The organism is Allomesorhizobium camelthorni, from assembly GCF_011045125.1.
Classification (GTDB): Bacteria; Pseudomonadota; Alphaproteobacteria; order Rhizobiales; family Rhizobiaceae; genus Allomesorhizobium; species Allomesorhizobium camelthorni.
The window spans coordinates 110630-223381 of sequence record NZ_JAAKZF010000002.1 but is presented as its reverse complement, the minus strand read 5'-3'; the positions used below and the strand labels follow the sequence as shown (position 1 = coordinate 223381).

Sequence of the window (112752 nt, the reverse complement as noted above, 5' to 3'; positions counted from 1 at the left end):
GCCCGCCGAACAAATTCCTGAGCTATCCGCTTATCCCGGGACCATAGAAACGGTTGCCCACGGCTTGCCGTCACTCGAAGTGCTAACCGTCGTTGATGAAGTTGTCGGCTTCCTTGGATTTTTGTCCAGGCCCCCCAGCCAGTTTAAAATCAATGACTTAACCCCAAAAGCCGGCCGAATTCATGTTTGAACGAGGGGTGGCATGATTTTTCCGAAGGACGGCGAACATCCACTGGCAACAGATCGATGCAAAGTCCTTCGAACTTCTTAACCGGACCCAATCGTCATCTGCAGCGGCATCCTTGAAGTACGACGAAGCGTTTCATCCTGGCCGATACATATCTGATACAATACTGCACCGGTCCGACATGCAGTGGTAACAACCCGTTGCTAGAGACGGCATCCACCTGCCCCGCGCTGTGCTCCAGGGGTTGACCCCCGCACCGCCGATGAATGCGCGATCGGCCGTCTTGCATAGCACGGAGATCAATCATGCCCATCGGCCGCATCGGACAGGAAATCATCGTCAATTCGACGGCGACGGGTAGTCAAGGTGATTCATCGATCACCGCGCTGGCCGATGGCCGTTTCGTGGCGACGTGGCGGTCCCTTGATGGCGGCGACGGTGACGGGTCCTGCATCCGCGCCCGCCTCTACAATGGCGACGGCAGCGCTGCCGGCGACGACTTCATCGTCAATTCGACCGTAGCGAATGACCAGAACCTGCCTTCCATAACGGCGCTGGCCGACGGCCGCTTCGTGGCGACGTGGGAGTCCTACGACACAATCGACGACCAGGGAAGCTGCATCCGCGCCCGTATCTACAATGCCGACGGCAGCCCCGCCGGCGACGACTTCATCGTCAATTCGACGCCGGAGGGTTATCAATTTTCTCCCTCGATCACGGCGCTGGCCGACGGCCGCTTCGCGGTAACGTGGGAGTCCTTTGACTCCGGCGACGGCTCCGGGAATTGCATCCGCGCCCGTATCTACAATGCCGACGGCAGCGCCACGGGCGACGACTTCGTTGTCAATTCGACGCCGGACGAAGGTCAATTTGACCCTTCGATCACGGCGCTGGCCGATGGCCGCTTCGTCGTGACGTGGACCTCCTTCGACCCCGGCGACGGCTCTGGGTCTTGCGTCCGCGGTCGCGTCCACAATGCCGATGGAAGCGCCGCCGGCAACGACTTCGTCGTCAACTCGACGGCGGCCGGCAATCAACTTGATACTTCGATCACGGCGCTGGCCGACGGCCGCTTCGTGGCCACGTGGCAGTCCGCCGATACCGGCGACGGCTCCGGGAATTGCATCCGCGCCCGCATCTACAATGCCAATGGAAGCGCCTCCGGCGGCGACTTCATCGTCAACTCGACGGCGGCCGATAATCAATTTTACCCTTCGATCACGGCGCTGGCCGATGGCCGCTTCGTGGCGACGTGGACTTCCGGCGACTCAGGCGACGGCTCCGGGAGTTGCATCCGCGCTCGCCTCTACAATGTTGACGGCAGTGCCGCGGGCGACGACTTCATCGTCAATTCGACCGCAACGAATGAGCAGAGCGGGTCCTCCGTAACGGCGCTGGCCGACGGCCGCTTCGTCGTGACGTGGACATCCTTCGAAGCCGGCGACGGCTCCGGGACCTGCATCCGATCGCAGATTTTCGATCCGACCGTGTTCATAGGAACCGTGGGCGAGGACACCTGGCAGGGCGGCAATTTCGCCGACCGCATTTATGGCGGCGCCAGCGCCGATACGCTGTCGGGTCTCGGCGGCGACGATCTGATCAACGGCGATGCCGGAAACGATATCCTCAATGGCAGCGCCGGCAACGACAAGCTGTTCGGGGGCGAGGGCAACGACACCCTCGACGGCGGAACCGGCAACGACACCATGGCGGGAGGCGGCGGCAACGACATTTACATCGTCTCGGCTGTCGGAGACCAGACGATCGAGGCCGCAGGCCAAGGCACCGACACTGTGCGCTCCTACATCAACTGGACGCTGGCCGCCAATGTCGAGCGGCTGGAACTCAAGGGCGCGGGCAATCTGAACGGCACAGGCAATGCGCTCGCCAACACGCTGGTCGGCAATTCCGGCAACAATCTGCTCAGCGGTGGCGCGGGCAACGACTACATGGTCGGCGGCGCAGGCAATGACATTTTTATCGTCGGCGCGGTTGGAGACAGCACGATCGAGAATGTCGGCGGCGGCACCGACACGGTGCGCTCCTACATCAACTGGACGCTGGCCAATAATGTCGAGCGGCTCGAACTGCAGGGTTCCTCTAACCTCAACGGAACCGGCAACAGCTTGAACAACACGCTGGTCGGCAATTCGGGTGCCAACAGCCTGAACGGCGGCGACGGCAACGACTACATCGTCGGTGGGGCCGGCAACGACACGCTCACCGGCGGCGCAGGGAACGATAGGTTGATCGGCGGCACCGGCAGCGACATCCTCAATGGGGGCACAGGCAACGATACTTTCGATTTCGATCTGGCTTCCGACAGCCCGGCCGGACCGGCGCTGCGCGACTCGATCGTCGGCGGCTTCAGCCATGGCTCCGACCTCATCGATCTCGCAACCATCGACGCCAACACGCTGCTAGCCGGCAACCAGGCCTTCTCCTTCATCGGCAGCGCGGCATTTTCCGGCGTGGCCGGACAGCTTCGCTACACGAACTACAACGGCACCGTAATCATCGACGCCGATGTGAATGGCGATTCCACAGCCGACATGCAGATACTGGTCGCCGGCACCAACTTCATGACGGGGACAGACTTTATTCTCTGAGGTCAACTGGCTTAGCCGAAAACTCGTGCTGCCTCCTGCTGCGGTCATGTCCGCATGACAACATCTTGATTGTTCCCGCCAATCGGAACCGGCCAGCGTCGTGCCCTAACCCCCCAACGACGCCGGCCTTCTTTCGTCTTGCGGACCTCCCTCGATGTTGGATTGAATCCAGGCTCCCCAGCCAAGCTTTCCTAAACACGCCTAGCGTAGGTTGCGGTGCTTCGGCAACCGCGCATTTCCACGCTTTTTCAATGTGTTGCGTTCTATTCCACGTAACGGATTTGCAAGCGGTCGCCGCCCCTCACCCGTTGGCGCGGGCTACCGCCCGCTTGGCCATGACGACGATGAGGTTCGCCCGGTACTCGGCCGAGGCGTGGATGTCAGTCATCAGGCTGTCCGCGGGCACGCTGAGACCGTCGAGCGCCGACGGGTCGAAATTGTTGGCCAGCGCGGCCTCGATTTCGCTCGACCGGAACACGCCGTCATCGCCGGCGCCGGTGACGGCCGCCCTCACCCCGCTGTCGCCCTTGGCCACGAACACGCCGACAATGGCATAGCGCGAGGCCGGGTTGCGGAATTTCTCGTAGGCCGCCTTGGCCGGCGCGGTGAAGCGCACGGCGGTGATGATCTCGCCCTCCTCCAGCGCGGTTTCGAACTGGCCGGTGAAGAAGTCGTCGGCCGCGATCTCGCGCCGGTCGGTGACGATCGTCGCGGCGAGCGCCAGGAGGGCCGCCGGATAGTCCGCCGCCGGATCGTTGTTGGCGATCGAGCCGCCGATCGTGCCCATATTGCGGACATGCGGGTCGCCGATCATGCCGGCGAGCCTCGACAGAGCCGGGCACGCCGCCTTGAGGCCGGCGTCGGCTGCGACCTCGGCATGGGTCGAGCCCGCGCCGATGGTGACGGTCGCGCCGGAAACCTTGACGCCCTTCAACGCCGCTATCCGGCCGATATCGACCAGGTCGGAGGGCGCGGCGAGCCTGGTCTTCATCGCCGGAATCAGCGTCATGCCGCCCGCAAGCAGCTTGGCGTCGCCCAGGCTGACGAGTTTCGCGGCGTCGGCGACGGAGGCGGCGCGGTGGTAGGTGGTGGAATACATATCGCGTTGGCTCCTATAAATGAATGAGATAGTGAGATAGTGAGTAGTGAGCATTGACTATTAGAAATTGCCTCGCGTTACCTTGCTTCTCACTATCTCACTACTCACTATCTATCTCACTACTCACTATCTCACTGCCTGCTTCCGTATCGCCGCCCAGACCTTCTGCGGCGTCGCCGGCATGGTCAGTTCGTCGGTTCCGATGGCGTCGGTGATGGCGTTGATGACCGCGGGCGGCGAGCCGATCGCGCCCGCCTCGCCGCAACCCTTGATGCCGAGCGGGTTGCCCGGGCACGGCGTGTTGGAGGTCGAGACCTGGAAGGACGGCAGATCGTCGGCGCGCGGCATGGTGTAATCCATGTAGCTCGCGGTCAGAAGCTGGCCGCTGTCCGGATCGTAATGCGCGCCTTCGAGCAGCGCCTGGCCGACGCCCTGCGCGATGCCGCCATGCACCTGGCCCTCGACGATCATCGGATTGATGATGTTGCCGAAATCGTCGGCCGCCACGAACTGGACGATTTTCGTCACGCCCGTTTCCGGATCGACCTCGACCTCGCAGATGTAGCATCCCGCCGGGAAGGTGAAGTTGGAGGGGTCGTAGAAGGCCGTCTCCTTCAATCCCGGCTCCATGCCGCCCGGCAGGTTGTGCGCGGTGTAGGCGGCGAGCGCCAGCTGGAACCATGGCACCGATTTGTCGGTGCCGGCGACCTTGCAGGCGCCGTCCTCGATGACGATGTCGCCCTCGTCGGCCTCCAGCAGGTGCGCGGCGATCTTCTTGGCCTTGGCCTCGACCTTGTCGAGCGCCTTGACGATGGCGCTCATGCCGACCGCGCCGGAACGCGAGCCGTAGGTGCCCATGCCCATCTGCACCTTGTCGGTGTCGCCATGGACGATCGAGACGGAATCGAGCGGCACGCCGAAGCGTTCGGAAACGAGCTGCGCGAACGTCGTCTCGTGGCCCTGGCCGTGGCTGTGCGAGCCGGTCAGCACCTCGATCGTGCCGACCGCGTTGACGCGCACCTCAGCGCTTTCCCAAAGGCCGACGCCGGCCCCGAGCGAGCCGACGGCCGCGCTCGGCGCGATGCCGCAGGCCTCGATGTAGCAGGACAGGCCGATGCCGCGCAGCTTGCCGCGCTGCTTCGCCTCCTCCCGGCGCTGCGGGAAGCCTTGGTAGTCGGCGGCCTTCATGGCGGCGTCGAGCGAGGCGGCATAGTCGCCGGCGTCGTAGCACATGACGACCGGGGTCTGGTGCGGGAACTGCGTGATGAAATTCTTGCGGCGCAGTTCCGCCGGCGAAACGCCGAGCTGCCTGGCCGCCGTCTCCATCAGCCGCTCCATGACGAAGGTCGCCTCCGGCCGTCCGGCTCCGCGATAGGCGTCGACAGGCGCGGTGTTGGTGTAGATCGCCTTCACATTGGCTTGGATGGCGGGGATGTCGTACTGGCCAGACAGCAGCGTGGCGTAGAGGTAGGTCGGCACCGAGCTGGAGAACAGCGACATGTAGGCGCCGAGATTGGCCTTGGTCTCGACCTTGAGGCCGAGGATATTGTGATCCTCGTCGAAGGCCATTTCGGCATGGGTGGCGTGGTCGCGGCCATGCGCGTCGGTCAAGAAGCTTTCGGTGCGGTCGCCGACCCACTTGACCGGGACGCCGGTCTTCTTCGAGGCCCACAGGCAGACGATCTCTTCCGGATAGATGAAGATCTTGGAGCCGAAGCCGCCGCCGACATCGGGCGCGATGACGCGCAATTTGTTCTCCGGCGCGATGTTGTAGAAGGCGCTCATCACCAGGCGGGCGACGTGCGGGTTCTGGCTGGTCGTCCAGCAGGTGTAATGGTCCTCGGCCTTGTCGTAATGGCCGAGTGCGGCGCGCGGCTCCATCGCGTTCGGAACCAGCCGGTTGTTGGTGATGTCGAGCTTGACGATGTGGGCAGCGTTGGCGAAGGCCGCCTCGGTTTCATCGGCATTGCCGAGATCCCAGTCGAAGATCAGATTGTTGTCCGCTTCCGGATGGAGTTGCGGCGCGCCGGGCTCCAGCGCCCTGGTCGCGTCGGTTACCGCCGGCCGCTCATTGTAGGTGACCTCGACGGCCTCGGCCGCGTCGCGCGCCTGGCCCTTGGTGTCGGCAACCACGATCGCTACCGCATCGCCGACATAGCGCACCCGGTCGACCGCCAACGGCGACCACGCGCCCATCTTCATCGGCGTGCCGTCCTTCGAATGGATCATCCAGCCGCAGATCAGATTGCCGATGCCGTCGGCCTTGAGCTCGCGCCCGGTGAGCACGCCGACGACGCCCGGCATCGCCTTCGCCGCATCGACGTCGATGCCGGTGATATCGGCATGGGCGTGCGGGCTGCGCACGAAGGCCGCATGCTTCATTCCCGGCAGGACGAAATCGTCGACATAGCGCCCAGCGCCGGTGACGAACCTTTTGTCTTCCTTGCGCGCCACGCGTGCGCCGATGCCTTCAATGCCCATCAGATTTCTCCTCCCAGACCTTGATGTGAACAAAAATGGATCGACGGCGGCGGGCGCGTAGGGGCAAGCCCTTGAAACGTCAACGATTTATGCGTGTCACCGATCGCCGGCCATCACCTTTTTATCCACAACGAACCCTCAAGCCGCTTTCCTGCCGCCCGCCGACATCACTTCCGATGCCGCCAGTATCGCCTTGACAATATTATGATATCCGGTGCAGCGGCAGATATTGCCTTCCAGCTCCGCCCGCACGGTCGCCTCGTCCAGGCCGTCCGGATGCCGGGCGATCATGTCGGTAGCTGCCATGATCATTCCGGGCGTGCAGAACCCGCATTGCAGGCCGTGATGCTCCTTGAAGGCCGCCTGCACCGGATGCAGCTCCGCGCCGGCAAGTCCTTCAATTGTAACGATATTCGAGCCCGACGCCTGGGCGGCCAGCATGGTGCAGGACTTCACCGCCTTGCCGTCGACATGGACGACGCATGCGCCGCATTGCGAGGTGTCGCAGCCGACATGGGTGCCCGTCAGGCCGACATGCTCGCGAAGATAATGCACCAGCAGCGTGCGGTCCTCGACCACCCCGCCGACCTGCCGGCCGTTCACCACCATCGATACTTCCGACATGTTTCCTCCTCGGCACGTTCGGCCGCCAGGATACGCGGCCCGGATCGAAATCATACACGGCTATCGAAGCGGGGGAAGATGCTTCTTCTTTTATCCGGTCGGGCCAGCCGCACGGAAAGGATCGCGGCGGTGGCGCGGCGCAGTGGTTCGTGCCAAGCTTTTGGACGGAAACACGGTCGGTCCGCTCTACCCGAGCGGCAGGGGTGGGCGAGATCGGCGTCACTAGCGATGAGGCACGAAAATGAGCGAGATTATCCTGCACAATTACTACCGCTCCTCGACCTCCTACAGGGTGCGGATCGCGCTGGAGATGAAGGGGATAAAATACCGCTACGTGTCGCATCATCTGCGGCTCGGCGAGCATCTCGAGCCAGCCTATCTGGCGGTCAATCCACAAGGCTTGGTGCCGGCGCTGATCTGGAGCGACGGCGCGCTGCACACTCAGTCGCTGGCGATCATTGAATTTTTGGACGAGATCCAGCCGCAGCCGCCGCTGCTGCCCCCGGACGCGCACGGACGGGCGCGGGTGCGCATGCTGTCGCAGATGATCGCCTGCGACATCCATCCGGTGAACAATCTGCGCATATTGACGGCGCTGCGCACGCTTTACGGCGCGGGCGACGAGGATGTCGCCAACTGGTTCCGGCACTGGGTCAACGAAACCTTCCAACCGCTTGAAAAGATTCTGGCGGAAAGCCATGAAACCGGACGCTTCTGCCATTGCGATTCGCCGGGTCTGGCTGACATCTGCCTCGTCGCGCAGGTAGCCAACAATGCCCGCTTCAACCTCGATATGACGCCCTATCCGGTGATCTCGCGCATCAATGCCGAATGCCTGACGCTGCCTGCTTTTATCAAGGCAGCGCCGGCAAACCAGCCGGACGCGGAGTGAGCGCTACGATCAGGCGCCCGTCTTCCTGCGGCGCTCATAGAGCATCACCAGCGTTTCGGCGATCAGCGCGGGCCGCTCCTCGCCTTCGATCTCGACCGTGTTGCTGGCCTTCATCAGATACTGCCCCGGGCCCTTGTTCTCGATCGACATCATCGCGACGCGCAGCCTGACCCGTGCGCCCGACTTCACGGCAGTGATGAACCGGACCTTGTCGAGACCATAATTGAACGCAGCCTGGGTATTTTCTGGCACGACGCCCAGATCTTGCGCGAGCGCTGCGACCAGCGACAGCGTCAGGTAGCCATGCGCGATGGTCGTGCGGAACGGGCTTTCCCTCCGGGCGCGCTCGGCATCGACATGGATCCACTGATGGTCGCCGGTGCAATCGGCGAACTTGTCAATCATCGCCTGATCGACGGTGACCCATTCGGACACGCCGAGTTCCTTGCCGATAAAATCGTCGAGCGTGGCAAAGGTCAGTGTCGTCATGGTGTATGTCTCCGCATCCGCTGCAATCTAGCCTCGCAGCCGATCGATTGAAAAGCCGCGACCGTGTCCAGGCAGTTCGATCAGCGCCGCGGCGGCTGGAACTGCTGCCGGTAAAGGCGCGGCGTCAGGCCTTTCAGCGTCTTGAATTGGCGATTGAAATTGGCCAACGAATTGTAGCCGACGGCGTCGGCTATGTGGGCGACCGGCTTCGCAGTCGCCGTCAGCATGGCGCAGGCCTCGCCGATCTTCATGCGGATCAGATAGTCGGAGATGGAGAGCTGCATGTGGCGGTGAAACAGCCGGTGCAGGCCCGAAGGGCTGAGCGCGGCGATATTGGCGAGGTCGTCGACCGAGACGCCGGACGCGTAGTTCAGGTGGATATGATCGAGCACGCGGTCGATGCGGGCGCGGTCGCCGTCGGCCGGGCGCGCCACCACCATGCGGCTGGCCAGCGTCTCGCCGGCCTCGTCCCTGGCGAGCACGCTCAGGACCTCGATGAGGCGCAGCAGCCTTTCGTCCGGCGGCCGGGTGAACAGATCCTCGATCGCCGGACGCACGCAACCGGCGCAACCCGGCGAAAAGCTCAGGCCAGCGGCCCCGCGCTCCAGCATGGCGGCGACGTGGCCGAGTTCGACGAAGGCATCGCCGAGGGTCGCCGCCCATTGCGCGCTGAACCACATGACCAGCGCGACATGCGGCCGGTCCGGGTCGATCTTGTCGCTAGAACTCCATGTGTGCGGCAAATTGGGCCCGACCAGCACCAGATCAACGTCGCCGAAGGCCGCCGTATGATCGCCGATGAAGCGCTGGCCGCGCGAATTCAGCGTCAGCGTCAGTTCGAATTCCGGATGGTGGTGCCACTGGAACGGAATTTCCGCATCGAGCCGGCGGTTCAGCATTGCCCATGAGGCGCCCGGCTCGGGCTGGACCTTTTCAAGGAACGGCTTCATTGCGCGAATTTCCCGTCAAAGAAGCCAGAATAGTATCGGAATGTGCTCCGCCAATACAACATTGGCGTCTGCGGCGCTGTACGATTGCCCATCATCGCCATTGGAGGCGGAACCATGGGAGAGAGACATGCAGCCGCAAATTCAGCGAGACGCGCATCCTTCGACGCGTCAGGTCACCACGCAGCTCAAGGATATCCAGAAGCGACTGCCGCTCCGGGTATTGAGTGAGGACGATTGGCAGCACTGGATTTCGAGGGGCTATGTGATTGTTCGAGAGGCGGTGCCGCAGGAGAATGTCCGGCGGCTCGTGGATTTGCTCTGGGAGTTTGACGAAAAGGACCCAAACCATCCCGAAACCTGGTACGCGCCGCAGCGCCGCGACCACATCATGCAGGAGCTGAACGGCACCGGCATGCTGGAGATCTACAATCACCAGTATCTATGGGACAACCGCCAGGTCCGGCGCGTTTACGATGCCTTTGTCGACATCTGGGACCGCGAGGACCTCTGGGTGACGATCGACCGCGCCAATCTGAACCCGCCGAAACGCATCCCGGGCAACGTCAACGGCTTCATCCACTGGGACGCCGACACCTCGCTCGATCCGCTGCCGATCGGCGTGCAGGGCGTGTTGTCGCTGGTAAAACAGGACGGCGACATTGGCGGCTTCCAGTGCATCCCGGAACTGTTCTACGGCTTCGACGAGTGGGTGAAGACGCAGCCGGCGGGCCGCGATCCGATGCACCCGGACATCACCGGGCTGACCATCACCAACATCGAGATGAATCCCGGCGACCTGCTGATCTTCAACTCGTTGCTGGCGCATGGCGTGCGACCGAACCGTTCCAAGGACCGGGTGCGCATGGCGCAGTATATTTCAATGCAGCCGGCCGACGAGGACGACGTCGTCGAGCGCGCGACACGGATAAGGATGTGGCGCGAGTTGGAAAGCCCGAAGCGCGACGCCTTCCCCGGCGACCCGCGCGACTGGGAAAAGAAGAACGCCAAAATGGCGGTGCTCACCGAACTCGGCGAAAAGCTGCTTGGCTTGAAAAGCTGGCGATGGGACGGTTCTAGGTAGCCTCAGACGATGCGCTGGCCGCTTTCGGGGTCGAAGAACACAACCCTGTCGAGATTGAACACCAGCGGGTCGCGCACAGTGCCCGGCCGATCGCGACGCGCTGACGCTGACCGCCGGAAAGCTGGCTCGGCCAAGCAGACTTCCGGCCTGTTCAATCTGGTCAGGCCCCAGGTCGACACGATCTATGAGGATATCGCGCAGGCCGGCTTGCAGATGGGGCAGCTTTTGCTTGCGCGGATCGCCAACCATCCGGCACGCGAATTGCAGCTTGTGCACGAGCCGAAGTTGCAGTTCATCGAAAACTGACGCGCCGATTGCCGCGAAAGGACAGAATCGGTCCGCTCCCAGCCTGAATTGAAGTTTTTACGGGGTTTTTGACGATTTTGCTTGCATCCGGAGAAATTTGGTAATTTTAGCTGATTGAATACTTGGCAACTGATTTCCCATACCGGCCTAGTCGGCCATTCGGAGTAGCGACCTTGCAAGAAAACGATATTTCAGCCCTCGAACTGACGGCCTCCATCGTCTCGGCTTATGTCTCAAAGAACAGCGTTCCCGTCGCCGGCCTGCCGGACCTGGTGGCGAGCGTGCACGCTTCGCTGCAGAAACTCGCGGGCTCGCCAGAGCCGGAGCCGGCCCCCTTGACGCCTGCCGTGCCGATCAAGAAATCGGTGACGCCGGATTACATCGTCTCGCTCGAGGACGGACGCAAGTTCAAGTCGCTGAAGCGCCATCTCAGCGCCCATTACGGCATGACGCCGGACGAATACCGGGCCAAGTGGAACCTGCCGAGCGATTATCCGATGGTCGCGCCGAACTACGCCGCCACCCGCTCGGCCCTGGCGAAGACCATGGGGCTCGGCCGCAAGCCGGGCGCAAAGGCAACTCCAAAGGCCAAGCCCGCCACTGGTGCAAAGCGCGGCCGTCCGAAAAAGGCGTCCTGAGCGACCCGGCCGGATAGCTTGGCGGCTATTCGTCCGGGACAAATCCTTTCGGAATTTCCTCGACCCGCCTGATCCGTCCCTGGTCCAGGCGGAACACGCCGTTCTGCCCGCCCTGCCTTTCGAAATCCGACTGCAGATCGTCCCAGGTGCCGAGATATTCGCCGCAATCGTCGCACCGGATTTCCGATTCCGGGCGCGCATTGGCTGGTATCCTGAGCCGGATCGTCAGGCAGTAGGGACATTCGAGTTGGTGGTTCAGGTATTCCGCCGTCACGGGGTTGCTCTCTTTGAACCCGATGATGCCACGCCAACCAGGCAATGTCGAATAACACCGCCTTGAGGCGGCGGACATATCCGCGCGGCCGGCGGAGGTGACTTGACGCCGCGCGGCGTCACGCGTTAGGGCCGTGGCCCAACCAAAGCATCGGACAGGAAGGCCCCCAGCCCATGGAAATCTTCACTGCCGCCGGCTTCGCGGCGCTCTTTCAGGTCATCGCGATCGATCTCGTTCTCGCCGGTGACAACGCCATTGTGATTGGAATGGCCGCGGCCGGCCTGCCGGCCGATCAGCGCAGGAAAGCGATCCTCGTCGGCATCATGGCGGCGACCGTGCTGCGCATAGGCTTTGCCTTGATCACGCAGTGGCTTCTGGCGATCGGGCCGATGCTTCTCATTGCCGGCGGCCTGCTCCTGCTCTGGGTGTGCTGGAAGATGTGGCGCGAGCTCAGCGTCACCCACGAAGAGGAAGAGGAAGCAACCGAGGCGCTGTCGGACGTCGATTACGACAAGGATGGGAAGATCGCCGGAAGGAAGCCGCGCAAGAGTTTCGCGCAGGCGGCCTGGCAGATCGTCATCGCCGACGTGTCGATGTCGCTCGACAATGTTCTGGCCGTCGCCGGCGCCGCGATGGACCACCCGACGGTCCTGATCTTCGGCCTGGCGCTGTCGATCGCGCTGATGGGCTTCGCCGCCTCGTTCGTGGCGCGGCTGCTGCACAAGCACCGCTGGATCGCCTATATCGGCCTGGTCATCATACTCTACGTTGCGCTCAAGATGATCCTGGACGGCGCTGTCGACCAGTTCCCGGAGCAGTTCGGTTTCATGAACGGATGGTTCGGCTCGCATGGAGGCGGCCACTAAGCAGATCGCGAGGCAAGCCGGCGCGCCATGCGCCGGTTTGCCTGACGACGAAACTGTGCTATTGCGCCGCCCGAATTCAGCGCCCAACAGCGTTTGCTGATCGCCATCATTTCGAGAATGTCGGGCCGGACCTTCGAGGTGCCGGCCCGAAGCCATTGGAAAACCGCTAATGTCCGCTCCACGCGTCAGTTTCGTCAGCCTCGGATGCCCGAAGGCGCTCGTGGATTCCGAGCGTATCATAACCCGGCTGCGCGCAGAGGGTTACGAGATCGCGCGCAGGCATGACGGCGCTGACCTCGTGGTGGTCAACACCTGCGGCTTTCTCGATTCCGCACGCGACGAGTCGCTCGCGGCCATCGGCTCGGCCATGTCGGAAAACGGCAAGGTTATCGTCACCGGGTGCCTTGGCGCTGAGCCGGAGGTGATCCGCGAAAAGCATCCCAACGTGCTCGCCATCACTGGACCACAGGCGTACGAAAGCGTGATGGCGGCGGTGCACAAGGCGGCGCCTCCGACGCACGAGCCGTTCATCGATCTTCTGCCGCCGCAGGGCGTGAAGCTGACGCCGCGTCACTACGCCTATCTCAAGATTTCGGAGGGCTGCAACAACCGCTGCACCTTCTGCATCATCCCGGCGCTGCGCGGCGACCTCGTCTCGCGACCGGCCGGCGACGTGCTGCGCGAAGCCGAAAAGCTTGCAAAGGCAGGCGTCAAGGAGATCCTGGTCATCTCGCAGGACACCAGCGCCTACGGGATCGACATCAAATACCAGACCAGCCTGTTCCAGGAGCGCGAGGTACGCGCCAAATTCCTCGATTTGTCGAAGGAATTGGGCGAACTCGGCGTTTGGGTGCGCATGCACTATGTCTACCCCTACCCGCATGTCGCGGACGTGATCCCGCTAATGGCCGAGGGAAAGATCCTCCCCTATCTCGACATCCCCTTCCAGCACGCCTCGCCGCAGGTACTGAAGAACATGCGCCGCCCGGCGCATGGCGAAAAGACGCTGGAGCGCATTCGCGGCTGGCGCGAGGTCTGCCCGGATCTTGCCATCCGCTCGACTTTCATCGTCGGCTTTCCCGGCGAGACGGACGAGGAATTCGAGATGCTGCTCGACTGGCTGGACGAAGCCAAAATCGACCGCGCCGGCTGCTTCAAATACGAAGCTGTGAAGGGTGCCCGCTCGAACGATCTCGGCCTCGAACAGGTGCCACAGGAGGTGAAGGAAGCCCGCTGGCACCGCTTCATGCAGCGCCAGCAGAAGATCTCCGCTGTCCGGCAGCAGAAGAAGGTTGGCAAACGCCTGCCCGTCATCATCGACGAGGCGCATGGTCTATCGGCCAAGGGTCGCACGAAATACGACGCGCCGGAGATCGACGGCTCGGTCCACATCCAGTCGCGCCGGCCGCTGCGCGCCGGCGATATCGTGACGGTCAAGATCGATCGCGCCGACGCCTACGATCTCTACGGCTCGGCTGTCTGACCGCTGCCTTCGGCTATAGGAATGGATTGACAATGCGCACGCCGGCGATCTCGCGGCCGTGGGCAAGATCCTCCGTCATGAGTTCTCGGCAATTCTGAGCGCGGGCTGAAGCAATGATCGCACAATCCCAAAATGAGAACCCCGACACGGCCTTGATCTGAAGCGCGTCCTGAAACAGCGCAAGGGTATTGTCCTGCACGGGAAAGCGCATCCAAGTGCTTATGATGTCTGTCGCTGTCCCGTGAGATATTGCACCTGAGCGTGATGCGCGTGTCGCCTGAACGTAGAACTCCTGCAGAACCTGGACGGACAACGCGCAATCGTCGCCATCGAGCAAAATCAGCGCCCGTTCTCGCTTCGAGGACTCATAAGGGTCAGAGCTAATGGAATAGAGCAGAACGTTGGTGTCGAGAAAAACCGGCACGATCAGCGATTGCGTTCGTGAACTTCTTCACGCGACAAGCGATCAGAAGCGCTGAATCCGGTGATTGTCGATCTTATTGCTGCTTCCTTGCGTTTCAGCCTCTCGAATTCAGTTTCCGTATTTGCAAGGTCCTTCAAATACTCTCGAACCATCGCCGAGACGGAAGAATCACGTTCGGCCGCCTTCATTCGCGCGCGCCGGTAGGTTTCGTTGTCCACAGTAACTGTGATATTTTTCATGCTTCACAGTACCACAGTTGCGCGAATGCCGGCAAGGCCACGAACCAGCCTGCAGACGGGATAAAGGGCTCCAACAAAAAGGGCGCCCTTTGGCGCCCTTTCGATTACTTGGAGCCACCAGCCGATCACTTCGGCAGCCGGTCGTCCACGCCCTGGACGTAGAAGTTCATGCCGAGCAGCACGCCGTCCTCGGCGACCTCGCCATCCTTCAGCCATTCCGAGCCGTCCTGCTTCTTGATCGGACCAGTGAAGGGGTTGAATTCGCCGGACTTGATCTTCGCCTCGGTCTCCTCGGCGAGCTTCTTCACATCGTCAGGCATATTGGCGTAAGGCGCCATGACGACGTGGCCTTCCTTCATTCCGCCCCAGACGTCATGCTGCTTCCAGGTGCCGTCGATTACCGCCTTGACCCGCTCGGTATAGTACGGGCCCCAATTGTCGACGATCGAGGTGAGCTGCGTTTCGGGGCCGAACTTGATCATGTCGGAAGCCTGGCCGAAGGCCTTGATGCCGCGCTCGGTCGCGACCTGCATGGGCGCGGTCGAATCCGTGTGCTGGGTGATGATGTCGACGCCTTGGTCGATCAGCGCCTTGGCAGCGTCCGCTTCCTTGCCCGGGTCGAACCAGGTGTTTGCCCATACGACCTTCAGCTTGAAATCGGGATTGATCGATTGCGCGCCAAGCACGAAGGAGTTGATGCCCATCACCACTTCGGGGATCGGGAAGGAGGCGATGTAGCCGGCAACGCCGGCTTTCGACATCTTCGCCGCGATCACGCCCTGCACGTATCGGCCCTCATGGAATTTGGAATTGTAGGTCGCGACGTTCGGATGATCGCGCTTGTAGCCGGTCGCGTGCTCGAACTTCACGTCCGGGAATTTTCCGGCGACCTTGTTGGTCGGGTCCATGTAGCCGAAGGAGGTGGTGAAGATGATGTTGCAGCCGGAACGGGCGAAGCGCTCGATGGCGCGCTCCGCGTCGGCGCCTTCCGGCACGCTTTCGAGATAGGCTGTCTCGACCTGATCGCCGAGCTCCGCCTTCATCTGTTCGAGGCCCTGATGGTGCTGATAGGACCAGCCGAAGTCGCCGATCGGCCCGACATAGATGTAGCAGGCCTTGGTGGCTGCTTCCGCGGCCATAGTGCCGAGCGACAGCACGGCTGCCGCGGCGGCAAATGACAAAATTTTGCTTTTCATTCTCGTTCGTCCTCTTTCAGTTGTTGCCGGGGACACTATCCCGTTGTTTTTGAACATGATGTTTCCGGACCGTTCCCATTTCCCGGAATCATGCCTTAGCGATCTGGCACAAACGGCCGCCCCAGAGAAGCCGGTGTGTTGACCATGGTCAGCCGCCTGTTGCGCGAGATTAGAACAAGCACGACGATGGTCGCCAGATAGGGAAGCGAAGAAAGTAGCTGCGAGGGCACGCCTATCCCCAGCGCCTGCGCGTGCAGTTGGCCGATCGAGACGGCGCCGAAGAGATAAGCGCCGGCGAGCACGCGCCACGGCCGCCATGAAGCGAACACGACCAGCGCCAGCGCGATCCAGCCGCGCCCGGCGGTCATGTTCTCGATCCATTGCGGCGTGTAGACCAGCGACAGGTACGCGCCCGCCAGGCCGGCGCAGGCCCCGCCGAACATCACCGCCAGATAGCGTATGCCGATGACGTTGATGCCAAGCGCATGCGCCGAGCCATGATTGTCGCCGACCGAGCGCAGGGTCAGGCCGGCCCGCGTGCGGAACAGGAACCAGGCGACGCCGACGGTCAGCAGGATCGAGAGATAGAACACCGGATCCTGGCCGAAGATCAGCCTTCCGATCACAGGGAGATCGGACAGGAACGGAATGTCGAGATTGCCGAGCTTGATGCCGGGCTGGCCGACAAAACCTTCGCCGAGCATGCCGGAGAGGCCGAGGCCGAGCAGCGTCAGCGCCAGCCCGGTGGCGACCTGGTTGGTGACGAGCGTCAGCGTCAGGAAGCCGAACAGCAGGGAAAACAGCGCGCCGACCGCGATTGCCGCGAAAATGCCAAGCCAGGGCGAGCCGGTGGCCAGCGTCACGCCGAAGCCGGTGACCGCGCCCATGACCATCATGCCTTCGACGCCGAGGTTGAGCACGCCGGAGCGCTCGACCACCAGTTCGCCGATCGAAGCGATGAGCAGCGGCGTCGCGGCCGTTGCGATAGTGATGAGGATGGATTCAAACATTCTGGGAAACCTCCGCCGCCTTCACGGCAGGCGTGCCGACGAAGCGGACGCGGTAATGGATCAGCGTGTCGCAGGCGAGCACGAAGAACAGGATCATGCCCTGGAAGGCGCGCACCACCTTGTCGGAGACGCCGATCGAGATCTGCGCAGCCTCGCCGCCGAGATACGACAGCGCAAGCACCAGCCCCGCTGCGACGATGCCCAACGGATTGAGGCGGCCGAGAAAGGCCACGATGATTGCCGCAAAGCCATAGCCCGGCGAAATGGTCGGACGTAGCTGGCCGATCGCGCCCGATACTTCCGAAATGCCCGCCAGCCCGGCAAGCGCGCCGGAGACGATGAAGGCGAAGAACACCATCTTCGACGCCGAGAAGCCGGCGAAGCGCCCTGCCCTCGGGCTCTGGCCGAGCACCTTGACCTCGAAGCCGCGCAGCGTTCTGGACAGCATGAACCAGGCCGCGACCGCAGCAATCAGTGCAAAGGCAAACCCCCAATGGGCGCGGCCCGAGGCAGGCAGAATTTCCGGCAGGATGGCGTATTCGTGGAAATTGCGTGTTTCCGGAAAATTCATGCCCCCAGGGTTGCGCCAGGGACCGCGCACCAGCCAGTCGAGGAAAAGCTGGGCGACATAGACCAGCATCAGGCTGGTCAGGATCTCGTTGGTGTTGAAGCGGGCCTTGAGATAGGCCGGCACGGACGCGTAGGCCGCGCCGCCGATCATGCCCATCAGGAGCATCAGCGGCAGGACGATCCAGGATTGCAGGTCGGGATACATGACCGGCAGGATCGAGCCGACAATCGCGCCGATGGTGAACTGCCCCTCGGCGCCGATGTTCCAGTTGTTGGACAGGAAGCAGACGGACAGCCCGACTGCGATCAGGATGAGCGGCGCTGCCTTGACCGCCAGCTCGTGCAACTGCCAGCGGTTGTTCTCGTCCCATAGGCCGGTGAGCGGGTCGATGAAGTAATAGTAGAGCGCCTCGGCGGGGTTCTTGCCGAGCAGCGAAAACATGATCGCGCCGGCAATCAGCGTGAGCCCAAGCGCGATGAAGGGCGACAGCGCGGAAAACAGCGCCGATTGCTGAGGGCGTTTGACGAGTTCGATGCGCATCAGGCCAGCTCCGCCACAGGTTCGACATGGCCGGGCTCGGCGCCGCCCATCAATAGCCCGACCTTCTCGAAGGTCGCCTCGGCGATCGGCAGCGGTTTCGACAATTCGCCATTGTGCATGACCGCGATGGAATCGGAGATCTCGAACAATTCGTCGAGATCCTGGCTGATGACCACCACGGCTGAGCCGCTGCGCGCCAGTTCGATCAGCGCCTGGCGTATGCGGGCAGCCGCACCGGCGTCAACGCCCCAGGTCGGCTGGTTGACCACCATCACCGCCGGGCGGCGGTCGAGTTCGCGGCCTATGATGAATTTCTGCAGATTGCCGCCCGAAAGCGCGGCAGCCTCCGGGTCGGGCCCACTCTTGCGCACGTCCATGATTTCGATGATGCGCTGCGCGGCGGTGGCGATGGCGCGGGTCTGCACCGTCCCGGCCGTGCCGAGAAAGGCTTTGCGGTCGGTGGCGTGACGCGACAGGAGCAGGTTTTCCGACAGGCGCATGCGGGGCGCCGCGCCGTGGCCCAGTCGCTCCTCCGGCACGAAGGCCGCACCAAGCAGCCTGCGGCCCGAAATCGTCAGCCGGCCGGCATCCTTGCCGCGGATGCGGACGTTCGCCGCATCCTGCTGCTGGACTTCGCCCGACACCGCCTCGAAGAATTCTCCCTGGCCGTTGCCGGCAACGCCCGCTATGCCGATCACCTCGCCGGCGCGGGCGCTGAGATTGATGTTGCGGAGCGGGATGGAGAAGGGTGTTGCGGGAGTGCGCGAGAGGTTGCGCACCTCGAGTAGCGCTGCGGCTTTGTCCATGCCCTGGACGGGATCGCGCACCACGGCCTGCACCTCGTTGCCGACCATCATGCGGGCCAGCGACGAAGCAGTTTCCTTGCGCGGATCGCAATGGCCGACGACCTTGCCGTGGCGCAGCACGGTGGCGCGGTCGCACAAGCGTTTGACCTCTTCCAGCCGGTGCGAAATGTAGAGGATCGACTTGCCTTCCGAGCGCAGCCTTTCCAGCGTCTCGAAAAGCCGGTCGGCTTCTTGCGGCGTCAGCACGGAGGTCGGCTCATCGAGGATAATGAGCTGCGGGGTCTGCAACAGGCAGCGGATGATCTCGATGCGCTGGCGTTCGCCCACCGACAGATCGCCGACCAGCGAATAGGGATCGAGCGGCAGGCCGTAGCTGTAGGAGAGCGCCTTGGCCTTGGCGGCGATGGTGGCGATCGGCGTATCGTCGTCGAGCGACAGGGCTATGTTTTCGGCCGCGGTCAACGCATCGAACAACGAAAAGTGCTGGAACACCATGCCGATGCCGAGCTTGCGGGCAGCGCCCGGGCTGGAAATCTGCTCGACCTGGCCGTTCCATCGGATTTCGCCGGCATTCGGCTCCAGCGAGCCGAACAGCATCTTGACCAGAGTGGATTTGCCGGCGCCGTTTTCGCCGAGCAGCGCGTGGATCTCGCCCCGGCCGACCGTAAGATCGATATTGTCGCACGCCTTGAGCGTGCCGAAGATTTTCGTCAGGCCGCGCACCTCGAGCAGGTTGCCGCCTTCAGTCTCAAGGGTTGCCGTCACAACGCTCCCCAGTTTTGATTATGTTCCCGAAAGCATCGTAGGCGCGGCTGTTGCATAACGCAAAGCGGGACGCCGCTTGAAAGTGCTTCAAGAATTTCGGGGAAAACTCAAGGGAGGAGAATGCTTGTCCCCGTGGTCTTGCGCGCTTCGAGATCGGCATGCGCCTTGGCAGCATCCTTAAGCGCATAGCGCTGGTTGATCTCGACCCTGACCGCACCGCTTGCCACCACCTCGAACAGCGCCTTCGCCGATGCTTCGAGATCTTCGCGCTTGGCATTGTAGGAGAAGATCGTTGGCCGGGTGGCGAACAGCGAACCCTTCTGCGACAGCAGCGCCAAGTTGAAAGGCGGTATCGGGCCGGACGACTGGCCAAAGGAGACGAACAGGCCGCGCGGCCTCAGGCAGTCGAGTGATCCCGGAAACGTGTCCTTGCCGACAGAGTCGTAGACAACATCGCAGAGCTTGCCGCCGGTGATCTCCTTCACCGCGCCGACGAAATCGGTCTCGCGATAATTGATGACATGGTCGAAGCCATGCGCCTTCGCCAGCGCGATCTTCTCGGCGGAGCTCGCCGTGCCGATCACAGTTGCGCCGAGATGCTTCGCCCATTGCCCGAGGATCAGACCGACGCCGCCGGCCGCGGCGTGGTAGAGGATGGTGTCGCCGGGCTTCACCGGGAATGTCCTGCGCAACAGATATTCGGCGGTCATGCCCTTCAGCATCATGGCGGCCGCCTGCTCGTCGCTGACGCCGTCTGGAACCCTGACGAGAACCGACGCTGTGATGACCCGCTCGTCACTATAAGCGCCGAGCGGGCCGGCATAGGCGACGCGATCGCCATTCTTCAGCCCTTCGACGCCTTCGCCGGTCTCGACAACCACGCCCGCCGCCTCGTTGCCGAGGATAAGTGGAAATCCCGCCGGCGCGGGATAGACCCCGCTGCGGTAATAGACGTCGAGGAAGTTCAACCCGATCGCGGTATGGCGGACGAGCACCTGCCCCGGACCGGGACGGCCTGGATCGTTCTCTTCATAGGCCATCACCTCCGGTCCACCATTGGCCTGGATCTTTATTGCTTTTGACATGTCAGACTTTCCTGGCGCCTAGATTGGGAAACAACTGCATCACGCCGCCGATGAAGAACAGGTAGATGCCGGTCGAGGCGATGCCGATCTTGGTGAAAAGGCCGACATTCGCCGAAAGCACACCGATCCTGTCATAGAAGGTGGCGAGCGCCGACTGCGCAAGCGCAAGCGCGCCGAAGGCGCACCACAATAGCGTGACCGTCAGGTTGAGCGGCCGCAGCCGTCTTACGCGGACAGGGTGCAGGAAGTAGACCGGCACGAATGTCAGGATGCCGGCGAAGACGACAACGGCGAAGGACAGCCACTGGCCCGGCTCGGTGACGAACAGCGTGAACACCACCATGTTCCATACCACCGGGAATCCCTTGAAGAAGTTCTCCTTCGTCTTCATGCCGGTGTCGGCATAATAGATCGCGCTCGAAACCACGATGATCGCTGCCGACAGGAAGGAGAGCCCCTCGCCCATCAGCCCGAACTGGTAGAGCGCGAAAGCCGGGATGAGGACGTAGGTGACGTAATCGATGATGTTGTCGAGAAGCTCGCCCGACCAGGTCGGAAGGATTTCCTTGACTTCGAGCTTGCGCGCGATCGGGCCGTCTATGCCATCCACGAACAGCGCCAGGCCGAGCCACCAGAACATCGCCGTCCAGCGCTCTTCGCTGGCCGCCACAAGCGACAAAAAGGCCAGGAACGATCCCGAGGCGGTCAGCAGATGAACCGAAAAGGCCTTCGCCTGCGGCCAGGTGACCTGCCTGCGTTTGGTGCGACCGACATGCGGGCTGTCCGCCATGAATTGTCCTCTTCCGTCAGCCCGACCTTAATCGCAGCCTTGTCGAGCGTACAAGCGCTATTGCGCCCGCCGTCGATGGGCTGAATCGCCACGTTGCTCCGAGCGCGCCGGCTGCCTATACCCTCATCGAAGCCATCGAGCGTCCGGAAGCAGCCTTGGATCAGGATAATCCACAGAACGTGATCGTTGCGGGAACCGGGCCGGCTGGGTTGATAGCAGCCCTCGGACTGGCGCATGCCGGCTACCCAGTAATCCTGGCAGGTCCCGAAGTAGGCCGGAATGACGGCCGCACCACGGCGCTGATGGCTCCGGCGCTCAGCTTTCTTGATACGCTCGGCGTTGCCGAAGCGATCAAGGCGAAAGCGGCGCCACTACGCATCATGCGCATCGTCGACGCGACGAACCGGCTGATCCGCAGTCCCGTGGTCACCTTCCATGCCAGCGAGATCGGGGAAGAATTCTTCGGGCTGAACGTGCCCAACCGGGACCTGAACGCGGCGCTGGAACGTGCCGTGGCGTCGCATCCCCGCATCGAGTGGCGGCGGATACTGGTCGCAAGCTGGGCAGTCGGAACGGACCGGATCACGGCGGTTCTGGCCGGCGGCGACGAAGTGTCCGGCACGCTTGCGGTTGCTGCCGACGGGCGCATGTCGCATGCCAGGCAGGCTGCCGGCATCTCAACCTCGACGCGGGCCTACCGCCAAGCCGCGCTGGTCATCAATTTCGCGCATGCCCGGCCGCACGGCTTCATCTCGACCGAATTCCACACTGAAACCGGGCCGTTCACGCAGGTGCCGCTGCCGGGCGACCGTTCGAGCCTGGTCTGGGTGGTCGCGCCCGAAACGGCCGAGGAACTCGCCGCCCTTGACGACGACGCTCTTTCCGCCAGGGTCGAGGAGCGCATGCAGTCGATGCTCGGCCGCGTCCGGGTGAAGCCCGGCCGGCAAATCTATCCGCTGTCGGCGGCGACGCCCGCGCGGTTTGCTCAGAACCGGGTCGCGCTCGTCGGCGAGGCCGCCCATGTTTTCCCGCCCATCGGCGCGCAAGGCTTGAATCTCGGTATCAGGGACGTCGAGCAACTGGTTGCGATTGCAGCGGAAAACCGCACCGATCCGGGTTCGCCGGCAGCGCTTGCCGCCTATGATGCCAGGCGCCGGCCCGATATATTGGCGCGTACCGGTGCGGTCAGCCTGCTGAACCGCTCGCTGCTGTCGAACATGCTGCCGGCACAACTGATGCGTAGCGCAGGCCTCGGAGTGCTCGGCTCCTTCGCGCCGCTGCGGGCATTCTTCATGCGCGAGGGTCTCAGGCCGGGCAGCGGCTTCTCATCGATTTTCTCAAGGGAATAGGTCGGGCGGCAACATGCCGGTGGTGATCGCGTAGAGAAGCGCTGTCACCGTGCCGACAGAAAGGCAGGTGGTGATAAGCACGCTTGCCGAGGCCCGCTCCACCCAGACGCCATATTGCTGGGCAATGACGAAGACGTTGGTCGCCGTGGGCAGCCCCGCCAAGAGCACAGCGGAAAACACCCATATTTCGGAGAAATTGCCCACCCAGCTCAAGACGACGTAGCAGATCAGCGGATGCACGATCAGCTTGAGCGCCGCGATTGGCGCGAGTTCCCTGGGCACGCGCTTGAGCGGCCGTAGCGCCAGCGTCACGCCCATGGCGAACAGCGCGCAGGGCGCGGCGGCGCTGGACAGATATTCGAGAAAGCGCTCGATCGGCAGTGGCGGCCGGAACTCAACCGCCGCCGCAGCCACGCCGACGGCGGTGGCGATGATGAACGGATGCAGCAGGATCTTCTTCGCCACGCCGGCAGCGAGTTGCAGCGGCGGCGTCTTTTCGCCCCCCGACAATGCCATCATCAACGGCGCCATGACGAAATGCATAATGTTTTCGAAGCAGAAGATCAGCGCCACGGGAACCGCGGCTTCAGGACCGAAGGCAAGGAGAGCCAGCCCCGGCCCCATATAGCCGATATTGCCGTAGGCGGCCGCCAGCCCCTTGATGGTGGATTGCGCGATCTCGCCGCGCGACAGCAGCACCGACCCGACGAACATGATGGAAAAGACCATGTAGGTCGAAAACACCGCACCGAAAATGTAGCTCCATTCGGTCAGCCTCTCGATCGGCGTCTTGGCGAGCAGTTGGAAAAACAGAGCGGGCAGCGCGACATAGATGATGAAGGTGTTCATCCAGCCCAGCGCTTCGAGCGGCTGGCGCGTTATCCGCGCCACCAGAAAACCCATGAAGATCAGGCCGAAGAACGGCAGGACGAGCCCGATGACGTCAGACATATGCTCCCCGCCGCGAAACCGGCTTTCGCGCTAACGCGTTGTTCCTCAACGCGTCAAGGGCGTATAAGGTTGAATTTGACGCGGCCCTGCGCCACATAGGCGGAAAAGACTTTCACGTGGAAGAAATGAAGACAGCTAAATTCGCGATTGGCCAGGTGGTGCGGCATCGGCTGTTTCCGTTCCGCGGCGTGATCTACGATGTCGATCCTCAATTCGCCAATACGGAAGAGTGGTACGAAGCAATCCCGGCCGAGGTGCGGCCGCGCAAGGACCAACCATTCTACCACCTGCTCGCCGAAAACGCTGAGACCGAGTACATTGCCTATGTCTCGGAGCAGAACCTGCTTGAGGACCAATCCGGCGAACCGGTGCGGCATCCGCAAATTGGCGAGATCTTTGACAAGACCGCCGACGGCCGATACCGGCCGAAGAGCCATCTAAGCCATTAGGCCGCCATCGCGGGCACAAAAAAGCGGGGCCGAAACCCCGCTTTTTTCGTGTCTTGCTGGATGCGGTCAGTTGGCCGCCTTCGCCTTGTCCTGCTCTTCCTTGAGCTTCTTGGCGAAGTCCTCATTATTCTTGTTGACGAATTCCTGAAGCTTCTTCTGCCGGTCCTCGATATCGGCCTGCTGCAGCGGCGGGCCGTCGAAGGCGCCGGTGAAGCCCTTCAGCGAAACCTTGACCGGGTTCGGCTGGTTCTGGAAATTGACTGAAGTGAGGGTCAGTTCCTGGCCCTTCTTGAAGGACGATACGATCTGGTCGGAAAGCGCCACTTCGGCCACGCAACGGTCCGGGAAGCAGATCACGTAATCGAGCTTCTGCGCCTTGCCGCCATCGATCTGAAGGCCGATGCCGGGAGGCACGAGGCGGCCGGTCGGGACCGTGACCTGAAACACCTTGCGGTTGATCTTGCCCTTGAGTTCTATCAAGCTGATGCCGGTGACGAGCTGACCGCTGGCTGCGGTGGTGATGTTCTGTACATTGCAGATGTCCACGTCCTGCTGCTTGGAGCAGGCCTTGAACCAGCCCTGCGGAATCTGCGGCTGCTGTTGAGCCGCGGCCGGCGAAAGACCGGCGGCGAGCAGCCCGACCACGCCTGCGGCCAAGACCGAAAGGCGGGAAAAGTCGGTTTTCAGGCTCGTCATCTTGTCGATATCCTCTCAAAAGATCTCGGATCGGCCGCTTTCAGCCGAAAGTCACCGCGTACCTGTTGGCCAAATAAGGCAACAGCATGACTGTCGCGGGCGTGTTACACCGCGCGGCAACATGAATCCAGACGCCGCTTTGGATTATTTGGCTTCACGCCCGCCTTATCTCACAATGGCGCCATCGTGATAGGCTGAAACTCGAATCATCCGAAGAATTGACGACAGGACGTTCTAATGCGCCGCCTTTTTCTTGTCCTTTGCGCCGCAATGGCCTTGTCGCCGTTCATAAGCGGGACGGCGAATGCGGAGCCGCGGCACGCGATCGCCATGCAGGGCGAACCGGCACTGCCGCCGGACTACCGGCACTTCTCCTACGTCAATCCGGACGCGCCGAAGGGCGGCAGCATCACCTATTGCGTGATTGGAAGCTTCGACAATCTGAACCCGTTCATCGTCAAGAGTCTGCGCACGACGGCGCGCGGCGTGATCGACACCATATTCGGCAATCTGGTGTTCGAATCGCTGATGACGCGCAATGCCGACGAAGCGTTTTCGCTCTATGGCCTGCTCGCCGAAACGATCGACATCACGCCGGACCGCAAGACCGTCGAGTTCAACCTCAATCCGAATGCGAAATGGTCGGACGGCAAGCCGGTCACGCCGGAGGACGTGCTGTTCACCTACGAGGTCTATACCGAGAAAGGCCGCCCGCCCTACAGCGACCGCATGGCCAAGGTCGCCAAGCTGGAAAAGACCGGCGAGCACTCGGTCCGCTTCACCTTCAACGAGCATGCAGATCGCGAATTTCCGCTGATCATCGCCATGACGCCGATCCTGCCGAAGCATGCCTTCGACAAGGAAACGTTCGACCAGACGACGCTGAAGCCGGTGACCGGCAGCGGCCCCTACAGGATCACCGAAGTCGAGCCCGGCGAGCGCATAATTTTCGAGCGAAACCCCAACTATTGGGGCAAGGACCTTCCCGCCAAGCGCGGTTTCGACAATTACGACCGCATCACCATCGAATATTTCCTGAACGCCAATTCTCAGTTCGAGGCCTTCAAGAAGGGCATATGCTCGGCCTATGCCGGGCCGATTTATACGGGCCTCGATCCAAACCAGGTCGCGCGCGATTTCGATTTTCCCGCATTCAAGGCCGGCGACGTGGTCGTCGAAACCTTCGAGCGGAAGCTGCCGCCGGTCGTCACCGGCTTCCTGTTCAACACGCGGCTGCCAAAATTCGCCGACTCCAAAGTGAGGCGCGCGCTTGCGATGCTCTACGATTTCGAATGGGCCAACAAGAATATATTCGACGGCAAGTTCGAGCGCACCGCGAGCTACTGGCAGAATTCCGAACTGTCAGCACTGGGCCGGCCGGCCAGCGAGAAGGAGAAGACGCTGCTGGCGCCCTTCCCCGGCTCGGTGCTTCCCGAAGTAATGGACGGCACCTGGCGGCCGGCGGTGACGGACGGTTCGGGCCGCGACCGCACCGTCCTCAAGTCGGCGCTCGATCTCCTGAAAAGCGCCGGCTTCGCAATGAACGGCGGCGCCTTGATCGGGCCTGACGGCCAGCCTTTCGGCTTCGAGATACTGACTGCCTCACAGAGCGAAGAGCGCCTCGCCTCGATCTACCAGCGCACGCTGCAGAAACTGGGCATCGCGGTTTCCATCCGCAGCGTCGACGACGCACAGATCCAGCAGCGCAAGCAGCGCTTCGACTTCGAAGTGGTGATCGGCTCGACCGGTTTTTCCGGCACGCTGTCGCCAGGGATCGAACTGATCGGCCGCTGGGGTTCGGAAGCCCGTGATGCGGAAGGCTCTTTCAATTTGGCCGGTGTTGCCGATCCGGCAATAGACACCATGATCGACGCGATGCTCAACGCCCGCGACAAGGAAGACTACGTCGCCGCGGTGCGCACGCTCGACCGTCTGCTGATATCCGGCGCCTACATGGTTCCGATGCAGCACAATACCGAACAGTCCGTCGCCTACTGGGCTTATCTGGCGCATCCGGACAAGACGCCTATATTCGGTTTCCAACTTCCGACCTGGTGGCGAAAGCCCGAATAGTCCAGCGCAAAGGAAAGCCCTATGACCGAACGCCCCGCGATCACCATAGATGTTGTGTCCGATGTCGTCTGCCCCTGGTGCTTCATCGGCCAGAAGCGGCTCGGCCGGGCGCTGGAAGCGGTTCCCGAAATTGATGTCGACGTGCGCTGGCGACCCTATCAGCTCGACCCGACCATTCCGCCCGAAGGCAAGGACCGCAAGGCCTATATGCTGGCGAAATTCGGCAGCGAAGAGCGGCTGCGCGAGATCCACGCTCGCATCGAACCTCTGGGCGCCGAAGAAGGCATCGCCTTCGATTTCGGAGCGATCAAGGTTTCGCCCAACACGCTCGATGCTCACCGCGTGCTGCGCTGGGCAGCTGCTGCCGGCGGCGATTTGCAGGACCGTTTGGCGAAGCGGCTATTCCAGCTCTATTTCGAAGAAGGCGCCAATGTCGGCGATCATGCCGTGCTGATCGAGGCCGCGCGTGAAGTAGGCATGGATGCAGCCGTTGTCGAGACGCTCCTCCCGACCGACGCGGACCGCGACGCGGTGGCGACGGAAGTTGCGACGGCCTCCCGGATGGGCATAACCGGCGTTCCCTGCTTCCTGCTTGAAGGCAGGTATGCGGTCATGGGCGCACAGGATGCCGACACCCTCGTCGACGCGATCAGGCAGGTGGCGGCGGCCAAGGCCCGCGGGGAACTGGAACAGGCGACCTGAAGCGGAGCCTCGGCTCCATCCGTGCCAGAAACCTAGATCCCTGTCTGTCGCGCACCGTCCGCTCGCCGAAGCGGTAGCAATGTCCCTGCAGAGCGCCGCTACCTGTTCTTCTCGTAGCCCTGGCGGATCTCTTCCATCGTCTCGCGGATACGCTCGCGCAGTATCTCGACCGATTCGGTTCCGGATTTCTTGATGATTTCAGCGGCTTCGCTGGCGTTCTTGACGGCGGTCTCGAAGGAACGCCGGGCGAATTCGGCCTGCTTGGTCATCATCTCCTGCGGATTGCCGGGCGCACGGTAGCTCTGCGCCATGTCGGTGATCTCGCTCATCGTGTCCTGCAGGATCTGGCGCTGCTTGGCCATCAGGTTTTGCGCGCCCGACGCCGAGGCCGAAGCCGATTTCTGCAGCGCCTCGAGATTTTTGCGATGGTGGTTGAGGATGGCCTCGACATCAACACTCGGCATCTTCAGGTCGCGGCCGAAATTGCTGAACATATCCATGAAGGATTCGGATTCCGGCTTCTTGGCCATGGCTCTCTCCCTTGCCGCGCGGGCGTTACGAAACGAGAATAGAGCTTTGCCCGGCCGGGTCAATTCGCCAGGAAAAGCAGCTCGCCGACATAGAGCATCAGCCCGGCGATGCCGCCGATCAGCATGCCGTTAAATCGGATATATTGCAGGTCGCGGCCGATATTCATTTCAATCAACCGCGTGAGCTGCGCCAGATCCCAACTCTTGACCTGGTCGGCGACGAAGCCCGATACGCCGCTTTTCTGGCTCTCGACGAAGGAAGCCAGCGCGACGACGAAACCCTGGTTCATGTCGGCGCGGATTTTCCGGTCGCTCGCGAGATGCCGTCCCACTTCGACGAACATCCCGGCGAGATGCTCGCGGATCATCGATTTGGGCGCACTGGCGTCATGCTCGATGACGGAGCGCAGGCTCTCCCACATGTCTTGCGCAAGCTCGCGGAGTTCGGGCCGCGCCAGGAAATCGCGCTTCAGCTTCTCCGCACGTTTGGCGTAATCCTTGGACCTGCGCAGCTTTTCGAGGAAATTGAGCACGAAATGGTCAAATTCCTGCCGCATCGGATGGTGCGGATCGGTCCGCACTTCCTCCAGCAGCAAGCCGGCCGAAGCGACGATCTTCTTCAGGAGATAGGCATCGGCGCGAAACAGATTGAACACCGTAGGCAGTTCCTCGCGGATTTTCTCGCGCATCGCGGCCAGCGCCTCGTCGTCGGCAAGGAATCTCCCAACGACCTTGGTGAACTCGTCGAACAGTTTCTGATGGCGGCGGTCGTCGGTGAAGGCCGACAGCAACTCGGCGGCCAATGGCGCGACCGGCACCTTCTCGACCTGCTCGACAATTCTTTGTGTAACGAAGTCGCGCAGGCCGGACCGCTCGACGGCCGACAGGGTCTGCGGCACAAGCCGCGCGACGAAGCGCGACAGGCCGGCCGCGCGCTCCGGATCGGACAGCCAGTCGGCGACGAGCGCAGCGAAATCCACCTCGTTCAGCTTTTCCCGCACCGGGCCGGGCGCCAGAAAATTGACCTCGATGAAGCGGCCGAGATTGTCGGCGATGCGGCTTTGGTTTTCCGGGATGATGGCCGTGTGCGGGATCGGCAGGCCGAGCGGCCGCCTGAACAGCGCCACCACCGCATACCAGTCCGCGAGGCCGCCGATCGTCGCCGCCTCGGCGAATGCCGCGACGAAGCCCAGCCAGGGCAGGATTGGCTGGAAATATTTGGTGATCGCGAAGACCGCGACGCAGAGCGCGAGTGCGCCGGTGGCGATGAACTTGGTGCGCCGCAGCGCAGCGAGCTTGGCGGCGTCGTCGGCGCTGAAACCAATCGCCGCTCCGATGGGCGCATCATATCCGGTCGAAGACATCCGCGGTACTCCCTGCTGGCCTCCATCGCCAACCTAGTGTCCTCGCCGGACATTTACACGCCGGCTGAGCGATGAAGGTCTCCGCGAGGCAGGAACAGTTCATTCAGCGTTTGCGCCGAGAAATCTCTCGGCCTTTCGTAGGGGCAGCGTGCTGGACAGTTGCAATCTGCCGGGGCGGTCTATTTTATGCAGCATCCGCATTCGGCGACGGGGGAAGATTCCTGCGCCGGCGGAACGATAGTTTTGGGAGGAATTCACGATGAAGAAGCTCATCGCCGCTCTGGCAGCGGCCGCAGCCGTTACGCTCTATTCGTTCGCCGCGGGCGCGCAGGCCTATCCGGAACGCACCATCACCGTCGTGGTGCCGTTTTCGGCGGGCGGGCCGACCGATACCGTCACGCGCCTCGTCGCCGAAGCGATGTCCAAGGATCTCGGCCAGCAGGTGCTCGTCGAAAATGTCGGCGGCGCGGGCGGCACGCTCGGCGCCAAGCGCGTGGCGGATGCCGAACCCGATGGCTACACGCTGCTGCTCTACCACATCGGCATGGCGACCAGCGCGACGCTCTACCGCAACCTGCCTTACGACACGCTGAACGCCTTCGAATATATCGGCCTCGTCACCGAGGTTCCGATGACGATCCTTGCCAAGAAAGACATGGAAGCCGACACTTTGGCCGAACTCGTAGATTACGCCAAGGCCAACGCCGACAAGGTCACGGTCGCCAACGCCGGCATCGGCGCGGCCTCTCATTTGTGCGGCATGCTGTTCATGAGCGCGATCGGCACCCCGCTTGTCACCGTCCCCTACAAGGGCACCGGCCCGGCGATGACCGATCTGCTTGGCGGCCAGGTCGACATCATGTGCGACCAGACCACCAACACGACCAAGCAGATCCAGGCCGGCACCGTGAAAGCCTATGCCGTTACCACCCCTGAGCGTCTCGACGTCCTGCCCGACGTACCCACGACCGCAGAAGGCGGTCTGACCGGCATGGAGTTCGGCATCTGGCACGGCCTCTACGCGCCGAAGGGCACGCAGGCCGACATCGTTGACCGCCTCTCGAAGTCACTGCAGGTCGCGCTCAAGGACGAGAATGTCGCTGCCCGTTTCGCCGAACTCGGCACCAAGCCGTCGTCTGAACCCGATGCTACTCCCGAAGCGCTAAAGGCCAAGCTCGAAAGTGAAATCGCGCGCTGGAAGCCGGTTATCGACGCTGCCGGCCAATACGCTGATTGATGGTGTCGGGCGGGGCGCCTATGGTACCCCGCTTTCCTCCGGCAGCGGCGAGCGGCGGCGCGATCACATTGCATCCGGACTGAATGGAGGAGATGAGCATGGCCGTCGACCGTCCAAATGCGCTTTGCGGCACGATTTTCGTGGCGCTGGGCGCGTTCTTCGCCTGGCAATCGCTCAATCTCGAGATCGGCAGCGCCTTCCGCATGGGACCGGGCTTCTTCCCGCTCGGCCTCGCCTCGATCCTGATTCTTTTGGGTCTCGTTATCATCGGCTACGCGTTTCGCGTGGGGGGTGAGCCGGTCGGCGCGATTGCCTGGCGCGGTATCGTCCTCATCCTGCCCGCGCCGATCTTCTTCGGATTGACGGTCCGTGGCCTGGGTTTCGTGCCTGCGATCTTCTTCACCGCGCTGATCGCCTCCTTCGCGTCGGCGAAGATGCGGCTCGTTCCAGCCGTCCTCCTGTCGGCGGCGCTCACGGTCTTCACGGCATTCGTTTTCGTGCAGGCTCTTGGCCTGCCCTTCCGCCTTTTCGGCCCCTGGCTGTAGGAGCCGCCACGATGGACCTTTTCGACAATCTTTCACTCGGCTTCAGTACAGCCACCACGCTCTTCAATCTCGGCTTTTGCCTGATGGGCGTGCTGCTCGGCACGCTGATCGGCGTGCTGCCGGGAATTGGCCCGACCGCCACGATCGCGATGCTGTTGCCGATCACCTTTCAGATCGGCGATCCGGTTTCCTCGCTGATCATGCTCGCCGGCATCTATTACGGCGCGCAGTATGGCGGGTCGACGACCGCTATCCTGATCAACCTGCCCGGCGAATCCTCGTCGGCCGTCACAGCAATCGACGGCTACCAGATGGCGCGAAAGGGCCGCGCCGGCGCTGCGCTTGCCGTCGCCGCCATCGGCTCCTTCTTCGCAGGCACCGTCTCTACCTTTCTCGTCGCGCTGCTTGCGCCGCCGCTGACCGCGATTGCCCTCCAGTTCGGCGCGGCCGAGTATTTTTCGCTGATGGTGGTCGGCCTGGTCTCGTCGGTGGCGCTGGCGCACGGGTCCATCATCAAGGCGCTAGCCATGGTGGTCCTTGGCTTGCTTCTCGGACTCGTCGGAACCGACATCTACAGCGGCGCGCCGCGGTTCAACCTCGGCATCCGCGAATATTCGGACGGGCTGAACTTCGTCGCGGTGGCCGTCGGCGTGTTCGGCATCGCCGAAATCCTGCGCAATCTGGAGGATGAGCACGAGCGGACGGTCCTGATCAAAAGCGTTACCGGCCTGATGCCGACCCGCGACGACTGGCGGCGCATGGTCGCGCCGATTTTGCGCGGCACGGCGCTTGGCTCCGCGCTCGGAATCCTGCCCGGTGGCGGCGCTATCCTCGCCTCATTTGCCTCTTATACCGTCGAAAAGCGCGTTTCCAAACATCCGGAGGAATTCGGCAAGGGCGCCATCGAGGGCGTCGCCGGGCCGGAATCGGCCAATAATGCGGGCGCGCAGACCTCCTTCATTCCGCTTCTGACGCTGGGCATCCCTGCCAATCCGGTCATGGCGCTGATGATCGGCGCGATGATCATCCAGGGCATCGTGCCCGGCCCCAACGTCGCGACCGAACAGCCGGCCCTATTCTGGGGCATCATCGCCTCGATGTGGATCGGCAATTTGATGCTGATCGTGCTCAACCTGCCATTGATCGGGCTCTGGGTGAAGTTGCTCACGATCCCCTATTACGTGCTTTTCCCAATCATCATGGGTTTCTGCTCGATCGGCGTCTACAGCGTCAATTCGAACGTCTACGACCTTTACTCGGTCGCCTTCTTCGGAATACTCGGCTATGCGCTGGTAAAGCTTCGCTGCGAACCGGCGCCGTTGCTCCTGGGCTTCGTGCTCGGCCCCCTGCTCGAAGAGAACCTGCGGCGCGCGATGATCATCTCGCGCGGCGATCCGAGCGTCTTCGTGACCCGGCCGATCAGCGCCACGCTGCTCTTCATCGCGCTTGCCGTGCTGGTCGTCGTCTTCCTGCCGGCAGTCAGAAAGAAGCGCGAAGAGGTCTTCGTCGAGGAAAGCTGATTTCCGGCAAGCCTGCCAGGCTCAGGTGAACATGCGCTCCGCTGGAGACATAAAGAATCCACGCCTGCCGGCAACAGGCGGATCGAGGTCGATGACGCCGACGGTTTCGCCTTCCTCGAAGGATAGCATCGCGTCGAAGCGGCGGGCCAGCGCCTTCATCGCCTCATTGTGCGGGTGGGTGGTGACCCTGAGCTTGGTGTAGCCGAGACCGCGGGCATTGCCGATAAGCCGTTCGAACAGCCGCCGGCCTATGCCCATATGCTGCAATTTGCGTTCGACGCTGAAGGCGATCTCGCCGGTCGGCTCGGGCAGTTCCGGGCGCTCGTGCAGTTCGGCGGCACCCAGAACCTTGTCGCCTTCGACATAACCTATGACGGTCGTGCCCTGGGCAAAACAGCGCTCCGCATAGGACGCCACGTAATTGTCGTCCGCCATGCCATTGAACCGGTCGCGGCGGCTTTCCGAATCCAGCCTCAGCAGATGGTCGCGAAACCGCGGCAGGTCCGAGGGCCTGAGTTGCCGGATCGTGCCTGGCGGAAAAGTGGTGAAGGGCGATTGCATGTCGTAGTCCTCATGGGTCCTCCCAGAGTCGACGACGATCGACACGGCCATATGTTGTGCACTGCAGCATGAATTGCAAGATCGCGCCGGTTCTCTCCCAATGTCGAGAGGAGAAGGTCGTCTCCACCACTTCGGGTGTAAACATGATCACATTTGTCATGTTTGTGATCACTCTTGTCTGGAATTATTCCAAACTATAGGCCATATTCAGGTGAAGCACTGCTTTGCGAAGGAACGACGATGCGGCTAACCCGCCAGACCAACTATGCCATGCGCATTCTGATGTATTGCGCGGTCAATGAAGGCCGACTCAGCCGGATTCCGGAGATCGCCAGCTCCTATTCGGTGTCGGAGCTCTTCCTGTTCAAGATCCTGCAGCCGCTCGTCGAACATGGCCTTGTCGAAACGGTGCGCGGCCGCAATGGCGGCGTACGGCTCGGCAGGCCGGCCGAGACGATCAGCCTGTTCGACGTCGTGCGCGTGACCGAAGAGAGTTTCGCCATGGCCGAGTGCTTCGAGACCGACGCTGCCGAATGCCCGCTGGTCGACAGCTGCGGGCTGAATGCGGCGCTGCGCGAGGCGCTGAACGCGTTTTTCGCAGTGCTGGCGCGCCATTCGATCGCCGACCTTGTCGCATCGAAGCAGGACATGCGCACACGACTCGGCATCGATTTCCTGCCGGAGCGGCCCGCCCCCGCTTCGGCGGCTTAAGCTAAAGCGCCGCCGACTGCGGCAACACGAACGGCGTGTTTCCGGCGGGCAACGCCCCGACCTTCAACCGGCACTCGAACACCCTTGAGATCAGCTCGTCGCTCAGCACGGATTGCGGCGAGCCGGCAGCGGCCAGGCCCCCGCGATGCATGACGAAGATGCGGTCGGCAAACATCGCCGCCAGATTGAGGTCGTGCAGGATCGCCACCACGCCCCCGCCACGCCGTGCGAAATCGCGCGCGATGTTCATGATGATGAGCTGATGCTTGATATCAAGGCTGGAAACCGGCTCGTCGAGAAGCAGGTAGCGCGGGCTGCCGTCGAGCACCGGCGCCCAGACCTGGCAGAGCACGCGCGCAAGCTGGACGCGCTGCTGCTCGCCGCCGGAGAGTTCCTGGTAGAAGCGGCCGGCAAAGCCGTCGAGATCGACGCGAGCTAGCGCACGGTCGGGCAGCCTTTCGTCCTCGCCCGGAAGCACGCCCGAACGCCCGCCGGTCAGGCCGAGTTTTACGACCTCGTGCACGGTGAACGGGAAGGAAAGCGCGGTCGCCTGCGGCAGCACGGCGCGCATCGCCGCCGCCTGCCAGGGTTTCATCGCGGCGATGTCCCTGCCGTTGATGCTGATATTGCCTGTATAAGGCAGATCGCCTGAAACCGCTTTCAGGAAGGTGGTCTTGCCTGAGCCGTTGGGACCGACAATGGCGGCCATCTCCCCTGGCCGGATCTCGAAGTCGACATCGGCGATTATCCGCTTGCGGCCAATCGATACCGAGATGTTGCGTGCTTCAATCATCGGGCGGCCTCAGAGGTCGACGATGCCGCGCTTGCGCAGCAATATCCACAGGAAGAACGGACCGCCAACGGCCGCCGTGATGATGCCGATTGGCAGTTCGGCAGGCGCGACGATCGTGCGGCTGACGGCGTCGGCGAGCAGTAGCAGCGAAGCGCCGAGAAGCGCTGAGGCTGGCAGCAGATAGCGGTTGTCCGGCCCGATCAGCAGGCGAAGCAGATGCGGCACGACGATGCCGATGAAACCGATGCCGCCGCTGACGGCGACCGACGCGCCGGTAGCCGCGGCTACCGCGACGATTGCCACATATTTAAGCCGCTGCACCGGAATTCCGAGATGATTTGCCGTCGCCTCGCCGAGCGACAGGGCATTCAGCCCGCGCGCCAGGAAGGGCGAGACGGCCAGGCCCAGCGCGATGATCGGCCCCGCCGCCGCTATCTTGCCCCATGTGGCGCCGGCGAGCGAGCCGAGCTGCCAGAACGTCAGGTCGCGCAGCTGCCGGTCGTCGGCCATGAATATCAGCATGCCGGTCAACGCCAGCGCCATGGCGCCCAGCGCGATGCCGGCAAGCAGCATGGTGGCGACGGATGTCTGGCCGCGCCGCGTTGAAACGCGGTAGAGCACCAGCGTCACGGCAAGTCCGCCCAGGAAAGCAGCAGTCGGCAACGCGTAGATGCCAAGCAAGCCGGTCAGCGGCGCGAGCACCGTGCCGCCGAGCACGATCACTGAGACCGCGCCAAGGCTCGCGCCATTCGAAACGCCGACAATGCCGGGATCGGCGAGCGGGTTACGAAACAGGCCCTGCATCACAGCGCCCGATACGGCGAGCGCGGCGCCGATCAGAACGCCAAGAGCGACGCGCGGCAGGCGAATGTCATAGACGATGATGCGATCTCGCGCCGAAAGAGCGTCGGCCGGTGACGATGACGGAAACAGCCAGTCGCGCGCCACGGCGAAGGCGGATGCGTCGGATGCGCCTGACGCCAGGCTGAACAGCACCGTCAGCGCGAGCACCACACACAGCGCCGCGATCACAAGCCTGGCGCGCCCCGAACGGTCGCCGTCGGTCGCGCGGTTTTTCATAAGGCCGAACGGGCCGGCGGCCGCATGGTCGGTCACATTCTGTCCGATCAGTCCTTGATCCGGTCGCCGTAAAGCGCGACCGCGAGGTCATGGATGGCATTCGTGGTGCGCGGTCCGAAGCCGAGCAGATATTGTCCGTCCATGCGGATAAGCGCTTTGGCCTGGCCCGCGGGTGTCGAAGCAATCGCGGGATGGGCAAACGGATCGACATTCGCCGAAGGATCGCCGCCGCCGCGATCCATCATCAGGATGACATCGGGCCTGGCAGTCAGCGCAGCTTCGTCGGAAAGCTGCTTGTAGCCGGAGAAGCCTTCGGTCGCGTTCACACCGCCGGCGAACGAAATGATGCCGTTTGCCGCCGTGTCGCTGCCGGAAGCCAGGATCTTGCCGCCCTGCATGCTGAGGATGAAGAGCACCCGCTTGCGCTCGGTTATGCCGTCGGTGAGTTTTTCGGCGGCTTCGAGCTTCGCAGCGACCGAATCCGCCAACGCTTCGGCCTTCGCATCCGTACCGAGCGCTTTTCCGACGATCCGGATTTTTTCGAGAATGCCTTCGCTGTCGAACGTCTCCGGCACTTCGATGAACGGGACGCTGGCCTTCTTCAGCACGTCGACCGCCTCTTTCGGGCCGCTGCCGGCAAGCGCCAGAATGCCCGACGGATTGACCGACAGGACCCCTTCCGGCGACAGGGCCCGCATGTAGCCGACATCGGGGAGCTTCAGCGCCGCTTCGGGATAGATACTGGTCGAATCGCGAGCGATCAGCCGCCCTTCCTCGCCGAGCGCAAAGATTATCTCCGTGATCGAACCGCCGATCGAGACGATCCGCGACTTGTCGGCAAACACCGTTTGGCCTTCCTCGGCCTTTGCGGGCGCAGCAGCCAAAACCGCGACCAGCGCAACGGCGCCAAGACACCGCATCAAAAGCGTCAAGCTCGTCATGGCTTGCTCCTCAGGCGGCCGTGGACCGCGGAATGCGCGGCAGGTTTTCGGCGAGGAACCGCCAGTCGTCACGCTCGCCCTCGCCTTCATGGCGCTTGCCGAAGAACTGGATGATCATCTTTCCGTCAGCGCCATAGGCCTCGAGCGAGGTGACGTGCCCGTCCTTCGTCGGCTTGCGAACCGCCCACACCTCGGCGATGTGATCGGTCCTCAGATGCAGGTGGAATGTCTCGTCAAGAATGTTGATCCATGGACCCATGGCCTTGATGTTCTGTACCGGCCCCGAATGGATCTGGATGCAGCCGCGATTGCCGACAAAGCACATGATCGGGATCTCGCCCTGGGCAGCGTGGTTGAGCATCGCCGTGACTGCGTCATTGTCGATCTGCCATGCGTAATCCTGGCCGATCATCCTCACTGCCTGACGGCGGCTCAGCTTCAATGAACGCAGCATACCGAAGAACTGGTGCACGTCGGTGAGCTTGCTCCAACGCTCGCGGAGATCGTCTAATGCCTCCGCACCCGGCTGTGTCTCCGCGGCCTCGCCGTCTATCGGTTCGATCGCCACGCGTTGGGACTGATCCGTCGAGGAAAGGCCGGCGACCAGCTTCTGATAAGCGTAAAGGCTGGATGCGGGACGCAGATGGATCTTGTGCACCGCCTCGCCCGACGTGTCGAAGAACTGCAGGCTGCGCCTGATCTCATCGCCGTCGCGCTTTTCGACAGCGAAGCCGTGCGCCCAGATTTTCGGAAAGATGCGCAGGTCGATGTTTTCCCCCAGGACCATCGCATTGTGCGGACCCGTTACGACCTTGTCATAGACGCCGATCTTTTCATGGACCGCACTTTCGTTGCGGGTCAGCGCCATGACCTCTCCGACGGCTTCGAGACCGGTCAGAAGATCGTCGACGCGCGGATCGATGCGCTGAACGCCGTCGCCGCAATGGGCCGCGACCAATTCGGCTTCGGAGATGCCTAGCTGGCCCGCCAGATCGCGCTCGCGCATTTTCGGATTGTCGGCTCTCGCCAGACGGATTTCGTGCGGCGCGGGTTTGACGCGAGCGTCCATGGGAACGGTCCCTACTTGTTGAGAATGAGCTTGCCCTGGCGGGTGATCTTCAGGCGGTAGAGCGACCCGGCATGGCTGATGCCGATCTCGTGCTCGCCTGAGAACAGCGCCGAACTGGCGACGACCCGCGTTGGGCGGTGCATGGGTTCGACCTGCCTGGGCGCCTCGATCGCAGCCCTCCTGTAGCGATGATGGAAGTTGTCGTGGTTGTGACTGTTCATGACCTTCCCGGTCCTTTCCCGATCGTCGGCGGCCGCCGAAATCAATCTTGACTCAAAACTTCATGTTCAATAGTCAGTGCAATACCGGACTAAATGAGTCAAGATTTAAAACGTTCCGGGATCGATGAAAATGCCAGCAAGCACCAAGCCAGCCCGCATCAAAATGCATACACCAGGAGTTTGGGACATGGGGTTGGCGGCTCGGAATATGGCTGCGCTGATGAGCGGCGCGGCGATGACGGCGTTTGTGGGGATGGGGGCGGCGAAAGCCCAGGAAGTCCAGACGAACCAGGAAGAAAAACAAGGCCGAGTGACGATACTGCAGCGGATCGTCGTCGGCGCCGGCGTGGACAAGGTGGCGATCGACACGCCCCAGGCCGTTTCAGTCATCGAGCAGGAAGACATCGACCGCGCACAGCCGACGACCATCGGCGACGTGTTCGATCAGATTCCGGGCGTCAACGTTTCGGGCAGCGACCGCGTCTTCGGCGAGACCTTCAACATCAGGGGCATCGGCGCCCCTGAATCGGCCAACGAGGAAGGCCGCATCATCGTCACCGTCGACGGCGCCATCAAATTCTTCGAGCAGTACCGCATGGGCGGCTTCTTCTCCGATCCCGAACTCTACAAGCGTGTCGAGGTGCTGCGCGGTCCCGCATCCTCGACGCTCTACGGCTCGGGCGCGCTCGGCGGCGTCATCAATTTCACCACCAAGGACGCCGCCGACTTTATCGCGGACGGACAGAACGGAGCTTTGCGGCTCAAGGGCGGCTACAATTCGAACAAAAATGGCTGGCTTGGATCGGTCCTCCTCGCCCAGCGCTTGAACGAAAGCGCCGAATTCCTGTTCGAGGGCAATTACCGCCGAGCCGACTCCTATTTTACCGGGGATGGCACCGAAGTGCCGAGCTCGAATTTCGATGCCTGGTCCGGCCTCGCCAAAGGCACCTTCAAGGTGGGCGACGAAGGCACTCTGCGGCTTTCCTACCAGCAATGGGATTCCGACGCGGACGACCAGGATTATGCACAGGTCGGCACCCAATCGATGTTCGGAACGGTGGATCGACACGTCATCGACAAGACGGGGATCATCTCATACGAGAATCCGTTCTCGGACAATGATTGGCTGGATCTGAAGGTCTCGGCCTCATTCTCCGATACGACGGTCGATCAGACGGATGCCTCGGGCAATCCGATGTTCGGCCTCACCTGCGCGACGAGCGTGCTCTTCTGCGACTCCGAATACGGCTATCAAACCTGGCAATTCAACGTCCAGAACACGACGGAGTGGCAGGGTGGAAACTGGGAGAATTTCCTGACCTACGGCTGGCAAAGCGCCTACCAGATACGGACCGCCGACGCTGTAGACGTGTTAGGGAACCCCTTGCCGATCACCTTCCATCCGGAAGGCACGGACGTCAAAACCGGCATTTTCGTGCAGGACGAGTTCGTGTGGGATGAAAGGCTTACCCTCATCCCCGGCATGCGTCTCGACTGGCATGAATTGTCGCCGGAGGGTTCGATCATCGGCGCGGAGGAAACAGACGATACCGCCTTCTCGCCGAAGATCGCAGCGTACTACAGATTCAACGAGACTTTGGCGGTGTTCGGCTCCATCGCGCATACGGAGCGCTTCCCGACACTCGACGAAACCTTCTCGACCAGTTCCTCCAGCAGCTTTTTCAATCCGAGCCTTGATCTCATCAAGGAGCGGTCGAACAACTTCGAACTCGGCTTCGCCTTGTCGGGTTACGATCTCGCCCAGTCCGGAGACAGTCTTCAGTTGAAGACGACGGGGTTCTACAACGACATCAAGGATCTCATAACCAGAAACCCGGATCTGGTTCCCGGATTCAACAACCTGCCCGGTTATGTCAACGTCAACAGGGCGGAGATCTACGGCGCCGAAGTCGAACTCGCCTACGACGCTGACTACTTCTTCGCGAATGCCGGCTATTCCTATCTCCAGGGCAAGGACAAGGACACCGGCAACTACCTGACCACCATCGCCCCGGACGAATTGTCGTTCACGCTTGGTGGGAAACTCCCCGAGCACGATCTGGTATTCGGCTGGAAGGCGCGTGTCGTGTCCGGACCGCAGGATCCGGACCGGGATTCATCCGGTCCGCTGCCACCGCCGAACGCGTCCTCGACGCGTTTCTCGGAAGCGTTCGACGTCCACGACATCTTCCTCACCTGGACGCCGCAGGACGGCGAGTTCAAGGGGTGGGAGGCCAATCTCGGCGTCGATAACATTTTCGACAAGCAGTACAAAGAGTTCCTCTCGAACGATCCGGCCAAGGGCCGGACCTTCAAGATTTCCCTCGCAAAACAAATTGGTTGGTGATCATGACGCGCGCAGCGACATTTTTCCGTTTCCTTACAATCGCGGTCGTAATGTCGGCTGTACCGGCGCTGGCGCAGACGGGGGACGGGGCGCCCGCCGCCCCTGCCCTCACGCTCGAACTCAACGGCGCGCAGACCTCCGACAAGGGCTGCCGCCTGACCTTCGTGGTGAACAACAATCTGGGGGCGGAGCTTACAAAGGCCGCCTTCGAGATCGCGCTGTTCAACGATGCGGGCGTGGTCGACCGTCTGACCGTTCTCGATTTCAAGGAACTGCCGGCCGGCAAGACCAAGGTGACGCGGTTCGACCTTGCCGGCGTCGACTGCGCCGGGATCAGCCGCATCCTGGTCAACCATGCGACCGAATGCGCGGGCGAAGGGGTCGAGCCCGCCGCGTGCCTGCGCAAGCTGAAGACCACCGCCAAGGCTGGCATCGCTTTCGGTATGTAACGAGGTTTCCGTGGGTTTAGAGCCAGCCTTCGCGCGCAACTCCGGGACCTGGCCTCTTGCTGGCATGCTGCCGGTTGAGCCGGACGATCCGCGCCTGGCCATCCCGCACAACGCATTCCCCGCCCGCCAGATCCGCGAAGAACGCTATGTCCTGACTTCCGACGCGGCTCTGGACAAGACGCCGGCCGAGCCGCTGGGCGCTGGCAGCGCCGCTGGCAAACCGCCGCGAAGCAATCGCTGGAAGGCGGCGATCGCCGGCTCCTGCGCCTTCCACGCCGCGATCGCGCTCTGCTTTCTCGCCGGCATCGACGAGAGCGCGAAGATCGCCGGCGCGGACCAGGCCGAGATCGCCCAGTTGGGCAACGCGGCCGAGGACGCGCGTTTAGCGGGCGCCGAGATTGATCCCGCGGTCGCCGACGTAAGCATCATCACCATGCTCGACGCCAAGCCGGTGGAAACCGTGGCCGCCGAACCGGTCACCGACTCGAACCAGGTGGAGCCGGTCGAGACGGTGGAGCCCGCAGCGCCGGTCACCGAGACGCTGGAACCTGTCGAGGCGACGCCGGTCGAGCCCGAAACGCCGCCCCAAACCGCGCCGGTCGCCGAGCCGCAGCCGGCGGAACCCGCGCCGCAGGAGACTGCGACGACGGAGGCGAATCCTGCGCCTGAAATCCTGGCGACGGATACGGTGCAGCCGGTCGACGACGAGAATATTGTGTCGCCATCAGCGCAGGCCGTTGAGCCGGCCCTTGAACCGACTGCGGAAGCAGCGCCCGCCGCGCCTACCGAAACCGTGACCGAAGCGCCCGCCGAGAACGTGGCCGAACCCCTGCCGGATGAATCGTTCGAAACGCTGGCAGCGGTCGCGCCGATACCTGAGCCCAGGCCAAAAGCGCCGACAGAAAAACCGGCCGAGAAGGTCGAGAAGAAGCGGGCGCCGGAGAAAGAGACGCCGGCAAAGCCGCAAGAGAAATCCGCGAAAAAGCGGACCGCCGGCTCTAAAGGCAACGCAACGGCGGACACCCGTCGCGGCCAGGCTGACGGGCAGGCGAAAGGAAGCGCCGTTGCCGAGAGCAAGGGCGGCAAAAGGCAATCCGCGGCCGGGAACGCCGCCGTTTCCAACTATCCCGGCAAGATCGTCTCGAAGCTGCGCCGCGCGGCAAGGCGCCAAAAGCTGCAGGGAAAAGTCATGGTCGCCTTCACGGTTTCGGCCAACGGCGGCGTCGGCGGGGTGCGCGTCGTGCGCAGTTCGGGCTCGCCGGTGCTCGACAATGCGGCGATCGAGACGGTCCGCCGCGCAGCGCCCTTCCCGGCCATTCCCGAAGGCGCCGGCCGTTCCAGTTGGCCGTTTGCCGTGCCGCTGGAGTTCGCCGAAAGACGATAAATGTTCCTGCTTAACCCACTTCACGCAATCGCTGCCGCACGGGGCGACGGGCTTCGCCCCGAATTCCTGGCGCTGATCGACCGCATTGAGGCCGAGCGCGCCGTCGCCGATATTGCCCGCCATCGCGGCGACGCGCAGATTCAAGCTGGTCCGAACCCGACGGGCGCGATTGGAGCGGAGCCGCCGGACGGCGTGATCAAGTTCCCGCCGGCTGCCGGCAAAACCGATTCACGGCCTGGCGCAACGCCGGCCAAACGCACGATCTGAAAGGAATGCCGATGTACATTGCGATGAACCGCTTCAAGGTCCAGACCGGTTCCGAGGAAGCCTTCGAGAATGTCTGGAAGGGCCGCGACTCCAGGCTATCGGAGATGAAGGGCTTTCAGCAGTTTCACCTGCTGCGAGGCCCTGTCAACGAAGCCGAGGGCTACACGTTGTTCGCCTCGCACACGGTCTGGTCGAGCTACGAGGATTTCGTAGCCTGGACCAAGTCGGAAAATTTCCGCGCCGCCCACAAGAATGCCGGGGTCAACAAGCCGCTCTATATCGGCCATCCGCAATTCGAGGGATTTACCGTCGTCGAGGGAGCGTAGCCGCTCCCTCGCCTCCGTTCCTCAGGCCGCCGCCAGCAGGCTCGCATTGCCGCCGGCTGCGGTCGTGTCGACACAAACTGCGCGTTCGTGGGCGTAGGCTGCCGGATAGAGGATTTCCGTCACCAGCGGCACGATCGGCCCTTTCCGCTCAGCCAGCGCCTGCCTGATAGCGCGCGCCGGTTTGGCTGCGCCAGAAAACGCCACGACGTCGATGACGAGGGTTTTCAGCTGTGCCGGGTCCAAAACTCCGTCTAGCGCCGCGATCGGAAGACCCTTCCCGATGAGCGCATTGAGCGCTGTCGGGGCGCCGGGCGCGACGGCGAGAACGGCATTGCCTGCAGCCAGCGCCTGGATCGCCTGCGCAAGCAGCGTCTCGCTGTCCGGCCCGAGGCAAAGCACGCGTCCGCGCGGCAGAAGCGTCAGCGTATTGGCCTCTCCGGTCGGCCCTGGCAGATCGACTGGGCCGAAATCGGTGGCCGCGGCTGCCGCAATCGCCGCGGCGCCCTTTCCGCGCAGATGTTTTCGCAAGACAGCAATGCGGTCGGCTGCGGAGTTCCAGTCGCCGGCGGACGGGTCGGGCAAAGCATCGGCCAGCGCTTTCGCCGGGAGTTTCTTGCCTTCGCCAATCTCTGCGCTAGCACTTTCCGAGCGCCGGAAGCGCCGCAGATAATGCGGTCCGCCGGCCTTTGGCCCGGTGCCGGAAAGTCCCTCGCCGCCGAAGGGCTGGGAGCCGACGACTGCGCCAATCTGGTTGCGGTTGACATAGATATTGCCGGCATGGATGCCGTCGAGGATGTGCTGCACTCGCGCCTCTATCCGGGTGTGCAGGCCGAAGGTCAGGCCGTAGCCCTTGCTATTGATGGCGGCGATGACCTTGTCGATCTTGTCAGCATCGAAAGTCGCGACATGCAGCACCGGCCCGAACACTTCGCGATCCATCTCCTCGATGCCCGAGACACGGAACACATGCGGCGCGACGAAGCGCCCGTCGGCCGGCGCATCGAGCTTCGCGATCAGCTTGCCTTTTGCCTCCATGGCCGCGCAGTACTCGCGAATGGAATTCTGCGCCTCCTCGTCGATGACCGGACCCACATCGGTGGACAGAAGCCACGGATCGCCGACATTCAGCGCCTTCATCGCGCCTTCGAGCATCTCCAGCATCTTCTTCTCGACATCCTTCTGGACGTAGAGGATGCGCAGCGCCGAGCAGCGCTGGCCCGCGCTCTGGAAGGCCGAAGCGAGGATGTCGCGCACCGCCTGCTCGGGCAGCGCGGTGGAATCGACGATCATGGCGTTCAGCCCGCCGGTTTCCGCGAGCAGCATAGCGTCGGGAGCGGCGGTCTCGGCGAGCTGCTTTTCGATCAGTTTTGCAACCTCGGTCGAGCCGGTGAAGCAGACGCCGGCGATGCGCGGATCTGCCGTCAGCGGCGCACCGACGGAGGGGCCATCGCCCGGCAGAAGCTGGATCACGTCTTCCGGAATGCCGGCCTTGCGCATCAGTTCGACAGCGCGCGCGGCGATCAGCGGCGTCTGTTCGGCAGGTTTAGCGATGACCGCATTGCCGGTGACGAGCGCCGCCGCGATCTGCCCCGTGAAGATCGCCAGCGGAAAGTTCCATGGCGAGATGCAGGCGATAACGCCGCGCGCCTCGGTTCCCGCTTCGGTCTTGTCCGCCTCCGCCGCATAGTAGCGCAGGAAATCCACTGCCTCGCGCACCTCGGCGACGCCGTCGGCAAGCGACTTGCCGGCCTCGCGGGTGGCGAGCGCGAAGAATTCAACCGAATGGGCCTCGTAGAAGTCCGCCGTGCGACGGAGCATGTTGGCCCGCTCGGCGACGGGCCGCCTCGCCCAAGCCGGTTGCGCCTCGGCAGCAATGCGAACCGCGGTCGAAACCTGCTTGGCCGTCGCCTCACTGATCGAACCGACGACATCCTTGGGTTTGGCTGGGTTGAGCACCGGACGTCGAGCGCCGTATCCGGCCGCACGCGTGACCGGTTTGGCGAACCATTGCTCGGGGCCGGCGAAAGTACTCTTGCCCCTGTCGATCGCGGCGAGAGCCACCGGGTCGGTAATGTCCCAGCCCCTGGAATTCGAGCGCGACGCGCCGAAGATCGCCGACGGTTTGGGGATTGCCGGATTGGCTGCCGGGCCTTGCGTCTCGACCGCTTCGAACGGATCGCGGGCGATGTCCTCGGCCTTCACGTCCTCGTCGGTAAGCTGGTGGACGAAAGAGGAGTTGGCTCCGTTTTCCAGAAGTCGGCGGACGAGATAGGCGAGCAGGTCGGAATGCGCCCCGACCGGCGCATAGATGCGGCAGCGCGTGCCTTCCGCCTTGCGCACGGTCTCGTGCAGGGCCTCGCCCATGCCGTGCAGGCGCTGGAACTCGAAACTGTCGCGGTCCGTCGTCATCGACAGGATGGCCGCGACCGTATGCGCATTGTGGGTGGCGAATTGCGGATAGATGCGGTCGGTCATCGACAGCAGCTTCCTGGCGCAGGCGATGTAGGACACGTCGGTATTGGCCTTGCGCGTGAATACCGGATAACCGTCTAGGCCAAAAGCCTGCGCCCGCTTGATCTCGGTATCCCAGTACGCGCCCTTGACCAGCCGCACCATGATGTTGCGGTCGAGGCGCCTGGCGAGCGCGTAGAGCCAGTCGATGACAAACGCCGCGCGCGGCCCGTAAGCCTGCACCACAACGCCGAAGCCGTTCCAGCCTTCGAGCTCGGGGGCGGCCAGCACGCGCTCGATGACGTCGAGCGACAGGTCGAGGCGGTCGGCTTCCTCCGCGTCGATGTTCAGGCCCATGCGGGCATGGCGCGCCGCGACTGCCAGCGACAGAAGCCGCTCAGCCATCGCGGGCAGCATCTTTTCCTTCTGCGCCATCTCGTAGCGCGGATGCAGCGCCGAAAGCTTGACCGAGATGCCGGGATTGGTGCGGATATCGGGGCTGTTGGAGCCGCTGTTCAGCGAAGAAATCGCGTCCGCATAAGCACGGTGGTAGCGCAGCGCGTCGGCTTCGGTCCGCGCCGCCTCGCCCAGCATGTCGTAAGAATAGAGATAGCCTTTCGCGATCAGCGAGCGGCCACGCCTGACAGCTTCCGCGATCGTGCGGCCAAGCACGAACTGCTCGCCCATTTCGCGCATCGCCGCCGCGACTGCCGTGCGGATAACCGGTTCGCCGAGGCGGCGGACCATCGAGCGCAGCGTGCCGGCAATGCCTTCATCGTCCTCGTCGTCGAGCACGCGGCCAGTGAGCATGAGCGCCCAGGTCGAGGCGTTGACGAAGATCGAGCTCGACCCGCCCGAATGCGCCGACCAGTCATGCGGCGCGATCTTGTCCTGGATCAGATCGTCCATCGTCTCGGTGTCCGGCACGCGCAGCAGCGCCTCGGCCAGGCACATCAGCGCCACGCCCTCCTTGGTCGAGAGACCGTAGGCCGAGAGAAATACCTCCATCAGGCGCGGGTCGGAGGAACCCCTCACCGCCTTGACCAGCTTGACCGCCCGCGCCGAAATCGCCTCGCGTTCCGCGGCCGAAAGATCCGCGGTGGCGACGAGATGGGCCAGCGCCTCGCCTTCATCGGGAAGGTAATTGGCGCGGATGGCGTTGCGGATGGCGTCGGGCGCTGTCATGGCGGTCCTGTCGGAACATTCTAGCTTGATGGAATGATTATCCAAAGCTAGCACAATCCGAGCGTCGATTTGGACCGAAAAGCTGGACCATGCAGTCCGCTCGGCCTATTGATGAGGTCGTTTGAACCGTATTCATGCCTGCCAATCCATGAATGAAGATCAATTGGACCGCATCGACCGCAACATCGTGGCCGCGCTGTCGCGCGACGGCCGCCTGTCGATGGCCGAATTAGCGGCGAAGGTCGGGCTATCGAAAACCCCGGTGCAGGCGCGGGTGCGGCGTCTCGAAAATGCCGGCTTCATCCGCGGCTATTCGGCGGTCATCGACCGCGAGCGCATGGGCGAAGGCCATGTCGCGTTCGTGCAGGTGACGCTGTCGGACACGCGTTCCGCCGCGCTCGACGCCTTCAACCGCGCTGTCCAGGGCGTGCCCGAGATCGAGCAGTGCCATATGATGGCAGCGAGTTTCGACTATCTGCTGAAGGTGCGCACCAAAGACATCGCCGCCTACCGCCGCGTTCTCGGCGAGCGCATTTCGGCGCTGCCGCATGTCTCGCAAACATCGACTTTCGTGGCGATGGAGACGGTGAAGGACCGGTGAAATTTCTGCCGGTGCGTCCCACGAGGCTCCCCCCAGGGGCCTTGCTCAGTTCTTTCGACGGCAGAGAGGGCTCGCACCTCAGGATAAGGATCGTATGGCGCCGGGTACCTCTCCCTGAAGCGCCCAGTTCCTCTCCCTGAAATGTCGGCGTCGAAGAATGAGGATTGCAAAGGCGCAACCTCCCTCATCCTGGGGTGCGACCCTGAGCTTGTCGAAGGGGAGCCTCGAAGGACGCACATATCGGCACTCACTCCGCCAGCGTTTTCAGGAACGCGATGAGCGCGGCCCGCTCCCGTTCCGACAGGCCGAGCGGATGCAGTTCGGTCGTGCCGCGGGTGCTGGCCGGCACGGTGTTGTAGTGGTCCATGACATCGTCCAGCGTCGCAATCTGGCCGGAATGCATATAGGGCGGCCGGGTGGCGGCGCCGCGCAAGGACGGCGTCTTGTAGGCGCGCTTCAGCGCGTCCCCGGACTTGACCATGAAGCGCAACTCGCCGCAGGCCTCCTCGCCGCCGTCGCGGAATGCGCCAAGGCAGTTGAACGGGTCGGCGGCAACCTGCGCGACAGCCGTCTCGCGGCCGCTGTCTTCCGGCAATTCCTTCACGGCCGGTACGCCGGTATTGTGGAAATGGTCGTCGGTGAAGCGCGGGCCGTTGTGGCAGGTCACGCAATTGGCCTTGCCGATGAACAGCTTCAGCCCCTGTATTTCCTCGTCCGAAAACGCCGCCTCGCCTTCCGGATCGCGCCCGGCCGCCACCGCATCGGCGAAACGGTCAAAACGCGTCGGCTCATGCACGATCGACCGCTCAAAGGCCGCGATCGCCTTGCCGAGATTGGCAAACACCCGGTCGATCGAAGCGCGCTGCTCCCCGCGCATCCCCTTCCAGGCGGCCTTCTCAGCTTCGGTTCCCAGCGGGCCTGCATTCTCGGGCAATCCGGAAAGGTCCGGCAACGGCCCGAAAATCCGCTCGTAGCGGTCAGCGAACTCCTTCTCGATGAAATGCGCGTAGGCAGTGCGATTGCCGGCATGTTCCCGCGCGTCCTCCAGCGGCCCGAGCGCCTGCGACCACAGGCTGTCCTTGCGCCCGTCCCAGAAGAACCAGGGGCTTCGCGCCACCCCGGCGAGCGGCATGGTGCGCCGGTTGGTGGTCGCGACGCCGATTGCGAGCGGCCGGTCGTCCTGGAACTGGCGGTCGATGATGTGGCAGGTTGCGCACGACACATTGCCGTCGCGGCTGAGCCGCTGCTCGAAGAACAGCGTTGCCCCGAAGGCGGCCGCGGCCGGCAAATCGGCATAGCGGTTCGTCGGGTCAGCCGGCAGCGGCGGCAGTGCCGAAAGCGACAGCGAGGCGATCATCGCCTTTTCGGCTTCGGTGAAGTCGGGTTCGCCGCAGCCACTGAGCGTCAGCGCTGCGATCAGCCCAAGCGCAAATGCTGCCGTTCGGCTGCGCATCTCAGGCTCACAGCGTCAGGTTGAACACGGCTTCGTCGTCGCCGGCTGGCGACGAAATGGCAAAGCGCAGCACCCACCAGCCGCCCATGTTGAACTTCACGCCCTCGACACGGTAGCGGCCCTCGCCGAGATGGGCGGTTGCCTGCGGGCTGGTCGGCAGGCCGTGATTGTGGTCCGGCATGCCGCCATCGACCGCGATAGTGGCATCTTCCACCGGCGTCCCGTCCGGCTTTTTGACGGTCAGCACCCATGAGTGCAGTTCGCCCTGCTTGAACGACCCGGCTTCCGGCTCGACCGAGGCGAGGAAAACACCCTTTTCCGTGGCTTTCGAGCGCGAGAGATCGAGGTCGGCGGGAGGGGCAGACGAACCGTGCATGGCCATCATGCCGCCGGCCGCGATCAGGACGACGACAAGAGCAGCGGCTGCGTAACGCCATATCGCGGTCAAATGCGTCTCCATTGCGATTCCGAGCGTTGCAAAGTAGTCGCTCCGGGGCGGAACGAAAAGCCGTGACGCGCCATTCGGGGTAGTGGCAAGTCCGCTTTCAATTGGCTAAGAAGCGGGCGGCGACAGCGAAGGAGGAATGCATGGCGCATGGCATTGCGGCGGTCGGCGAGTGCATGATCGAACTGTCGAGCCAGGGCAGCAGCTTGTGGCGAATGGGTTATGCCGGCGACACTTTCAACACGCTCTGGGCCATGCGCGCCCTGATGCCGGGCCACCATGTCGACTATGTCTCGGCCTTCGGCGACGACCCGTTCTCCCACGGCCAGATCGAATTCTTCAAATCCCATGACATCGGCATTGCAAACAGCCCGATCCTGCCGGGCGCGCGACCGGGCCTCTACGCGATCACGCTCTCCGGGGCGGAGCGTGCCTTTACCTACTGGCGCAGCGACGCCGCCGCGCGCCGGCTCGCAGACGATCCTGCCGCCCTAGCGAAAAGCCTTGAAAACCGGGAGCTTATCTACTTTTCCGGAATCACTTTGGCAATTCTGGCGGAGCCTGCGCGGCGAGTCTTTCTCGATGCCGTAGCCAAAGCGCGCGAGCACGGCGCCCACATAGCCTTCGATCCCAATTACCGGCCAAAACTGTGGCCGGACATTTCCGCCGCGCGCACGGCGATTGGCGAGGCGCTAGCCGTCACCGACATTGCGCTGCCGACATTCCCGGATGAGGAGATGCTGTTCGGCGATCAGTCCATGGAGGCGACGGCCAGGCGGCTGGAGCATGCCGGCCCCGCCGAAGTCGTCGTCAAGAACGGCGATCAGCCAGCGCTGATCCTGCATTACGGCGACACGTTCGAATCGCCTGCCATCCACGTGGCGAACCCGGTCGACACGACCGGCGCGGGCGACAGCTTCAACGGTGCCTATCTCGCGGCCCGCCTGCTCGGTCTCGCCCCCGCCGATGCTGCCAAGCGCGCGCACCGGGTTGCAGCGACCGTGGTGCAGGTGCGCGGCGCGCTGGCTCCGTTCGAACTCCTGAAGATGGCATTCGACAGGTAGATCGTTCCGCCGGTCAGACCTGCCTGAACCGGTATTCGGTCGTCTGGCGATAAGATTCACCCGGAAGCAGCGTCGCTTGCGGGAAATACGGCCGGTTGGGCGAATCCGGCCAGGTCTGCGGCTCCAGGCAAAAGCCCGAAAATTTCTTGTAGCGCCGGCCGTCAAGCCCTGCAGCGTCGGGATTTAAGTGTTGGCCGATATAGAATTGCAGGCCGGGTTCGGTCGACCAGACCTCCATTTCGACGCCGGATGTTGCGCCCTGGACCCATGCCGCCTGCCTGAGCGGCCCGCGAGCGGCGGCGAGGCAGAAATTGTGGTCATACTCGAGTTGCTCGCCCTCGCTTTCCATGCGGACGGCGCGAGCCATCCGGAAATCGAACGGCGTCCCGTCCACAGGCCTGACCACCCCTGTCGGGATCAGGGTATCGTCGACCGGAAGGTAGGCCGAGGCGTTTACCGACATCCGGTGGTCGAGAATGTCGCCGCCGCCGCCATCATCGAGATTGAAGTAGGAGTGATGCGCGAGGTTGCACAGGGTCGGCGCGTCCGACGTCGCGGTGAGTTCGATCGAAAGCACGCCGGGATTGCGGAGGCGATATGTGCAACGGACATCCACCGCACCGGGAAATCCCATCGAACCGTCGGGATCGTGCAGGGAAAGTGTGACAAAGTCCGCGCCCGTTTCCGCGAACTCCCATATACGCTTGAAATAGCCGTTCGAACCTCCGTGCAACCCGTGCTTTTCCGGGTGCTCGGCGTCGATCTGACAACGCCTGCCGGCGATGGTGAAGCGGCCGTTGCGGATGCGGTTGGCATGGCGGCCCACCATCGCGCCAAAATAGGGCGTGAGCGTTGGATAGTCTTCGAACCGCTCGAAGCCGAGCACCAGCGGCGCATCGTGGCCTGTCAGCCGCAGATCCTGCACCACCGCGCCCCAGCCCAGGATTTTGGCCGACAGGCCGCCGCCGGCGATCGAAATCCGCCGCACGGCCTCGCCCTCATCCGTCGTCCCGAAGACTTCGTCGTCCGCCATTGCGCCCACCCGTCGAATTGCGTTGAAGGTCAGAGGCCGAGGCCGCCGATGCAGACATATTTGGTGTCGAGATAGTCCTCGATGCCCTGGTGCCCGCCTTCCTTGCCGAGGCCAGACTCCTTGACGCCGCCGAACGGCGCCTCGACCGTGGTGATCAGGCCTTCATTGACCCCGACCATGCCGTATTTCAGCCCTTCCATGACGCGGAACGCGCGGCCGAGATCGCCGGTGTAGAAATAGCAGGCGAGGCCGAATTCGGTGTCGTTGGCGAGCCTTACGGCTTCCTCCTCAGTCTCGAACCTGAAGACAGGCGCAACGGGTCCAAAGATCTCTTCTTTCATGAAGCGCATCTTCGGCGTCGCGCCCGAGATTACGGTCGGCTCGAAGAACGAGCCGCCCAGCGCATGCCGCTTGCCGCCGGCGACAACCTTGCCACCATGCGACTTCGCGTCGTCGATGAATTCCTCGACCTTGGCGACCGCCTTGTCGTCGATCAGCGGCCCCTGCGTAGTGCCTTCGTCGAGGCCGGGGCCGACCTTGAGCTTTGCCGTCGCTACGGCGAACTTCTCCACAAACGCGTCATAAATGCCTGCCTGCACGAAGAAACGGTTTGTGCAGACGCAGGTCTGGCCGGAATTCCGGTATTTGGCGACGATTGCCCCCTCGACCGCACGGTTGATATCGGCGTCGTCGAAAACGAGGAACGGAGCATTGCCGCCGAGTTCCATCGATACCTTCTTGACGGTCGAAGCGCATTTCTGGATCAGGATCTTGCCGATCTCCGTAGAGCCGGTGAAGGTCAGCCTGCGCACCAGCGGATTGGCGCAGATTTCGTCGCCTATCTCGCCGGCCGAACCGGTGACGATGTTGACGACGCCCTCGGGGAAGCCGACCTCTTCGCAGAGCGCCCCCCAGGCGAGGCCTGAATACGGCGTCTGCGAGGCAGGCTTGACGACGGCTGTGCAGCCGGCGGCCAGCGCCGGTCCGATCTTTCGCGCCAGCATGGATGACGGGAAATTCCACGGCGTGATCGCAGCGATGACGCCGACCGGCTGCTTGGTGACGATGATGCGGCGGTCGGCCCATGGCGAGGGAACGACATCGCCGTAGGTGCGGCGGCCTTCCTCGGCGAACCAGAGGATGTAGGCAGCGGAGATCGCCACTTCGCCCTTGGCCTCGAACAGCGCCTTGCCCTGCTCCATCGTCAGCAATTCGGCCAGCGAATCCTGGTTGTCCATGATCGCGTCGTGCAGCTTGCGCAGCAGTTTCGAGCGTTCCAGCGCCGAGGTCTTGCGCCAGCTCTGGAATGCCTCATCGGCGGCCTCGATGGCGCGGCGGGTCTCCGCGGCGCCGGATTTCGGCACGGTGCCGAGCTTCTGGCCGTTGGCCGGATTGATCACGTCGATCGTCGCGCCGGAATCGGCCTGAACCCATTTGCCGCCGATGAGGTTTGCCTGGCGCATGTAATGGCTGGTTTTCTGTAGCATTTGTCGCCTCTCGTCAGCGCTGTGGCGCTGTTCTGGAATTGTTGGACGAATGGCGATCTTATCGACTGACCGCCGCTTCGGGGGCGACCGTACGCCGCCCAGGCTACCGGGCAATCTCTTACTCCAGCGCCCGCCGCCCAATCAATCGCAATGATCCGCCGCTTGCTGGTCCAGTCCTAGCCGAACACCGCCTGCGCGACGGTCAGCCAGAATGCCGTAGTGACGACCGCGCAGGCCGTGGCGATCGTCAACTGGTTGGAGGCCAGCCCCTGCCCCGTGCCGAATTGCATCGCGATGAGGTAGGAATTGACGCCGGACGGCAGCGCGGCAGCGGCGACGGCGACTTTGGCCGAAAGCGGCGGCAGGCCGAGAAGCATCGCCATGCCCAGCGCCACTGCCGGCATCAGGAAGAGCTTGAGCACGGTGAGCGCCAGCGCCGGGCGGATATTGCCCGACAGCCCGAATTTTCGCAGTCCAAAGCCCATGGAGAACAGCGCCACCGGACCGGCAATGTCGGCCAGCGCATCGACCAGCCGGGCAGCGAGCCCGGGCAGCGCCATGCCCGTCGCACGCCACAACAGGCCGGCGAGGATGCCGATGACCAGCGGATTGACGAAGATCTTGCGCAGGAACTCCCTGACGATCTGGAGAGGATGGACGCCGCCGCCGCGCCCGAAAATCTCGAACAGGATGATCGACGCCATCAGCATCGTCGGCAGATGCACTGAAAGGATGAGCGAGAGGATCTCGAAACCTTCCTGGCCGAAGACGCCGAGCATGAAGGGCGCACCGAGCAGCAGGAGGTTGGAGAACGAGGCCGCGACACCGCCGACAACGCCCGCCTGCGACTCTCGCCCGAAAACACGGGTGGTTACGAGATGGCCGCAGGTCCAGACGACGGCCACCGCGACGAAATAGGTCGCCCAAAGGGACCAGGGAGCCGCGCCATGGAAGTCTGCCTCCACCATCGTGCGGAACAGCAGCAGCGGCAGCGCCACGCCGACGGCGAATTGCGACAATGCATCGCCGGTTTCAGCCTTCAAATAGCCCGTCAGCCCGGCCAGATAGCCGAGCGCAACGAGCGCGAAGACGAAGAGCACGGTTTCGGTGAGCGGAGACATGCCGCCTGATAGGCGAGTGGAGAAAGCGGCGCAACCGCCTGCCAAGCTTGTCTTTCAATCGGCTTTCGCGTCCCTATATCCATCTAGCGCCAAGGACCCTGTATGCGTCGAGCCTTCATTGTCGTTTTTTTGCTGCTCATTTACGCCCCGGCCGAAGCCACCGAGGCCGGCTGGGCGCTGCTGCGCGAGGGCGAGCAGGTGGTGCTGCTGCGCCATGCAATTGCGCCTGGAGCGGCCGAGCCGGCACGCTTCAAGATTGAGGATTGCGGTACGCAGCGAAACCTTTCGGATCGTGGCCAGCAGCAGGCGCGGAAGATCGGTTCGCTTTTTTCCGCTCGCGCGGCCCCGACCGAACGCGTTCTTTCAAGCCGTTATTGCCGCGCGCTCGAAACCGGCAGCATCGCGTTTCGCGACGGAGAGGTGGAGCCCTTTGAGGCGCTCGACCTCTTGAGCCCGGACGAAGAGGCAGCGGCGGCCCAAAACGAGGCCGTGATGGCCGAAATCCGCGCCTATTCTGGCTCCGGCAATCTCGTCATGATCACCCATGACGAGAACATCAAGGCGCTTACCGGCGTCTCCGCCCGCGAGGGCGAGGCGATCATCGTGCGGCCTACCGAGCAGGGGCTGCATGTGCTCGGCCGCGTCGTCTTCAACTAATGTCTGCAGACTTCGCCGCACGGATAGGGTCTTTTCCTGCCGGGAAAAACCGATTAGAGAGCCGGACCAAACATGCGCGGAGTCTCCCGCCTGCAAATCGAAGGAAAAACCGTGTCAACGACATTCGACAAAGTCGCAAACATCATCGCTGAAACGAGCGAGATTGACCGCGATACAATCACCCCCGACAGCCACACCATCGACGATCTGGGCATAGACAGCCTCGATTTCCTCGACATCGTCTTTGCGATCGACAAGGAATTCGGCATCAAAGTGCCGCTCGAAAAGTGGACGCAGGACGTGAATGACGGCAAGGCTTCGACCGACGAGTATTTCCTGATGAAGAACCTATGCGCGAAGATCGACGGCCTCGTCGCGGCGAAAGCCGCCGCCTGATCCCTCCGACGGAACAGAGCGCCTTAACCCGAAACGACCGCCCATGAACCCCAACGACGTCGTCATAACCGGCATCGGCCTCGTTTCGTCGCTGGGCGAAGGAGCCGACGCGCATTGGCAAAAGCTGACTGCGGGACGGCCCGAACCGGTCATCGATGCCGAGCGCTATCGGCCCTACGTCATCCATCCCTTGCCCGAGATCGATTGGGGCCTGCAGATCGCCAAGCGCGGCGACCAGCGCCAGATGGAGACCTGGCAGCGCCTCGGCACCTACACCGCCGGATTGGCGCTCGACGACGCCGGCATCAAGGGCGACGAAGCGCTCTGCGCGACCATGGACATGGTGGTAGCCGCCGGCGGCGGCGAGCGCGACGAGGCGGTGGATTCAGGCATTCTCGCGGCATCCGAAAGTCGCTCCGACCGCGACGTGCTGCTCAACGAGAAGCTGACGACCGAGCTTCGCCCTACCCTCTTCCTGGCGCAGCTGTCCAACCTGCTCGCCGGCAACATCTCGATCGTGCACAAGGTCACCGGCTCCTCGCGCACCTTCATGGGTGAGGAAGGCGCCGGCGTCTCGGCCGTGGAGACCGCCGCAGCCCGCATCCGCTCTGGCCAGGCCACGCATGTTCTGGTCGGCGGCGCTTTCCAGACCGAGCATCCCGACATGCTCCTGGGTTACGAGCTCGGCGGCTATTTGCACCGTGGGCCGTGGAAACCGGTCTGGCAGCGGCAGGGCGCGGAAGGCGGCGGCGTGATCACCGGATCGGGCGCGGCCTTTCTCGTACTGGAATCGCGCGAGCACGCTGCAGCACGCGGCCGGCATGTTTATGCCCAGTTGGAGGCCGTCGTATCCGGCCGGTCGCGGCGCGGCAATGCTGATCTCGAACAATCGGTAGCCGGCCTGCTTGGGAAGGCCGCACCCGTCAATGGCCCGCTGCTGGCGATCTCCGGCGCATCCGGCGCGCATGCCGCGACCAAGGCCGAAAAATCGGCGCTTAACCAGAACCCGTCAATTGCAATCCGCAGTTTTGGCACATTGACCGGCCATATGAAGGAAGCGCAGTTTCCCTTCGCCGTTGCGCTGGCGGCGCTCGCGGTCGACAGGAAGGCCGGCTATCCGCCCTTCGACGAAACTTCCGAAAAGCCGTTCGAGGAAATTCCGCAATCGGTGCTGGCGACTGCTGTCGGTTACCACTATTTCGAAGGCATGGCGCTCGTCGCAGCCGACTGAACTGCCGGAGAACCAACATGGCTAGATACGCGGACCATCTCGGCAGGCCGGTCGTGGCCGTCACGGGCATCGGCGTGGTGACCTCGCTCGGCGTCGGTAAGGCCGACAACTGGGCCGCCCTGACGTCGGGCAAATCGGGCATCCACCCGATCGTGCGCTTTCCGGTCGATCACTTGAACACGCGCATTGCCGGCACGGTGGATTTCCTGGCTTCGAGCCAAAAAGGCGCCAGTGCGCTTACCTACGAACTCGCGGAAACGGCCGCACAGGAGGCAGTCGCCGAGGCGGGTGTCGATGCCGAGGATTTCGGCGGCCCGCTGTTCCTGGCGTCGCCGCCGATGGAACTCGACTGGAGCGAGCGCTTCTCCCTCTACAATTCCGGCAAGGAAGGCAGCGCCGCGGACCGGCTTCTGACGGTAGCGCGCGGCTTGAACTCGCTCGACATTTTTGAGACCTCGCAATTCGGCTCGATCGCCGACCGCCTGGCAGACCGTTTCGGCACGCGCGGCCTGCCAATCACGCTTTCGACAGCCTGTGCTTCGGGCGCGACCGCGATACAGCTCGGCGTGGAGGCGATCAGGCGCGGTGAGTGCGAGCGCGCTCTGTCCATCGGAGCCGACGGTTCGGCGACTGCCGAGGCGCTGATCCGCTTCTCGCTGCTCTCCGCACTTTCGACGCATAATGACATTCCCGAAAAGGCGTCGAAGCCTTTCTCCAAGGATCGCGACGGTTTCGTGCTCGCGGAAGGTTCCGCGGCGCTGGTGTTGGAATCGCTGGAAAGCGCGGTTGCGCGCGGCGCGAAGGTGCTCGGCATATTGCGCGGCTGCGGCGAAAAGGCCGACGATTTCCACCGCACGCGCTCCAAGCCCGACGGGTCGCCGGCCATCGCGGCGGTGAAAGCCGCGCTGGACGACGCCGGCCTCGGCGTCGACGGTATCGCCTATGTCAACGCCCACGGCACTTCGACGCCCGAAAACGACAAGATGGAGCACATGTCGCTCTCGACGGTGTTCGGCGAGCACATTCGCTCAATCCCAGTGTCGTCGAACAAGTCGATGATCGGCCACACGCTCTCGGCAGCAGGCGCCATCGAAGCCGCCTTCTCGCTGATGACCATGTCCGAAAGCGTCGTTCCGCCGACGATCAACTACGATAATCCCGATCCGGCGATTGATCTCGACGTGGTGCCGAACAGCAAGCGCCGCGCTGAAGTGGCGACGGTGCTTTCCAATTCCTTCGGCTTTGGCGGACAGAACACTTGCCTTGTCATGGCTCGGGAACCCGTCTAGTAGCGGCCACCGGCCCTTTTGGCGTTGTGCGTCCTTCGAGGCTCGCTTCGCTCGCACCTCAGGATGAGGACCGTAGGCGCAAACTCCCTCATCCTGAGGTGCGAGCGAAGCGAGCCTCGAAGGATGCACATCCCCTAGTTCCTAATCACAGGCACCTATGCGCGCACTGCAACTCATCGAAGACCGCAAGCTCGAAACAGTCGAGGTCGCGCCGCCGCCGCCGCCCGCGCTCGGCGAAGTCACGTTGCGTATCAAGGCGGTTGCGCTCAACCACATCGATGTCTGGGGCTGGCGTGGCATGGCCTTCGCCAAGCGTAAGTTGCCGCTGGTCGTCGGGGCGGAGGCCTCCGGCGAGGTTGAGGCTGTCGGGCCGGGCGTCGCCGGGCTCCTGCCGGGTCAGCTCGTTTCCATTTACGGCGCACGCACCTGCGGGCTCTGCCGTGCCTGCCGCGAAGGCCGCGACAATCTTTGCGACCATGTTTCGGGTGTGCACGGATTCCATCTCGACGGCTTCGCACAGGAGAGGATCAACCTGCCGGCGCGGCTCCTGGTCCCCGCCCCTCCCGGCGTGACGGACATTGGCGCGGCCGTTGCACCTGTAACATTCGGAACGGTCGAGCACATGCTGTTCGACAATGCCAGGCTCGAGCCCGGCGAGACGATCCTCGTCCAGGCCGGAGGCTCAGGCATTGGCACCGCCGCGATCCAGCTCGCCAAGAAGATGGGCTGCACCGTCATTACGACGGTCGGCTCCAACGACAAGATCGACAAGGCCAAGGCGCTCGGGGCCGACCACGTCATCAACTACCGCGAGGACCGCTTCGAAGGCGTCGTGCGCAAGCTGACCAAAAAGAAGGGCGTCGACGTGGTGTTCGAGCATGTCGGAGCAGACACCTGGGCCGGTTCGATGCTGTCGATGAAGCGCGGCGGACGCCTTGTGACCTGCGGTTCGACCTCCGGCGTCTCGACCCAGATGAACCTGATGCAGCTCTTCCAGCAGCAGCTGAAAATCCTCGGCTCCTTCGGTTGCAGAATGGAGAACATGGCCAACGCCATGCAGAAAATGGCGGCCGGCATCGTCGCGCCGGTGATCGACACCGAGGTCGATTTCGGCTCCATAGGCGCCGCGCTGAAGCGCATGGAAGGTCGAGACGTGTTCGGCAAGATCATCCTTCGCGTGAGCTAGTCCGCGGTGAAGGCCCTTGTCTACCGCCTGACCCAGGCGTTGAAGCAGGCCAATTACTGGCTGACCGCCAAGGTCGCGCTTTCGGTCCTGCGCCTGCTGCGGCTATTGCCGACCGACAAGGCGCTCGAATTCGCCGATCGCGCTGCAAGGCGCATCGGACCATGGTTCGGACGCCATCGCGTCGCGCTCGACAATCTGCGCAAAGCCTATCCAGAAAAGAGCGAGGCCGATATACAGGCCATTGCCTCCGATATGTGGGGCAACATGGCCCGCCTCGGGGCCGAGTACATTTTCCTCGACCAGCTGTTTGATTACGATCCCCAGGCCGAAACTCCCGGACGCGTGGAAGTCCGCGGCGAAAGGATGTTCGAACGAATAGCCGCCGAAGCCAGGCCGACCATCATTTTCACCGGCCACCTTGGCAATTTCGAACTTCTCCCGATCGGCGGCGCCGCTTACGGCATGAAGGTCACGGCATTGTTCCGTCCGCCCAACAACCCCTACATCGCCGACTACATTCTTTCGACGCGGCGCTCGTCGATGGGCGAGCTGCTCGCCTCGAGATCCGGCGCGGCCTTCGCGCTGGCGCGGATACTGGAGGCGAACGGCACGATCGGCGTCCTGGTCGACCAGAAGTTCCGCTATGGGATCAGGACGCAGTTTTTCGGTCGGGAGTGCGAAACCAGCCCGCTTTTGCCCAAGCTTGCGCGCCAGTATGATTGCGACGTCTATCCGGCTCGTTGCGTGCGGCTGCCCGGCAACCGGTTTCGGCTCGAAATCGAGGAGAAGATCGAGCTGCCGCGGGATGCCGAGGGCCGGGTCGAGGTGACGGCGACGGCACAACTCCTCAATGACGTCGTTGAGCGGTGGGTCCGCGAGGACCCGGGCCAATGGATGTGGTTCCATAAGCGCTGGGGCCTATCCAAGCGCGAGCGGCGGCGGCGCAAAAAACCTAAGGCCAATGCCTGACGGCCCTGACCATCGTTTTTCTCGAACATTTGATCGGCTGCCGCAACAAAAACAGATTTCATTCGTTTACTTATCGTGATCATACTGTCGTGATCATACGAGGCGAGTGCATGACCGAAAACATCGAAATCAAGCCGAGGGGCGCCAGCGCGCCGCTCTGGACGCCGTGGGGCATCCAGCGCCGCTCCGAGCGCGACGCCCAGAAGATTGCGATCCACAGGCTGGTCAGGCAGGTCGAGGAAACCCATTTCCAGCGGCCGGCCGACGATACCAGCACTAGAGTCGAGCCGCAGAAGCGCTGAACAATCAACCTCCGTAATAATTCATTACCGAATGGCGCGCCTCGGCGAAAAACAGCCAGCGCTCCATCAACACGCCCGCCGCATGGCACCATGCGGCCAGCAGCGCGATCAACAAAGCTGACAGGCCGGCGCCCGCCCCGGCCAAAAGCAGCACAAGGAGCAGCAGGACAGGCACTGCTCCCCCGAGGAAGAAAGCGATCGCCGACAGTTTGGCCGCGTGCTTGCGGGCTATTTTGAAGCCCATTTCGCTGGTCAGGTAGTTTTCATTGACATGTGGCCGCTCGAACAGGCGGACGCGGCCGATCCGGCCGAGCCCGGTAGCGGTTTCCGGCGTCGAAATCGGCCGCAGCGTGCGCATTCCGTGCCGCCAGAACAGTTTTGCGATCCAGGCGGCGATGGTGACGGGCACGGCGAGTGCCGGCACGAGCGCCGTCGACCCCGCACCGGCGAAGGCGAAGAAGCTCGCCAGCACGAACCCGCCCGCTGCTGAAAACATCAGGTAACAGAGCGGCGTCAGCGGCGTGTGCCACGCCTGCACCGATCTGAGCGAGGCGTAGATCATCGCCGTGCAATAGACGGTCAACGCGCAGAACACCGCGCCGATCAGGCCTGGCGCCACCAGGTAGCGGCCCTCGAACAGCGATGCCCACGCCGACCAGGCCAGCGGCAGGAAGGTGATCAGCGCCATCACGCCTTCCCGTGAGAGCCAGCTTGAGCGCCACTGCGACAATGCCCGCCAGGCGCGCTGCGGATTGCCGAGATGCAGCATCGACGACAGGAGCCCGGTGGCGATCAGCGCGAGCGCCAGCAGATGGGCGATTTTGGTTGCCGTAGCGGCGGGATCGAGCAGGCCGAGGCCCAGAACTGCCGCGAGCCCGTAGCCGAGGCCGGAAAGGGTGGTGAAGATGACGATAGAGAAAGCCGGGTGCATGTATCAGATACGGTCCAGCACGCCGTCGAGCCAGGCGAAGAAGCCCTTCGCTCCGTCGGTAGTTTCCGCGAGCGGCAATCTATGCGCGCTGTCGGCGAGCGGCTTGCGCGGCCGTGGTGGCAGGTATTTGTTGACGGGCAGCGTCTCCTGTTCCGGCATCAGGTCCATGCCGCCGCGTTCCGCGACCATGATCGACACTGCCGAAGACGGGTCCGCCAAGTCGCCATAGTGCCGGGCATTGGCCGGACAGGTGCGCACGCAGGAAGGCACCCGATCGACCTCGTCTATCGTCTCGTTGTAGATGCGGTCGATGCACAGCGTGCATTTCTTCATCACGCCGGCGGCCAGATCCATCTCGCGCGCACCGTACGGGCAGGCCCACGCGCACAGCCCGCAGCCGATGCACATATTCTCGTCGACCAGCACGATGCCGTCCTCTGCCCGCTTGTAGGATGCACCGGTCGGGCAAACGGTGACGCAGGGCGCATCCTCGCAGTGCAGGCAGGATTTCGGGAAATGCACGATCCGCGCTTCGCCGGCCTCGCCGACGATCTCGGCTCCTTCGGGGATCACTTCGAAGGTATGGACGCGGTTCAGCCAGGCGCCGGAAACCTCCGCACCATAAGGATCCTGGTCCGAGAGGGCGGAGCCATAGCCGCCGGTGTTCCATTCCTTGCAGCTGACCACGCAGGCGTGGCAGCCGACGCAGACATCGAGATCGATGACGAGGCCGAGCTTCTTCGGCGTCGGTTGAGCAGGAAGAAGCGTCACTTCGCCCACTCCTGCCCGTAGCGTAATTCGTTCGGCTTTTTCGCCGGTCGTCCAGGTTCTGACACCGGCGCAAAGCGCGGCTCGCTCAATTCGGCAGGTTCCGCCTTCTCAATGCGCACGCGGAGGTCGTACCAGGCCGCCTGGCCGGTGATCGGGTCGGAGTTCGACCAGCGCATGCCGTCGCCTTTCGGCGGTAGAAGTTCGTTGATCAAATGGTTCATCAGAAAGCCTTTTCTGGCTTCCGGCGAATCGCGGTCCAGTGCCCAGGCCCCTTCCCGCTTGCCGATCGCATTCCAGGTCCAGATCGTCGAGGAGTTGACGGCTTCCATCCGCGCGATCTCGACCTTGATGCGTCCGTGGTGCGAGGTCAGGAAAACCCAGTCGCCGTCGACGAGACCAAGCTCGTCGCAAATCGGCCCCGGCACATAGAGCGGGTTCTTCGTGTGGATCTGGCGCAACCAGGCGTTCATCGAGCCCCAGGAGTGGTACATCGCCGCCGGCCGCTGGGTGATCGCGTGGTAGGGATAGGTCTGGCGATCGACGATTTCCTCCTCGAACGGCCGGTACCAGAATGGCAGCGGGTCGAACGTGTCGAGGATACGCTTGCGATGCGTTTCGGGCGCAACCGGTTCGCGCAATCCCTCCGCCGACAGCCGGAATTTCTGCAGCGTCTCCTGGTAGAGCTGGAAGGTGACCGGCTGCGGAGTGTCGAAGAACCCCATGCGGACGGCGAAATCATGGTACGCCTTGTTAGCGTGCTTAAAAAATTGCGCTTCGAGCGGGATGTGCGCCGAGAAAAACGAACCGTTCTCGATATAGCGCTTGAGCTGGTCGGGATTGGCGGCCCCGCGGCCGACGCGGTCGCCGTTCGGCCCACGAAAACCAGCCAGCGGGCCGATGCCCGGCCGGCGCTCATGGCGCACGATATAATCGGCGTAGTCGCTGTAGAGCGCGCGGCCGCGGTGGTCGACGAAGCCCGGCAGCTTCAACCGCGCCCCTAGATCGAGAAGCACGGTCTGGAAGCCGCGCACGTCTCGGTCGGGCTCGACCACCGGCCAGCGGATCGCATCCTGCACGGCGTCCGGCTCGGAGATCGGCCGGTCGAGCATGGAAATGCAGTCGTGTCGCTCGAGATAGGTTGTGTCCGGCAGCACCAGATCGGCATAGGCGACCATCTCGGACGCGTATGCGTCCGAATAGATGATCTTCGGGATGCGATATTCCCCGGTCTCGGGGTCCTTGTCCTCCAGCATTTTTATCACGCCGGCCGTGTTCATCGACGAATTCCACGCCATGTTCGCCATGTAGAGGAACAGCACATCGATCGGATAAGGGTCGCCGGCATGCGCATTGGAGATGACCATGTGCATCAGGCCGTGCACGGAGACCGGCGCATCCCACGAGAAAGCCTTGTCGAGCCGCGTAGGTTTGCCATCGGCGTCGATGAGCAGGTCTTCCGGCCCGCGCGGAAAACCGAGATGCGGGCCAGACAGCGGCTTGTTGGAGCCGAAATGCTCGGCCTTTCCATGCGGCGTCGGATGCGCCTCGACCGGCTTCGGATAGGGTGGCTCGAAGCGGAAGGCGCCGGGACAGTCGACTGCGCCGATCAGTACCTGCAGCATGTGCAGCGCGCGCGCCGTCTGGAAGCCGTTGGAATGGGCCGACAGGCCGCGCATGGCGTGGAAAGACACCGGCCGGCCGACGAAGCTCTCATGCCGCTCGCCATTCATGTCGGTCCATGGCTGATCGATGTAGATGGCTTCGTCGAAGGCGACGCGGGCAATCTCGGCCGCCAGGCCGCGAATGACGTCGACGGCAACGCCGATTTCGCCGGCGACGGCCTCGGGTGCGTATTTCGTGTGGAGATATTTTTCCGCGAGGAGTTGAAACGAGGGCACGGCGAAACGCCCGTCCCCAAGCATGTAGCGCCCGGACAGCGCCGGCCTTGCGCCGACCGTGCCTCGCGGAACGATACGCTCAGTGACGGTTTCGAACACCAGTTCCCTGCCCTCCACGTCGCGCGCGAAAAGCCCGTGCTCGGCAGTTCCCGGCGCATCGACGACCAGCCACGGCGCGTTGGAATAGCGCATGAGGTAGTCGACATCGATTTTCCGTGCTTTCAGCAGCTCGTGCACGACGGCCAGGATCAGCAGCCCGTCCGTGCCAGGGCGGATGCCGATCCAGTTGTCGGCGACCGCCGAATAGCCGGTGCGGACCGGATTGACTGAGACGAAACGCGCGCCGTTCTTCTTGACCTTGGCGATGCCCATCTTGAGCGGGTTGGAATCATGGTCCTCGGCGACACCGAACATGATGAACAGCTTCGTCCGGTCCCAGTCCGGCGCGCCGAACTCCCAGAACGCGCCGCCGATAGTCATGATGCCGGCCGCCGCCATATTGACCGAGCAGAAGCCGCCATGAGCGGCGTAGTTGGGCGTGCCGAACTGCTGCGCCCAAAAGCCGGTCAGCGACTGCGACTGGTCGCGGCCGGTGAAGAAGGCAAGCTTCTTCGGATCGGACTGGCGCACGCCGTCGAGCCAGCCGGTTGCAATGCCAAGCGCCTCGTCCCACGAGATTTCCTGGAACTCGCCCGAGCCGCGCGGCCCTACCCGCTTCAGCGGCGCCCTGAGCCGCGCCGGCGCGTAATGCTGCATGATGCCGGCCGAACCCTTGGCGCACAGCACGCCGCGATTGACGGGATGGTCGCGATTGCCTTCGATGTAGCGGATCTTGCCGTCCTTGATGTGCACATTGATGCCGCAGCGGCACGCGCACATGTAGCAGGTCGTCTTGCGTACTTCGTCGCCGACGGGCTCGGACAGCGCGACACGCGAAGTGGAATTCATCGGCGGAGCTCCCTCCGCCAATGTCTACAGACGCCCTATCCCAAATGAAATGCCCGAAAACGCCATTTCAGGGGAAAATTTGTATAGACATAAACTTCCGTAACAGATTCGTTTTTCGGCGGTGGCCGCGTATTGATGCCACTCAGTTCCTGACGACGATACGTGTGTTGCCCGGCCCGATCTGCTTCACCAGCGCGTAAAACCTGGCGGCGTTGGCTGTCGCGAGCCTCACGCAGCCATGCGAGGCGGGCCGGCCAAGGCTCTTGACGTAGTTGGTGCCGTGGATGGCGTAGCCGCCATGGTAAAACACCGAATAAGGCATGGGCGACATATCGTATTTACGCGAATGCCACATCTTGTGCATGCGTTTCGGCCGCCAGGTGCCGCGTGGCGTGATGTAGCCCCTGCGCGCCGTCGAGACTTTCCAGGTGTGGATGACGCGGCCGTGCTTCACCACGGTCATGGTCTGAGCGGACACATTGATGTTCGCAACCAAACTGGCCGCATGGCCATGCACCGAAGCGCCAAGCAGCAGCCCCGCAAATGCAAGCGCGAAAAGAATTCCGTTTTTCATTTTGTCGATCCCCCAAATACCAAAAAACCTAACGTCCCCTTCGCAATCGATATGTGAAGAAGGTTACACCCAGTTCCTAAAAATTTGCCAAAGCCTGCGACCGTCGGTCCTAACAATTTCCCGTGAAGGTTGCGCCACAACAGGATGACGATTGCACCATGGGACGGGTCTTCGTTGACTTCACGAGGCGCGGGCATAGTTTTGACCGAGTACCGAGCAAGCGGCGGTGCGGAACTGGGTTACGAGGGCGCGGCGATTGCTCGAGCGTGCCCGGAGGGACTAAGATGCAGCACAATCAAGTATTTAACGGTTTAAGCCGGCGCGAACTGCTGTCACTGATCGGGATAACTGCAGGCAGCGCCGTGATGTATCAGGCAATGACCAGTCTGGGTCTCGCCGAGGAGTCGGGTTACAAGGGTCCGCTCAAGCTCGATGGCGATCCGAAGGGTGCCTCGGTCCTCATCCTGGGCGCCGGATTGGCCGGGATGACCGCGGCGCTCGAAATGCGCCAGGCCGGCTACAAGGTGCAGATCCTCGAATTCAACGACCGCGCAGGAGGCCGCAACTGGACCCTGCGCGGCGGCGACACCTACACTGAGCTTGGCGGCGAGACACAAACCTGCGAGTTCGACGAAGGGATGTATCTCAATCCGGGGCCGTGGCGCATTCCCTATCATCACAACGGCCTGCTCGCCTATTGCAAGCGCCTGGGCGTTGCGCTCGAGCCGTTCCAACAGCTCAACCACAACGCGTTCCTGCATTCATCGAAAGCGTTCGGCGGCAAGCCGCAGCGGGTTCGCCACATCAAGACAGATTTCCGCGGCCATGTCTCGGAACTGCTGGCCAAGGTGACGCAAAAAAGCCAGTTGGAAAGCAGCGTCACCAAGGAGGACCAGGAGATCCTGCTGGAAGCGCTCAAATCCTGGGGCGCGCTGGATGCCGACTATGGTTACCGGGCCGGCCATCTCACATCCGAATACCGCGGCTTCGAAAAGGATCCGGGCGGCGGCCTCGGCGCGGCGCCGGTTGCCGGCGAGCCGATCGGTCTCCCCGATATCCTGAACTCGCGCCTCTGGGGCAATCTTGCGAATTACGCGCTCTACGAGTTCCAGACCACCATGTTCCAGCCAGTCGGCGGCATCGACATGATCGGCAAGGCCTTCGCCAGGGAGGTCGGCGACCTCATCAAATACAACGCCAAGGTCAGCAAGATCGAACAGAACGACACCGGCGTGACCGTTACCTATGAGGACACGAAAAATCCGGGGACGCCGCAGCAGGCGTCGGCCGACTGGTGCATCTGCACCATCCCGCTGACGATACTGAGCCAGATCGAGATCAATGTCGGCGCGCCGATGCAAGCCGCAATCGAGGCGGTGCCTTACGCCTCCTCGGTCAAGGTCGGCCTGCAGTTCAAGCGCCGCTTCTGGGAAGAGGACGATCTGATCTTCGGCGGCGTCAGCTATACCGATCTGCCGATCGCCCAGATTTCCTATCCGAGCACGGATTTCAACAAAGGAGGCAAGGGTGTCCTGCTCGGCTGCTATACCTGGAACGGGCCGAATTCTTACGAATTCACCTCCATGTCGCCCGCCGAACGCGTAAGGCTGGCCGTCGAATACGGCTCCCAGATTCACCCGCAATACAAGGACGAGTTCGAAACCGGCATAGCGGTCGCCTGGCACCGCGTTCCGTTCACGCTGGGGTGTGCGGGCGACTGGACCGAAGAGGCGAGAAAGGAGCACTACGACAATCTGTGCCAGATCGACGGGCGCATCGTGCTCGCCGGCGAACACGCCTCCTACATCCCGGCCTGGATGGAAGGCGCGATCCTGTCGTCGCTGGATGCAGTGTCGCGGCTGCACCAGCGCGTTCTCGCAGGGTGACCGCCATGTCGGATCATCCCCATCCCCTCAATCTCGCGAGGAATATCGTCATGATGAAACGGTTGTTTCGAGCCCCCGGCCTCGTCGGCGTGGCGGCGCTGACTACCTTCGCCCTGGCCACGTCGGGAACGCTCGCCCAGGAATCGAAAGCCGTCGCTGAGGACCAGCCGCTGGATTCGGCCGAACCGACGCTCAGCGATACGTCGAACTTTTCGGAAGAGACCGGCGCGGCGCTGTATGCCAGCGTCTGCCAGGCCTGCCATATGGGCGAGGGCCAGGGCGCGGTCGGCGCCGGCAAATACCCGGCTCTCGCCAAGAACGAGAACCTGGAAGCCGGCGGCTACCCGGTCTCTGTCGTGGTGCAAGGGCTGAAAGGTATGCCGCCGGTCGGCCAGATGATGAGCGACGAGCAGGTTGCCGCCGTCGTCGACTATGTGCGGACCCATTTTGGCAACAACTACAAGGATGACCCCGTGACGGCCCAGGACGTCGCCGACGTCAGATAAGTCCCGGCTTCGGCCTCGACCATCATCTTGGCGAGGCTGGTCGGTTCGCCACCAGCGTATAAAAGGAGAAAGAAATGAACGGATTGCGGATCACCGCCACCCTTGTGGCTGGAATGATGATGACGGCAAGCGCCTTGGCGCAGGATGTCATACGCCACAAGATTCCCGATTCCGATTTCCCGATCGCGCAGGCAGTCGAGATTCCGGCCGGCAAGACCACTGTCTATGTCAGCGGCGCGGTCCCTTCGGTCACCGATGAAGCGGCCGACAAGAACACGGTGGCGGCCTATGGCGATACCAAGACCCAGACCGAATCGGTGTTCAAGTCGATCGAGGCGACATTGACGAGGCTCGACCTCAAGATGAGCGACGTGGTAAAGATGCAGGTATTCCTGGTCGGCGATCCGGCTAAGGACGGCAAGATGGACTTTGGCGGCTTCATGGAAGGCTATACGCAATTGTTCGGCACGGAGGCCCAGCCCAATCTGCCGGCGCGGTCGGTGGTGCAGGTCGCCGGCCTCGCCAATCCAGGCTTTCTCGTCGAAATCGAGGTGACGGCGGTCCGGCCCTAGAGCCGTACGAAGCCGCTGCGCGGTGGACGGCAGGCTGCCTCCCTCGACTTCGTTGCGGGGATACCTAAACTGCAGCTCGTTCCACAATTCCGGGTCGGCATTGCATACATGTATGAAAAGCTTCTCGAAACCATCGACGAGCGGGTCGACGACCTGGTCGCGCTCACGGCCGACCTGATCCGTTTTCCGACGATCAATCCGCCCGGCGACGCATACCGGCCCTGTGCCGAATATATTGGCGCGCGCCTGAAGAAACGCGGCTTCGGCGTCGAATTCATCCGCGCCGAAGGGACGCCGGGCGACACCGACCGCTATCCGCGGATGAATGTCGTCGCACGTTTCGACGGTCGTACGCGCGGCCCGACGGTGCATTTCAACTCGCATATCGATGTTGTCGAGGCGGGCGAAGGCTGGACGGTCGACCCGTTCGCCGGCGTAGTGAAGGACGGCAGGGTTTATGGTCGCGGCGCCTGCGACATGAAGGGTGGGCTTGCGGCGTCCATCATCGCCGCCGAGGCGTTCATGGACGTCTATCCCGATTTTCCCGGCGCGATCGAGATTTCCGGTACTGCCGACGAGGAATCGGGCGGCTTCGGCGGCGTCGCCTATCTGGCCGGCAAAGGTTATTTTTCCAAGCCTAAGGTCGACCATGTCATCATCCCCGAACCCTTGAACAAGGATCGCATCTGCCTCGGTCACCGCGGCGTGTGGTGGGCCGAGATCGAAACGAAGGGGGAAATCGCGCACGGCTCGATGCCGTTCCTCGGCGACTGCGCGGTGCGCCACATGGGCGCCGTGCTCGAGGCGTTCGAGAAGGATCTGTTTCCCGCACTCGACCGCAAGCAGACGCGCATGCCCGTCGTGCCGGAGGGCGCGCGCCGGTCGACCATGAACATCAACTCCATCCATGGCGGCCAGACCGACGATTTCCGGCCCGGCCTGCCCTCGCCCAACGTGCCGGACTGGTGCCGGCTGACGATCGACCGGCGTTTCCTGCTGGAAGAGAAGATCGGCGACGTCAAAGGTGAAGTAACGGCCATTCTCGACCGGCTGAAGCGCGACCGGCCGAAATTCGACTACGACATCCGCGACATCATGGAGGTGCAGCCGCTGATGACCGAGCGCAACGCGCCGGTCGTCTCCGCGGTGGCCCAAGGCATTCGCGAGGTCTTCGACCGGGAGCCCGACTACGTGATTTCGCCAGGCACCTACGACCAGAAGCACGTCTCGCGTATCGGCCATCTGCACGACTGCATCGCCTATGGGCCGGGCATTCTGGACCTGGCGCACCGGCCGGACGAGTGGGTGGGCATCGCCGACATGGTGGAATCGGCCAAGGTCATGGCGATCGGCCTGAACCTGTTGCTGCGGGGACCGGCGGCACGATGATCGCCCGGCCCTGGCGCGAAAAAGATTAGGCTTCAGGTGCGCCCATCGCAACAAACGCGATTTACTCCGGCGGCAAATAACGCTTCTATCCAGCCGGAATTCGGGAACGGGAGTAGGTTCAATGAAAGTTTGGAAATCGATCCTCACGGCGAGCGTGCTGGCGCTGGCGTCGAGCGCGGCGTTGGCCGCCAGGACCGACCTGGTGCTTGGGATCCCGCTGGAGCCGCCGCATCTCGATCCGACCGCAGGCGCGGCCGCCGCGATCGACGAGGTTCTCTACGCCAACGTCTTCGAAGGGCTTACCCGCATCGGGCCGAGCGGCGAAGTGCTGCCGGCGCTGGCCGAAAGCTGGACCGTTTCCGACGACGGCAAGATCTACACCTTCAAGCTCCGCCCCGGCGTCAAATACCATGACGGCAGCGACTTCAACGCCGATGATGTGAAATTCTCGCTCGACCGCGCGCGCGCCGAAGATTCTACGAACGCGCAGAAGGCGCTGTTTGCCGCTATCGACACGGTCGAGGTGGTCGACCCGAGCACGGTAAAAGTCACGCTGAAGAACCCGCAAGGCTCTTTCCTTTATAATATGGGTTGGGGCGACGCAGTGATCGTGGCACCAGAATCGGCCGCGACCAACAAGGAAAAGCCGATCGGCACCGGCCCGTTCAAATTCGAGAACTGGGCCAAGGGTTCGGCCATCACGCTGGTCAAGGCGGACGGGTACTGGGGCGATCCGATCGCGCTCGACAAGGCCCAGTTCCGCATCATCCCGGATGCCGCCGCGGCCATTCCGGCGCTGCTTTCGGGTGACGTGCAGGCGCTGCCCAACTTCCAGCTCGGCGATGCGCTGCCGCAAATCCAGGCCGATCCGCGTTTCAAGGTGGTGATCGGCTCGACTGAAGGCGAGACGGTGCTGTCCACCAACAACAAGCGGCCGCCCTTCGACAATCTGAAAGTGCGCCAGGCCATCGCCCACGCGATCGACCGCAAGGCGATCATCGACGGCGCTTCCGGCGGCTTCGGCGTGCCGATCGGTTCGCACTTTGCTCCGCATAACCCGGCCTATGTCGACCTGACCGGGACCTACCCCCACGATGTCGAAAAGGCCAAGGCGCTCTTGAAGGAAGCCGGCTTCGAGAACGGCATCAAGGCAACGCTGAAGCTCCCCCCGGTCGGCTATGCGCGTGACGGCGGCCAGATCGTCGCCTCGCAGCTACGCGATGTCGGCATCGAGCTCGAGATCATCCCGGTCGAATGGGCCGACTGGCTGAAGCAGGTGTTCACGGAAAAGGACTACGATCTGTCGATCGTGTCCCACACCGAACCGAACGACATCGAGATCTATTCGCGCGACAGCTACTATTTCCAGTACGACAACCCGGCGTTCGACAAGATCATCGAGGAGTTGAACCTCACTTCCGACGAGGCCAAGCGCAAGGAGCTCTACGGCCAGGCCCAAAAAATCCTCGCCGAGGATGCGGTCGTCGGCTTCCTTTTCGAGCTGCCGAAGATCGGCATCTGGGACGCCAAGGTCGAAGGCCTGTGGACGAACTCGCCCATCCAGGCGAACGACCTGACCAAGGTGAAATGGGTGGATTGAGCGCTTACCCTCCCCCCTGCGTGGAGGGTCGTCGCGCAGCGACAGGGTGGGGGTGGCGCAAGGTCGAGCTCTTCCTTCTCCACCCTCACTCAGCCCTGCGGCCCGCCCTCCCCGCACCGTCAATGCGGACGCCTGCCCCATGACCTCCTACCTCCTCAAACGCCTCCTCATCGGCGCGCTGACGCTCGTCGTCGCGTCGATCGTGGTATTTTCGGTGCTGGAGATCCTGCCCGGCGACCCGGCGCGGCTGATGCTCGGCTTGAATGCCTCGGAAGCGACGGTTCAGGTGCTGCGCGAGCAGATGGGCCTCAACCAGCCAATTCTTTTGCGCTATCTCGACTGGGCTGGTGGGCTGCTGACGCTTGATTTCGGGAAGTCCTACACCTATTCGGTCCCGGTCGCCGAGCTTGTCGCCGAACGCGTCGTGGTCTCGCTGCCGCTCGCACTCATGGCGCTCTTTCTGTCGACCGTCATCGCCATCCCGGTCGGCGTGTTTTCCGCCCAAAGGCGCGGCAGCGCCGCCGACACGCTCTCTATGGGCGCGGCGCAGATCGGCGTCGCCATACCCAATTTCTGGTTCGCGCTGATCCTCATCTATATTTTCGCGGTCTGGCTGCGGCTCGTGCCGGCAGGCGGCTTTCCCGGCTGGAACGCCGGACTTTGGCCGGCCTCCAAGGCATTGATCCTGCCCGCCGTGGCGCTCGCTTTGCCGCAGGCGGCTATCCTCGCCCGCGTCACTCGCTCGGCGCTGCTCGAAGTGCTCGGCGAAGACTATATCCGCACCGCCCGCGCCAAGGGCATGCCGCGCAGCCATGTGCTTTGGCGGCATGCGCTGCGCAACGCGATGATCCCGGTACTGACCATCCTTGGTCTGCAATTCGCCTTCCTGCTCGCCGGCACGATCATCATCGAGAACGTCTTCTACCTCCCCGGCCTCGGCCGGCTGATCTTCCAGGCGATCACCCAGCGCGACCTCATCGTCGTGGAGAGCGTCGTCATGCTGCTGGTCGCGACCGTGATCGTCGTCAATCTCCTGGTCGATCTATCCTATGCGATCGTCGATCCACGGTTGAGGATCCGACAATGACATTGCCTGTGACTGAATTCGAGCGCGAGACCTTCGGCAGCTTCGTCGCGAAAGCCTTCGCCAACCGATCCTTTGTCACCGGTTTCGCCATCACTTCGCTGATAACCGGCATGGCGCTGCTGTCGTTCTTCTGGACGCCCTACGATGTGACCAAGCTTATCGTGGCCGACCGCATGCAGCCGCCTTCGGCCACACATCTCTTCGGCACCGACCAGTTCGGCCGCGACGTTCTGTCGATGATCATGGTTGGCTCGCGCAACTCGATCGCGGTAGCGCTGGTGGCGGTCGGCATCGGCATGGGACTCGGCGTGCCGCTCGGCTGCTGGGCCGCCGCCCGCGGCGGCTTCGTCGACGAAGCGGTCATGCGCTTCAACGATCTCGTTTTTGCCTTCCCCGCTTTGCTCTCGGCGGTGATGATCACCGCAATCTTCGGCCCCGGCGCGATCAACGCCATCATCGCCATCGGAATCTTCAACATACCGGTCTTCGCACGCGTCGCCCGCGCCGGCGCGCTCGCGATCTGGCCGCGTGAATTCATTTTGGCCGCCCGCGCCGCCGGCAAGGGCAAGGCGCTGATCACTGTCGAGCACATCCTGCCCAACATCGCCAACCTGCTGCTGGTGCAGGGCACGATCCAGTTCGCGCTCGGCATTCTGGCCGAGGCGGGCCTCTCCTATCTCGGCCTCGGCGCACAGCCGCCAATGCCGAGCTGGGGGCGCATGCTGTTCGAAGCGCAGACGCTGATGATGGTCGCGCCTTATCTGGCGCTGTTCCCAGGCTTCGCCATTGTTATCACCGTGCTCGGCCTCAACCTGCTCGGCGATGGCGTCAGCGACGTGCTCGACCCGAAATTGCGGCGGCAGCGATGAGCCTGCTCGAAATCGAGAACCTGTCGCTCAAAATCGGCGAGACGCCGATCCTCAGGGATATCGACCTGAGCATCGACGCCGGCGAGGTGATGGGGCTGGTCGGCGAATCCGGTTCGGGCAAGTCGATGACGGCGCTGACGGTCATGCAGCTTCTGCCCAACGCCGCCCGGGCCGAAGGCCGCGTCAGCTTCGACGGCATCGATATTCTCGCCGCCACCGAGGACCGGATGTGCCAACTGCGCGGCGACGACATCGGCATGGTGTTCCAGGAGCCGATGACCGCGCTGAACCCGGTCAAGACAATCGGCGAGCAAGTCGCCGAAGGCATTCGCTGGCACACCGGAGCCAGCCGCGCCGATGCCGAGGAGCGCGCGCGGCAAATACTGGATCGGGTCGGCCTGCCCGAGCAGAAATTCCCGCTGTCGCGCTACCCGCACCAATTGTCGGGCGGTCAGCGCCAGCGCGTGGTGATCGCCATCGCCTGCGCGCTGAAGCCGAAGCTTTTGATCGCCGACGAGCCGACAACCGCGCTCGACGTCGTGCTGCAGGCGCAAATCCTGGAACTGCTGCGTGATCTCGTCGACGAAAACCGCATGGGCCTGCTGCTGATCTCACACGATCTCGCGGTCGTAACGCAAATGGCTGACCGCATCACCATCCTGCGCCATGGCGAGGTGATGGAGACGGGCGAAACCGCTTTGACGCTGTCGAAGCAGGCGCACCCTTACACGCGGCAACTGGCACTCGCTTCGACGCATGTGCCGGAAAGGCGCGTCTTTGCCCTCCCCCTTGCGGGGAGGGTGTGGGCGGAGCCGACGGGTGGGGGTGGAGACGAAGCGCTCGATCCGTCCCAAACCGAGCATTCTTCACGACCCCCACCCCGGCCAGCAGAACTGGCCGACCCTCCCCTCAAGGGGGAGGGTAAAGGCGCACCGCTGCTCGACGTCCAAAACATCTCCCGCGCCTATCCCGGCCAGCGACTGTCGATGTTCCGCAAGGCCGAGGCTTTTCGCGCTGTGGACGACGTGTCGTTCTCGATTTCGCCCGGCCAGTCGACCGCCCTTGTCGGGCGTTCGGGCTGCGGGAAATCGACGCTCGCCCGCATGATCCTGGCGCTGGACAGGCCGACCGGCGGCGCGATCCGTTTCATGGGCGAGACGCTGACCGGCAAGGACGAGGCCACGCTCAAGCCGGCACGGCGCAACATGCAGGTGGTGTTCCAGGACCCTTACGGCTCGTTCAATCCGCGCCACAAAGTCGAACGGCTGGTTTCCGAACCCCTGCATTTGCTGGAAAAGCAGCCTAGCGCGGCCGAGCGGCGCGAGATGGTGGCCGCCGCCTTGCGCGAAGTCGGCCTTCGCGCCGACGACATGGACAAATATCCGCACGAATTTTCAGGCGGCCAGCGGCAGCGCCTGTCGATCGCGCGCGCTATCATCACCAGACCGAAGCTCGTTGTCGCCGACGAGCCGGTTTCGGCGCTGGACGTTTCGATCCGCGCGCAGATCCTCGACCTCTTTGCCGATTTGAACCAGCGCCTCGGCGTCGCCTATCTGTTCATCACCCACGATCTGACGGTCGCCCGAGCCATCACCGATGACGTGATGATCATGCATGAGGGAAAGATCGTCGAACGCGGCCCGACCGGCGAGGTGCTCGACCATCCGCAATCGGAGGCGGCCAAGGCGCTGGTTGCCGCGGCGCCCGACCTGCACCGGGCGATCGCGCGCCGGCTGCAGGAGCAGGGCTGAGCAGCCGATGGAGAAGACAAGTCGTTCAGAAGGCGAAGGCGCCGAAGCCAAATTGCACCGGTGGCGCATCGAGCCGAGGGAATATGCTAGGCAAGAGGAACGCCGCGGAAAACGGCACGCATTTCAGCACCTTGTTCCGACCCGAACCGCGTTGGTGGTTATCGACATGGTGAAGTTCTTCGTGGCGCAAAATGCCTATTGCCGCGGCATCGTGCCTAACATCGCCAAGCTTGCAAACGGCCTGCGCGCAACCGGAGGGACGGTCGCCTGGACTGTCCCCGCTTCGGAACAACGCCATCCCGCTTTGGCAGGAGAATTCTTTGGCGAAGAGATCGCGGAATTGTATCGGTTTTCTGGCGGCAGCGGTCCTCTGAAGGATCGGATATGGCCGGCATGCAGAGTTCATGAGGCCGACATGCTGGTCGAGAAACGGCAGTTCAGCGCTTTCTTTCCGGGATCATCCGCCCTGCCGTCGCGGCTGGAGGCGCGCGGGATCGACACGGTGATCGTTACCGGGACGGTGACCAACATCTGCTGCGAATCTTCGGCTCGGGACGCGAATGCCTTGGGATTGCGCGTCATCATGGTCGCGGATGCCAACGCGGCAAGGCGCGACGAAGACCACAACGCGACGCTCTACAATATCTACCGCACCTTCGGTGACGTCCGCACCACTTTGGAAGTGCTAGACCTCATTGCCGGCCGCCCGCAAGCCTGACAGCAGCAGGTCGCTACTGCGGCTTCACAACGTCCACCGGGCTGATGCCCAGAATGTCGAGCGTCCGGCGGAGCAGCCGCACTTCGTTTTCGGCGAGCTCGGAATCCGCCTTGGCGATCTCGGCCATGTGGCGCGCGAGCAATTTGCGGCGCTCGACATCAAGTTCGCCGAACAGCGCCAGCGCCTGCGCGCCGCTGGTCTCGTAGCCGAAATCATTCAGATATTCGACGACGCCGTCGAGGCTCTCGTCGCTGATCCCGAACGCCTCACGGCAGATGCGGCGGAAGGTATCCATCTCGCTGTCGCTGACCGTCCCGTCCGCGAGGATCATGCGGAACAAAAGCAGGAGTTCGGCCGACAGGACCGGATCGTCCGCCACCTTGCGAACGCCGGGGTCACCGTCAAACAGCGTCCGTATGCGGGCCAGCACTCCTGTCGCCATCGAATTTTCCTTCTCGCGCGCCATGCAGACTACGTAGCGTGAAACGCAACTTGCGCAAACTGGCCGCGTGTGGTCGAACGCAGCATATTTTTCACGGCCCTCCGGCCAAGCGTTCCCCGCACAACATGTTCGATCTGGCCACCGAGACCATTGCCCTGCTCGCCTTCGCGGCCTTCTTCGCCGGCTTCATCGATTCGATCGCCGGGGGCGGCGGCCTGATTGCCGTGCCGGCGCTCCTGCTCGCCGGCCTTTCGCCGGTCGAGGCGCTCGGCACCAACAAGCTGCAAGGACTGTTCGGCTCGGGCTCGGCGACGATCGCCTATGCCTCCAAAGGGCATGTCAACCTGCGCAGGCAACTGCCTTCGGCGCTTCTGTCCCTCTGCGGAGGCGTTGCAGGCGCGCTTCTGGCAACAATCCTGCCCGGCGAATTGCTGCGTATCGCCCTGCCTTTCGTGCTGGTCGCCATTGCGCTCTACTTCGCCCTGAAACCGAACATGGACGACATCGATCGTGCCCAGCGCCTGTCGCCGTTCCTGTTCGGGCTACTGGTCGTGCCGGTGATCGGTTTTTACGACGGTGTCTTCGGTCCGGGCACCGGCTCGTTCTTCATGCTCGCTTTCGTCGCGCTCGCCGGATATGGCGTGCTGAAGGCGACCGCCCATACCAAGCTGCTCAACTTCGCCTCCAATATCGGCGGTTTCGCCGCTTTCGCCTTCGTCGGCGCGGTATCATGGAAGATCGGGCTGATGATGGGCGTGGTGCAGTTTCTCGGCGCCCGTGTCGGCGCTGGGCTGGCAATCCGCAATGGCGCGAAGCTGATCAAGCCACTGCTGGTGATCACCTGCATTGCGCTCGCCGCGCGGCTGATGATGGATCCCGCACATCCGCTGCGCACGATGCTGGGTTTTTGACGGACATTCCCGGCCTTGCTAGGCTGGTAGTGGAGGCCGCAAATGATCGCCGAGCCTGACGCCCCGCCGACACCCGCGCCGCCACCTGCCGGCCAGTACGAGATGGTGCAGCGTGCGCCATGCCCGAGGCTGGACGGGATAGTCTCGCGCATAACCGGCTATCGCGAAGTGGCCGTCGGCCATTTCCGCCAGGTCGAGGCCGCATCGCTGGTTGTACCGCTCGTCATCAATTTCAGCGGCTCGTTTGCGATTGGGCTCGGCCGTGCGCCCGGCGACAACGAACGTTTCGGCAGCTTTGCGGCCGGCCTCTTTGCCGGACCGGTGGTGATCGATTCGTTCGGAACAGCAAGCTGCGTCCAGATCGATTTCACCCCGCTCGGAGCGCGCCGTTTTTTCCGGATGCCTATGACCGAACTCACCGATCGTATGGTGACGCTCGATGATGTGCTTGGCGCGGACGGACTGGCGTTGCGCGAAAGACTGGCGAACGAACGCGACTGGCATCGACGCCTCAATCTTGCCGAGCGTTTCGTCGAAGCCCGTATCGCCGCAGCGCCGCCAACTAAACCCGAAGTGGCCTGGGCATACGGTAACCTCCTTTCCAGCGGCGGCCGCATGCCCGTGGCCGCCATCGCCAGGAATATCGGCTGGAGCCGCAAGCACCTTGCTGGACGATTTGCCGCCGAGACCGGCGTCGGGCCAAAGACATTTGCCCGCATCGTCCGTTTCAACCGCGCGCTGACGCTCAGCCAGGCCGGAACCGACGGCTGGGCCGGCATCGCCGCTGAATGCGGCTACTCTGACCAGGCGCATCTGGCGCGGGAGTTTCGCGAGATGGCTGGCGCAACGCCGGCATCATGGCAGGCGCAAATCGCCTGATGCGGTAACATTTCTTCAAGACCGCCGGGCGACCGGCTGACAATCTGGGCCGATCGCAACCAATCCACATGAAGGATGTCACGATGCCCGAAAATATCGAAGCACCACGCATATACGCGACTTTCCGCTACCAGGACGCAGCCAGGATGATCGACTGGCTTGCGAAGGCCTTCGGCTTCACCGTCCATGCCAGATACGCCGACGCCGACGGAGTAATCCAGCATGCGCAACTGGCCTTTGGCTCCTCGATGATCATGCTCGGCAATGTGCGCGACGACGAATACGGCAGGATGGTCGGCGGACCGGGCTCCCAGGGCGGCAAGTCTATCTATGTCGCCATCGACGACCCCGACGAAACCTATGCGCGCGCCAAGGCGGCGGGCGCGAAGATCCTGGAAGAGCCGACCAATCGCGACTGGGGCAGCCGCGACTTCGTCTGCGCCGATCCGGAAGGCAATGTCTGGTCTTTCGGCACTTACTGGCCGAAGGCGAACGAACCGGCGATGACCTGAGGAGCGTTGGGGTGGGCGACGACCAGCACAAGGCGCGACTGCCTATCGTGCACCCTCCGGGCGAAGGCCGCATTTACCGGATGCCGACCATGCGCGCCGTCTTCAAGGCCGACGGCAAAGAGACCGCGAACCGCTATTCAGTCTCCGAATGGTGGCTGCAACCGGGCAGCGATGGTCCAGGCGCCCATTCTCACGAAGAGAACGACGAGATTTTCTTTGTGATTGAGGGAAGGCCGTCGCTGTTGGTCGGCGACAAGTGGATCGACGCGCCAGCCGGGAGCTGCATCGTCATCCCGGCCGGCATCACGCACGATTTCGCAAACAGGACAAGCGCCCTCGCCGGCCTGTTCAACGTTTTCATTCCCGGCGGCTTCGAGCCGAAAATGCCGGCGATCGTAAAATGGTTCGAGGAGAACAGTTGAGCGTTGCAGCCAATCAGCGCGCCGCGGCGAAGATCGCGTCGCAGTCGAGATGCGTTTCAAGCTGCGCGGCGATTTCGTCCAGCGCCCGCTCGACCTCCGCGCGGTAGTCGACGCCGCCGCCCTTGACGCCGAGGCTTTCCAGAAAGCGAGCGCGAAACCGGTCGGCCCCGAACAGCCCGTGCATGTAAGTGCCGAAGACCCTGCCGTCCGCCGATGTCGCGCCATCCTCGGCGCCGTCGATGATGGCCGCCGGCCGCATACAGTCCGGACCCGTAGTCCTGCCGAGATGGATCTCGTAACCTTCCAGCGGCACGCCGAAATGCGTCGAATGCGCGGTCACGTTGCGCACCGTTTTTTCCGGCTCCATCACCGTCTCGATGTCGAGAAGGCCGAGCCCTTCCGCCTCTTTCACATTTCCTTCGATGCCGTCCGGATCCCGCACAATCCTGCCCAGCATCTGATAGCCGCCGCAGAGGCCAACGACATGGCCTCCGCGCCGCCTGTGTTCGAGAAGGTCGCGATCCCAGCCGTTTTCGCGGAATTTCATGAGATCGCCGATCGTCGATTTCGAGCCGGGAATGACCACCAGCCCGGCATCCTGCGGCAGCCGCTCGCCGGGTCGTACGAACATAACCTCCACCTGCGGTTCGGCGCGCAGCGGGTCGAGATCGTCGAAATTGGCAATTCGCCCGAGCACCGGCACTGCCACCTTGAGCGCGCGGCGCTCGCCTGCCGCCAGCCGCTCCAGAACGACCGAATCTTCGGAGGGCAGCATCGCCGCCGCCTTCAGCCACGGCACCACACCAAAACAGCGCCAGCCGGTGAATTTTTCGATCGCGGCGATGCCGTCATCGAACAGCGTGACATCGCCGCGAAACTTGTTGATGAGGTAACCGACGATCATGCGCCGGTCTTCTTCGGGCAGGATCAGGTGCGTGCCGGCGACCGAGGCGATGACGCCGCCGCGGTCGATGTCGCCGATCAGCACGACCGGCACATCCGCCCGCGTTGCAAAGCCCATATTGGCGATGTCGCGCGGCCGGAGATTGATCTCGGCGGGAGACCCCGCCCCTTCGACGATGACCAGGTCGGCACCCTCCCCGACCTTGGCCCAGGAATCGAGCACAGCGTCGAACAGCCGGCTCTTGAGCGCCTGGTAATCTCGCGCCCGCGCCTCTCCGAACACCTTGCCCTGCACGATCACCTGCGCGCCGACATCGCTTTGCGGCTTGAGCAACACCGGGTTCATGTGGATCGACGGCGCGACGCCGCAGGCAATCGCCTGCAGCCATTGCGCGCGGCCGATCTCGCCGCCGCCCGGCTCGCCCGGAATATCCGCCACGGCGGCGTTGTTCGACATGTTCTGCGGTTTGAACGGCCGCACCTTCAGCCCGCGATTCCTGGCGGCGCGGCACAGGCCTGCGACAAGCACCGTCTTGCCGACATCCGAACCCGTGCCCTGCAGCATGATCGCCTTGGCCATATGGTCAGTATCCGCCCCCGCGGGAAGTCCGGAGCAGTTCATCGAAAATTGTCGTCACGCCGGGTCTCCGGAAGCGTTTTCATGCACATCGGCTCCGCACGGGAGCGGGTTGCGCGGGCGCATCATTGGTCTAGATTGAGCTTCACGCATAGCCAAAAACGTCAGGGAGGACGCCATGGACGCCGCTGTGGGCCCGACCGCCGGCCAGTTCGACTTGAACGAGGATCAGCGCGCTATCCAGCATATGGCGGAGACTTTCGCTGCCGATCGCGTCGCCCCCAATGCGCTCGAATGGGACCGGAATCATCATTTTCCGAGCGACGTGATCCGCGAGACTGGCCCGCTGGGAATTGGCGGCATCTACATAGCAGAGGACGTCGGCGGCTCAGGCCTTGGCCGCCTCGACGCCGTGCTGATCTTCGAAGCCCTGTCGCGCGCCTGCCCCGGCTTCGCCTCGTTCATCTCGATCCACAACATGGCGTCGTGGATGATCGACAAATTCGGCAGCGAGGAACAGCGCCAGCGGCTCCTTCCCAAACTGACCTCGATGGAATGGCTGGGCAGCTATTGCCTAACCGAACCTGGCTCAGGTTCGGATGCAGCGGCATTGAAGACAAGGGCTGTACGCAGCCCCGGCAATGGCGGTGACTATGTCGTGAACGGCGCTAAGCAGTTCATTTCGGGCGCCGGCGACAGCGACGTCTACGTGACCATGGTGCGCACCGGCGAGGAGGGTCCGAAGGGTATCTCGACGCTCGTCATCCCGAAGGATGCGCCGGGCCTGTCGTTCGGCGCGCTCGAAAACAAGATGGGCTGGCACATGCAGTCGACCCGACAGGTGATTTTCGAGGACTGCAAGGTACCAGCCGTGAACCTTTTGTCGGGCGAAGGCGCGGGCTTCGGCATCGCCATGGCCGGCCTCGACGGCGGCCGGCTGAACATCGCCGCCTGCTCGCTCGGCGGCGCGCAATCGGCGCTCGACAAGGCGATCGCCTATACCGCCGAACGCAAGGCTTTCGGCAAGCCGATCAACCAGTTTCAGGCGCTGCAGTTCAAGCTCGCCGACATGGAAACGGAATTGCAGGCAGCGCGGATTTTCCTCTACACAGCCGCCTCGAAGCTCGACCGCAAAGCGCCGGACGCCGGCAAATGGTCGGCGATGGCCAAGCGCTTGGTCACCGACACCGGCTTCAACGTCGCCAACGACGCGCTGCAACTGCATGGCGGCTACGGCTATCTGCACGACTACGGCATCGAGAAGCTGGTGCGCGACCTGAGAGTCCACCAGATCCTCGAAGGCACCAACGAGATCATGCGCGTCATCATCGCGCGCTCGCTGGTCGGGCGCTGAACCAGAAAATATCGGGAGAGAAATGATGACGACGATCGGCTTCATAGGCCTGGGCAATATGGGCAACCCGATGGCCGCAAATCTGGTCAAGGCCGGGCATACGGTTCACGGTTTCGACCTTGTCCCTGAGAACCTAAAAACGGCGCGCGACAACGGCGTGGTCGTCATGGCGAACGGCGTTGCCGCGGCAAAGGACGCCGAGATCGTCATCACCATGCTTCCGGCCGGCAAGCATGTGCTGTCGGTCTATGAGGACATCGCACCCAAGGCTGCCAAGGGAACCCTGTTCATCGACTCATCGACCATCGATGTCGATTCGGCGCGCAAGGCGCATGCGATCGCCGCCAGGCACGGCCTGTTGTCGATCGACGCGCCCGTTTCGGGCGGCACCGGCGGGGCTGCCGCAGGCACCCTCACCTTCATGGCCGGCGGCTCGAAGGAGGCTTTCGTCAAGGCCGAGCCGGTGTTGAAGCCGATGGCCGGGCGCATCGTCCACTGCGGCGACGCGGGCGCCGGCCAGGCGGCGAAGATTTGCAACAATTTGATCCTCGGCGTCTCGATGATCGGCGTTTCCGAAGCCTTTGTGCTGGCCGAGAAGCTCGGCCTGTCGCATCAGGCGCTGTTCGACGTGGCTTCCACCTCGTCCGGCCAGTGCTGGTCGCTGACGACCTACTGCCCGGTTCCCGGCCCTGTGCCCACCTCCCCGGCCAATCGCGACTACCAGCCCGGCTTCGCCGCGGCTCTGATGCTGAAGGATCTGAAGCTGGCGCAGGAGGCCGCGCAGCAATCCGGCGCCGTGACGCCGCTCGGCGCCGAAGCCGCCCAGCTCTATGCGCTGTTCAACGCGCAGGGCCATGGCGGCGCGGATTTTTCCGGCATCATAAAATTCCTGCGCGGCGATTCCGCCTGATCTTCGCCGGCTGCAAGATTCTTCGGTCAACCGGCCAAATTCGTTGCAAATTTAGGTTTGCTTAAGCTCTCGATAACCGCGCAGTAACAATGTCCGGATAGAACGGATTCAAGGGCGGTCATTCGCAGCCGCCCCACCGCTCCGGATCAGGTCTCGCGTACCGGAGCTGTTTACTTTCGCAGCGTCTGTGTCGCGAAAGGCCATGCGTTTGTTGGCAAAGCCGTGTTCTTCCGTAGCCGGACGAGCGCGGTCTTTGCCGTAAAGTAGCGGCCCGAAATCCATCTCTGGCATCATATCCCAACAGCGGCGTTGGGTATCGGGATATTGTCCTTGTTGACGAGGACGATCGGCGCATCGGAGCCGTCGACCCTGACGACCAGCAAGCGCGGTCATAGCAGGCAAATGCTGGCGCATGATCCCGAAAAGTTGCAGCCAAGAACGCCTTGAAGGAAAGCGCCGCCCGATATTGTCAGGGTCGCGGCTCGAATTGCACGTCGACCGGCGGACGCAGCGCGTTCGCCAGCCGGTTCGTCTGGTTGGCCATGCCGACCACGGCAAGGAGTTCCATCATCTGCGCTTCGCTCATGCCCAGCTTGCGCGCCGAAGCGGTGTGCGAATAGGTGCAGTATTCGCAGCCATTCGTCGCCGAAACGGCTATGTAGATCATCTCTTTGACCAGAGGATCGAGCGCGCCCGGCGCCATCACCTGCTTGAGCGCTTCCCATGTCCGCTTGAGCAAGGCCGGGTCGTGGGCAAGCACCTTCCAGAAATTGTTGACCCAATCGACCTCGCGCGTCGCCATTATATCGTCGTAGACGGCGCGGACGGCCTCGTCGGCCATCTCGTATTCGATCAGGGGTACGAGTGGTTTTCCGGTCATCGAGGGCCTCTCTTCCGGTGTGGGCAGGAGCCGGCGCGCCCTGCCCTTGAGCAGTGTCAACTCCCCTAGTTTGCCCTGCGAAGATCGGCCTCGGCAAGGTCGAGCGCCCTCAGAATGCGCTCGCCGGCCATGTCGATCGTGTCGCGGGTCCAGATCAGCGGCGGCGAGAGTATCATCGTATCGCCAGTCGCCCGCATCATCATCCCTTGCGCGATCGCGTGATCGCGGACGGTGACCGCAGCGCTGCCTGCCGGCTGGAAACGCTCGCGGGTCGCCTTGTCCTTGACGATTTCGATCGCGCCCATCAGGCCGACGTTGCGAACCTGGCCGACCAGTCCATGGCCGGAAATCCGTTCCTGCAGCATTTTTGCGAAATAAGGTCCGGTGTCTGTCCTGACCCGCTCGACCAGCCCCTCCCTCTCAATGATTTCTAGATTCTTCAACGCCACCGCGCAGGCCACCGGATGTCCGGAATACGTGTAGCCGTGGTAGAACTCGCCGCCCTTCTCGACCAACGTCGAGGCAATCCGGTCGCCGACCAGCAGCGCCGAAAGCGGCTGGTAGCCCGAGGTCAGCGCCTTGGCGGTGGTGATCGTGTCGGGTTCGATGCCGAACGTCTGAGCAGCAAACCATTCGCCGGTCCGGCCATAGCCGGTAATGACTTCGTCGAGCATCAGGAGCACATCGTATTTGCGGCAGATGCGCTGGATTTCCGGCCAGTAGCTCGCCGGCGGGATTTTCACGCCGCCCGCCCCCATGATCGGTTCGCCAATGAAGGCTGCGACATTGTCGGCGCCAGCTTCAAGGATCGCGTCCTCGACGGCCTTCGCGGCGCGCAGGCCGAAATCATGATCGCTTTCGCCCGGCAGCGCGAGTTCATAGGCATAGGGCATCATCACGTGGACGATGTTGGGCACCGCCCCGCCAAGCTGGCTGTGCATGCCGTCCATGCCGCCGAGCGACGTTCCCGCCACGGTGGAGCCGTGATAGGCCATGGTCCGCGAGATGATGCGGTTCTTCTGAGGCTTGCCTTCGAGCACCCAATAATGGCGGACCAGCCGCAGCGCCGTGTCGTTGGCCTCAGACCCGGACGAGCCGTAGAAAACCTGGTTGATGTTCTTCGGTGCGATCTCGGCAAGCTTCTTCGCAAGCAGCACCGGCGTCAGCGTGGAGCATTTGAAGAAGGAATTGTAATAGGGCAGCTCCTTCATCTGCGCATAAGCAGCCTCCGCGAGCTCGTTTCGGCCGTAGCCGATATTCACGCACCACAGCCCGGCCATGCCGTCGAGCAGTTCGTTGCCTTCCGAATCATAGATGAACGGCCCCTCGGCCCGCGTGATCATGCGCGAGCCCGCGCCACGCAGCTCCTTGTGGTCGGTGAACGGGTGAATGTGATGTGCGGCGTCGATCGCCTGCAGCTGCGACAGCGAATAGTTCTGGTAAGTCATGGAGTTGGTCCTTCCAGTTGAATCGATCCGGCAACAGCCGGGTGCGAATTCAGCAGGAGGCGGGCGGCGAATAGCCGATGCGCGCGCAAAGCCGCAGCAACTCGGCATGCAGCGTGCGCCGCGACGGAACCGAAGCGAATTGCGGACGCACCTGGATAAAACGTGCAGGGCTCATAACAAGACTGTAGCGGAAGGAGTGCGAACCGTTCAAGCGGCTGTGGCGAAGGCAAGCTCAGCCCTTGCCCAGAAGCGCAAGCAGCTTTTCCGCGTCGGCAGGCGCCGCGCTCTTCACGTCATTGTCGAAGAAGCACCACACGTCGCGGCCTTCTCGAAGCCACTTCCGCATGTGCTTCGCCCAGCCCTTGAGCGCGGCGCCGGAATAGGTGCCATGATAGTGGCCGCTCGATCCGTGATTGCGGACATAGACCCAGTCCGCCGTCACCTCCGGGGGCGCGGGAGCAGACGCGTGATCAGACAGACAGAGCGAGACGTTATGGTCCCGTAGGAGATCGAAGATCGAAGCGTCGTACCAGCTCGCATGGCGGAACTCGAAGCAGTAGCGGCGCGAGCGCTTCAGCCTCTTCAGGAATGCCGCCAGGCGTTCCCGGTCGGCGCGCATCTGCGGCGGAAGCTGGAAGAGAACGGGTCCGGCCTTGTGCCGAAGCAGGTCGACGCGATCGTAGAGCAGCTTCAGCGATTCGTCTTCGACGAGAAGCTTCTTGAAATGGGTGAGGAAGCGCGAAGCTTTCCAGGTGAAGCGGAAATCGTCCGGCGTCGCGTCGAACCAGCCCTGCACCGCCTTCGGCGTCGGCGTCCGGTAGAACGGCGCGTTCAGTTCGGTGGCGCCGAAGCGGGAGGCATAGTAGCTGAGCGCATCTTTCTTCGCGACCTCTTCCGGATAGAACGGCCCCCACCAGTCCGCATAGTGCCAGCCCGACGTCCCGACGCGCAACTCGCCGGCACGGCTATCCCTCCCCTTCTTCCTGGCCTTGTCCATCGACGGTGAACGCGGCGGCCGACGATTGGTGGCAGGCGCGGCCCTAAGAACATGCGGTCAATTTCGCTTCCCTTCCGGCATGTCGCTTCCCTCGCGCTAGTGGTCGCCGCCTCCGCAATGATGACTGGACCGTCGGTCCATTATGCCGGCCAAATTCCGCATTGCCACGAGGAAGTCCATGACCGCTGCCCTTCACTCTGCCGAACAGGCGCCCGTCGGCCGCGCCCGCCACGGCGGACGCGCCGGCAAGCGCGCCAGCGGGTCGGCCGCCTTCGAGCAGGCGCCTTTCCGGCAACTGAAAATCCCGTTCGCGCCGACAAGGCTGGTTTCCGACGATGAACTGGAATCCATCCACGTCGCATCGCTGCGTGTGCTGAGGGATATCGGTGTCGACGTGCTGCATGACGGGGCGCGCAAGATCATGAAAGAGCATGGCGCAGTTGTACGTGAGGGTGTTGAGCGGGTTCATTTCGACAGCGACATGATCCTCGAACTGATCGCACACGCCCCTTCGGAATTTACCGTCCATGCGCGCAACCCGGCGCACAATGTGCGCTTCGGCGGCAACAACGTGACCATTGCAATGATGGCTTCCGCGCCGAATTGCTCGGACATCGACAGCGGCAGGCGGCCGGGAAATCAGGCCGACTATCGGAATTTCCTGCGGCTGGCGCAGATGCACAACATCATCCACTGCATGGGCGGCTATCCGGTGGAGCCGATCGACATCCACCCTTCGGTGCGCCATCTCGAATGCGTCCGTGACCTCGCGACGCTGACCGACAAGGCGTTCCACATCTATTCGCTGGGCAAGGAGCGCAATGTCGATGGCATCGAGATCGCCCGCATCGCCCGGGGCATCTCCCGCGAACAGATGCTCGACGAGCCCTCGGTCTTCACCGTCATCAACACCAATTCGCCGCTGAAGCTCGACGTGCCGATGATGGAAGGCATCATCCAGATGTCCTCGGCGGGCCAGGTCGTGGTTGTCACGCCGTTTACGCTCTCCGGCGCCATGGCGCCCGTGACGATCGCCGGCGCGCTGGTGCAGCAGAATGCCGAGGCGCTCGCGGGCATCGCGTTTTCGCAGATGGTGCGGAAGGGCGCTCCGGTCGCCTATGGCGGCTTCACCTCCAATGTCGACATGAAATCGGGCGCACCTGCCTTCGGCACGCCGGAATACATGAAGGCACAATTGATCGGTGGCCAGCTCGCCCGCCGCTACAACATCCCCTACCGCACCTCGAACACCTGCGCCGCCAACACTGTCGACGCGCAGGCGGCCTATGAGAGCGTGTTCTCGCTGTGGGGCGCGATCCAGGGCGGCGGCAATCTGATGATGCACGCCGCAGGCTGGCTCGAAGGCGGGCTGCGCTGCTCCTACGAGAAGACCATTCTTGACATCGACATGCTGCAGATGATCGCCGAGTTCCTCACGCCGCTCGATCTCTCCGATGACGCGCTCGGCTTCGAGGCGATCCGCGACGTCGGCCCGGGCGGGCATTTCTTCGGCACCCAGCATACGCAGGATCGCTACAAGACCGCGTTCTATTCGCCGATCGTTTCCGACTGGCGCAATTTCGAGACCTGGGCGGAAGCCGGCAGCCCGACGGCCTTCGAAAAAGCCAACCGCGTCTGGAAAGAGCGGCTGGCGACTTACGAAAAACCCTACATGGACCCGGCAATCGCCGAGGAACTGGACGCATTTGTCGAAAAGCGCCGGCTCGAAGGCGGCGCCCCGACTGATTTTTGAGGTTTGAATGAAGATGAAGCCCATCAACGCTCCCGATGCACCGCAACCCCTTGGCGGCTATGTGCAGGCGATGGAAGTGACCGGCGCGACGCGCACGCTCTATATCAGCGGACAGATTCCCGAGACGGTGAACGGCAGCGTGCCCGAACGCTTCGAGGACCAGGCGCGCCTCGTCTGGCAAAACGTCATCGCGCAGTTGCATGCCGCCGGCATGACGCTCGACAATCTGGTCAAGGTCACGATCTTCCTCTCCGACAGACAGTACATCGCCGATTACCGCAAAGTCAGGCAGGAGGTGCTTCAAGGCAGGCAGATCGGGCTGACAACGATCATCACCGGCATCTTCGACGAAAAATGGCTGCTGGAGATCGAAGCTATCGCCGCCGCCTGACGCGCCCAATTTCCTTAATCGATTTACGCACAAACGGACGCAATTTCATGAAATCCCACGCAAAAGCGGTTGTCATCGGCGGCGGCGTCGTCGGCGCTTCGGTTCTCTTCCATCTGGCCAGGGCCGGCTGGAAGGACGTCATGCTGATCGAGCGCTCCGAACTGACATCCGGTTCGTCCTGGCATGCCGCGGGCGGCTTCCACACGCTGAACGGCGATCCCAACGTCGCCAAGCTCCAGGCCTACACGGTGCAGCTCTACAAGGAGCTGGAAGAGATTTCCGGCCAGTCCTGCGGCCTGCATTTAACCGGCGGCGTGATGATGGCCGACACGCCCGAGCGCATGGACTTCCTGCGCCTGACCCACGCCAAGGGCCGCTATCTCGGCATGGAGACCGAACTGATCACGCCGTCCGAGGCCAAGGCGATGTTCCCGCTGATGGACGAGACGAATTTCGTCGGCGCCATGTGGGATCCGGTCGAAGGCCATCTCGACCCGTCGGGCACCACTCACGCCTATGCCAAGGCGGCGAAGAAGCTCGGCGCGGAAATCGTGCTGCGCAACCGTGTCGTGGAGCTTACACAGGAGGTTGACGGCACCTGGAACGTTGTGACCGAGCAGGGCACCGTGAAGGCCGAGCATGTCGTCAATTGCGGCGGCCTGTGGGCGCGCGAGATCGGCCGTATGGCCGGTCTTGAACTGCCGGTGCTCGCCATGGAGCACATGTACCTCCTGACCGAGCCGATGCCCGAGGTCGAGGAATTCAACCGCTCCACCGGCCGCGAGATGATCGGCGTCATCGATTTCAAGGGCGAGATCTACACCCGCCAGGAGCGCAACGGAATCCTGCTCGGCACCTATGAGAAGGCCGCCAAGCCGTGGTCGCCGGTGGAGACGCCGTGGAGCTTCGGCCACGAATTGCTGCCGCCGGATTTGGACCGCATCGCGCCGTCGCTGGAAGTCGGCTTCCGCCATTTTCCGGGCATCGAGAAGGCCGGCATCAAGCAGATCATCAACGGCCCCTTCACCTTCGCGCCGGACGGCAATCCGCTGGTCGGCCCCGTGCAGGGCCTGACCAATTACTGGACTGCCTGCGCGGTCATGGCAGGCTTTTCGCAAGGCGGCGGCGTCGGCCTGGCGCTGTCCAACTGGATGGTGCATGGCGATCCCGGCTTTGACGTCTGGGGCATGGACGTCGCCCGCTTTGGCGAATGGGCGACGCTTCGCTACACCAACGCAAAAGTCCGCGAAAACTATTCGCGTCGTTTTTCGATCCGCTTTCCCAACGAGGAATTGCCGGCCGCCAGGCCGGCGCAGACGACGCCGCTCTACGATACGATGGCGGCCAACAACGCGATCATGGGTGATTCCTGGGGTCTCGAAACGCCCCTCTGGTTCGCGCCGAAGGGCACGGAGCCGAAGGACATCGTCTCGTTCCATCGCTCCAACGATTTCGAGCACATCGGCAATGAAGTGCGCGCGACGCGCGAGCGGGTCGGCGTCACCGAGATCGCCAACTTTGCGAAATACGAGGTCTCGGGACCGGGCGCCGAGGATTTCCTCAACCGGCTCATGACCAACCGCATGCCGAAAGTGGGGCGCATCGTGCTGACGCCGATGCTGAATGAGTTCGGCAAGCTGATCGGCGACTTCACCATCGCGAAGGCGGCCGAAGAGCGCTTCATGATTTTTGGTTCTTCCGCCGCGCAGAAATACCACATGCGCTGGTTCGAACGGCACCTGCCGAAGGACGGCTCGGTCCGGCTGCATCGCTTCGACCAGACGCTGGTCGGCCTGTCGATCGCCGGCCCGCGCTCGCGCGACCTCTTGGCCAAGCTGGTCGATGCCGACGTCTCGAACAAGGCGTTCCGCTTCATGGACTTCCGCGAGATGGCGGTCGGCGGCGCGCCCTGCATGGTAAACCGCGTCACCTATACCGGTGATCTCGGCTACGAAATATGGATGGCGCCGGCCTACCAGCGGCTGGTCTATGCGGCGATCAAGCAGGCTGGCCAGGAATTCGGCATCGCCGATTTCGGCATGCGCGCGCTCTTGTCGATGCGGCTCGAGAAGAACTTTCCGACATGGTTCCGCGAGCTGCGGCCAATCTACGGCGTCTTCGAAGGTTCGATGGATCGCTTCATCAAGCTGGACAAGAACGATTTCATCGGCCGCGAACAGGCGGCCAGGGAGCAGGCGGAAGGCCCGAAGCTGCGCCGCGTATCATTCGTGGTCGATGCTATCGACGCCGATGTGATGGGCGACGAGCCGATCTGGGCGAAGGTGTCGACCGACTATGGCACGATTGAAAAGCCGCACGGCTTCGGCGCGCCGCGTTTCGATGGCGCGGGCAAGGAAGTACGCGGTTCGATGGTCGCCAACGGCAATGATTCTTCCGGCATTCGCGGCATCGTCGATGGCGAATGGCGGGTGGTCGGCTGGGTCACGTCCGGTGGCTACGCGCACTATGTCCAGAAGTCCATGGCGCAGGGCTATGTGCCGTCAGCCCTCGCCGAAAACGAGAATGAGGGCCTGTTTGAGATCGAGATCCTCGGGCGTCGCCGCCCCGCCCGCATCAATATTGCGCCGCCCTTCGATCCGGGCGGCGAAAAGATGCGGACGTAGGCGCATTACCTCTCACAAAGTCCGAGCGACATGGAAAATGCTCCCAAAAGCACCTTCGGCCGCCACCGCAAGATCATGCCGTTCGATGCGGCAGCGCTCGATGTGTTGCAGACGCAATCCCGGCAAAAGGCCGCCGCCCTGAACCAGCATATTCTCGGCTATGGCGCCCTGGCCGAAACCGAATGGGCGGCTGCGGGCATACCAGCCCCTGACCTGCCAGCCATGCGAAAATACCGCTTGGAGCGTATCCGCGCCGAGTTACGACGGCGCGACTATGCGGGCGTCCTGCTCTACGATCCGATCAATATCCGCTATGTCACGGACGCGACCAACATGCAGGTCTGGGTGACGCACAACGCCACCCGCTACTGTTTCGTCGCCACGGATGGCCCGATCATCCTCTTCGACTATCACCATTGCGAGCATCTCTCCGATCACGCGGGCGTAGTGGACGAGGTCCGGCCCTCCGTCTCCTGGATCTATTTCTACGGTGGCGAGCTCGTGCCCAGACGCGTTGAACGCTGGGCATTGGGGATCGTCGACCTTTTGGCCGAGCACGGCGGCGGCAACCGGCGGCTTGCGGTCGATCACATCGACGCCGAACCGGTGGCAGAACTCGCGCGGCATGGCATATCCGTCCACAATGGCGAGCAGATCATGGAACGCGCCCGCATGATCAAATCGCCGGACGAGCTTCTGGGCATGCGCCGCTCGATCGCCGCCTGCGAGGCAGCAATGGCAGAAATGGAGTCCGCGCTGAAGCCGGGAATCTCCGAAAACGAACTATGGGCGGAACTGCATCGCGGCAACATTGTGCGCGGCGGCGAGTGGATTGAAACTCGGCTTCTGTCGTCCGGCCCGCGCACCAACCCATGGTTCCAGGAGTGCTCGTCGCGCATTATCGAGGATGGCGATCTCGTATCATTCGACACCGATCTCATCGGTCCCTACGGATTTTGCGCCGACATCTCGCGCACCTGGCTCTGTGGCGACGGCGCTCCGTCCGACGAGCAGCGCGACCTCTACCGCATCGCCGCCGACCAGATCGCCGCCAACCGCGAACTGCTGAGGCCGGGCGTGACGCTGAAAGAACTGTCAGACACCGCGCGGCATCCGCCCGAGGACTGCATGCCAAACCGCTATGGCTCGCTCTATCATGGCGTCGGCCTGGCGGACGAGTATCCAGGTGTCCCACACCGCGTCGACTGGAAGGAGGACACGCCCGACGACGTTCTTCTGCCCGGCATGGTGCTGTGCGTCGAAAGCTATATCGGCCGGCTTGGCGGGCGCGAGGGCGTCAAGATCGAGGAGCAGGTTCTCATCACCGAAACCGGCCCCGAGCAGCTTTCGCGCTATCCGCTCGATGCAAGGCTCATGGCCGGCTGAGCGACGCTGGCCAACGCGGCCCGAAGTCTTGCCAGGAGATCGCCGGACACGTGTGCCGCGGTGATGTAGGGCAGGCCCTTGCGCTTTTTCGTCCAGCCGACGACCCGAACGTCCTTTGCGGCACGCTCGAAGCGCAAGGCCATAGCCCAGGTTCGGCAATCAATTGCGCAGACATCTGCCCGGCCCTCGGTGACAGCGACGATCGAATCGCGATGGCCTCCCGTCTCGACCCGTTCGGAAAAGAGGTTGGTGGTCGCGCCCATGGCCTCCAGATCACGGCTCAAGGCGATGATGCCCGACATGGAATCCGGACTGTTGAAAGCCAAACGCCGGCTGCGCAGGAGATCGAGCGGAATGTTAGCGCAGCCTTCGGCCGGAGCCGAGGCGTGCTTATGTCCTTCGCCGCGTCGCATCAGGATCGCGCTCGAATACAACTCGCCCTGCCCGCCTTCGAACCCGTCATAGCTCGGCTGCCCGATAACCTGCACATGGCGCGACAGCCCCTGCTCCATCGGCCCCCAGCAGGTCTGGGCAAAGAGCAATTGCGGGTGCAGCCAGACGGTACGAAAATCCAGTTCGTCGGGGGGCAGACTTGCCGGGTCCGGCGTCAGGATTGCGCCGTCCAGGCTCCGGATGCCACCCGGCATGGCCGGCAGATCGGCATTGCGGCGAACCAGCCTTTCAGGTGCATCCACGCCTGCGACGCGAAACGCATCGCGCAGCCGCGCCCATTCGGCATCGGTTTCGGCCCGGCTTTCGGGCCAGTCATACATCGGCAAGGCGGCTATGAATTCGCTCATGCGCGCATATCGACTGCTGAATTGCAGAGATGCAAGCGGTTGCCCATTTATTCCTTCGGTGGCTCGGCCGGCACTGGAACGGTGCCAAGGCCATGCACGGAGCGGCCGCGAACGCGCGGCTTGAAGGCGCGACCGGCTTCGGGCGCGCGGCGCAGCATCGGATGAACCACCGGCTCCTTGGCGCGGAAGGCGAACTCCTTTATCAGCGCCAGATAATTCGGGAACACGTACCCCCTGTTCATCGCAATCCATTCGTCGCGGCGTTCGGCAAACAGCTTCGGCAGCCGATACCACGCGACCGTCGGGCTCTTGTGATGAACCAGATGCAAATTGTTGTTGAGAAACAAGAATGCCAACGGCGATTTTTCGACGATGATCGTGCGCCCGTCCGGACGCTCCGACCATTGGTGTTCGGCGAAGGTGCGCACCGAAATCAGGGACTGACCGAGCCAGACCGGGATCAGAACGTAGAGCCAGAGCGGGATGGCGAAGACGAAAACGATAATCGGAAGCACGATCGCCAGACCCGCGGCATGCAGCAGCCATGCCTTGCGCACTGCCCGGTCGCCGTCCGCGATCAGCTTTGCTTCGGCGAGCAGGAAACCTGCCGTGCCGAGCACCGGTCCGAGCACGAACCGGCCGGCCATCGTGTTGTTCACGGCGAGCAGCATCTTCAGCGCCTCGGGCAGTTCCTTGTGTTGCCAGAAGGCGCGATAGTAGCTTTCGGGATCGTCGAACGGATCGGTCAGGCTCTCGTCCGCATGGTGGCGCAGATGCAGCGCCCGGAAACGCCGGAACGGATAGACCAGCCCGATCGGCAGGCCGACCAGCGCTTCGTTGATCCAGAGTTTTCGGGTCGGGTGGCCGTGCGCGGCTTCATGCATCAAGGACGACTGCATTGCCAGAAGCACGCCAAGCACCAAAAGGGAGACGACTGGATAGGCCGGCCACAAGACGAACGCCGCCCCCGCCCAGGAAGCATAGGTTGCAGCGATCAACCCCACCGTAGGCCATTCAATGGCCGGCGCCCCGCTTCGCCGCTTGCCTGTCGTTCTTGTCATGCTCTCGACCACCGCCCCCAGTCGCCGGAGTGCAAATCACTCCTGACACGAAATTGTCAGCAGTCCCGGCTGACTTCAACGAGACAATGCGCACATAATGTTGATATTGCGCATCTTTGACAGCAGATGTTATGTGTAGTCAACAAAATGGTGGATTTTCATTTCGCATGGCGCGCGATCTTGCCTCTGCGCAAGGAAAATTTAACCCGATCGGGAGGTAAAAATGGATAAGCGCGATTTGTCAGGAGTGTTTCGCGACCGCCTCAAAATCCTTCTGCAGCGCGCGGGGATCAATCAGTCCGCTTTCGCGGAATCGGTCGGCATCGACCGCTCGGCGCTGTCGCAACTGCTTTCCGGCGCTACCACCCGCCTTCCCCGCGCCGAGACGCTGCTGACGATCGCGGCCGAGCACCGCGTTTCGCTCGACTGGCTGATGGGTCTCAGCCAGGACGAAGCGCTCACCGGCGAAATCCGCGCCAGCCTCGAAATCGAGGAAGCCCATGGCGGCTTCGACCGGACCTTGCTGGCCAAGTGGCACGGCGAGGCCGCGGGCACCAAGATCCGCTATGTGCCGGCCGGCATCCCCGATCTCCTGCGCACCGAGGCGTTGATCGGCTACGAATCGGATATTTCCAATAGAAACCGGGAAGCTCAAGCCGACGAAACGCAATACCGTATCGATTACAACCGCCGGCCAGAGACCGATATGGAGGTCTGCATGCCGCGGCACACTCTGGAGATCTTCGCCCGAGGGCTCGGCGTGTGGGACGGATTTCCCGAGGCGGCAAGGCGCGAACAGTTGGAGCACATGGCGATCTTGCTCGATGACCTTTACCCCACCTTCCGCCTTTTCCTCTACGACGGACGCATGCGCTATTCCGTGCCCTACACGATCTTCGGGCCCTACCGCGCAGCGATCTATGCTGGCGACATGTACATCGTGCTGAACGCCACCCAGCCGGTCCGGGCGCTGACCAGGCATTTCGATGACTTGATCCGCGCCGCCGAAATCAATGCGCACGAGGCGGCGGCGTTCGCCCGAAATCTCTCGAAAACGGCGCTTTCAGCAGCATAGGCGAGCACGCTCTCCATTGACTAGACATAAAGACTTGTTTATATCGTTATCCTTCTGGAAGTACTCAAAGGCGATTTCACCATGACCAATCCGATCGACGCGCTGCTGGCCGAAAAAGGCGTCCTGCTCGCGGATGGCGCGACGGGCACCAATCTGTTCGGCATGGGCTTGGAAGCCGGCGAAGCGCCGGAACTCTGGAACGAGACCGCTCCCGAAAAGATCACGGCGCTGCACCAGAATTTCGTCGATGCCGGCGCCGACATCATCCTCACCAATTCGTTCGGCGGCACGCGCCACCGGCTGAAACTGCACAACGCGCAAGACCGTGTGCACGAACTGAACAAGCGCGCGGCGGAAATCGCACGCGCCGTCGCTGACAAGGCCGGGCGCAAGGTCATCGTCGCGGGCTCCGTCGGCCCGACCGGCGAACTGCTCCAGCCGCTTGGCGCGATGACCTATGACGAGGCGGTCGACGCCTTTTCCGAGCAGATCAGGGGACTGAAGGAAGGCGGCGCGGAAATCGCGTGGATCGAGACGATGTCCGCGCCGGACGAGGCCAAGGCGGCCGCGCAGGCGGCGATCGACGCCGGCATGCCCTATACCTACACGGTTTCGTTCGACACCGCCGGCCGCTCGATGATGGGGCTCGCGCCGAAGGACATTCATGGCGTCGCCGAAGGGCTTCCCGAAAAGCCGGTCGCGGTCGGCGCCAATTGCGGCGTCGGCGCGTCCGACATCCTGTCCTCGCTGCTGGATATGACCGGCGCGAAGCCGGAGGCGACGGTTATCGTCAAGGGCAATTGCGGCATCCCGGAATTTCGCGGCACCGAAATCCATTATTCCGGCACGCCGGAACTGATGGCCGACTATGTCAGGCTGGCGGTCGATGGCGGCGCAAAGATCGTCGGCGGCTGCTGCGGCACCTCGTTCCAGCATCTGGCCGCGATGCGCCATGCGCTCGACGCGCACCGGAAGTCGGCCCGCCCCACTATCGAAACGATCATCGAGCGCATCGGACCGCTGCGTAACAAGACCGCCGACAAGAGCGGCGGCACCGGCGAGACCGCAGACGCCCGCCGCGAGCGCCGTCGGGCGCGGGCCTGATACCGGTCCGGACTCGGGTTCCTCCTCGTTAGCCACGGCGCACCGCTTCGCTGAGCACGCGGTGGTAGTGCTGTTCGCGTTCTTCCAGCCATGCGTAAGCCTGCGGCCAGCTTGCAGGATCGGTGACAGGGTGCGGCAGGTTGCTGAGGTAGCAGCAGCCCTCATAGCCGCGCAGGCTGGCATCCAAAGCCAGGCCGAGATCGGGTTCATAGGCGGACAGGCGGTTCGCCGTGGTCGCAAAGCGTTCCCCGCGCTGTCCCCGGACGAAGAGGCCGACGCTTCGATTGGTCAGGTACAGCGAGAGGACGAGATCGTCGGCCACCCGGCGCCAACGCGAATAGAGGCTGCCATGTTCGATCCGGGCGTCCTTCCGGCGGGCTATGTAGCCGTTCCAGAAGGTCTTGATCTCGGCAGCGGATATCGAGCGCAGCCCGGTCCGCGCGATATCCCATTCGTCAAGGACGCGGTTCGCCATGGATTTTCCTCTTCGTTTGATCGTGACCGGTACTCAAACTCGGAAGGCCCTTTTTTCGCCAGTTCATCCGTAATTTCTCCTGTATGCCCAGGCCAGAGAATATCACGAGGCCCATATGGGTGGACAAAATCGCGACTCCGCATGAAAGGCCGGCGCGGACAAACGTCCTCGCCGGCCTGCCTCGCCCGCCCATCGGCCGGTTCCTCGTATCAGAAGGACGCCGTCTGAACGGAACCGGCCGTCATCACCGCTACCGCTTGCCGCTGTCCAGCGCCGAGGCGAGGCGCACCAGCGAGAGGAATTCCGACCTGTAGCCATAAGGATCGGCTCCACGTGCGGCGGCGGCGATTTCGATGATCCTGTCGTATCCAAGCTTTTCCGTCTGGTCGGCGTTGCGCAGCTTTTGGCCGAACGCCGCGACCGCGACCGAGAAACGCTGGTCGTCGCTGGCGGCGGCAAGCGACGGCGCCTCGTTGGCTGCCGTCACCGGCGTCGTGATCAGCTTCGACACGTCGCCGTCCGGCAGCTTGTAGCGGATCTTCACGAAGGCATATTCCCCGGCGTTTTGGGCGCCTGACGAATGGTTGGCCGTGGCAGAGCCGTAGCGCAGATCGTCGATCATCACCGCCGGGCTGCCCTTCGGCGTGATTTCGTAGATCGCAGTCACGGAATGGCCGGAGCCGATCTCTCCGGCGTCGATGCGGTCATTGTTGAAATCCTCGCGTTTCAAGGCGCGGGTTTCGTAGCCGATCAGCCTGTATTCCGAGACTTTTTCCGGATTGAACTCGACCTGGATTTTCACGTCCTTGGCGATCGGAAACAGCGTCGAGGAGGCATCCTGAACGAGCACTTTTTCCGCTTCGGCGAGCGTGTCGATATAGGCTGCCGTGCCGTTGCCGTTCTGGGCGATGGTCTGCATCATCTGGTCGTTCAGATTGCCGCGGCCGAAGCCGAATACCGAAAGAAATACGCCGCTTTCGCGCTTTTCCTCGATCAGCCGCTTCAGTTCGTCATCGTCGCTCTGGCCAACATTGAAGTCGCCGTCGGTCGCCAGCATGACGCGGTTGACGCCTCCCTCGACAAAGGAACTTTCGGCGAGCCGGTAGGCTTCCCTGATGCCCGCCTCGCCTGCCGTCGAGCCGCCGGGCGTCAGCGTATCGATCGCCTGAAGGATCTTGTCGCGTTCGGCCGCCCTGGTCGGCTCCAGCACCGTTCCGGCAGCACCCGCATAGGTGACGATGGAGACTGTGTCGTCGGGCCGAAGCGTGCCGACCAGAAGCCGGAAGGCCGACCGCAGCAGCGGCAGCTTGTCCTGTTCGTTCATCGAGCCGGAAACGTCAATCAGGAAGACCAGACTGGCCCTGGGCTGCTCGGCCGGCTTCACGTCAAAACCCTTGATCGCGACGTGCATCAGCCTGGTGTGGTCGTTCCACGGCGTCGGCATGATCGTGACCGTCGGGTTGAACGGCGTTTCGGCGGTTTCCGGGCTTTTCCAGTCATAGGGGAAATAGTTGATCATCTCCTCGACGCGGACCGTGTCCGGCTGCGGCAGGACGCCTTCCTTCAGCGAACGCCGGACGAAGGAATAGGACGCGGTGTCGACGTCGACGGAGAAGGTCGAGACTGGGGTTTCCAGCGCGGAGCGGACCGGATTGGTCTCGAATTCCTGGACGCGGTCATTGGAATCCTCCATCGGCATGATTGCGTCGGACGGCGCTTGCGCCATCTGGTCGGCCATCGATCTGGAGCCGCCGGCAAAGCCGACCGCGCCGCCGACGGGGGCGACGCTCTCGGCCGCAGGCGCCATCGCAGCAGCGGGCGCGGATTGCGGGGCTGGTTGCGGCTCGGCCGCAAGATTGCGGCGTGCGGCGTCGGCCTCGCGCTTCTTCAGCGGCGCCTGAAGCCGCTGCTGCGGCGCCTCGGCCACTTCCCGATCCGTGCCGAACATGAAGGGCGAATCCGGCCGACCCATCAGATAGAATGTGGCGTAGCCGGCGACCGGCAGCGCGACCAGCGTCGCCAGCGCCGGTGCTGCATAGAGCTTCTTCTGCATCATCCCACTCCAGAGTTGTTGTATCCGGTCGGTGAGACGACGACCCGGCCGCGATCCTTGGGCCGGGGCGGAAGAATTCTCGAGGTCGTAGGCGCGGAGCGCTGCTTGAAGCGCGCGCGATTTCGCGTCACTGCCCGGAGGCGGCGCGGAAATCGTCCGCAGCATGTCGAGTTCGTCGTTCGCCATGGTCACACTTCCCCGGCCGAGCGCGTGAGCAGCTTCAGCCGTTTCTTCGCTTCATGGATGTGCCAGGAAACCGTTGCCTCCGCGCAGGCCATCGCATCGGCCGCCGCCGCGTGGCTGAGCCCTTCGCCATAGACCAGAAGCACCGCGTCGCGCTGCTTGTCGGGCAGTTCGCGCACCGCCGCCCAGAGCCGCTCAGCCTGGCCGTCGGGCTCCGGGATCGCTTCGCCGCCGATCAGCATATGGACGCCGAAGGCCTGCACCTTCACAGTCTCGCGGGCGCTTTTGCGCATCATGTCGCGGGCGGCGTTCAGCGTCAGGGCGTAGAGCCATGTCGTGAACGCGGCCCCGCCGCGGTAGGAGCGGATCGTCCGGCCGAGACGCGCGCAGACTTCCTGCGCAATGTCTTCGGCGTCGGCCCTGCGGCCGCACCAGCGGTAGGCGACGCGATAGACGAAATCATAGTGCCGTTCGACCAATCGGCCGAAAGCCGCCCTGTCGCCGTCCCCTGCCCGCCCGATCAGTTCCTGGTCGGAGGCTTCTTCGCTTTGTTCCAGCATCATCGCCATCATCGCATGGTGGACGAAACGATTGCGGCGTTCCTTGGGGTGGCGGGACGAATTATTTTGAGGGCATTCCGTCCGGTCCAAATACCTCTCCGTTACCACGCCCGCTTTCGCGTCTGGTCATTGGGGAAAAGGTCGGGAAGCGGGGCGCGAGGCCAACGCCTTCCTAATTTTTATACGTGGCGCGAACTCCGCGCCCCGCCGGTGATTTTTCAGCCCCCCGTTTCCCAGCCTGCGGACCTGCCGACATGCGTCGGTGGTTTGCCGTGCCAGCGCGAGCGATATACGGCGTCTCGTGCCCGTCTTAGCGGACAGTCGTGGAAACTCTGGACGACCTTCCGCTTCCGCGGCCACGTTAGCCGCTTCCCCGGAACACCGGTTCCTCCCCGCAAATCACCGTCATGACCGGCGTTCCCGCAGGAGAAACTGCCGGGGATTATGCGGGCAAAGCAGGTGATGATGGACAAAAGTCGACGAAAGATTCTTCAAGAATCTTTCATCCCTTTGATCCGTAAGGCGGATTTCTTTGATCGGGCCGGAATGGGGGTGGATTCTATCCACGCAGGCCGGCCGTCAAAGGCCGGCGAACGCGGCCATGTGGAAGGCCTGCACATCGATGGGATAGCGGTATTCCGTTCCGTAGGGGCAGGCGATGCGGTCAAGGCAGCCACCGTCGCGGCACGGCGTTCCATCGGGGCCGCGGACATGCGACAGGCAGGCTTCATGGGCAAAGCCGGACGCGGAATGTGCGCCTACCGGACAGGCATTCAGGCAAGGTTTTCCGACACATAGATCGCAAAGATGAATCGGAATCTCAGGCGGCGGGATGGCAAGCTCGGTCCCGAACAGCAGCGCGCCGCGATAGGCGTGCCAGAGGCCGTATTGCGGATGCATGAGGATGCCGAGCGGCGAAGGCTTCAGCCCCTCGGCGCGTATCGCCCATTGCTGGAACGGCAAATATGGTTTGTCGGATGGCGAGATCGCTCGCGCGCCGAACTCTCGCGCCACCTCGCCGATGATTTGGCGCGACCACGTGTCGAGCGGGTTTTCCGGGACTCCCGGCTGAGTTTCGCGCCAGCGCGAAAAATACGGCCACGGCGCACTGCCGGCTTGGCCGACGAGGAGGACGGATTTTGCGGGAGCGCCGGAGGAGCCGGGCGGGGCGGATTCGTCGGCGCCGAAATTGAAACCGCCGCGCAGAATGAAACCTTGGATGGAGAGGGCGGCGGAAATCCGCTGAGATAGATCGCCACCATCTGTCATAGCGGCCGGGGCACCCTACGTTGCCCCCCTCTGTCCTGCCGGACATCTCCCCCACAAGGGGGGAGATTGGCAGTTCGGACGTTGGTGCATCGTCTGAGGCATGGACGATTGGCGAAAGTGGAGAAGACGGTTGATCTCCCCCCTTGTGGGGGAGATGTCCGGCAGGACAGAGGGGGGCGCTGTCCCGCCAACCCCACCGCATTCAGGCGCACGACATCACCCCTTCTCGTCCGGATCGCGGAATGCCGATCTCCAGACTTCCTTGTGGATGATTTCGGCGACTTTAGCCCCGCCTGCATCGGGCTCCTTTCAAGTGAAGGCGTCGGGCATCGACTCCTTCTTCTTGGCGATGAAGTCCTTCAGCCCGTCGTCGATGCCCTGGTCGAGCGGCGGGGCTTCGTAGGTTTCGAGCCAGCGGCGGGCAAGTTCGTTGGCGCGCTGCGGCGCGGTCTTCTGGCCCTCGGCCAGCCACTGCTCATAGGAATTATTGTCGGCGATCGCCGAGCGGTAGAAGGCGGTCTGGAAATTGGCCTGCGTGTGGTCGCAGCCGAGATAGTGGCTGCCCGGGCCGACCTGGCGGATGGCATCCATCGCCTGGCCGTTTTCGGAGAGATCGACGCCTTCGGCGAACTTTTGGGTCATGCCGAGCTGGTCGACGTCCATCATGAACTTTTCGTAGCAGGAGGCGAGGCCGCCTTCGAGCCAACCGGCCGAATGGAGGACAAAGTTGGTGCCGGCCAGAATGGTCGAGTTCAGCGTATTGGCGCTTTCATAGGCCGCCTGCGCATCCGGGACTTTCGACGCACAGAGCGATCCGCCGGTGCGGAACGGCAGGCCGACACGGCGGGCGAGCTGCGCCGCGCCATAGGACACCAGAGAGGGCTCCGGCGTGCCAAATGTCGGCGCGCCGGACTGCATCGAGATCGAGGAAGCAAAAGTGCCGAACAGCACCGGCGCGCCGGGGCGGATAAGCTGGGTGAGCGAGGCGCCGGCGAGCACTTCGGCAAGAACCTGCGTCAGCGTGCCGGCGACCGTGACCGGGCTCATCGCACCGGCAAGGATGAATGGCGTGACGATGCAGGCCTGGTTGTTGCGGGCATAGACCTTGAGCGCACCCAGCATGGTTTCGTCGAACACCATCGGCGAATTGGCGTTGATCAGGCTGGTCAGCACCGTGTTGTCGCCGACGAACTGCTCGCCGAACAGGATCTTGGCCATCGCCACCGTGTCTTCCGCGCGTTCGGGCGCGGTGACCGAGCCCATGAACGGCTTGTCGGAATATTTGATGTGCGAATAGATCATGTCGAGGTGGCGCTTGTTGACCGGCACGTCGACCGGCTCGCACACCGTGCCGCCTGAATGGTGGATGGACGGCGCCATATAGGCGAGCTTCACGAAATTGCGGAAATCCTCGATCGTAGCGTAGCGGCGATTGCCGTCGAGATCGCGCACGAAGGGCGGCCCGTAGACCGGCGCGAAAACCGTGCCTTTGCCGCCGATCTCGACAGAACGGGCAGGATTGCGAGCATGCTGGGTGTAGCTCGACGGAGCGGTCTTGAGCAACGATCTGCACAGGCCCTTCGGGAAATGCACGCGTTCGCCCCTGACGTCGGCGCCGGCTTGCTTGAACAGCGCAAGCGCCTCGGCGTCGTCGCGGAACTCGATGCCGATCTCCTCGAGAACGGTGTCGGCATTGGCCTCGATGAGCGCCAGGCCTTCCTCGTCAAGCACTTCGTAGACGTTGATCTTGCGCTTTATGTAGGTGAGCTGCGTGCCGGGCCCGCCGCCCGAACGGGCCGCCCGCCTGGCCGCGGCGCCGCCGCTCGCGGCGCGCCCTCGCCGTGAATTGGAGGCTTCCTGCTCGGACAAGCGGTTCTCTTCCATCGAAATCATCCTTAGAAATCAAGCAATCCGCGCCTAATGGCGCCATTGCCCGGATCGTAGCCATGACCCTTTAGCGAAACGGCCCGCCAGCGCCAAGCACTGTCGCAAAATCGACAAGAAATACGTCCTAAACCCCGGTCGCTTTCGTTTTGCAGGAAGTCGCAAATCAGCTATGGATTTGCTGCGCTTGCACGATAGGTATTGGTGCGAATTTCTGGGCCGCCGGAATGATTGCCGGCGGACGCGAGGAGCCTGACATGTCCGACGACGAGATCATCCTTTCCGAACTTTCCGACGATGAGCTCGTGCAGCAGATGCACGACGACCTTTATGACGGCCTGAAGGAAGAGATCGAGGAAGGCACGAACATCCTTCTGGAGCGCGGCTGGGCGCCATACAAGGTGCTGACCGAAGCGCTCGTCGAAGGCATGCGCATCGTCGGCGAGGACTTTCGCGACGGCATCCTGTTCGTTCCCGAAGTGCTGCTTTCGGCCAATGCGATGAAGGCCGGCATGTTCATCCTGCGCCCGCTGCTGGTCGCCACCGGCGCGCCCAAGCAGGGCAAGATGGTGATCGGCACGGTCAAGGGCGACATCCACGACATTGGCAAGAACCTGGTCGGCATGATGATGGAGGGCGCGGGCTTCGACGTCATCGACCTCGGCATCAACAACCCGGTCGAAAAATATCTCGACGCGATCGAGCAGCACCAGCCGGACATCATCGGCATGTCGGCGCTTCTGACCACGACCATGCCCTACATGAAGGTCGTCATCGATACGATGAAGGAAAAGGGCATTCGCGACGACTATGTCGTGCTGGTCGGCGGCGCGCCGCTCAACGAGGAATTCGGCAAGGCCGTGGGCGCCGACGCCTACTGCCGTGACGCGGCCGTGGCGGTGGAGACCGCCAAGGACTTCATGAAGCGCAAGCACAACGTGCGCGCTGCCTGAGAGTAAATGCTGTCCAGGACGGGCCAGCTGAATCAGTTGGCGATGTCTTCGACCGCCTGCTCCGTAGCGGTGGCGGTGTTGGAGACATCCCTCCCGACACCGCGGATCGTGTTGGCGCATGCCGATACTATCAAGGCGCAAGCCAGGATGGCCGCAATTGGTGCAAAGCGCGGCAGTTTCATGGACGGTGGCTCCCTCGTTGACTAGATAAAGCCAACAGGAACGGATTTGGACCGAAGTGGTTCCATGACGACCACGCGCAAAGGCAGACAAAACAAGGACGAAAGGCTGCTGGTCATCGCCTGCGGCATGATCGCGCGCGAGGTGCTGGCCGTGAAGGAGCAGCTCGCCCTCGACCACCTCGAACTGACCTGCCTGCCGGCCGAGTTCCACTATCATCCCGACAAAATTCCGCCTGCCATGGACAAGGCGATTACCGAGGCGAAGGCGGAAGGCTACAGCCGCATATTCGTCGGCTACGCCGATTGCGGCACCGGCGGCATGCTCGATGCGGTCTGCGAAAAGCACGGCGTCGAGCGCATGGAGGGCGCGCATTGCTTCGCCTTCTACCAGGGCAACGCCGCCTTCGAGGCCGCCGGCGACCGCGACATGCTCGCCTTCTACATGACCGATTTCCTCTGCCGGCAGTTCGAGGCGTTCTTCATCAAGCCGCTCGGCCTCGACCGCCATCCCGAACTCGCCGCGGATTATTTCGGCAATTACGAGAAGCTGGTTTATCTGGCGCAGACCGACAATCCCGAACTGGACAAGGTCGCGGAAGAAGCCGCCGAAATGCTCGGGCTCACCTATGAGCGGCGATTCACCGGCTATGGCGACCTGACGCCGTCGCTGGCGAAGGCCTCGCTTGTACAAGCCTGATCACGTAAGCGCCGGAATCCTTGAGAGAGGTCGCGGCAAATTCCGGAGCATCTTCATGAAAATACACGCCTGGCTTCTCGCCGCCCTCCTCGCTCTGCCTGCCGCTCAGGCCTTGGCCGACGGCGAGGTGCAGAAGCTGATCACGCCAGCCGACAAGGGGCGGCTCGATAAATACGAGGCGACGCGCAAGGATGCGCTGGAGGAGGCAAAGGCCGGCACGCCGGCCGATGTGGCCGAACTCGACAATATTCTCGCCGGCACGACGCTTGCTTTTTCGGGTTTCGACATGGTCGGCGACTGGCAATGCCGCACCATCAAGGCCGGCGGGCTCGCCAAGCTGGTCGTCTATGGCTGGTTCAAATGCCGCGTTTCGGACGACGGCTCCGGCTGGATGCTGGAGAAGGTGAGCGGCTCGCAGCGGACAAAAGGCCGCTTTTTCGATGATGGCGAGAAGCGGCTGATCTATCTCGGCTCGTTCCATGTCGCGGGAGCGACGGCCAAGCCCTATGCAAGCGGCCCCGAAAGCGACCAGGTCGGCTACGCCTTCCGCACCGGGCCGCAGGCATGGCGGATCGAGTTTCCGGCGCCGTACTACGAATCCAAGCTCGATATCCTCGAATTCCGCCGCTAAAGTCCCACGGATCCTTTCCGAAAGTGAATTCCACTTTCGAAGGCCATGCATTAGTAAGCGCCTGACTGTGCATTTCGGGTATGCCGACCTCAAATTGGCCTTGCTTACGGAATTGTCATCAAGGTTTAACCCCAGCGCGACAAAAGTGGGGTCGGGTACCGCATGGGGTTGCGGCTTTTCGGGTCGAGACGGGCGTATGAGAGCAGAAATGAAGGGATTTGAGGCGGGCCAGATCGACGGCGCCCCCGTGCGGCGCAGGCCGCGCCGGCTTTCCCAGCTTTTCGCGCAGCTTTCGCGCGACGCCAACGGCCGGGTGACGCTGGGCTCGATCCGCGACGCGCTCGGCGACCGCAGTTTCGCCGCTCTCCTCGTGTTGTTCGCCGCCTTCAACCTTCTGCCGTTACCACCCGGCGCATCAGCCATTCTCGGCCTGCCGCTGCTGATCGTCTCGGCGCAGATGATGTATGGCAGCAAACGCGCATGGCTGCCGCGCTTCGTCGCCGACAAATCGCTGCCGGCCGAGCAGTTCCGCTCGATCATGGAGCGGGTGGTGCCGCGCCTCGTCAGCCTCGAAAGATACATCACACCGCGCTACTGGCCGTTCTGGCGCAAGCGCGGCGACCGCATTATCGGCACCATCGCCTTCCTGCTGGCGGTTATCGTGACCTTGCCCATTCCGCTCGGCAACTGGCTGCCGGCCTTTGCCACCACCCTTCTTGGCCTGGCGCTTTCGGAGCGCGACGGCATTCTGTTCGCGGTCGGCAGCGTCGTCGCCATGGCGTCTATCGCCGTCATCGTCTTTGTCATCGGCGCGGCCGGCGCCGCGACGCAGGCGGTTTGGGGATGGATGATTTAAGCGCGCGGTAAGGCTGCGGTGCGATAGTTCGGATCGTCCCCGGCCACGGGGCTGCCATGAGAACCATCGCCCGCCGCAATGAAACGAGATCCGAAATCCCAATCGATCGCCATCGTGACCGAGGGCGGCCCGCATATATGGGCGATCGTCAATGCGGTTGCCGACAGGCTCGGGCCGGTGACGGTTATCCTCGAAACGCCGGAATCAAAGGCGCAACTTTTGCGGCGGCGAGCCCGTAGGCAGGGCTGGCTGCAGGTCGCGGGGCAGGTCGGCACCATGGTCCTGACCCGGCTCGGCAAGCGCTTCCTTGCCGGCCGCGCGGAAAGGATCATCGCCGAAAACGGGCTGGAGCCCGCGCCGCGCGCCGGCCAGGCGGTCGTCCAGGTGCCATCGGCTAACTCGCCGGCGTTGCTGAAGGCGATCGAGACGGCCGCGCCGGCGGCCGTGCTGCTCGCCGGCTGCCGGATGCTCTCCAGGCAGACGCTGGCGGCGATGCCCTGCCCGGTGCTCAACTACCATGCCGGCATCACCCCGAAATATCGCGGCATGAATGGCGGCTACTGGGCGCTGGCGAGCGGTGATGCGGAGAATTTCGGAGCAACCGTTCATCTGGTCGATGCCGGCGTCGATACCGGCGCAGTGCTTTATCAAGCGCGCGGCAGGCCGAAACCCGGCGACAATCTGATGCTCTACCCGCTGCGTCTCGCAGCCCTCTCCCGCGAAATCTGCGTTTCGGCAATCGAGGACGCGCTCACGGGAAGGCTGCGTCCGGTCGAAACTCCTTTGCCTTCCCGGCAGTGGTATCACCCGCCGGTTTGGAGCTATCTGTGGACGGGATTGACGAAGGGCGTGTGGTAGTGGGTTCCGCCGAACGCCGTTGTATGCTAATGTCATACGGTATATACGAAGGATAAGCCATGTCCAGCCTCGCACCAGTCAGCGTCCGCGTGACCGCCAATGAGCGCGACCTCCTTGAGGCCGCAGCCAAGAACGCGCACACCAATCTCAGCGATTTCATCCGCCGCAAGGCGATCGAGGCAGCCGAACTGGAACTGATGGACAGGCGCGTCATCACCATACCAGCCGAGGACTGGGAGAAGTTTGAGGCTTGGGTAAGGTCTCCGCCCCGAGACCTGCCGAAGCTCAGAAAACAACTGGCCCGGAAGCCTGTATGGGAGGATTGAGCCGGCCGCGCAGCCTGTCATCGACAGATGAACGCGAGGCCTTTGATTGCGGTCGCGACTCCCTCAATGCGTGGTTTTGTCGCCACGCTTGGTCAAATCAGGAAAACGGCGCGTCGCGCACGAGTGTCATCTGCGACTTAGCAACTGGCAGCGTTGCTGGTTACGTCGCGTTGAGCGCAGGCCAGATTGAACGCGCATATCTGCCCAAGCGGGCTCAACGAAACAAACCGGACCCGGTCCCCATCATCCTGCTGGGCCAACTCGCTGTCGATTTGCGATACCAAAGGCGCGGCTGCGCTCATTCGCTTATGATCTTCGTCTTGAGAACGGCACTCCGGGTGTCGGCGGACATCGGCTGCATAGGCATCGTGACCCAACCTCTCGGCGACGATGTGCGCTCATTTTACGACAACTTCGACTTTCAGGACCTCCCATTCGACCCTGTTGGCAGGATGATCCTGCGTCTGGCGGAAGTGAAGCATATCGGGATAGGCGAGCACTGACGGCTGGCATCATTTGCAACACCTCCAGGCGTCGCATTTGAATGCGCGCGCGTCGTCTCATAACAAGCAGCGCAATGGCGCTTGCGGCAATGCTCCACTCACCTAAATCGAGTGAGTTGAATGGCCGACCTGATCATCGTCTACTGGCGCGATATCCCCGCGCAGGTCATCGTCAAGAAGGGCCGCACGAGCGCCAAGCGCGAGCTGCCGCTGCGCTTCACCGAGGCCATCGACATGGCGGCGATGCGGTCTGGCGCGGCCGAAACGGACGCCTATCTGGCCGAGTGGCGCAAGGCCGATCCTGTGCCGGTCGGCGACGACCTCGAAGCGGAAGCGGCAAAGGCGGCTGCCGACCTCGATGCGCAATATGACCGGGAGCGACTGATCGCTCTCGCCAAGGCAGGCGGCAAGGCAGATGTCTGACACCCAGCCGATTTCCACCACGGCCGCCGGGCCGGCCAACGGCGTACAAGTCGTGCCGCCGGCAGCTTCCGGCGGCGTGACCCAGGCCACGGTGGTCAGCCGTACGGCGCCCAAGACCGCCTACAAGCCGGCCGACGTGTCGCCGCAGCGGCGCGTGCAGCGCTCCTATTCGGTGCGGCTGTGGGCGGTGCGCCACAGCAGAGCGCTGGAATGGTTTTACGCCCGCTTCGCCGACATCTTCCTGATGCTGCATCCGCTGTGGAACAGAATCGGCTACGGCCGCGTCGAAGCTCCCGTCACGTTCGTGGAAAAGCGCGTGAAAGGCTTCATGTTCGACTGCCGCATGTGCGGCCAGTGCGTTCTTTCCTCGACCGGCATGTCGTGCCCGATGAACTGCCCCAAGCAGTTGCGCAACGGCCCCTGCGGCGGCGTGCGCGCCAATGGCAATTGCGAAGTCGAGCCGGATATGCCCTGTGTCTGGGTCAAGGCCTGGGAGGGGTCGCGCAACATGGTTCATGGCGACGCGATCCTCAATGTGCAGAAGCCGGTCGATCAGTCGTTGCGCGAAACGTCCGCGTGGCTGCGCGTCACCGCGCAGACCGCGGCAGCGCGCGAAGCGGCGAAGGCGCAGGTGTCGGCATGACGGGCCGCCAGCGCGATGAACACCCGGACGGCATCGATCTGCCGCTCGACCCTCAGCCCGGCCACTCCTCGCGCGGCCGGCTGGAGCGGGTGCTGCGGCGCGGCGAATTCGCCGTCACGACCGAACTCAACCCGCCGGACAGCGCCGATCCCGAGGACGTCTACAACCGCGCCAAGGTTTTCGACGGCTGGGTGGACGCCATCAACGCCGTCGATGCCTCCGGCGCCAACTGCCACATGTCGTCGGTCGGCATCTGCGCGCTGCTGACCCGCATGGGCTACGCGCCTATCATGCAGATCGCCTGCCGCGACAAGAACCGCATCGCCATCCAGGGCGACGTGCTCGGCGGCGCGGCCATGGGCGTCGCCAACATGCTGTGCCTGACTGGCGATGGTGTGCAGGCCGGCGACCAGCCGGGCGCGAAGCCGGTGTTCGACCTCGACTGCATGTCGCTGCTCGAGACCATCCGCATCATGCGCGACAACGGCAAATTCCTTTCCGGGCGCAAGTTGACCACGCCGCCGCAGGTCTTTCTCGGCGCCGCAATCAACCCGTTCGCGCCGCCCTATGATTTCCGCCCCTACCGGCTGGGCAAGAAGATCGCCGCCGGCGCGCAGTTCGTGCAGAGCCAGTACTGCTTCGACGTGCCGATGTTCCGGACCTTCATGCAGAAGGCGCGCGATCTCGGCTATACCGAACAGTGCTTCGTCCTGTGCGGCGTCGGGCCGCTGGCCTCCGCCAAGACCGCAAAATGGATCCGCTCCAACGTGCCGGGCATCCACATCCCCGACGCGATCATCACCCGCCTCGAAGGCGCCCAGGACCAGAAGAAGGAAGGCAAGCAGCTCGCCATCGACATCATCAACGAGGTCAAGGAGATACCGGGCGTCTCGGGTATCCATGTCATGGCCTACCGGCAGGAAGAGTATGTCGCCGAGATCGTGGATGAATCGGGCGTGCTGAAGGGCCGCCAACCATGGAAGCGTGAAATCCGCCGCGACGACCAGATGGTCGCCGACCGTCTTGACCATATCCTGCACGACGAGATCGTCGAGACACAATCGGACTTGGTGAAAACCGCGCATTGAGCGCGGAAAGATCGCCATTGGCTTGAATCGAAATAGATAACGATATAAAGAAGTCTTTATATCTTTTGGAGGATCACATGACCCGTACGATCGTTGCCTCGGCAACCCGAGAAATCATCATCGGCTTCGATCAGCCCTTCTGCGTGATCGGCGAACGCATTAATCCGACGGGCCGCAAGAAGCTTGCCGCAGAAATGATCGCGGGCAATTTCGAGACCGTCGTCAAGGACGCTCTGGAGCAGGCGGCATGCGGCGCGACGATGCTTGACGTCAACGCCGGCGTGACCGCCGTCGACCCGAATGCGACCGAGCCGGCGCTTTTGGTGCAGACGCTGGAGATCGTGCAGAACCTGGTCGACCTGCCGCTCTCGATCGACAGTTCTGTGACCGCAGCAATCGAGGCGGCGCTGAAGGTCGCCAAGGGCCGCCCGCTGGTCAATTCCGTGACCGGCGAGGAGGAGAAGCTCGAGGCGATCTTGCCCCTGATCAAGAAATACAATGTTCCGGTCGTCGCCATTTCCAACGACGAGACCGGAATTTCCATGGATCCTGACGTGCGCTTCGCGGTGGCGAAGAAGATCGTCGAGCGCTGCGCCGATTTCGGCATTCCGGCACATGACGTGGTCGTCGACCCGCTGGTCATGCCGATCGGCGCGCTCGGCGACGCCGGCCGGCAGGTATTCGCGCTGCTGCGGCGGCTTCGGGAGGAACTCAAGGTCAACACGACTTGCGGCCTGTCGAACATCTCGTTCGGCCTGCCGCACCGCCACGGCATCAATGCCGGCTTCATCCCGATGGTGATCGGCGCCGGTATGACCTCCGCCATCATGAACCCCGTTCGCCCGCAGGAAATGGAGGCCGTGCGCGCCGCCAACGTGCTCAACGGCACGGACCGGGACTGCATGACCTGGATCAAGACTTACAAGGACTACAAGCCGGCCGAAGGCGGCCACCCCGTCGCCGCGCCGGTGGCGGTCAACGCGCCCGGCGAAGGCGGAGCCAATGGCGGACGCCGCCGTGGCGGCCGCGAGGCGCGGATGGCGCGGGGGTGATCGGATAGGATTACGCCCTACGTTGCGGAAGAGCGCAGCGTACGAAATCCGGAAAAGCAGCATGCAATGAACCCGCCGCCCAACATAACCGACCCTCTGGTCCTGTTCATGCCGTCGGGCAAGCGCGGGCGGTTTCCGGTCGGCACGCCGATCCTGGATGCCGCGCGCTCGCTCGGCGTTTATGTCGAGAGCGTGTGCGGCGGGCGGGCGACGTGCGGGCGCTGCCAGGTCGAGGTGCAGGAAGGCAATTTCGCCAAGCACAAGATCGTCTCGTCCAACGATCACATCTCGCCGAAAGGCGCCAAGGAAGAGCGCTACGAGCGCGTTCGCGGCCTGGCCGACGGCCGCCGCCTCTCCTGCTCTTCGATGATCCTCGGCGACCTCGTCATCGACGTCCCGCAGGACACGGTCATCAACGCGCAGACCATCCGCAAGGCCGCGACCGATCGCGTCATCGAGCGCAATGCCGCGGTGCAGCTCTGCTATGTCGAGGTCGACGAGCCCGATATGCACAAGCCGCTTGGCGACCTCGATCGCCTGAAGGCGGCGTTGGAGAAAGACTGGGGCTGGAAGGACCTGCTGATCTCGCCGCACTTGATCCCGCGGATCCAGAAAATCCTGCGGACCAGGCTGCCGAACCAGCCGGAGCTGAGCGAAGGCAAATGGGGCGTCACGGCGGTCGTCCATCGCGACATGGATTCGTCGCGCCCCTTCATCATCGACCTGTTCCCGGGGCTGAAGAACGAAGCCTACGGCATTGCCTGCGACATCGGTTCGACGACCATCGCTATGCACCTGGTTTCCCTGCTGTCGGGCCGCATCGCAGCTTCATCCGGCACGTCGAACCCGCAGATCCGCTTCGGCGAGGATCTGATGAGCCGCGTTTCCTACGTGATGATGAACCCGGACGGCCGCGAGGCGATGACGCAGGCGGTGCGCGAGGCGGTCAACGGCCTGATCGGCAAGGTCTGCAAGGAAGGGAATGTCGACCGCCACGACATTTTCGACTGCGTCTTCGTCGCCAACCCGATCATGCACCACCTGTTCCTGGGCATCGATCCGACCGAACTCGGGCAGGCTCCCTTCGCGCTGGCGGTTTCCGGCGCGCTGCAATACTGGGCGCATGAGATCGACATCGACGTCAATCGGGGCGCGCGGCTTTATCTGTTGCCCTGCATCGCCGGCCATGTCGGGGCCGACGCCGCGGGCGTCACGCTGTCGGAAGGCCCTTATCGCCAGGACAGGATGATGCTTCTGGTCGATGTCGGCACCAATGCCGAGATCGTGCTCGGCAACCGGGACCGCGTGGTCGCCGCCTCCTCCCCGACCGGGCCGGCCTTCGAGGGCGCCGAGATCTCGTCCGGTCAGCGCGCCGCGCCCGGCGCGATCGAGCGGGTGCGCATCGATCCCGAAACGCTGGAGCCCAAATACCGCGTCATCGGCTCGGAACTGTGGTCGGACGAACCCGGCTTCGAAGAAGCCGTTCAGGCCACCGGCGTCACCGGCATCTGCGGCTCGGCGATCATCGAAGTGGTCGCAGAAATGTATCTTTCCGGGATCATTTCCGAAGACGGCGTCATCGACGGCGCGATGGCCGGGAAAAGCCCGCGCATAATCCAGAACGGCCGGACCTTTTCCTATCTGCTGCGCGACGGCGAGCCCCGGCTGACGGTGACGCAGAACGACGTGCGCGCGATCCAACTCGCCAAGGCCGCGCTCTATGCCGGCGTCAAGCTTTTGATGGAAAAGCAGGGCGTCGACCATGTCGACACGATCCGCTTTGCCGGCGCCTTCGGCTCCTTCATCGACCCGAAATACGCGATGGTGCTGGGCCTGATCCCCGATTGCGACCTGGCCGAGGTCAAGGCTGTCGGCAACGCTGCCGGCACAGGCGCGCTGATGGCGCTGCTGAACCGCAGCCACCGCCGCGAAATCGAGCAGGCGGTCAACCGGATCGAAAAGATCGAGACCGCGCTGGAGCCGCATTTCCAGCAGATCTTCATCAACGCCATGGCGCTGCCCAACAAGATCGACCCGTTCCCGAAGCTTGCGAGCCAGGTGAAGCTGCCGCCGCGAAAGACGGTCAGCGAGGGCGGCGCGGCCGGCGATGCGACGCCGCGCCGGCGCTCGCGCGAGGATCGCGACGCACGGCGCTCGAGGGGATAGCAGGGCGTCAGCGGCTGAAGAGCCTCGTTCAACTCGTTTGCACGTGAATGTGTCCCGCCGCGCATACGCGCTGCGTCGCCAGCGTGAAACGGCTCACATTCAAATTTTTTCCATTCGGCTACCGAGGGACCTGCTTCGCTCAGCACGCGGAGCAGAGACTGCGGTTTCCCGCGCCCCGGGG

Annotated in this window: 110 protein-coding genes (1 of these 110 running past the window's edge); 63 read left to right on the top strand and 47 right to left on the bottom strand. The window is 63.1% G+C overall.

Features of this window, described 5'->3' with window-relative positions:
* On the top strand, positions 1–21 hold the end of the coding sequence (locus G6N73_RS03510; RefSeq protein WP_165023432.1) for a hypothetical protein. Its footprint begins 495 nt before the window's first position; 21 of the gene's 516 nt are visible here — the last part of the coding sequence; the start codon falls outside the window, past its left edge; the stop codon is at positions 19–21.
* A gap of 471 nt (positions 22–492) precedes the next feature.
* On the top strand, positions 493–2796 hold the full coding sequence (locus G6N73_RS03505) for a calcium-binding protein (protein ID WP_165023430.1): 2304 nt from the start codon (positions 493–495) through the stop codon (positions 2794–2796).
* 301 nt (positions 2797–3097) lie between these two features.
* Here the strand turns inward: G6N73_RS03505 and G6N73_RS03500 are convergent, their stop codons facing one another.
* The 3 genes from G6N73_RS03500 to G6N73_RS03490 form a co-directional block, all read right to left on the bottom strand.
* Positions 3098–3895 carry an FAD binding domain-containing protein gene (locus tag G6N73_RS03500; protein ID WP_165023427.1) on the bottom strand — a complete coding sequence of 266 codons (798 nt, stop codon included), beginning with the start codon at positions 3893–3895 and terminating at the stop codon, positions 3098–3100.
* A gap of 126 nt (positions 3896–4021) precedes the next feature.
* Positions 4022–6376: a xanthine dehydrogenase family protein molybdopterin-binding subunit gene (locus G6N73_RS03495; RefSeq protein WP_165023424.1), complete on the bottom strand. Its 2355-nt coding sequence runs from the start codon at positions 6374–6376 to the stop codon at positions 4022–4024.
* Positions 6377–6514: 138 nt separating this feature from the next.
* Entirely contained in the window at positions 6515–7000 is a 486-nt protein-coding gene (locus G6N73_RS03490) for a (2Fe-2S)-binding protein (RefSeq protein ID WP_165023421.1), read from the bottom strand.
* Between the two features lie 241 nt (positions 7001–7241).
* On the opposite strand from G6N73_RS03490, the gene maiA reads away from it, so the two are divergent.
* Entirely contained in the window at positions 7242–7892 is a 651-nt protein-coding gene (gene maiA / locus G6N73_RS03485) for a maleylacetoacetate isomerase (protein ID WP_165023419.1), read from the top strand.
* A 9-nt stretch (positions 7893–7901) separates the two neighbouring features.
* On the opposite strand, the gene G6N73_RS03480 is transcribed toward maiA, so the two are convergent.
* Complete coding sequence (locus tag G6N73_RS03480) at positions 7902–8381, bottom strand: MaoC family dehydratase (RefSeq protein ID WP_165023417.1); 480 nt, start codon at positions 8379–8381, stop codon at positions 7902–7904.
* 80 nt (positions 8382–8461) lie between these two features.
* Positions 8462–9331, bottom strand: coding sequence for a helix-turn-helix domain-containing protein (locus tag G6N73_RS03475; protein ID WP_165023414.1), 870 nt, complete (start codon positions 9329–9331; stop codon positions 8462–8464).
* Between the two features lie 127 nt (positions 9332–9458).
* On the opposite strand from G6N73_RS03475, the gene G6N73_RS03470 reads away from it, so the two are divergent.
* The 3 genes from G6N73_RS03470 to G6N73_RS03460 all read left to right on the top strand — a co-directional run bounded on the left by G6N73_RS03470 (position 9459) and on the right by G6N73_RS03460 (position 11356).
* Entirely contained in the window at positions 9459–10412 is a 954-nt protein-coding gene (locus G6N73_RS03470) for a phytanoyl-CoA dioxygenase family protein (RefSeq protein ID WP_165023412.1), read from the top strand.
* Positions 10413–10421: 9 nt separating this feature from the next.
* Positions 10422–10718, top strand: a complete 297-nt coding sequence (locus G6N73_RS36275) for a hypothetical protein (RefSeq protein WP_206078634.1) — start codon at positions 10422–10424, stop codon at positions 10716–10718.
* A gap of 173 nt (positions 10719–10891) precedes the next feature.
* Complete coding sequence (locus G6N73_RS03460; protein ID WP_165023409.1) at positions 10892–11356, top strand: Ros/MucR family transcriptional regulator; 465 nt, start codon at positions 10892–10894, stop codon at positions 11354–11356.
* 25 nt (positions 11357–11381) lie between these two features.
* Here the strand turns inward: G6N73_RS03460 and G6N73_RS03455 are convergent, their stop codons facing one another.
* The gene (locus tag G6N73_RS03455; RefSeq protein ID WP_165023406.1) at positions 11382–11630 is read right to left on the bottom strand and encodes a hypothetical protein; all 249 of its coding nucleotides are present in this window, start codon (positions 11628–11630) and stop codon (positions 11382–11384) included.
* 173 nt (positions 11631–11803) lie between these two features.
* On the opposite strand from G6N73_RS03455, the gene G6N73_RS03450 reads away from it, so the two are divergent.
* Positions 11804–12496 (top strand): TerC family protein, encoded by a 693-nt coding sequence (locus G6N73_RS03450; RefSeq protein WP_165023403.1) that lies wholly within the window; start codon positions 11804–11806, stop codon positions 12494–12496.
* 169 nt (positions 12497–12665) lie between these two features.
* The gene (gene rimO, locus G6N73_RS03445; protein ID WP_165023400.1) at positions 12666–13979 is read left to right on the top strand and encodes a 30S ribosomal protein S12 methylthiotransferase RimO; all 1314 of its coding nucleotides are present in this window, start codon (positions 12666–12668) and stop codon (positions 13977–13979) included.
* Between the two features lie 13 nt (positions 13980–13992).
* Here the strand turns inward: rimO and G6N73_RS03440 are convergent, their stop codons facing one another.
* The 8 genes from G6N73_RS03440 to pcsA all read right to left on the bottom strand — a co-directional run bounded on the left by G6N73_RS03440 (position 13993) and on the right by pcsA (position 21405).
* Positions 13993–14403, bottom strand: a complete 411-nt coding sequence (locus G6N73_RS03440) for a PIN domain-containing protein (RefSeq protein WP_165023397.1) — start codon at positions 14401–14403, stop codon at positions 13993–13995.
* A gap of 2 nt (positions 14404–14405) precedes the next feature.
* The gene (locus G6N73_RS03435; protein WP_165023394.1) at positions 14406–14642 is read right to left on the bottom strand and encodes a ribbon-helix-helix protein, CopG family; all 237 of its coding nucleotides are present in this window, start codon (positions 14640–14642) and stop codon (positions 14406–14408) included.
* A gap of 125 nt (positions 14643–14767) precedes the next feature.
* A complete protein-coding gene (locus G6N73_RS03430; RefSeq protein WP_246251590.1) occupies positions 14768–15781 on the bottom strand; it encodes a BMP family ABC transporter substrate-binding protein in 1014 nt (337 codons plus the stop codon).
* 152 nt (positions 15782–15933) lie between these two features.
* The gene (locus G6N73_RS03425) at positions 15934–16848 is read right to left on the bottom strand and encodes an ABC transporter permease (protein ID WP_165023388.1); all 915 of its coding nucleotides are present in this window, start codon (positions 16846–16848) and stop codon (positions 15934–15936) included.
* Positions 16841–17959: an ABC transporter permease gene (locus tag G6N73_RS03420; RefSeq protein WP_165023385.1), complete on the bottom strand. Its 1119-nt coding sequence runs from the start codon at positions 17957–17959 to the stop codon at positions 16841–16843. The genes G6N73_RS03425 and G6N73_RS03420 overlap by 8 nt, the downstream gene beginning before the upstream one ends.
* Positions 17959–19530 (bottom strand): ATP-binding cassette domain-containing protein, encoded by a 1572-nt coding sequence (locus G6N73_RS03415; protein WP_165023382.1) that lies wholly within the window; start codon positions 19528–19530, stop codon positions 17959–17961. The genes G6N73_RS03420 and G6N73_RS03415 overlap by 1 nt, the downstream gene beginning before the upstream one ends.
* A 107-nt stretch (positions 19531–19637) precedes the next feature.
* Complete coding sequence (locus G6N73_RS03410) at positions 19638–20615, bottom strand: quinone oxidoreductase family protein (protein WP_165023379.1); 978 nt, start codon at positions 20613–20615, stop codon at positions 19638–19640.
* A 1-nt stretch (position 20616) separates the two neighbouring features.
* Positions 20617–21405, bottom strand: a complete 789-nt coding sequence (pcsA, locus tag G6N73_RS03405) for a phosphatidylcholine synthase (protein ID WP_165023376.1) — start codon at positions 21403–21405, stop codon at positions 20617–20619.
* Positions 21406–21560: 155 nt separating this feature from the next.
* Between pcsA and G6N73_RS03400 the strand changes: the two genes are divergently transcribed.
* Complete coding sequence (locus G6N73_RS03400; protein WP_165023374.1) at positions 21561–22754, top strand: UbiH/UbiF family hydroxylase; 1194 nt, start codon at positions 21561–21563, stop codon at positions 22752–22754.
* On the opposite strand, the gene G6N73_RS03395 is transcribed toward G6N73_RS03400, so the two are convergent.
* Positions 22743–23705 (bottom strand): AEC family transporter, encoded by a 963-nt coding sequence (locus tag G6N73_RS03395; RefSeq protein WP_165023369.1) that lies wholly within the window; start codon positions 23703–23705, stop codon positions 22743–22745. The genes G6N73_RS03400 and G6N73_RS03395 overlap by 12 nt on opposite strands.
* A 125-nt stretch (positions 23706–23830) precedes the next feature.
* On the opposite strand from G6N73_RS03395, the gene hspQ reads away from it, so the two are divergent.
* Positions 23831–24154, top strand: coding sequence for a heat shock protein HspQ (gene hspQ, locus G6N73_RS03390; RefSeq protein ID WP_040586384.1), 324 nt, complete (start codon positions 23831–23833; stop codon positions 24152–24154).
* A gap of 66 nt (positions 24155–24220) precedes the next feature.
* Here the strand turns inward: hspQ and G6N73_RS03385 are convergent, their stop codons facing one another.
* Positions 24221–24850 carry an invasion associated locus B family protein gene (locus tag G6N73_RS03385; protein ID WP_165023366.1) on the bottom strand — a complete coding sequence of 210 codons (630 nt, stop codon included), beginning with the start codon at positions 24848–24850 and terminating at the stop codon, positions 24221–24223.
* Between the two features lie 270 nt (positions 24851–25120).
* On the opposite strand from G6N73_RS03385, the gene G6N73_RS03380 reads away from it, so the two are divergent.
* Positions 25121–26923 carry an extracellular solute-binding protein gene (locus G6N73_RS03380; RefSeq protein ID WP_425484042.1) on the top strand — a complete coding sequence of 601 codons (1803 nt, stop codon included), beginning with the start codon at positions 25121–25123 and terminating at the stop codon, positions 26921–26923.
* Positions 26924–26944: 21 nt separating this feature from the next.
* The gene (locus G6N73_RS03375; protein ID WP_165023361.1) at positions 26945–27625 is read left to right on the top strand and encodes a DsbA family oxidoreductase; all 681 of its coding nucleotides are present in this window, start codon (positions 26945–26947) and stop codon (positions 27623–27625) included.
* 98 nt (positions 27626–27723) lie between these two features.
* Here G6N73_RS03375 and G6N73_RS03370 read toward each other — a convergent pair whose 3' ends face one another.
* Complete coding sequence (locus G6N73_RS03370; protein ID WP_165023358.1) at positions 27724–28155, bottom strand: phasin family protein; 432 nt, start codon at positions 28153–28155, stop codon at positions 27724–27726.
* 59 nt (positions 28156–28214) lie between these two features.
* Complete coding sequence (locus G6N73_RS03365) at positions 28215–29519, bottom strand: DUF445 domain-containing protein (RefSeq protein ID WP_165023354.1); 1305 nt, start codon at positions 29517–29519, stop codon at positions 28215–28217.
* A gap of 259 nt (positions 29520–29778) precedes the next feature.
* On the opposite strand from G6N73_RS03365, the gene G6N73_RS03360 reads away from it, so the two are divergent.
* The 3 genes from G6N73_RS03360 to G6N73_RS03350 all read left to right on the top strand — a co-directional run bounded on the left by G6N73_RS03360 (position 29779) and on the right by G6N73_RS03350 (position 32821).
* The gene (locus G6N73_RS03360) at positions 29779–30756 is read left to right on the top strand and encodes a tripartite tricarboxylate transporter substrate binding protein BugD (RefSeq protein ID WP_165023351.1); all 978 of its coding nucleotides are present in this window, start codon (positions 29779–29781) and stop codon (positions 30754–30756) included.
* 98 nt (positions 30757–30854) lie between these two features.
* The gene (locus tag G6N73_RS03355; RefSeq protein WP_425484037.1) at positions 30855–31301 is read left to right on the top strand and encodes a tripartite tricarboxylate transporter TctB family protein; all 447 of its coding nucleotides are present in this window, start codon (positions 30855–30857) and stop codon (positions 31299–31301) included.
* 11 nt (positions 31302–31312) lie between these two features.
* Positions 31313–32821: a tripartite tricarboxylate transporter permease gene (locus G6N73_RS03350; RefSeq protein ID WP_165023346.1), complete on the top strand. Its 1509-nt coding sequence runs from the start codon at positions 31313–31315 to the stop codon at positions 32819–32821.
* Positions 32822–32842: 21 nt separating this feature from the next.
* Here the strand turns inward: G6N73_RS03350 and G6N73_RS03345 are convergent, their stop codons facing one another.
* Entirely contained in the window at positions 32843–33433 is a 591-nt protein-coding gene (locus G6N73_RS03345) for a GNAT family N-acetyltransferase (RefSeq protein ID WP_246251583.1), read from the bottom strand.
* 189 nt (positions 33434–33622) lie between these two features.
* Here G6N73_RS03345 and rirA point away from each other — a divergent pair, with 189 nt between their 5' ends.
* Positions 33623–34093: an iron-responsive transcriptional regulator RirA gene (gene rirA / locus G6N73_RS03340; protein WP_165023343.1), complete on the top strand. Its 471-nt coding sequence runs from the start codon at positions 33623–33625 to the stop codon at positions 34091–34093.
* Between the two features lies 1 nt (position 34094).
* On the opposite strand, the gene G6N73_RS03335 is transcribed toward rirA, so the two are convergent.
* Genes G6N73_RS03335 through hemP form a run of 5 tightly spaced genes read right to left on the bottom strand, consistent with a single transcriptional unit; the run spans position 34095 to position 38197 of the window.
* Positions 34095–34886 (bottom strand): heme ABC transporter ATP-binding protein, encoded by a 792-nt coding sequence (locus tag G6N73_RS03335; protein ID WP_165023340.1) that lies wholly within the window; start codon positions 34884–34886, stop codon positions 34095–34097.
* A 9-nt stretch (positions 34887–34895) separates the two neighbouring features.
* Positions 34896–35966, bottom strand: coding sequence for a FecCD family ABC transporter permease (locus G6N73_RS03330; RefSeq protein ID WP_165023616.1), 1071 nt, complete (start codon positions 35964–35966; stop codon positions 34896–34898).
* 47 nt (positions 35967–36013) lie between these two features.
* The gene (locus G6N73_RS03325) at positions 36014–36907 is read right to left on the bottom strand and encodes a heme/hemin ABC transporter substrate-binding protein (protein WP_165023337.1); all 894 of its coding nucleotides are present in this window, start codon (positions 36905–36907) and stop codon (positions 36014–36016) included.
* A 10-nt stretch (positions 36908–36917) separates the two neighbouring features.
* The gene (locus G6N73_RS03320) at positions 36918–37976 is read right to left on the bottom strand and encodes a hemin-degrading factor (protein ID WP_165023335.1); all 1059 of its coding nucleotides are present in this window, start codon (positions 37974–37976) and stop codon (positions 36918–36920) included.
* Positions 37977–37987: 11 nt separating this feature from the next.
* On the bottom strand, positions 37988–38197 hold the full coding sequence (gene hemP / locus G6N73_RS03315; protein ID WP_165023332.1) for a hemin uptake protein HemP: 210 nt from the start codon (positions 38195–38197) through the stop codon (positions 37988–37990).
* 187 nt (positions 38198–38384) lie between these two features.
* Between hemP and G6N73_RS03310 the strand changes: the two genes are divergently transcribed.
* From G6N73_RS03310 to hmuQ, 5 genes are read left to right on the top strand one after another with little or no spacing between them, the layout of a single operon-like run.
* The gene (locus G6N73_RS03310; RefSeq protein ID WP_165023329.1) at positions 38385–40544 is read left to right on the top strand and encodes a TonB-dependent receptor domain-containing protein; all 2160 of its coding nucleotides are present in this window, start codon (positions 38385–38387) and stop codon (positions 40542–40544) included.
* A 2-nt stretch (positions 40545–40546) separates the two neighbouring features.
* The gene (locus G6N73_RS03305) at positions 40547–40993 is read left to right on the top strand and encodes a hypothetical protein (protein ID WP_165023327.1); all 447 of its coding nucleotides are present in this window, start codon (positions 40547–40549) and stop codon (positions 40991–40993) included.
* A gap of 10 nt (positions 40994–41003) precedes the next feature.
* Complete coding sequence (locus G6N73_RS03300; RefSeq protein WP_165023324.1) at positions 41004–42377, top strand: TonB family protein; 1374 nt, start codon at positions 41004–41006, stop codon at positions 42375–42377.
* A complete protein-coding gene (locus G6N73_RS03295; protein WP_165023321.1) occupies positions 42378–42644 on the top strand; it encodes a hypothetical protein in 267 nt (88 codons plus the stop codon).
* A gap of 11 nt (positions 42645–42655) precedes the next feature.
* Positions 42656–42970 carry a heme-degrading protein HmuQ gene (gene hmuQ, locus G6N73_RS03290; protein WP_165023613.1) on the top strand — a complete coding sequence of 105 codons (315 nt, stop codon included), beginning with the start codon at positions 42656–42658 and terminating at the stop codon, positions 42968–42970.
* Between the two features lie 21 nt (positions 42971–42991).
* On the opposite strand, the gene putA is transcribed toward hmuQ, so the two are convergent.
* Entirely contained in the window at positions 42992–46606 is a 3615-nt protein-coding gene (gene putA / locus G6N73_RS03285; protein WP_165023318.1) for a bifunctional proline dehydrogenase/L-glutamate gamma-semialdehyde dehydrogenase PutA, read from the bottom strand.
* Positions 46607–46754: 148 nt separating this feature from the next.
* Between putA and G6N73_RS03280 the strand changes: the two genes are divergently transcribed.
* Positions 46755–47207 (top strand): Lrp/AsnC family transcriptional regulator, encoded by a 453-nt coding sequence (locus G6N73_RS03280; protein WP_165023315.1) that lies wholly within the window; start codon positions 46755–46757, stop codon positions 47205–47207.
* Between the two features lie 247 nt (positions 47208–47454).
* Here G6N73_RS03280 and G6N73_RS03275 read toward each other — a convergent pair whose 3' ends face one another.
* Both G6N73_RS03275 and G6N73_RS03270 read right to left on the bottom strand, forming a co-directional pair.
* Positions 47455–48660, bottom strand: a complete 1206-nt coding sequence (locus tag G6N73_RS03275; RefSeq protein WP_165023310.1) for a cytochrome-c peroxidase — start codon at positions 48658–48660, stop codon at positions 47455–47457.
* A 7-nt stretch (positions 48661–48667) separates the two neighbouring features.
* Positions 48668–49108, bottom strand: coding sequence for a FixH family protein (locus G6N73_RS03270; RefSeq protein WP_425484036.1), 441 nt, complete (start codon positions 49106–49108; stop codon positions 48668–48670).
* A 140-nt stretch (positions 49109–49248) separates the two neighbouring features.
* On the opposite strand from G6N73_RS03270, the gene G6N73_RS03265 reads away from it, so the two are divergent.
* Complete coding sequence (locus G6N73_RS03265) at positions 49249–50169, top strand: sugar kinase (protein WP_165023307.1); 921 nt, start codon at positions 49249–49251, stop codon at positions 50167–50169.
* A 13-nt stretch (positions 50170–50182) separates the two neighbouring features.
* Here G6N73_RS03265 and G6N73_RS03260 read toward each other — a convergent pair whose 3' ends face one another.
* The 3 genes from G6N73_RS03260 to G6N73_RS03250 all read right to left on the bottom strand — a co-directional run bounded on the left by G6N73_RS03260 (position 50183) and on the right by G6N73_RS03250 (position 53810).
* Positions 50183–51202: an aldose epimerase family protein gene (locus G6N73_RS03260; protein WP_165023304.1), complete on the bottom strand. Its 1020-nt coding sequence runs from the start codon at positions 51200–51202 to the stop codon at positions 50183–50185.
* A 29-nt stretch (positions 51203–51231) separates the two neighbouring features.
* The gene (locus tag G6N73_RS03255; RefSeq protein WP_165023301.1) at positions 51232–52689 is read right to left on the bottom strand and encodes an NAD-dependent succinate-semialdehyde dehydrogenase; all 1458 of its coding nucleotides are present in this window, start codon (positions 52687–52689) and stop codon (positions 51232–51234) included.
* 176 nt (positions 52690–52865) lie between these two features.
* Complete coding sequence (locus G6N73_RS03250) at positions 52866–53810, bottom strand: AEC family transporter (RefSeq protein ID WP_165023298.1); 945 nt, start codon at positions 53808–53810, stop codon at positions 52866–52868.
* Between the two features lie 102 nt (positions 53811–53912).
* Here G6N73_RS03250 and G6N73_RS03245 point away from each other — a divergent pair, with 102 nt between their 5' ends.
* From G6N73_RS03245 to G6N73_RS03215, 7 genes are all read left to right on the top strand, one after another.
* Positions 53913–54467, top strand: a complete 555-nt coding sequence (locus G6N73_RS03245) for a histidine phosphatase family protein (protein ID WP_165023295.1) — start codon at positions 53913–53915, stop codon at positions 54465–54467.
* A gap of 111 nt (positions 54468–54578) precedes the next feature.
* Complete coding sequence (locus tag G6N73_RS03240; protein ID WP_008836853.1) at positions 54579–54863, top strand: acyl carrier protein; 285 nt, start codon at positions 54579–54581, stop codon at positions 54861–54863.
* 43 nt (positions 54864–54906) lie between these two features.
* Positions 54907–56094 (top strand): beta-ketoacyl-ACP synthase, encoded by a 1188-nt coding sequence (locus G6N73_RS03235; RefSeq protein WP_165023292.1) that lies wholly within the window; start codon positions 54907–54909, stop codon positions 56092–56094.
* A 17-nt stretch (positions 56095–56111) separates the two neighbouring features.
* Positions 56112–57383 carry a beta-ketoacyl-ACP synthase gene (locus G6N73_RS03230; protein WP_165023289.1) on the top strand — a complete coding sequence of 424 codons (1272 nt, stop codon included), beginning with the start codon at positions 56112–56114 and terminating at the stop codon, positions 57381–57383.
* A gap of 157 nt (positions 57384–57540) precedes the next feature.
* On the top strand, positions 57541–58569 hold the full coding sequence (locus tag G6N73_RS03225) for a zinc-binding dehydrogenase (protein ID WP_165023286.1): 1029 nt from the start codon (positions 57541–57543) through the stop codon (positions 58567–58569).
* A 6-nt stretch (positions 58570–58575) separates the two neighbouring features.
* Positions 58576–59538 carry a lipid A biosynthesis lauroyl acyltransferase gene (locus tag G6N73_RS03220; protein WP_165023283.1) on the top strand — a complete coding sequence of 321 codons (963 nt, stop codon included), beginning with the start codon at positions 58576–58578 and terminating at the stop codon, positions 59536–59538.
* Between the two features lie 110 nt (positions 59539–59648).
* Positions 59649–59840, top strand: coding sequence for a hypothetical protein (locus G6N73_RS03215; protein WP_165023280.1), 192 nt, complete (start codon positions 59649–59651; stop codon positions 59838–59840).
* Positions 59841–59844: 4 nt separating this feature from the next.
* Here G6N73_RS03215 and G6N73_RS03210 read toward each other — a convergent pair whose 3' ends face one another.
* The 4 genes from G6N73_RS03210 to G6N73_RS03195 all read right to left on the bottom strand — a co-directional run bounded on the left by G6N73_RS03210 (position 59845) and on the right by G6N73_RS03195 (position 64962).
* Positions 59845–60771 carry a dimethyl sulfoxide reductase anchor subunit family protein gene (locus G6N73_RS03210; protein ID WP_165023277.1) on the bottom strand — a complete coding sequence of 309 codons (927 nt, stop codon included), beginning with the start codon at positions 60769–60771 and terminating at the stop codon, positions 59845–59847.
* 3 nt (positions 60772–60774) lie between these two features.
* A complete protein-coding gene (locus tag G6N73_RS03205; protein ID WP_165023274.1) occupies positions 60775–61542 on the bottom strand; it encodes a 4Fe-4S dicluster domain-containing protein in 768 nt (255 codons plus the stop codon).
* Positions 61539–64388, bottom strand: coding sequence for a molybdopterin oxidoreductase family protein (locus tag G6N73_RS03200; protein WP_165023270.1), 2850 nt, complete (start codon positions 64386–64388; stop codon positions 61539–61541). The genes G6N73_RS03205 and G6N73_RS03200 overlap by 4 nt, the downstream gene beginning before the upstream one ends.
* Positions 64389–64530: 142 nt before the next feature.
* A complete protein-coding gene (locus G6N73_RS03195) occupies positions 64531–64962 on the bottom strand; it encodes a L,D-transpeptidase (protein WP_165023267.1) in 432 nt (143 codons plus the stop codon).
* Positions 64963–65246: 284 nt separating this feature from the next.
* Between G6N73_RS03195 and G6N73_RS03190 the strand changes: the two genes are divergently transcribed.
* From G6N73_RS03190 to G6N73_RS03145, 9 genes are all read left to right on the top strand, one after another.
* The gene (locus G6N73_RS03190) at positions 65247–66848 is read left to right on the top strand and encodes a flavin monoamine oxidase family protein (protein WP_165023264.1); all 1602 of its coding nucleotides are present in this window, start codon (positions 65247–65249) and stop codon (positions 66846–66848) included.
* 5 nt (positions 66849–66853) lie between these two features.
* Complete coding sequence (locus G6N73_RS03185) at positions 66854–67354, top strand: c-type cytochrome (RefSeq protein WP_246251582.1); 501 nt, start codon at positions 66854–66856, stop codon at positions 67352–67354.
* A gap of 74 nt (positions 67355–67428) precedes the next feature.
* Entirely contained in the window at positions 67429–67926 is a 498-nt protein-coding gene (locus tag G6N73_RS03180; RefSeq protein WP_206078630.1) for a RidA family protein, read from the top strand.
* 108 nt (positions 67927–68034) lie between these two features.
* On the top strand, positions 68035–69315 hold the full coding sequence (locus G6N73_RS03175; protein ID WP_165023262.1) for an acetylornithine deacetylase/succinyl-diaminopimelate desuccinylase family protein: 1281 nt from the start codon (positions 68035–68037) through the stop codon (positions 69313–69315).
* Positions 69316–69436: 121 nt separating this feature from the next.
* Positions 69437–70915, top strand: coding sequence for an ABC transporter substrate-binding protein (locus tag G6N73_RS03170; protein WP_165023259.1), 1479 nt, complete (start codon positions 69437–69439; stop codon positions 70913–70915).
* A 139-nt stretch (positions 70916–71054) separates the two neighbouring features.
* Positions 71055–72002 carry an ABC transporter permease gene (locus tag G6N73_RS03165; RefSeq protein WP_165023256.1) on the top strand — a complete coding sequence of 316 codons (948 nt, stop codon included), beginning with the start codon at positions 71055–71057 and terminating at the stop codon, positions 72000–72002.
* Positions 71999–72871: an ABC transporter permease gene (locus G6N73_RS03160; RefSeq protein ID WP_165023254.1), complete on the top strand. Its 873-nt coding sequence runs from the start codon at positions 71999–72001 to the stop codon at positions 72869–72871. Before G6N73_RS03165 ends, G6N73_RS03160 begins: the two co-directional genes overlap by 4 nt.
* On the top strand, positions 72868–74622 hold the full coding sequence (locus G6N73_RS36675; RefSeq protein WP_246251581.1) for an ABC transporter ATP-binding protein: 1755 nt from the start codon (positions 72868–72870) through the stop codon (positions 74620–74622). The genes G6N73_RS03160 and G6N73_RS36675 overlap by 4 nt, the downstream gene beginning before the upstream one ends.
* Positions 74623–74629: 7 nt before the next feature.
* Entirely contained in the window at positions 74630–75340 is a 711-nt protein-coding gene (locus G6N73_RS03145) for an isochorismatase family protein (protein ID WP_165023251.1), read from the top strand.
* Positions 75341–75353: 13 nt separating this feature from the next.
* On the opposite strand, the gene G6N73_RS03140 is transcribed toward G6N73_RS03145, so the two are convergent.
* The gene (locus G6N73_RS03140) at positions 75354–75782 is read right to left on the bottom strand and encodes a tellurite resistance TerB family protein (RefSeq protein WP_165023248.1); all 429 of its coding nucleotides are present in this window, start codon (positions 75780–75782) and stop codon (positions 75354–75356) included.
* Between the two features lie 125 nt (positions 75783–75907).
* On the opposite strand from G6N73_RS03140, the gene G6N73_RS03135 reads away from it, so the two are divergent.
* From G6N73_RS03135 to G6N73_RS03120, 4 genes are all read left to right on the top strand, one after another.
* Positions 75908–76693, top strand: coding sequence for a TSUP family transporter (locus tag G6N73_RS03135; RefSeq protein ID WP_165023245.1), 786 nt, complete (start codon positions 75908–75910; stop codon positions 76691–76693).
* Positions 76694–76735: 42 nt separating this feature from the next.
* Positions 76736–77572 (top strand): helix-turn-helix domain-containing protein, encoded by an 837-nt coding sequence (locus tag G6N73_RS03130; protein ID WP_165023242.1) that lies wholly within the window; start codon positions 76736–76738, stop codon positions 77570–77572.
* Positions 77573–77655: 83 nt separating this feature from the next.
* Positions 77656–78084, top strand: a complete 429-nt coding sequence (locus G6N73_RS03125) for a VOC family protein (RefSeq protein WP_165023239.1) — start codon at positions 77656–77658, stop codon at positions 78082–78084.
* An 11-nt stretch (positions 78085–78095) separates the two neighbouring features.
* The gene (locus tag G6N73_RS03120; RefSeq protein ID WP_165023236.1) at positions 78096–78506 is read left to right on the top strand and encodes a cupin domain-containing protein; all 411 of its coding nucleotides are present in this window, start codon (positions 78096–78098) and stop codon (positions 78504–78506) included.
* Positions 78507–78519: 13 nt separating this feature from the next.
* Here G6N73_RS03120 and G6N73_RS03115 read toward each other — a convergent pair whose 3' ends face one another.
* Positions 78520–79989 carry a cobyric acid synthase gene (locus G6N73_RS03115; RefSeq protein WP_165023233.1) on the bottom strand — a complete coding sequence of 490 codons (1470 nt, stop codon included), beginning with the start codon at positions 79987–79989 and terminating at the stop codon, positions 78520–78522.
* A 175-nt stretch (positions 79990–80164) separates the two neighbouring features.
* On the opposite strand from G6N73_RS03115, the gene G6N73_RS03110 reads away from it, so the two are divergent.
* Both G6N73_RS03110 and mmsB read left to right on the top strand, forming a co-directional pair.
* Positions 80165–81340 carry an isobutyryl-CoA dehydrogenase gene (locus tag G6N73_RS03110; protein ID WP_165023230.1) on the top strand — a complete coding sequence of 392 codons (1176 nt, stop codon included), beginning with the start codon at positions 80165–80167 and terminating at the stop codon, positions 81338–81340.
* A 25-nt stretch (positions 81341–81365) separates the two neighbouring features.
* Positions 81366–82250, top strand: coding sequence for a 3-hydroxyisobutyrate dehydrogenase (gene mmsB / locus G6N73_RS03105; RefSeq protein ID WP_165023227.1), 885 nt, complete (start codon positions 81366–81368; stop codon positions 82248–82250).
* Positions 82251–82719: 469 nt separating this feature from the next.
* Here mmsB and G6N73_RS03100 read toward each other — a convergent pair whose 3' ends face one another.
* From G6N73_RS03100 to G6N73_RS03090, 3 genes are all read right to left on the bottom strand, one after another.
* The gene (locus G6N73_RS03100) at positions 82720–83130 is read right to left on the bottom strand and encodes a carboxymuconolactone decarboxylase family protein (protein WP_206078629.1); all 411 of its coding nucleotides are present in this window, start codon (positions 83128–83130) and stop codon (positions 82720–82722) included.
* 65 nt (positions 83131–83195) lie between these two features.
* On the bottom strand, positions 83196–84578 hold the full coding sequence (locus tag G6N73_RS03095; protein WP_165023223.1) for an aspartate aminotransferase family protein: 1383 nt from the start codon (positions 84576–84578) through the stop codon (positions 83196–83198).
* A gap of 232 nt (positions 84579–84810) precedes the next feature.
* The gene (locus G6N73_RS03090; protein WP_165023220.1) at positions 84811–85575 is read right to left on the bottom strand and encodes a DUF72 domain-containing protein; all 765 of its coding nucleotides are present in this window, start codon (positions 85573–85575) and stop codon (positions 84811–84813) included.
* 178 nt (positions 85576–85753) lie between these two features.
* On the opposite strand from G6N73_RS03090, the gene G6N73_RS03085 reads away from it, so the two are divergent.
* From G6N73_RS03085 to G6N73_RS03070, 4 genes are read left to right on the top strand one after another with little or no spacing between them, the layout of a single operon-like run.
* Positions 85754–87328 (top strand): trimethylamine methyltransferase family protein, encoded by a 1575-nt coding sequence (locus tag G6N73_RS03085; RefSeq protein ID WP_165023216.1) that lies wholly within the window; start codon positions 85754–85756, stop codon positions 87326–87328.
* Positions 87329–87335: 7 nt separating this feature from the next.
* Positions 87336–87719: a RidA family protein gene (locus G6N73_RS03080; RefSeq protein ID WP_165023213.1), complete on the top strand. Its 384-nt coding sequence runs from the start codon at positions 87336–87338 to the stop codon at positions 87717–87719.
* A gap of 47 nt (positions 87720–87766) precedes the next feature.
* Positions 87767–90343, top strand: coding sequence for a GcvT family protein (locus G6N73_RS03075; protein WP_165023210.1), 2577 nt, complete (start codon positions 87767–87769; stop codon positions 90341–90343).
* Positions 90344–90373: 30 nt separating this feature from the next.
* Positions 90374–91729, top strand: a complete 1356-nt coding sequence (locus G6N73_RS03070; RefSeq protein WP_165023208.1) for a M24 family metallopeptidase — start codon at positions 90374–90376, stop codon at positions 91727–91729.
* Here G6N73_RS03070 and G6N73_RS03065 read toward each other — a convergent pair.
* Together G6N73_RS03065 and G6N73_RS03060 are read right to left on the bottom strand one after the other, a co-directional pair.
* Positions 91696–92529, bottom strand: coding sequence for a phosphate/phosphite/phosphonate ABC transporter substrate-binding protein (locus tag G6N73_RS03065; protein WP_165023205.1), 834 nt, complete (start codon positions 92527–92529; stop codon positions 91696–91698). The two genes, G6N73_RS03070 and G6N73_RS03065, sit on opposite strands and share 34 nt — an antisense overlap.
* A gap of 47 nt (positions 92530–92576) precedes the next feature.
* A complete protein-coding gene (locus tag G6N73_RS03060; protein ID WP_165023202.1) occupies positions 92577–93590 on the bottom strand; it encodes a fatty acid desaturase in 1014 nt (337 codons plus the stop codon).
* A 223-nt stretch (positions 93591–93813) separates the two neighbouring features.
* On the opposite strand from G6N73_RS03060, the gene G6N73_RS03055 reads away from it, so the two are divergent.
* Together G6N73_RS03055 and bmt are read left to right on the top strand one after the other, a co-directional pair.
* Positions 93814–94665, top strand: a complete 852-nt coding sequence (locus G6N73_RS03055) for a helix-turn-helix domain-containing protein (RefSeq protein WP_165023200.1) — start codon at positions 93814–93816, stop codon at positions 94663–94665.
* A gap of 81 nt (positions 94666–94746) precedes the next feature.
* Positions 94747–95769: a betaine--homocysteine S-methyltransferase gene (gene bmt, locus G6N73_RS03050; protein ID WP_165023197.1), complete on the top strand. Its 1023-nt coding sequence runs from the start codon at positions 94747–94749 to the stop codon at positions 95767–95769.
* A 28-nt stretch (positions 95770–95797) separates the two neighbouring features.
* Here bmt and G6N73_RS03045 read toward each other — a convergent pair whose 3' ends face one another.
* The 5 genes from G6N73_RS03045 to G6N73_RS03025 form a co-directional block, all read right to left on the bottom strand.
* Entirely contained in the window at positions 95798–96244 is a 447-nt protein-coding gene (locus G6N73_RS03045) for a hypothetical protein (RefSeq protein ID WP_165023194.1), read from the bottom strand.
* A 250-nt stretch (positions 96245–96494) separates the two neighbouring features.
* Positions 96495–98483: a vWA domain-containing protein gene (locus tag G6N73_RS03040; protein ID WP_165023191.1), complete on the bottom strand. Its 1989-nt coding sequence runs from the start codon at positions 98481–98483 to the stop codon at positions 96495–96497.
* Between the two features lie 2 nt (positions 98484–98485).
* On the bottom strand, positions 98486–99049 hold the full coding sequence (locus G6N73_RS03035) for an RNA polymerase sigma factor (protein WP_165023597.1): 564 nt from the start codon (positions 99047–99049) through the stop codon (positions 98486–98488).
* Between the two features lie 570 nt (positions 99050–99619).
* Positions 99620–100309 carry a hypothetical protein gene (locus G6N73_RS03030; protein WP_165023188.1) on the bottom strand — a complete coding sequence of 230 codons (690 nt, stop codon included), beginning with the start codon at positions 100307–100309 and terminating at the stop codon, positions 99620–99622.
* A 309-nt stretch (positions 100310–100618) separates the two neighbouring features.
* Positions 100619–102193, bottom strand: a complete 1575-nt coding sequence (locus G6N73_RS03025) for a trimethylamine methyltransferase family protein (protein ID WP_165023184.1) — start codon at positions 102191–102193, stop codon at positions 100619–100621.
* 257 nt (positions 102194–102450) lie between these two features.
* Between G6N73_RS03025 and G6N73_RS03020 the strand changes: the two genes are divergently transcribed.
* Entirely contained in the window at positions 102451–103146 is a 696-nt protein-coding gene (locus G6N73_RS03020; protein ID WP_165023181.1) for a corrinoid protein, read from the top strand.
* A 32-nt stretch (positions 103147–103178) separates the two neighbouring features.
* Here the strand turns inward: G6N73_RS03020 and G6N73_RS03015 are convergent, their stop codons facing one another.
* Positions 103179–103328, bottom strand: a complete 150-nt coding sequence (locus G6N73_RS03015) for an entericidin domain-containing protein (protein ID WP_165023177.1) — start codon at positions 103326–103328, stop codon at positions 103179–103181.
* A 64-nt stretch (positions 103329–103392) separates the two neighbouring features.
* Between G6N73_RS03015 and G6N73_RS03010 the strand changes: the two genes are divergently transcribed.
* From G6N73_RS03010 to G6N73_RS02960, 11 genes are all read left to right on the top strand, one after another.
* Entirely contained in the window at positions 103393–104025 is a 633-nt protein-coding gene (locus G6N73_RS03010; protein WP_165023175.1) for a DUF1638 domain-containing protein, read from the top strand.
* 55 nt (positions 104026–104080) lie between these two features.
* Positions 104081–104656 (top strand): DUF4893 domain-containing protein, encoded by a 576-nt coding sequence (locus G6N73_RS03005; protein ID WP_165023172.1) that lies wholly within the window; start codon positions 104081–104083, stop codon positions 104654–104656.
* A 208-nt stretch (positions 104657–104864) separates the two neighbouring features.
* Positions 104865–105512, top strand: coding sequence for an exopolysaccharide biosynthesis protein (locus G6N73_RS03000; protein ID WP_165023169.1), 648 nt, complete (start codon positions 104865–104867; stop codon positions 105510–105512).
* Positions 105513–105590: 78 nt separating this feature from the next.
* Entirely contained in the window at positions 105591–106370 is a 780-nt protein-coding gene (locus G6N73_RS02995) for a formyl transferase (protein ID WP_165023166.1), read from the top strand.
* 59 nt (positions 106371–106429) lie between these two features.
* Positions 106430–106696, top strand: a complete 267-nt coding sequence (locus G6N73_RS02990) for a type II toxin-antitoxin system TacA family antitoxin (RefSeq protein WP_165023163.1) — start codon at positions 106430–106432, stop codon at positions 106694–106696.
* Positions 106684–107199 carry a GNAT family N-acetyltransferase gene (locus tag G6N73_RS02985; protein ID WP_165023160.1) on the top strand — a complete coding sequence of 172 codons (516 nt, stop codon included), beginning with the start codon at positions 106684–106686 and terminating at the stop codon, positions 107197–107199. Before G6N73_RS02990 ends, G6N73_RS02985 begins: the two co-directional genes overlap by 13 nt.
* Positions 107200–107319: 120 nt before the next feature.
* On the top strand, positions 107320–107622 hold the full coding sequence (locus G6N73_RS02980; protein WP_165023157.1) for a virulence factor: 303 nt from the start codon (positions 107320–107322) through the stop codon (positions 107620–107622).
* Positions 107615–108265 (top strand): methylenetetrahydrofolate reductase C-terminal domain-containing protein, encoded by a 651-nt coding sequence (locus G6N73_RS02975; RefSeq protein ID WP_206078628.1) that lies wholly within the window; start codon positions 107615–107617, stop codon positions 108263–108265. Before G6N73_RS02980 ends, G6N73_RS02975 begins: the two co-directional genes overlap by 8 nt.
* Positions 108262–109353, top strand: coding sequence for a methylenetetrahydrofolate reductase (locus G6N73_RS02970; RefSeq protein ID WP_165023154.1), 1092 nt, complete (start codon positions 108262–108264; stop codon positions 109351–109353). The genes G6N73_RS02975 and G6N73_RS02970 overlap by 4 nt, the downstream gene beginning before the upstream one ends.
* A gap of 77 nt (positions 109354–109430) precedes the next feature.
* A complete protein-coding gene (locus G6N73_RS02965; RefSeq protein ID WP_165023151.1) occupies positions 109431–110405 on the top strand; it encodes a methyltetrahydrofolate cobalamin methyltransferase in 975 nt (324 codons plus the stop codon).
* Positions 110406–110471: 66 nt separating this feature from the next.
* Positions 110472–112571, top strand: coding sequence for an ASKHA domain-containing protein (locus G6N73_RS02960; RefSeq protein WP_165023148.1), 2100 nt, complete (start codon positions 110472–110474; stop codon positions 112569–112571).
* Positions 112572–112752 lie beyond the last annotated feature (181 nt).

What these genes read in the sequence shown, in the direction of transcription:
- G6N73_RS03505 (WP_165023430.1), top strand. Translation starts at nt 493, where the DNA reads ATGCCCATCGGCCGCATCGGACAGGAAATCATCGTCAATTCGACGGCG.
- G6N73_RS03500 (WP_165023427.1), bottom strand. Translation starts at nt 3,895, where the DNA reads ATGTATTCCACCACCTACCACCGCGCCGCCTCCGTCGCCGACGCCGCG.
- G6N73_RS03495 (WP_165023424.1), bottom strand. Translation starts at nt 6,376, where the DNA reads ATGGGCATTGAAGGCATCGGCGCACGCGTGGCGCGCAAGGAAGACAAA.
- G6N73_RS03490 (WP_165023421.1), bottom strand. Translation starts at nt 7,000, where the DNA reads ATGTCGGAAGTATCGATGGTGGTGAACGGCCGGCAGGTCGGCGGGGTG.
- maiA (WP_165023419.1), top strand. Translation starts at nt 7,242, where the DNA reads ATGAGCGAGATTATCCTGCACAATTACTACCGCTCCTCGACCTCCTAC.
- G6N73_RS03480 (WP_165023417.1), bottom strand. Translation starts at nt 8,381, where the DNA reads ATGACGACACTGACCTTTGCCACGCTCGACGATTTTATCGGCAAGGAA.
- G6N73_RS03475 (WP_165023414.1), bottom strand. Translation starts at nt 9,331, where the DNA reads ATGAAGCCGTTCCTTGAAAAGGTCCAGCCCGAGCCGGGCGCCTCATGG.
- G6N73_RS03470 (WP_165023412.1), top strand. Translation starts at nt 9,459, where the DNA reads ATGCAGCCGCAAATTCAGCGAGACGCGCATCCTTCGACGCGTCAGGTC.
- G6N73_RS36275 (WP_206078634.1), top strand. Translation starts at nt 10,422, where the DNA reads ATGCGCTGGCCGCTTTCGGGGTCGAAGAACACAACCCTGTCGAGATTG.
- G6N73_RS03450 (WP_165023403.1), top strand. Translation starts at nt 11,804, where the DNA reads ATGGAAATCTTCACTGCCGCCGGCTTCGCGGCGCTCTTTCAGGTCATC.
- rimO (WP_165023400.1), top strand. Translation starts at nt 12,666, where the DNA reads ATGTCCGCTCCACGCGTCAGTTTCGTCAGCCTCGGATGCCCGAAGGCG.
- G6N73_RS03435 (WP_165023394.1), bottom strand. Translation starts at nt 14,642, where the DNA reads ATGAAAAATATCACAGTTACTGTGGACAACGAAACCTACCGGCGCGCG.
- G6N73_RS03430 (WP_246251590.1), bottom strand. Translation starts at nt 15,781, where the DNA reads ATGGCCGCGGAAGCAGCCACCAAGGCCTGCTACATCTATGTCGGGCCG.
- G6N73_RS03425 (WP_165023388.1), bottom strand. Translation starts at nt 16,848, where the DNA reads ATGTTTGAATCCATCCTCATCACTATCGCAACGGCCGCGACGCCGCTG.
- G6N73_RS03420 (WP_165023385.1), bottom strand. Translation starts at nt 17,959, where the DNA reads ATGCGCATCGAACTCGTCAAACGCCCTCAGCAATCGGCGCTGTTTTCC.
- G6N73_RS03410 (WP_165023379.1), bottom strand. Translation starts at nt 20,615, where the DNA reads ATGTCAAAAGCAATAAAGATCCAGGCCAATGGTGGACCGGAGGTGATG.
- pcsA (WP_165023376.1), bottom strand. Translation starts at nt 21,405, where the DNA reads ATGGCGGACAGCCCGCATGTCGGTCGCACCAAACGCAGGCAGGTCACC.
- G6N73_RS03395 (WP_165023369.1), bottom strand. Translation starts at nt 23,705, where the DNA reads ATGTCTGACGTCATCGGGCTCGTCCTGCCGTTCTTCGGCCTGATCTTC.
- hspQ (WP_040586384.1), top strand. Translation starts at nt 23,831, where the DNA reads ATGAAGACAGCTAAATTCGCGATTGGCCAGGTGGTGCGGCATCGGCTG.
- G6N73_RS03385 (WP_165023366.1), bottom strand. Translation starts at nt 24,850, where the DNA reads ATGACGAGCCTGAAAACCGACTTTTCCCGCCTTTCGGTCTTGGCCGCA.
- G6N73_RS03380 (WP_425484042.1), top strand. Translation starts at nt 25,121, where the DNA reads ATGGCCTTGTCGCCGTTCATAAGCGGGACGGCGAATGCGGAGCCGCGG.
- G6N73_RS03375 (WP_165023361.1), top strand. Translation starts at nt 26,945, where the DNA reads ATGACCGAACGCCCCGCGATCACCATAGATGTTGTGTCCGATGTCGTC.
- G6N73_RS03370 (WP_165023358.1), bottom strand. Translation starts at nt 28,155, where the DNA reads ATGGCCAAGAAGCCGGAATCCGAATCCTTCATGGATATGTTCAGCAAT.
- G6N73_RS03365 (WP_165023354.1), bottom strand. Translation starts at nt 29,519, where the DNA reads ATGTCTTCGACCGGATATGATGCGCCCATCGGAGCGGCGATTGGTTTC.
- G6N73_RS03360 (WP_165023351.1), top strand. Translation starts at nt 29,779, where the DNA reads ATGAAGAAGCTCATCGCCGCTCTGGCAGCGGCCGCAGCCGTTACGCTC.
- G6N73_RS03355 (WP_425484037.1), top strand. Translation starts at nt 30,855, where the DNA reads ATGGCCGTCGACCGTCCAAATGCGCTTTGCGGCACGATTTTCGTGGCG.
- G6N73_RS03350 (WP_165023346.1), top strand. Translation starts at nt 31,313, where the DNA reads ATGGACCTTTTCGACAATCTTTCACTCGGCTTCAGTACAGCCACCACG.
- G6N73_RS03345 (WP_246251583.1), bottom strand. Translation starts at nt 33,433, where the DNA reads ATGGCCGTGTCGATCGTCGTCGACTCTGGGAGGACCCATGAGGACTAC.
- rirA (WP_165023343.1), top strand. Translation starts at nt 33,623, where the DNA reads ATGCGGCTAACCCGCCAGACCAACTATGCCATGCGCATTCTGATGTAT.
- G6N73_RS03335 (WP_165023340.1), bottom strand. Translation starts at nt 34,886, where the DNA reads ATGATTGAAGCACGCAACATCTCGGTATCGATTGGCCGCAAGCGGATA.
- G6N73_RS03330 (WP_165023616.1), bottom strand. Translation starts at nt 35,966, where the DNA reads ATGAAAAACCGCGCGACCGACGGCGACCGTTCGGGGCGCGCCAGGCTT.
- G6N73_RS03325 (WP_165023337.1), bottom strand. Translation starts at nt 36,907, where the DNA reads ATGACGAGCTTGACGCTTTTGATGCGGTGTCTTGGCGCCGTTGCGCTG.
- G6N73_RS03320 (WP_165023335.1), bottom strand. Translation starts at nt 37,976, where the DNA reads ATGGACGCTCGCGTCAAACCCGCGCCGCACGAAATCCGTCTGGCGAGA.
- hemP (WP_165023332.1), bottom strand. Translation starts at nt 38,197, where the DNA reads ATGAACAGTCACAACCACGACAACTTCCATCATCGCTACAGGAGGGCT.
- G6N73_RS03310 (WP_165023329.1), top strand. Translation starts at nt 38,385, where the DNA reads ATGGGGTTGGCGGCTCGGAATATGGCTGCGCTGATGAGCGGCGCGGCG.
- G6N73_RS03305 (WP_165023327.1), top strand. Translation starts at nt 40,547, where the DNA reads ATGACGCGCGCAGCGACATTTTTCCGTTTCCTTACAATCGCGGTCGTA.
- G6N73_RS03295 (WP_165023321.1), top strand. Translation starts at nt 42,378, where the DNA reads ATGTTCCTGCTTAACCCACTTCACGCAATCGCTGCCGCACGGGGCGAC.
- hmuQ (WP_165023613.1), top strand. Translation starts at nt 42,656, where the DNA reads ATGTACATTGCGATGAACCGCTTCAAGGTCCAGACCGGTTCCGAGGAA.
- putA (WP_165023318.1), bottom strand. Translation starts at nt 46,606, where the DNA reads ATGACAGCGCCCGACGCCATCCGCAACGCCATCCGCGCCAATTACCTT.
- G6N73_RS03280 (WP_165023315.1), top strand. Translation starts at nt 46,755, where the DNA reads ATGAATGAAGATCAATTGGACCGCATCGACCGCAACATCGTGGCCGCG.
- G6N73_RS03275 (WP_165023310.1), bottom strand. Translation starts at nt 48,660, where the DNA reads ATGCGCAGCCGAACGGCAGCATTTGCGCTTGGGCTGATCGCAGCGCTG.
- G6N73_RS03265 (WP_165023307.1), top strand. Translation starts at nt 49,249, where the DNA reads ATGGCGCATGGCATTGCGGCGGTCGGCGAGTGCATGATCGAACTGTCG.
- G6N73_RS03260 (WP_165023304.1), bottom strand. Translation starts at nt 51,202, where the DNA reads ATGGCGGACGACGAAGTCTTCGGGACGACGGATGAGGGCGAGGCCGTG.
- G6N73_RS03255 (WP_165023301.1), bottom strand. Translation starts at nt 52,689, where the DNA reads ATGCTACAGAAAACCAGCCATTACATGCGCCAGGCAAACCTCATCGGC.
- G6N73_RS03250 (WP_165023298.1), bottom strand. Translation starts at nt 53,810, where the DNA reads ATGTCTCCGCTCACCGAAACCGTGCTCTTCGTCTTCGCGCTCGTTGCG.
- G6N73_RS03245 (WP_165023295.1), top strand. Translation starts at nt 53,913, where the DNA reads ATGCGTCGAGCCTTCATTGTCGTTTTTTTGCTGCTCATTTACGCCCCG.
- G6N73_RS03235 (WP_165023292.1), top strand. Translation starts at nt 54,907, where the DNA reads ATGAACCCCAACGACGTCGTCATAACCGGCATCGGCCTCGTTTCGTCG.
- G6N73_RS03230 (WP_165023289.1), top strand. Translation starts at nt 56,112, where the DNA reads ATGGCTAGATACGCGGACCATCTCGGCAGGCCGGTCGTGGCCGTCACG.
- G6N73_RS03225 (WP_165023286.1), top strand. Translation starts at nt 57,541, where the DNA reads ATGCGCGCACTGCAACTCATCGAAGACCGCAAGCTCGAAACAGTCGAG.
- G6N73_RS03215 (WP_165023280.1), top strand. Translation starts at nt 59,649, where the DNA reads ATGACCGAAAACATCGAAATCAAGCCGAGGGGCGCCAGCGCGCCGCTC.
- G6N73_RS03210 (WP_165023277.1), bottom strand. Translation starts at nt 60,771, where the DNA reads ATGCACCCGGCTTTCTCTATCGTCATCTTCACCACCCTTTCCGGCCTC.
- G6N73_RS03200 (WP_165023270.1), bottom strand. Translation starts at nt 64,388, where the DNA reads ATGAATTCCACTTCGCGTGTCGCGCTGTCCGAGCCCGTCGGCGACGAA.
- G6N73_RS03195 (WP_165023267.1), bottom strand. Translation starts at nt 64,962, where the DNA reads ATGAAAAACGGAATTCTTTTCGCGCTTGCATTTGCGGGGCTGCTGCTT.
- G6N73_RS03190 (WP_165023264.1), top strand. Translation starts at nt 65,247, where the DNA reads ATGCAGCACAATCAAGTATTTAACGGTTTAAGCCGGCGCGAACTGCTG.
- G6N73_RS03185 (WP_246251582.1), top strand. Translation starts at nt 66,854, where the DNA reads ATGTCGGATCATCCCCATCCCCTCAATCTCGCGAGGAATATCGTCATG.
- G6N73_RS03180 (WP_206078630.1), top strand. Translation starts at nt 67,429, where the DNA reads ATGAACGGATTGCGGATCACCGCCACCCTTGTGGCTGGAATGATGATG.
- G6N73_RS03175 (WP_165023262.1), top strand. Translation starts at nt 68,035, where the DNA reads ATGTATGAAAAGCTTCTCGAAACCATCGACGAGCGGGTCGACGACCTG.
- G6N73_RS03170 (WP_165023259.1), top strand. Translation starts at nt 69,437, where the DNA reads ATGAAAGTTTGGAAATCGATCCTCACGGCGAGCGTGCTGGCGCTGGCG.
- G6N73_RS03165 (WP_165023256.1), top strand. Translation starts at nt 71,055, where the DNA reads ATGACCTCCTACCTCCTCAAACGCCTCCTCATCGGCGCGCTGACGCTC.
- G6N73_RS03160 (WP_165023254.1), top strand. Translation starts at nt 71,999, where the DNA reads ATGACATTGCCTGTGACTGAATTCGAGCGCGAGACCTTCGGCAGCTTC.
- G6N73_RS36675 (WP_246251581.1), top strand. Translation starts at nt 72,868, where the DNA reads ATGAGCCTGCTCGAAATCGAGAACCTGTCGCTCAAAATCGGCGAGACG.
- G6N73_RS03145 (WP_165023251.1), top strand. Translation starts at nt 74,630, where the DNA reads ATGGAGAAGACAAGTCGTTCAGAAGGCGAAGGCGCCGAAGCCAAATTG.
- G6N73_RS03140 (WP_165023248.1), bottom strand. Translation starts at nt 75,782, where the DNA reads ATGGCGACAGGAGTGCTGGCCCGCATACGGACGCTGTTTGACGGTGAC.
- G6N73_RS03135 (WP_165023245.1), top strand. Translation starts at nt 75,908, where the DNA reads ATGTTCGATCTGGCCACCGAGACCATTGCCCTGCTCGCCTTCGCGGCC.
- G6N73_RS03130 (WP_165023242.1), top strand. Translation starts at nt 76,736, where the DNA reads ATGATCGCCGAGCCTGACGCCCCGCCGACACCCGCGCCGCCACCTGCC.
- G6N73_RS03125 (WP_165023239.1), top strand. Translation starts at nt 77,656, where the DNA reads ATGCCCGAAAATATCGAAGCACCACGCATATACGCGACTTTCCGCTAC.
- G6N73_RS03115 (WP_165023233.1), bottom strand. Translation starts at nt 79,989, where the DNA reads ATGGCCAAGGCGATCATGCTGCAGGGCACGGGTTCGGATGTCGGCAAG.
- G6N73_RS03110 (WP_165023230.1), top strand. Translation starts at nt 80,165, where the DNA reads ATGGACGCCGCTGTGGGCCCGACCGCCGGCCAGTTCGACTTGAACGAG.
- mmsB (WP_165023227.1), top strand. Translation starts at nt 81,366, where the DNA reads ATGACGACGATCGGCTTCATAGGCCTGGGCAATATGGGCAACCCGATG.
- G6N73_RS03100 (WP_206078629.1), bottom strand. Translation starts at nt 83,130, where the DNA reads ATGACCGGAAAACCACTCGTACCCCTGATCGAATACGAGATGGCCGAC.
- G6N73_RS03095 (WP_165023223.1), bottom strand. Translation starts at nt 84,578, where the DNA reads ATGACTTACCAGAACTATTCGCTGTCGCAGCTGCAGGCGATCGACGCC.
- G6N73_RS03090 (WP_165023220.1), bottom strand. Translation starts at nt 85,575, where the DNA reads ATGGACAAGGCCAGGAAGAAGGGGAGGGATAGCCGTGCCGGCGAGTTG.
- G6N73_RS03085 (WP_165023216.1), top strand. Translation starts at nt 85,754, where the DNA reads ATGACCGCTGCCCTTCACTCTGCCGAACAGGCGCCCGTCGGCCGCGCC.
- G6N73_RS03080 (WP_165023213.1), top strand. Translation starts at nt 87,336, where the DNA reads ATGAAGATGAAGCCCATCAACGCTCCCGATGCACCGCAACCCCTTGGC.
- G6N73_RS03075 (WP_165023210.1), top strand. Translation starts at nt 87,767, where the DNA reads ATGAAATCCCACGCAAAAGCGGTTGTCATCGGCGGCGGCGTCGTCGGC.
- G6N73_RS03070 (WP_165023208.1), top strand. Translation starts at nt 90,374, where the DNA reads ATGGAAAATGCTCCCAAAAGCACCTTCGGCCGCCACCGCAAGATCATG.
- G6N73_RS03065 (WP_165023205.1), bottom strand. Translation starts at nt 92,529, where the DNA reads ATGAGCGAATTCATAGCCGCCTTGCCGATGTATGACTGGCCCGAAAGC.
- G6N73_RS03060 (WP_165023202.1), bottom strand. Translation starts at nt 93,590, where the DNA reads ATGACAAGAACGACAGGCAAGCGGCGAAGCGGGGCGCCGGCCATTGAA.
- G6N73_RS03055 (WP_165023200.1), top strand. Translation starts at nt 93,814, where the DNA reads ATGGATAAGCGCGATTTGTCAGGAGTGTTTCGCGACCGCCTCAAAATC.
- bmt (WP_165023197.1), top strand. Translation starts at nt 94,747, where the DNA reads ATGACCAATCCGATCGACGCGCTGCTGGCCGAAAAAGGCGTCCTGCTC.
- G6N73_RS03045 (WP_165023194.1), bottom strand. Translation starts at nt 96,244, where the DNA reads ATGGCGAACCGCGTCCTTGACGAATGGGATATCGCGCGGACCGGGCTG.
- G6N73_RS03040 (WP_165023191.1), bottom strand. Translation starts at nt 98,483, where the DNA reads ATGGCGAACGACGAACTCGACATGCTGCGGACGATTTCCGCGCCGCCT.
- G6N73_RS03035 (WP_165023597.1), bottom strand. Translation starts at nt 99,049, where the DNA reads ATGGCGATGATGCTGGAACAAAGCGAAGAAGCCTCCGACCAGGAACTG.
- G6N73_RS03030 (WP_165023188.1), bottom strand. Translation starts at nt 100,309, where the DNA reads ATGACAGATGGTGGCGATCTATCTCAGCGGATTTCCGCCGCCCTCTCC.
- G6N73_RS03025 (WP_165023184.1), bottom strand. Translation starts at nt 102,193, where the DNA reads ATGGAAGAGAACCGCTTGTCCGAGCAGGAAGCCTCCAATTCACGGCGA.
- G6N73_RS03020 (WP_165023181.1), top strand. Translation starts at nt 102,451, where the DNA reads ATGTCCGACGACGAGATCATCCTTTCCGAACTTTCCGACGATGAGCTC.
- G6N73_RS03015 (WP_165023177.1), bottom strand. Translation starts at nt 103,328, where the DNA reads ATGAAACTGCCGCGCTTTGCACCAATTGCGGCCATCCTGGCTTGCGCC.
- G6N73_RS03010 (WP_165023175.1), top strand. Translation starts at nt 103,393, where the DNA reads ATGACGACCACGCGCAAAGGCAGACAAAACAAGGACGAAAGGCTGCTG.
- G6N73_RS03005 (WP_165023172.1), top strand. Translation starts at nt 104,081, where the DNA reads ATGAAAATACACGCCTGGCTTCTCGCCGCCCTCCTCGCTCTGCCTGCC.
- G6N73_RS03000 (WP_165023169.1), top strand. Translation starts at nt 104,865, where the DNA reads ATGAAGGGATTTGAGGCGGGCCAGATCGACGGCGCCCCCGTGCGGCGC.
- G6N73_RS02995 (WP_165023166.1), top strand. Translation starts at nt 105,591, where the DNA reads ATGAAACGAGATCCGAAATCCCAATCGATCGCCATCGTGACCGAGGGC.
- G6N73_RS02990 (WP_165023163.1), top strand. Translation starts at nt 106,430, where the DNA reads ATGTCCAGCCTCGCACCAGTCAGCGTCCGCGTGACCGCCAATGAGCGC.
- G6N73_RS02985 (WP_165023160.1), top strand. Translation starts at nt 106,684, where the DNA reads ATGGGAGGATTGAGCCGGCCGCGCAGCCTGTCATCGACAGATGAACGC.
- G6N73_RS02980 (WP_165023157.1), top strand. Translation starts at nt 107,320, where the DNA reads ATGGCCGACCTGATCATCGTCTACTGGCGCGATATCCCCGCGCAGGTC.
- G6N73_RS02975 (WP_206078628.1), top strand. Translation starts at nt 107,615, where the DNA reads ATGTCTGACACCCAGCCGATTTCCACCACGGCCGCCGGGCCGGCCAAC.
- G6N73_RS02970 (WP_165023154.1), top strand. Translation starts at nt 108,262, where the DNA reads ATGACGGGCCGCCAGCGCGATGAACACCCGGACGGCATCGATCTGCCG.
- G6N73_RS02965 (WP_165023151.1), top strand. Translation starts at nt 109,431, where the DNA reads ATGACCCGTACGATCGTTGCCTCGGCAACCCGAGAAATCATCATCGGC.
- G6N73_RS02960 (WP_165023148.1), top strand. Translation starts at nt 110,472, where the DNA reads ATGAACCCGCCGCCCAACATAACCGACCCTCTGGTCCTGTTCATGCCG.